The following is a 115,343-nucleotide window of genomic DNA, read 5'->3' on the forward strand; positions in this document are numbered from 1 at the left end:
CTTTATGATTACGAATCGTTTCAAACCATGTATATAGTTGCTGATATGTGCTATAAACCAATTCTTTTTCTAATTGTAAGTGGTTCATTTTCTCACGATATGTGTTCGATTCAATTAAATCACGCTTTTGTTTTTTGTCTGCCATAAAAATGACGCCATCTTTTATTGTAACAAATTCTAACTCAAAAAACACCTGTGTCATGAAATTTACTGTATCTTTTGACCAACCTTTATGGCGACATAGTTGTTCTCCATATTGTCTTAAAGAAAATGGTGTTTTTTGGCTTAAGAAAGAATAGTACCATTTAAAGTGTTCTCTCGTAGGAACTGTACTAAATAGATGGTTATTTTCTTGATAAAATAGCGTATAAATTCGCGCTGGGAATCCTACTTTAAATAGCTCACTTAATTCATCTGTTCCTTTTGGCAAATCAAGTAACACGATATATTGATCATCTAAATGCGTTACTTCTGAAGCATGCATGAGCTTCTCTTTATAGCTCTCTAAAGAAAATTTATTCAATACCTCTTCAGAAAAATACACCATTGTTATTTTTTCTTTCGGAAGTTCTGCTAAATTTGCTTCTGCATTACGCATACTACGCCAATCAAATAATTGCCACGCCTCTACAGCAATATCTTGTACCATTAATTGTGGCTTCTTAAAATTATTCCATTCATTGATGGATGCTTCTCCTATTACAGATACTTTTGCAACTGGAGAGATTTCTTTCGCATATGCACCAAAACCAAATCCAATTGTATCCAGTGTTGCTTGTCCATCACGAAGAGCCATTTTTAAATGAGAGCCATCTGATCCGATTGCGCGAATACTTTCTAACTCTGCATCTTTCACTGCAATACGTGGTTTCGGATTTCCAACACCAAATGGTGCTAACTTCTGCATATCTTCAATTGCCGCTAGTGTTACATCCTCTACTTTGCAAAAAACATCAACTGCTGTAATTGGAATAAAATCTTCTTCTGTTAAAATTGCATCTGCTTGTTCATTTAAGCGGCGACGTAATTCATCTACATCATTCATATGTAGCGTCATTCCCGCTGCCATCGGATGCCCTCCGAAGTGTGGCAATAACTCTCTACAATCTGATAAATTTGCAAACAAATCAAATCCTGCAATACTACGCGCTGAGCCTTTTGCTGTTTCTTTTATAGGATCAATGCATAATACAATAGTCGGACGATAAAAACGTTCAACTAATTTAGAAGCGACAATCCCAATTACACCCGGATTCCAACCTTCTTTTGCAAGTACTAACACTTTGTTTTCTTCTGGCGGGAAGTTATTTTCAACTTCAGCGATAGCCTCTTCTGTAATTTGCTTTACAATATCTTTTCGCAGTTTGTTCAGCTCATCAATTTCTTCGGCTAACTCTTTTGCTTCCTCAGGATCATCTGATAATAAAAGGTGTACAGCCGGCGTTGCATCTTCTAAACGCCCGACCGCATTAATACGCGGTGCAATTGAGAAGCCAATACTCTCTTCTGTAATTTCACTTTGCGAAACGTTAGCAACTTTAAACAATGCCTTTAAACCAATATTTTTCGTCATACGCATATGTTTTAAACCGCGTTTCACTAGCAACCTATTTTCACCATGAAGTGACACTAAATCGGCTACTGTACCGATTACTGCAATCTCTAATAAATGTTCTGGTACACGGCCTAATAGTGCATGTGCAACTTTAAACGCAACACCTACACCAGCTAAATAGTGAAACGGATATACACCGCCATCTAATTTCGGATGTATAATCGCAAGTGCTTCTGGCAATTCTGGCGGTGGCTCATGGTGATCTGTAATAATTAGATCTATTCCAAGCTCTTTCGCTACATTCGCTTCATGTACTGCTGCGATGCCAGTGTCGACAGTAATAATCAGTGAGAACCCTGCGCTATGCGCCCAACGAAACGCTTCTTCGTTCGGCCCATACCCTTCTGTAAAACGATTTGGAATATAAAATTCTACTTCTGCACCTAATTCTTGAAGAGCAAGATATAACACAGTTGTACTACTTACTCCGTCTGCATCGTAATCACCAAATATTAATATTTGTTCTCCATTTTGAATCGCCTTATTTACACGTTCTACCGTTCTATCCATTCCTTCTAATAAAAATGGATCATGAAATTCTTGATTTTCTGTATTTAAAAAATCTAAAATCTTATCTTCTGTATCTAGTCCTCTACCGAGGAATAATGAAACGACAAGTGGCGATAACTGTAATTTACTTGCTAATTCACTCACTCGTTCGTCATTATATTCTTTTTCTTTCCAACGCGTCTTCGGTTGTAACACGAAATCACCCCTTAACCTGTTCATTATACAAGACAGATTAAGGGGTGACAATATAATGCAAACTACGATGCAATATCTATATACTAAAATGTTAATGATGTTTAATTTGGAGAATACGGATTTATATGTACGAATACATTTTGTACATTATCTTGTTTCATAAGTATTTCTTTCACATGTTTTCCAATACGGTGTCCTTCTTCTACAGTAATGTATGGATCTACAGACACTTTAATATCGACAATAACATAATGACCATGCTCCCGTGCATATAAAGAACCAATTTTTTTCACACCATCTACTTGAAGAACTGCTTCTCTAAGCGGAATAACATCCTCCTCATGAAGAACATGGTCAAGCGTTGCATGAATTGCTTCCGCTCCAATGCTCCATGCCATTTTTACAACAAGAAGCGAAACAACTAATCCTGCAATCGGATCAGCATATACAAGCCAGTCTATACCAAGCTTACCACCGAGTATAGCTGCACAAATACCGATTAAAGCTGCAATTGAAGAAAATACATCTGAACGGTGCTCATATGCATTTGCAATAATTGCATCACTATTTACCCTTTTCCCTAATCGGAATTTATATTGAAACATTCCTTCTTTCACGACGATTGAAAGAACAACAGCAAAAATCGTAATTCCTTTCGGCGGTTCTAGTTCTTGCGAAAAAGCTTTTATAGATGAAATCGCGATTTCAAGTCCCACAATAAATAATAATACCGCAACAATAATCGCTGAAATCGATTCCGCTTTACCATGACCATACGGATGATCTTCATCAGGTGGCTGCTTTGCCGCTCGCAATCCAAAAAGTACAGCTAGCGAACCAATTACATCTGATGCAGAATGCACCGCATCTGCTAGCAGTGCTTTACTGTTCCCAATATAACCAATTACCGCCTTTACAATTGCTAATATAATATTACCAACGATCCCGACAATAGCACCAAACTCGGCCTGTTTAAAACGTTCATCTTTTTCCATAATTAAAATCCCTTCTTTTCTTAACCTATCTTTTTATTTTAACAAAAACAGCGATAACACCACCACTTTCTTCCATCTTCTTCCCATCAAAAAGTTGCTATCTTATTGTATCCACAAACGAAAAAAGAGATGCCTCATAATAAGGCATCATCTTTTCTATACTTGCGGTTCAGATTCTACTTTCTCAACCTTCTTCTTGTTTTTCCCCTTTTTCAAACGACGGTTTTCAAGCATTAACCAAATTTGAGAGGCAACGAAAACAGAAGAGTACGTACCTACTATTAATCCAACAAGTAACGCAAACGAGAAGTTACGTAGTGACTCACTACCAAAGATAAGTAGTGCAATTACTGGGAGTAACACTGTTAATACGGTGTTAATCGAACGACCAAGCGTTTGGCGAATACTTGCATTTACAATTTCCTCTAGGTCTTTTATATCGCGCACTCGTTTTTTCTGTTTGTATAATTCACGGTTTCTATCAAATGTAACAATCGAGTCATTAATAGAATAACCGATGATTGTTAGTACTGCAGCGATAAACGTTAAGTCTACCTCTAATTGGAAAATACTAAACATAACAACCATAACGAATGCGTCATGTAATAATGCAAGTACTGCAGATAACGCATACGTAAATCGGAATCGAATACTTACGTATAAAATGATAACTGCAGAAGCAATCAGTACAGCGATAAATGCATTTCGTGCAATTTCTTTACCGATTGTCGGTGAAACTGTACTTATGTTTGGATCCGTACCATATTTATCATGGAAGAATGTTTTTGTTTTCGCAATTTCATCTTTTGATAAAACACCTAATGTACGAACTGCGAAACCTTTATTGTCATCCCCAGTCGGTACAATATTTTCTTCCTTCACATCAATGTTCAACTCTTTAAAATCTTTATGAACATCAGCTACAGTAAGTGCTTGTTTTGATTGCAAGTCCATACGTGTACCACTTGCAAAGTCAATACCAAGATTCAATTTGAAAATTGGCAGGATAATTGCACCTGCAATTACAACTACAATTGAGAAAATAAGGAATTTATGACCGATATTCACGAAGTTAATACGATCAAATTTCGTTGGTGGATGTACTACACCTTTTGTTAACGGAATAATATCCTTTTGTTTCACACCAAAATATGATGGTTTTTTATCGAAGTAACGGCTCTTTACAAGTAAACCTAGTAAGAAACGAGTACCGAATACGTTCGTAATGAAACCGACTAAAATACTTACGATTAAACTTGTTGCAAACCCTTGTACTGAGCTTGTACCATATACAAATAACACACCTGCAGCTGCAAGAGTCGTAACGTTCGCATCTAAAATTGTTGCTAATGAACGATGGTTACCAGCTCGGAATGCTGACATCATGGACTTACCAATTTTCAGCTCTTCTTTCAGTCTCTCGTACGTAATAATATTCGCATCAACTGCGATACCTACCCCGAGCACTAATGCGGCAATACCTGGTAATGTCAGAACCGCATGCATCCAGTTAAAGACAAGTAATGTAACAAAAATGTATAGACCTAACATAATAACCGCTACAAGTCCTGGTAAACGGTAATACACAAGCATAAATAAGAAAATAAGAGCGATACCAATCGCACTAGCGAAAATTGTTTGGTCTAATGCTTGTTGACCAAATTTCGCTCCAACAGATGTTGAATACATTTCTTTTAAATCAACAGGCAGTGCACCTGCATTTAATAAAGATGAAAGTTGTTTCGCACTTTCAACTGTGAAGTTTCCACCTACGATAGATACTTCAGCTTGGTTAAATACTTGGTTTACTGTTGCTGCTGATAAGAACTTTGGATTCGGTTTTGCAGATTCTGCTTTATACGAATCTTTTCCTTCTTCAAAATCAAGCCAAATTACCATTAAATTCGTTGGTGGTGGCATTTTAGAAATTTTTTCAGTTACTTCACGGAATTTTTCAGCGCTTTTTAGTGTAAGACCTACGCTCGCACGGCCTTGTTCATCAAATGTTTGCTTCGCTCCGCCGCCTTTTAAATCCGTTCCATCCATAAGAAGGTTATCATCCACATCACGGAATGTTAATTTCGCTTGTGTTGATAACATTTCACGTGCTTTTTGCTGATCTTGTACACCAGCAAGCTGTACACGAATTCGATCTTGCCCTTCGATTTGAATGTTCGGCTCACTTACACCGAGAACATTGACACGATTTTCAAGAGCACCTACTGTACTTACAAGTACGTCTCGATCGATTTTATCACCTTTTTTGGCTGGTTTTACTTCATACAGAATTTCAAAACCACCGCGAAGGTCTAGTCCTAGACTAATTCCTTTTGCTATGTCTTTTCCTGCCGCACCAATTACTCCACCGATTAATAAGACGATGAGGAAAAAGGCGGCAATTCTCGTACCACGCTTTGCCATATGTACCCTCTTTCTGCTACTAACACTTTCAATAAATCTTTTACGATTCACTGCTATACGTGTGCATACGCCTAGTTAGTAGACTTCCTTTCTATAATTTTTGCTAGCTCATCACTAGCTGTATAGGTAAGCTTTTACACTCCCTACACTTTCATCATTTATTTTCCTCTTCACTACCTCCTTTATATATAATCTTAGACACAATTATTTCCTCTTTATCAATACATATCATTATACTGCAAAAGGAAGAACAAACCAATTGCAGTCGGTTATTTATTTTCGTACTCATCAAATGACCAAAGCGGTGCTTGGTAAGCTTCAACAGTTAAATATGTCATATATTCATTAGTACTTACTGTTAATACGTCATTAACTAATTCATACAATCTAACATCGCTGTCTATCTTCTTCCACTTTTTCACTTTGAGAAACTTCCAAATGTCATCATCTGTTACTCGGTCGTAACCGAACATTTGAAACTCTTCTACTTTACTTTCTAAAACGACTTGTAACTGTCCGCGGTATGATTCTACCAAAGCCTCTCTATCTAACATTTATAACATCTCCTTCTTATTTCAGCACGAAAAAGTCGCTTTAATCCCGCTCTAATGGACAGCAATAACTACTTTCAAGAGCACTATCATACTTCACTCTCTTAAATGCTTGTCATTCTTGTCTCGTACGTGCATATAAATTATTGTAAATCATTCCATTGATTTTGAGAAGGTAGGAGAAGAACATGACGAGACAAAGCTTTTTAAAAGGCGCATTTATTTTAATGATAGCCGGCTTTATTACAAAAATACTTGGCTTTATCAACCGCATAGTAATGGCACGTATTTTAGGAGAAGAAGGCGTTGGTCTTTATATGATGGCCGTTCCTACATTCATTTTAGCAATTACATTGACACAAATTGGTCTTCCTGTCGCAATCGCAAAGTTTGTAGCAGAAGCGGAAGCTGTAAACGATAAACAAAGAGTTAAAAAAATATTAACCGTATCACTAGCTGTTACATCCGTTATTAGTATCATTTTAACAATCGGAATTATGTTCCTCACGCCTATTTTAGCAAAAACATTATTAACCGACGAAAGAACGTACTATCCATTAATGGCCATTTTGCCCGTTGTCCCGGTTATTGCTGTTTCTTCTGTTTTGCGTGGTTACTTTCAAGGGACACAAAACATGAAACCTAGCGCTTATGCGCAAGTTCTAGAACAAGTCGTCCGCATTACCATTATCGCTATATGCATTCAATTATTTTTACCTTACGGCATAGAATACGCTGCAGCAGGCGCTATGTTATCAGCTGTTCTCGGTGAAGTTGCATCCTTATTATTTTTACTCACGTTATTTCAGCGAGAAAAACATTTATCAATACGCTCTGGATTTTTCACTACTGTAAAGGAAAGCAAAGGGACATTTTATTCTCTGATGGATATTGCCCTTCCAACTACAGGAAGTCGTTTAATCGGCTCCGTTTCATATTTTTTTGAACCTATTGTCGTTATGCAAAGCTTAGCAATCGCTGGTGTCGCTGCTTCTGTTGCAACCCAGCAATACGGTATATTAAACGGTTATGCATTCCCGCTTCTATCACTACCCGCCTTTATTACATACGCTCTTTCTACAGCGCTCGTCCCTTCTATTAGTGAAGCAATGGCAAAAAGACAACATAAATTAGTGGAGCACCGTTTACAACAAGCACTTCGAATTTCATTAATTACCGGCGGATGGTCTGTCGTTATATTATACGTATTCGCTTCTCCTGTTTTAACTCTTATGTATGGATCAGACAGCGCAACAGCATTCATTCAACTTCTTGCGCCTTGCTTTTTATTTCATTATTTCCAAAGTCCACTTACCTCTGTTTTGCAAGCTTTAAACTTAGCAAGGGCTGCAATGATGAATACATTTATTGGTGCCATCGTGAAATTAATCGTTATTTTTGTACTAGCATCAAGGCCAGAATTTCAAATGATGGGGGTTGCACTTGCTATCGCTGCAAATATTGTAACAGTAACATTTCTTCACTACGCTACTGTTTTAAAAAAGATTACATTTACCATTTACGCAAAAGACTATATTTTCGGCGGACTTGCCATCGGTATCGCAGGCGCCTTCGGTTTTTATCTCCATAAATATATTATTTTCTCTCATTCCCTTGGCATACAAACATTATGGGAAATCACTTTAACAACAATTGTTTATATCGTACTTCTCTTCACTTTCAAACTCATTCGAAAAGAAGAGTTAAGTCGTCTCCCTATCATTCGTAAACTTTCATTTTTGAAATAAGATGAAACTTTAATCAGTGGGGTAATCTCCACTGATTATTAGTTAAACCAATCATTCTTACTCTTTCAAAGGATAAATCTCTAATTTTCTTTTACATCAACAAAAAATTGTCCGTTTTGAAAACTACAGTATAAAATTTGTGTTACATCGTTATAACCTAAGTTTTTTAATTTCTCAATAAGCCATTCATCTGTATGCTCAATCATTTGTAAATGACTAGATTGAATTTCTCCATCAATAATAAGAGGAAGCGTAAACTGTAATGTATCTTGTTTATTTTTTTGTTTTTGAAAGACAGATAACTTCCCAGACGGTTCCAAAATAGCATATTCTACATCCCGAATATCTCCAACTCCTTGTTCCCTTAATTGCATCATTAAATCATCTATATTATACCGTTGCTTTCTCATCTTCTTTTCATCAATCTTCCCCGCGTTTACAAGAATAGCTGGCTCACCTTCTATTAAATGCCGAAAGCGTTGATACTTTAGGGAAATGACTGACAAAATAATTTGGATGCACATAAGAAAAGTCATCGGAACTAATTGATGCCAAAGTGATTTATCGGTATTTTCAATTGCCACTACGGCCATTTCTCCAAGCATAATAAATACGACTAAATCTAATACACTTAGCTCTCCTATCTCACGTTTACCCATAAGACGAAAAATAATTAAGATGATGATATACAAAAGCATTGTCCGTCCAATTATTGATATCCATTCCATTTCTACATCTCCTTTTTTACGTATAGACTCCCCTATAAAAAAGAAACTAGTCTAACTTGGGCAAAAGGAAAATATGCTTGTATTAAAAAGGGGGAATGCATAAATGGATGGAACGAAAAAATTATCAACTGCAATTGGCTTCGGTATTGTTACACTACTAATTCTTGCATCTATTACTAGTATGATTATGGCTCTTTTATTAAAGTTTACAAATATAAATGAAGGGACATTAACCGTTACTATTTTTATACTCGCTCTTTTATCTATGCTTATGTCTGGATTTACTGCCGGCAAAAAGGCTCAAGGAAAAGGTTGGCTAGTAGGTTTCACAACAGGGCTCACATTCACTATACTCGTCTTTCTAGTTAACTATTTAGGCTTTTCTCAAACCTTATCGAACTCACAATTACTTTATCAATTAGCATTAATGGGGGCGAGTACACTCGGTGGTATTTTCGGTGTAAATATGTCAAAGCAAAGTAACTAAAAAAGGCCCTGCACATTTCATGCAGGGCCTTCCACATTAGTTTTTCACAACTTCACGAATCGCATTGCGATCGAAAGTTAAGTGTGAACCACCAGATTTAATAACGATTTTCGTCTCATCTACTGATTCGATTGTACCGTGTAAACCACCGATTGTTACGATAGCATCACCTTTTGCTAACTCACTTTGCATTTGAGCAACTGCTTTTTGACGTTTTTGTTGCGGGCGAATTAATAAGAAATAGAAAATCGCAAACATCGCAACAATCATAACGATATTCATCATACCTGCATTCATCTTTTGTTCCTCCTTTTAAATTATGTATTAGAAGTTTTTAGCATTCGGTTTATTAAAGCCATACTGTTCAAAGAACTCTTCGCGGAAATCGCCAAGACGGTCTTCACGAATAGCTTGTCTCACCTGCTCCATTAAGTTTAACAGAAAATGAAGGTTGTGATAAGACGTTAAACGAATTCCGAACGTTTCATCACATTTCATTAAGTGACGAATATACGCACGTGAGTAGTTTTTACATGTGTAGCAATCACAGTTTGGATCAAGCGGACCGAAGTCTCTTGCGAATTTCGCATTTTTTACAACGAGTCGACCTTCACTTGTCATACATGTACCATTTCGAGCGATACGAGTTGGAAGTACACAGTCAAACATATCAATACCACGAATTGCACCATCGATTAATGAGTCAGGAGAACCTACACCCATTAAGTAACGAGGCTTATTATCTGGAAGAAGTGGTGTTGTAAACTCAAGTACACGGTTCATAATATCTTTCGGTTCACCAACAGATAAACCACCTACAGCGTAACCAGGGAAGTCCATTGAAACAAGGTCTTTCGCACTTTGACGACGAAGCTCTTCGTACTCCCCGCCCTGTACAATACCGAATAAACCTTGATCTTGCGGACGTTCATGCGCTTTTAAGCAACGTTCTGCCCAGCGGCTCGTACGCTCTACAGATTTCTTCATATATTCAAAAGTAGCCGGGAATGGCGGACACTCATCAAATGCCATCATAATATCCGAACCTAATGCATTTTGGATTTCCATCGCTTTTTCTGGTGATAAGAATAATTTATCTCCATTTAAGTGATTACGGAAGTGAACGCCTTCCTCTTCAATACGACGGAAGTCACTTAAACTGAATACTTGGAAACCACCAGAGTCTGTTAAGATTGCACGATCCCAGTTCATAAATTTATGCAAGCCGCCTGCTTCACGAATAATTTCATGACCTGGACGTAGCCATAAATGATACGTATTACTTAAAATAATGCCAGAATCCATTGCTTTTAATTCTTCCGGTGACATTGTCTTAACTGTCGCAAGTGTACCAACTGGCATAAATGTTGGTGTATCAAATGAACCGTGCGGTGTATGCACACGACCTAAACGGGCACCCGTTTGTTTACATGTCTTAATAAATTCATAACGAATTGCTGTCATAACTTACTCCTTTTATTTGTTTCTCATTTTAGCGTGAGATGCAACGAACATTGCATCACCGAAGCTAAAGAAACGATATTTTTCTTTTACTGCTTCATTATAAGCATGAAGTACATTATCTCTATTTGCAAATGCACTTACAAGCATGATTAATGTTGATTTCGGCAAGTGGAAGTTTGTAATTAAACCATCAATTGCTTTAAATTCATATCCCGGATACATGAAAATATCTGTCCATCCAGAAGCGGCGCAAAGCTTACCGTCATGATCTGTTGCAATTGTTTCTAACGTACGAGTTGATGTCGTACCTACAGTAATAATACGTCCACCATTCTCTTTCACACGATTTAATAATGCCGCTGTCTCTTCAGACATATGGTAATATTCTGCGTGCATATGGTGTTCTTCAATCGTGTCTGCAGAAACTGGTCTAAATGTTCCAAGCCCTACGTGAAGTGTAATGAATGCCAACTGAACACCTTTTTGCTTTAACTTCTCAAGTAACTCTTCTGTAAAGTGAAGTCCCGCAGTCGGCGCTGCTGCTGAACCGATTTCTTTCGCATATACTGTTTGATAGCGATCGCGATCTTCTAGCGTCTCTTTAATATATGGAGGAAGTGGCATTTCCCCAAGTTCATCTAAAATTTCATAGAAGATGCCGTCATATGAAAATTCAAGCTGACGTCCACCTTGATCTGCAGTTCCTGTGCAAGTTGCTTTTAATTTCCCTTCGCCAAAAGAGATAACAGTTCCTTCTTTTACACGTTTCGCTGGCTTTACAAGCGTTTCCCACTTATCGCCTTCTTCTTGTTTTAAAAGAAGTACTTCAATGTGCGCGCCTGTATCTTCTTTCACACCGTGCAAACGAGCAGGCATAACTTTCGTTTCATTTAAAACTAAGCAATCCCCCTCATGTAAGTAAGAAAGAATGTCCGTAAAATGTTTATGCTCAATATCACCTGTTTCACGGTCTAACACCATTAATCTTGATGTTTCACGATCTTCTAACGGGACTTGTGCAATAAGTTCTTCTGGTAAATGAAAATCAAACAGATTTATATCCATAGCTATATCCACCTATTTCTTATTTAAATCGATTTATTATATACATAATAAAAGATAGTACAATACTTAACACAATACATGTAATGATAGGAAAATAAAAGGTAACGTTTCCTTTTTTCACAAAAATATCGCCTGGAAGCCTGCCAATGAACTTCCAAGCTAATCCAACAACGATGAGTAAGATTCCCGCTGTAATAAGCATTTTGGGCATCTCCATCATACTTTTGGCATCTCCATTCCGAAATGTTCATACGCAAGCGGCGTTACAATTCGGCCCCTTGGCGTTCGTTGTAAAAAGCCAATTTGTAATAAATACGGCTCATACACATCTTCAATCGTATGAGATTCTTCTCCAATTGTTGCTGAAACCGTTTCTAATCCAACTGGACCACCACGGAATTTCTCAATAATACCAAGCAGTAATTTATGATCAATATGATCTAGACCTAATTTATCTACTTGCAGTAGCTCTAATGCCATTTGCGTAATTTCCATCGTAACCGTTCCGTTACCACGAACTTGCGCGAAATCACGTACACGTCTTAAAAGACGATTCGCAATACGAGGTGTACCACGAGCACGTCTTGCAATTTCTAATGCAGCTAACGAATCGATTTCAACTTCAAACACTTCTGCTGTACGTTCAACAATCGCAGAAAGCTGATCTACTGTGTAGTACTCTAACCTTGAAAGTACACCGAAGCGGTCACGAAGCGGTGCCGATAATGCTCCGGCGCGTGTCGTTGCTCCAACTAATGTAAATGGCGGTAAATCTAGGCGTACAGAACGTGCTGAAGGCCCTTTTCCAATTACGATATCAAGGCAAAAGTCTTCCATCGCAGGATACAATACTTCTTCAATTGATCTATGCAAACGATGAATTTCATCAATAAATAATACATCCCCTGGCTGAAGCGCTGTTAATACAGCAGCTAAATCTCCTGGTCTTTCAATCGCGGGACCTGAAGTTGTTCTAACATTAACGCCCATTTCATTTGCAATAATATTCGCAAGCGTCGTTTTACCAAGACCTGGCGGTCCATATAAAAGCACGTGATCTAACGTTTCTTCACGCATTTTCGCTGCTTCAATAAATACTTCTAAATTATGTTTCGCTTTATCTTGGCCAATATACTGACGGAGCGTCTGTGGCCGTAATGAATATTCTAAATCCGCATCTTCATATGCAGATTCCCCTGAAAGGAGACGTTCGTCCATTATACTCACCTCTTACCATTTAGTAAAAGACTAAGTGCCTTTTTAATATACTGATCCGTCGTTAATGATTCTTTTAATAACTCTGGTACAACGCGAGAAACTTCGCGTTCTGCGTATCCAAGTGCGCGCAGAGCTTCCAGTGCCTCATCAAGCTCAGCTGATGAACCTTTCTTCTCATCAAAACGTTCTGTGTCTGAGAATAAATCCACAAATGCATCTGGTACGACATCTGCTAGTTTTCCTTTTAAATCTAAAATCATTTGGCGTGCTGTTTTCTTTCCGACGCCTGGGAATTTCACTAAAAACTTCTCATCTTCATGCTCAATCGCTTGAACGACCTGTCCTGTTTGACCAGAAGCTAAAATTGCAAGAGCGCCTTTTGGCCCAATGCCAGACACGCCTAACAACTTTGTAAATAATAAACGCTCTTCACGTGTTTTAAACCCGTAAAGTGCCATAATATCTTCTCTCACATAATGATATGTATAGACACGGATTTCTTGCTTACTTCTTTGAAATACATAAGGATTCGGTGTGAAAATTTGATAACCAATTCCATTATGGTCAATTACGACATATTCCGGCCCTACATACTCCACGTAACCTGTAACATATTCAAACAAAATACGATCTCTCCCTCTTAAATCATGTATTCCATTTTAACATATTTAATGATAGAAAAGCGAGACTGCCCCAACAAATGTTCTCCACTTGAAACTTCTGTTATTTTCCATTGACAGAAAGGTTAAAGCACCTTAATATACAGAGGTCGATAATGATTATCAATACTAATTAAAGGGGTTACATCAGGATGAAACGTAAGCTATTTATTTTATTTACTATTATGCTTGTTGTTCTTTCTATCGTTGGCTGTTCTTCTCAAAAAGAAGAATCAAAAGCAAAAGAACAACCGAAAACAAAAGTTGTAAAACATGCTAAAGGTGAAGCTACAATTCCAGTAAATCCAAAGAGAATTGTTGACTTATCTGGATCAACAGAAGAACTATTACTTCTTGGACACAAACCTGTTGGTACAGCAAATACATATAAAGATAAAATCCAAAATCACTTAACAGACAAATTAGATGGAGTAAAAGCAGTTGGTTGGTACTGGGCACCTAAAGTTGATTTAGAAGCTGTTACTGCTTTAAAACCAGACTTAATAATTTTAAACAACCGTCAATTAAAAATTTATGATCAACTAGAAAAGGTTGCACCTACAGTTGTTCTAGAAACAAACTTAGAAGACTGGCGTGGTAAGTTTAAAGAAGTAGGTAAGCTATTTGACGAAGAGAAGAAAGCAGACAAATGGATTGCAGACTACGATAAGAAAGCAGACTCTTTATCTAAAAAAATTAAAGAGAAAACAAAAGATGAGAACTTTATGTTCGTTGCAGTTACACCTCAAAACTTCCGTGTATACGGCAGCTTCGGATACGGTGACATCATCTTTAACGACTTAAAACTTCCTGCAACAAAAGGTACAGATTTAAAACAAACGATGGCGCAAGTATCACTAGAAGGTCTAGTTGCATTCCAGCCTGATCAAATGTTTATTGTAAACTTCGGCGGCGAAGCTGATAAAGTGTACGAAGACTACAAAAACAGTGCCGTTTGGAAAGACAATAAAGCAGTTAAAAATAATCACGTATATGAAGTATCAAATGAAGTCTTCAATACGAAAGCATTCAATCCAATTGGAAAAGATATGCTAATTGATGAAATCGCAAAAGAGATTTTAGCTAAAAATAAGTAAGAAAAAGCAGCTCACCATGAGCTGCTTTTTTTCTTATTTTGCACTGCGTATTGTTTCATTTTTTCAATCGTCTTTACAAAACCTTCTTTTGATTTAATCCGAATACCACGCTTCAATTTCGCACGCTCATAACTCTCAAGCTTTTTCATATCAATTTGAAAGAAAGAATGGATCGCATTATCACTTTTTGGCACACCTTTGAAAATTTGTAATATCCCTTCCTCTGAAACACCAAAATATCCGCTCGTTTTCAATAACGGAGAAATATCATCAACTTTCTTTTGTAATACGATTTGTACATCATCACGATCAACAAGTTGCCATTCTTTATATTGCTGTAAAAACTTTTCTAAATCCGCTACTTTTTCTGTAAGTATTTCCTCACTTACTTCTCCATCAACATACATACGCTCTAATAAAATTGTAACCTCAGGTTCTTTTTCCGTTACTTCTGGTACTGGCCCTTCCGCCTTCACATTCGTTTCATAAACGAAACAAAACATCATAACGAAAGCTTGCATCGCAATCAGTATCCATTTCATTTCCGTTCACCTCTTTTAGGCAAGATCATACTTTCATTAGTAGTTTTTCCGGAAATGGTGGTTTTATCCATATTACATTTCTTTCGAAAAATAAAAAATGCAGATAAGGGTTTACCTCATCTGCATGTATCATTTACTTTTATATAAAATGAAAGACGCCTGCAAAGCAGGCGTCTTGATGCGTTTACGGCGAGAGACCAGGCGACCACATTCGCGTGTTTAGCACTTAAGCATATCTCTCGTCTTACGTAAATTAGCTCATCGCTTTATTAATATAACATTAATAAATTATAAGTGCAACATGTTTATAAAAATATTTTATTCCCTCTTTTATCCAACTGAATAATATGTAAATTATAAATTGATAAAAGTAATATATATGTTACAATTAATATAACAGCGAAATCATAATAAACAGGAGATGGATATTGTGAAAAAAATAAAGGATGAACGTCTCATTCTGAAAACATTAAAAAACATACGTATTGCCTTTCTTTTTCAATCGCTTGGTATAATTGGCATTTTAGGCTATATCGGATTCACTGAAGGAATGGATCAAATTACGAAATCTCCATTATGGCTATTATTTATTCTTACAAGTATCGTCCTTAGTTATTTACAGTTAAGTGTTTCAATCGATGTAGAAGAAAGTGAAAAGGAAATAAAGTCAACTCCTTATTATAAACTTGTCTTCCGCTCCCTTATTGTAGGAATCGTTATGGCTATTATTTATATTATTTTCAGTCCAGAAAGACCACTGTTTGAAGCTATTTTAACAGGTAGTATTCTTTTCATATGCTTTTTAGTTTCTTACTCCGTTAGTTATTTTATTAAAAAACGTCGTTTACAAGACAACGATGAATAAAGAGGAAGGGCTCACCCTTCCTCTTTTGTTTTGTTATCGCACTGTACCAGTTAAACCGTAACGAATGTCTCGGAACATATTCACTATGTCACGATTAAAATCGTTTGTAACTGTACCGTTACGTAGACGCGTACTCATTGCATCGACACGAGTAAACATATCATTTCTTACAGAAACATATACGTTTCTGTTTCCAACTTCATTTGAAACCGCTTGACGAATTTCGTTCGCCATCGCCGTTTCATTTGTCACTGTGTTACGTGGTTTTACCGCAATCGCTACATCGTTTCCATATACAACTGTAGACACACGGTCTACGTTATTCATACGTTTCACACGATTTGTTATTCTTTCAGCTGTTTTACCATCATTGTTAATGTATGAATTGTTCATTGTAATATTACGAGTTGGATGCGGATTAGCAATTTGTCCATTGTAATTTACATCTCGATAATAATTGTATCCTGTATCGTTACGACCATTTCTATATGTTACATAATCTGTATAACGATCATTACGTGTCACATTATCACGATACTGGTGTGTATCATTATAAGATGTACGTTCGTAATTGTAGTTACGTCCATCCATTGCATTGTTATCTTTCGGTGTACCACATGCAGCTAATGCACTGGTAACTAACAAAGAAGCAGCAATCACTTTTACTTTCGTATTCAATACAAAAACCCCCTCTGTTAGAATGAGCTTCTCTACTGAAAAGCTCCCTCTTATGATGAGTAACAGAGAAGGTTTTTACACTGTTAATATTTCACTGGGAATTTTCTAGCACTTCATAAAAAAACTGCATTTTCTTAATTAACACGAATGCAAAAAAGGCGGGAATACTCCCGCCTTTTTAAACTTCTTCGTCCTCTTCTTCTGAAACGGGCTCTCCAAATACATTTGGTGGATCTGGTTGATAATACATCGTTCCTGGCTGTGGTGCATATGCAGACTGAGTTGGTTGATAATATAAAGGATTCGCATATTGCGGACCACCTGGTTGTGGACTATATAGTCTACTTTCTCCTCCGCATCCACAATCTTCCTCACCCTGCACAAGCGGCGGCATATTATTATCCATTGGCATCATATTCGGATTTGGCATAGACGTATATTGTGGTCCAAACGGCGCTCCTTGCTGATATGGCATTTGATATGGATTTGGTTGTTGATAATACGGATTCGGCGGCATCATGGGCTGTTGATACGGCATTTGATATGGCATCATATTCGGTGGTTGATTGTTATCCATTATCGGCATCATATTCGGCATTTGATTGTTATCCATAATTGGCATCATATTCGGCATTTGATTGTTATCCATAATTGGCATCATATTCGGCATTTGATTGTTATCCATAATTGGCATCATATTCGGTGGTTGGTTGTTATCCATTATCGGCATCATATTCGGCATTTGATTGTTATCCATTATCGGCATCATATTCGGCATTTGATTGTTATCCATTATCGGCATCATATTCGGCATTTGATTGTTATCCATAATTGGCATCATATTCGGCATTTGATTGTTATCCATAATTGGCATTATATTCGGTGGTTGGTTGTTATCCATAATTGGCATTATATTCGGTGGTTGGTTGTTATCCATAATCGGCATCATATTCGGTGGTTGGTTGTTATCCATTATCGGCATCATATTCGGTGGTTGGTTGTTATCCATGATTGGCATTATATTCGGTGGTTGGTTGTTATCCATAATCGGCATCATATTTGGCATTTGAATATTTGGCGGTATGACTTGTGGAATAACTACATTTTCTTTCGATACATTTGGTGACACTATATTCCCTACGTTTTCTTTCTTTACTTGTGGTGACACTATATTCCCTACGTTTTCTTTCTTCACTTGTGGCGACACTATATTCCCTACGTTTTCTTTCTTCACTTGTGGCGATATTATATTCCCTATATTCTCTTTCTTCACTTGTGGTGACACTATATTCCCTACATTTTCTTTCTTCACTTGTGGTGACACTATATTCCCTACATTTTCTTTCTTCACTTGTGGTGACATTATATTTCCTACATTTTCTTTCTTGACTTGCGGTGACACTATATTCCCTACATTTTCTTTCTTCACTTGCGGCGTTATTATATTACCTACATTCTCTTTCTTCACTTGCGGCGATACTATATTATTTTTTTTCGTTTGCGGAGAAATGATATTGTTAGGTTTCATTTTACTAATTTGAGGAGCAATTAACTCGCTTCCTTTTTTTATTACATCTGAAATTTTATATTCTTTTTTCGGTTTTATTGGTGGTTGTGGCGGCTGTGGCAATACATTTACCGAAAACTTCGTGTTTTCTTTTTCCGCCGGTTTTTGTTTTTCTATCACAGGTGGTTTTTGAATAACAGACGGTTTTTCAACTGGTTTCTCTTTTTGAATTGGCTGTTCTTTTTGCACCTCTTTTTGCGGTTTCACCTGTACTTCTTTTTGCGGCTTTACCTGCATTTCCTTCTGCGGTTTTACTTGCACTTCTTTTTGTGTTTGTTGCATAGCTGGCTGCTGTGTAATTGGTGCTGATTGATACGTAACTTCTTCTTCATCTTCTATTCCAAGCGGAGTTGGTGTTGCTGCAAATTCTTTTTGCTGCACTTCTTTTACGTATTGCTTTGGAGGCGCTGAACCTGCTCCAGCCTGTTGTTTCATGTGAATACTCTTTGATGGCACTTTAATTTTCATACCTGGCATGATTAAATCTGGATTACTAAGTTGTGCATTTGTTTTTTTCAACGTGTCAAAATCCACTCCGTACTTTTTCGCAATTTTCCAAAGGGTATCCCCTTTTTGCACGATATGAATTTTCAAATTTTCCCCCTCCTGTATAACTTATCTATAAGTAACAAATCTCATGAAGTAACTCTTTCTAAATAACATTAACTTCTTTTCACTTTTATCACTTCTTCGATTTTCAATATCATTCGAAGTGGAATAAGCATAAAGAACCACAATGATTTCTTCAACACAATGTATGCCCATTTTGTTCTTGTTATGATTATATGTATGAAAAAAAGCAACGGGAATACCGTTGCTTTACACACGCTCTAACATACGATTTAATGCAAGAACCGCTTCTGCCGTTACTTGTTTATCTACGCTAATAACGTTAATTTCTTCTCCTCTTTCTATCGTTTCAAGTACCCATAATAAGTGAGGCAAATCAATTCGGTTCATCGTTAAGCATGGACACATAAATGGATTAAGTGAAACAATTTCTTTATCTGGATGTTGCTGAATAATTCGGTTCACTAAATTCATTTCTGTACCAATCGCCCATTTGCTACCAGATGGCGCCGATTCAATCATATCAATAATATACTTCGTTGAGCCTGCATAATCTGAAGCAGCTACCACTTCATAGCAACATTCTGGATGTACAATAATATTCATATCAGGATGATTTTTTCGTACGCTCTCAATGTTCTTCACTGTAAAATTTTGATGAACAGAACAATGCCCTTTCCATAAAATCACTTGAATTTCTTCTATATCCCCATCGTACTCTAATGAATCTGTGTGTGGGTCCCATACTGCCATTTTATCTAACGGGATACCTAAATCGTACGCTGTATTTCTCCCTAAATGTTGATCTGGTAAAAAGACGAGACGCTCTTTTTGAGTAAACGCCCAAGATACCATTTGCTTTGCATTAGAAGAAGTTACTGTTGCTCCTCCGTTACGACCACAAAACGCTTTAATTGCAGCTGTAGAGTTCACATATGTTAACGGAATCATCGTATCTCCAAATAATTTCTTTAACTCTTTCCACGCTCTTTCTGTTTGTTCAATATCTGCCATATCCGCCATCGAACAACCTGCACGCATATCTGGTAAGATAACAACTTGATCATCTGTCGTTAACATATCTGCTGTTTCCGCCATAAAGTGTACCCCGCAAAACACAATATATTTTGCGTCTTTATTGCTCGCTGCAACTTGCGCAAGCTGAAGTGAATCCCCTGCTGCATCTGAAAATTGTACCACTTCATCTTTTTGATAATGATGCCCTGGAATGAATAACATTTTCCCCATCTTCTCTTTAATTTCACGAACACGCTTTTCCATATCTTCCGTTGACATCGTGTAATAACGCTCTGGTAACATCGTTTCAATTGGCTGTACTTGTTCTAAAATACTCATATACGTTTCTCCCCCTCTAAGCCACTTTCCTTACCCTTCAATATTGAAACTAATATCAAGTGCTTTCACTGAATGTGTTAACGCTCCAAGTGAAATATAATCTACCCCTGTTTTTCCGTATTTCGATAAATCTTCAATTGTGATGCCCCCTGAAGCTTCTGTAACGATAGCGCTTGGTACAATTTTTGAAAACTCCCGGATTTCATCTGGCGTACGATTATCGAACATAATAATATCCGCACCAGCAGCAACAGCCTCTCTCACCTGTTCCTCAGTTTCTGTTTCTACTTCTACTTTCACCATATGTCCTAACTTTTCTTTCACTGATGTAACAGCTTTTGTAATAGAACCAGCAAACACAATATGATTGTCTTTAATCATGACACCATCATATAAACCGAAGCGATGATTAAATCCACCACCACACACGACTGCATACTTATCAAACATACGTAGTCCTGGCATCGTTTTTCGCGTATCACAAATGCGAGTATGGCTACTATCTAAAGCAAGAACCGCTTTACGCGTCATCGTCGCTATTCCGCTCATACGCTGAATAACGTTTAATATAACGCGCTCTGCTGTTAATAACGATGCAATTGGCCCTTGCACAGTTGCAATGATTTCGCCTTTTTCTACAAGATCTCCATCTTTTTTATGAAGCTCTACTTCAATTCTCTCATCAATTAATTTAAATCCTGATTCAATTACTAAACGTCCTGCAAAGACCCCTGTATCCTTCGCAAGAAACGTTCCTTTCGAAAGTAAGTTATCTGGAAAAATAAGCTGAGATGTTACATCTCTTTCTCCTATATCTTCTAAAAAAAATCGATTTAATGCTTCTTTAACTTTTATCGTGTTCATAAAGCCCCTCTTCCCCTCATCACACAAGTTGTAGTTTTCTCTTTACTCGAACAATCTCTTTCTTTCCTATATTTCTATCTGGATAATCACTTCGGTAATGCCCGCCAATACTTTCTTCTCTTTGCAGGGCTGAAACAACTATAAGCTCACAAACTGTTAACATATTAATAAGCGTTATCTCTTCATTCGTAAGAACATCATGTTGTAATATCATATTTCGAACACCGTACTTACTAAGCCATCTCTTCGCATAAAATAAGCTTTGCTCTGTTCGCACAATCCCAACATATTTCATCATACATTTTTGTATTTCTTCTTTCGTCGGTAAATGATTCAGAACGATAAACTTTGCTTCTTTGTCGGCTAGCATGTTCACCTTTTCTTTTGTCTCTCTAGATAAAATGTGCCTTCCGATTCTTCCTCCAAACACAAGACCTTCTAATAATGAATTACTCGCTAATCTATTTGCACCATGAACCCCATTACAAGCTACTTCTCCGACTGCGTATAGGTTCGGAATAGACGTCTCTCCATCACAGTTCGTTTTCACGCCACCCATGTGAAAATGAGTACCGGGCACGACTGGAATAAGGTTTTTATTTATATCGACTCCATTCGTTTTACATATCGATGACACGGTCGGAAAGCGTTGTTCAAAGTTTTGAATCATTTCGATGTTTAAGTACACTTTTTCACCCGCAAGTAGCTGTTCATGAATAGCCCTTGCGACTACATCACGAGGCGCTAAATCCTGTTCGGAATGTATATCCATCATAAAACGCTGCCCTTTGCCATTTATAAGGACAGCTCCTTCTCCACGAACAGCTTCGGACACGAGGCCGGAACAACGCCCACCCACGTATAACATCGTCGGATGAAATTGTATAAACTCTAAATCTACAAGCTCTCCGCCTGCACGGTACACCATTGCAAGTCCATCACCTGTAATTGTCTCATCATTAGAAGTAAAGGCGTATAAACCGCCAATACCGCCTGAAGCTAACACCGTATAATCTGCATTGTAACGTTTCAGTTCTCCTTTATTGTTGCGAGTTAAAGCCCCAACACATTTATCTTTTTCTATAATAAAATCGAGCACCATTTCCTGTTCCACTACCGTAACGTATGGAGCTACTTCTTGAATAAGATGCTCTAATAAATTCTTTCCTGTTGCATCGCCACCTGCATGTAAAATACGACGTTTTCGATGCGCTCCTTCTTTTCCAAGATGAGGACCTGTTTCATCTCCATCAAATTTCATTCCTCTTTCAATAAGGTTATTAATTTCTTTCGGTCCTTCCTCGACTAAATAACGGACCACTTCTTCATTGTTATAATGACACCCTGCTACTAACGTATCTTCAAAATGATCATTAGGATTGTCATATGTAGCTACCGCTGCGGCAATTCCACCTTGAGCTAAATGTGTATTATTACTACGTTTTGTCTCCTTTGTGATAATAATCACATTCTTTTCGTGACAAATCTCTTTTGCAACACGAAGTGCCGCAACGCCACTTCCAATAATTAAGACATCTGCACTTGGCATAATTGTTGCCTCCTACTTTACACTTTTCAACTGTCTTGACACCTATATTTACATAGTTTTAAAATAATGACAAGAGTTTTTTTATAATTCTTATTTTCACTACCATTTAAAAAGTAAAAGAAATGTAACTCTTACTATAGAGAGGAACTTACATGATGATATATCTTGACTATGCAGCTACTACACCTATGAGCGAGGAAGCGTTACAAACATATATGAAAGCAGCTTCGCAATACTTCGGAAATGAACAAAGTTTACATGATATTGGAGGAACGGCTTCTTCTTTATTACAAGTTTGCCGAAAAACATTTGCGGAAATGATTGGAGGCAAAGAACAAGGCGTATTTTTCACAAGCGGTGGATCGGAATCGAACTATCTTGCGATTCAATCACTTCTAAATGTCCGAAATAAGAAGCATATTATTACGACACCTATAGAACATGCATCCATTCGAAGTTATTTTCAATCTCTAAAATCAAAAGGCTATACGATCACTGAAATTCCTGTTGATAAAAGCGGACTCATTTGTTTAGTAGATTTAGAGGCAGCTATTACAGAAGATACTGTGCTAGCAAGTATACAGCATGGAAACTCTGAAATCGGAACCGTTCAAAACATTACAAAAATCGGGCCACTTTTAAAAAAATATAATGTTTTATTTCATACGGATTGTGTGCAAACGTTTGGTAAACTGCCTATCCATGTTTTTGAGATGGGGATTGATAGTCTTTCTGTTTCAGCACATAAAATATACGGACCAAAAGGTGTCGGCGCTTGCTACATAAATCCGCAATCTCGCTGGGAACAAGTATTTCCAGGAACTTCTCACGAAAAAGGATTTCGCCCAGGTACAGTAAATGTTCCCGGCATCGCATCTTTTTTAACAGCTGCTGAAAATATATTAAAAACTCAATGGGAAGAAAGTTTACGTTTTAAAGAGTTACGATCCTACTTTTTAGAGCAAATACAAACACTTCCGCTAGAAATTGAAGTAGAAGGCCATTCTACTTCTTGTTTACCACATATTGTTGGGGTTACAATAAAAGGAATAGAAGGTCAATATACTATGCTAGAATGTAATCGTCATGGTATTGCCATTTCCACCGGAAGTGCTTGCCAAGTCGGTAAACAAGAGCCTTCGAAAACTATGCTTGCAATTGGAAAAACGTATGAAGAGGCCAAACAATATGTCCGCTTCTCTTTCGGACAACAAACAACGAAAGATCAAATTGATACTACTATTCATGCACTACACACAATTGGAAATCAATTTTATAGAGGTGTTAAATCATAATGAAACAAAATGAACAAAAAAAGATTTTAGGTGAAGAAAGACGACAGCTTATCCTCCAGTGGCTTCTTGCTGCAAATGAACCGTTATCTGGGAATGAACTATCGAAAAAGACGAACGTAAGTAGACAAGTTATCGTGCAAGATATTTCCTTGCTTAAAGCACGAAACGAACCAATTATTGCGACTGCTCAAGGTTATTTATATTTAAAGCCACAAGAGAAGCAACAAACTTTCGAACGCGTAATTGTATGCCAACATAAACCAGCAGAAGTACGTCAGGAACTTACAATGCTTGTTGACCATGGCGTTACGATTAAAGACGTAAAAGTTGAGCATCCTGTATACGGTGACTTAACAGCATCCATTATGGTAAGCAATCGCTTTGATGTAGAGCAATATTTACAAAAAATCGAAAACACAAATGCTTCCTATCTTTCACAACTAACAGATGGTATTCACTTACATACAATCGAGGCAGATTCTAAAGAAAAATTAGATGCTGCTTGTGAGGCACTGGATAAAGCAGGATTTCTCGTTTATTAATGTAAAGCACAGAGTTTTTATCATTCTCTGTGCTTTTTTAATGCTATAATATTGTAATCAATCGTAAAGGAGATCACATATGGGAATTGAACTCGTTCACTTTAGCATTGGCAAACCGAAACAAATGAAATATGGCGAAGATAAAGAAATGATAACAGGTATATGTAAAGATCCTACAGAAGAGGCCTTTCTCTCAAAAGACGGATTTCGTGGTGATGACGTAGCGGATTTAAAACATCACGGGGGACCTGATCGTGCCGTTTGTGTGTACCCACACGAGCATTACGCACTATGGGAAGAGGAATTTCAAACTACGCTTCCCGCTTCCACATTTGGTGAAAACATTACCGTAACAAATATGTTAGAGCATGACGTATGCATCGGAGATACATATCAACTAGGCGAAGCAATCATTCAAGTAACGCAAGCTCGCGTACCTTGTAGCACAATTTCAAAACGTCTTGGCATCCCTGGCATTTTGCCGCGCATTGTAGCAACTGGATTTACTGGCTACCTATGCCGTGTTCTTCAAGAAGGTACTGTACGTAAAGATTCTAAAATTACATTACTAGAACGTCAACCCGGCAATGTTTCTGTTTTGTTCTCTAACGAAATTTATTTTCATAATAGAAAAGATAAAGATGGCATTGAAAAAATTCTTGCTGTTCCAGAACTAGCTGATATTTGGCGTGGTCAGTTAGAAGATCGTCTTGCGAAGTTAAAATAAAGTGAAACTTTAATCAGCCCTCACCAATCGGGCTGCCCGGCAAATAGCGGGATAAAGAATCCCACCTTTTGCAGGTGGGATTTTATTAATCTATCAAAAAATATACTAGGCAATGAAATGATATGGACGATTAGGCAAATACAAATATTCCATCTACATCTTACAACCAATAAGAAGAATAACTCCCCAGTACAGTAACAGAAAAACCGAGTGCTTCAAGTTCCATCGTTACGCCTGGCAATAATACGTCATCGTATGCTTTATCGACATCGATTAAGAAAAAGTAATTTCCAAGACCTGTTTTCATCGGACGCGATTCGATTTTTGATAAGTTTAATTTTCTCCATGCGAAAGCTGATAGCACTTGATATAGGGCACCTGCATAATCTGCAGGTAACGTTATCATAAGCGTCGTTTTCTCTCCGCGGTTTTCTCCGTTATTCGGGAGTATTGCTTTCTTTTTCTTATGGAGCACTAGGAAGCGTGTATGATTATTTTTATGCGTATGAATACTACGTCTTACAATTGTTAATCCGTATTTTTCTGCAGCTGCTTCATTTGCAATAGCGGCAATTTTTTCTTCAGGATGTTCTTTCACATATTGCGCAGCGGCACTTGTGGATGTCATATCTCGAACAGTTACTCCTTTTAATTCTTCATTTACAAACTTATGGCACTGTGCAATGGCATGCGGATGAGAATGCACCGCATATACTTCATCCCACACTTCTGCATACTGCGGATGTACAAGTAAATGCTGCTGAATTGGTACTGTAATTTCTCCTACAATAGAAAGCGGCTGCTCATGTACAAGATAATCAACCGTTATATTCACTGAACCTTCTATTGCATTTTCTAACGGTACGACTGCGAAGTCTACATTTTCATTTGCAGCTGCATCTATACAATCTGGAATCGTTCGATACGGTACATGATCTGCTTCCGGAAAAAAACGACTCACCGCCATATTTGTAAATGTTGCTTCTGGTCCTAAATATCCTACTCGAATCATCGTCTTTTCCCCTCTTTTTCGTTTTCTTACTGTTATACCATACTTTTTTATATTCTTCTATGTAAATTTCGAATATTAAAAAAAGACTAGCATTTGCTAGTCTAAATGTTTCTTATATTCTCTTTGAGCGAAAAAGAAATAAATGATACATGCTACGATATAAAACAGAATGAACAAACCTACTTTTTTTAATGATCCATCCATAAAAAAAGTATTATGAAACGTATATAACGCAACTGCACTATGCATACTCCCTACTATAATTGGCGCAAAAAATAGCATACATAATTGCCAACGAGAAATTTTCCATACTTCTTCCTTCGTCATTCCAAGTTTAGAGAGTGCACCATACTGCTTTCGGTCCGATGCAATATTATGGAACCATTTAAAATACACGATACTACATGAAGTAAGAAAGAATAATATACTAATAAACGAGCCCACAAATAGAGTAATATCGCCGCCTTCTTTCATACTTACATATAACTCCATATTACTTCGAAATGCATTATTATTATCTTGTTTCATATGTTTCCGTAAATCTTCATTCAATTTCTTCGTCTTTTCGATATTTGATAATGTGTAGCCTCTATATATCATCTTTTCAGAATCAGGAACCTTGTTTGCTATATTGTCAAAGTCTTCATCATTCATAACGAAGAACAGACCATTAATGTACGAAGGGTGATAGTTAAATTGAACCCCTTCTTTCTGACCGTTAAATACGAATTGATATGGTTGATTCATTACTTGCAATTGAATCTCTTTTTGATTATATACATTCGAATTATTGTATTTATTATAATAAACGAGTGTCACTGTATCTTTTTTAGGATGATATGTTTTCTGTTTTTGTTTCCTCGCTTCTTGGTTATAATCACTTTCTTTTATAAGCGGTGCTATTGTTGTTTCTCCTTTATTAGACTGAAAGGATGCATACACTCCAACAAAACTCATATATTGAAAATCATCATACCCATATTGATTCAGTAATTTTTCAACCGCACCTTCTTCAAAGACTTCATAAGTAGAAATACCTTTTTCTATGTACGAAAACGAGTGTACCCCTCCCGTTCGCCACATATCTTGCATGCTAGAAAAATACAAGAACACCGTACCTGTTGCCGTAACTACAAACGTCGTTGCCATAGACATCAGAAAGAAAAAGCGACCATTTTCCTTCATTCGATGTGACAATTGATTCACTATAAATAAATATGGATATGTATACATAATCTTTTTATTTCGCTTTATCATTTCTAACACTTGGGTAGCACCATGCGCGAAAGAAAAATACGTTCCCAAAAAGACAAGTATAGACACAGGGAAAAAGTATATTGCTATCGTAGCCACCGTCACTTGTAGCGCTAACGCATATCCTATCCCTAAACAAATAAAGCCGAATATACAAAGCCACTTTGATGTTTTCTTCTCTTTTTTATCTGTTCGAAATTCTTTCAATAACCGAATGATTTTTATATTCCATATACGTAAAGCACTTATAAAAGATAACAGAATAAAAACGACCATATATGTAATAAATGTTACACCAATCGCACTTACGTCAAATATAACAGGGAGTTCTTTCGGAAGCCCCAGTAACATACTAAACACCATGAAGAAGAGCTTTAAAAAGATCAAGCTCAGCCCTATACCGAAAATATTAGCAAAAATTCCAATTAATATTTGCTCGGTCATAATTACTCCTATTACGTTAGACTTCGTTGCTCCCATTAACATATATAACCCTAATTCTTTCTTACGTGCTTCTATGAAAATAGAAGTAGAGTACAAAATAAATATGACGAAAAAAGAAATAATTATAACATTACATATGATAAGTCCCCAGCGTACGTTTTGATACCACATCGTCTCTTGCATATACGGATGTACAATGACAGACATATATGCAAAAGATGCAAATATCGCAAAACAACTACTTAAGAAAAACACTTTATAATTACGCCAATTTCCTTTTATATTTTGCAGCGCTAGTTGCCGAATGTTCATCTATCGTCCTCCTGTAACTTACTACATAGGCAAAAAGCTAGAGGTTCCCCTAGCTTTTTACGTGTTTTAAATATCCTCTTTGCGCGATCATAAAGTAAATGGCAGAAGCTAAAATGTATGCTCCAATTACAAGCGCACCTGATTTCCACAAATTAATATAAAGCATTTTCCCTAACGTATGAAGAGCAAATCCACTATGAATGGAACCGATTAAAATTGGTATAAAGAAGATAACTCCCATTTGTCGAATCGCAATTTTGCGAATTTCTTTATCTGTCATACCGATTCTCTTTAACGATTTAAATTGAATGCGATCTTGTTCTTTATCGTTAAACCATTTAAAGTATGTCATACTACAAGCGAAGAAGAAGAATAGTACCGCCACGAAGAAACCGATGAACATTGTAATCGCTCCACCTTCTCTTATATCCTTATACGCAAACACTGAATTTCTCAATTCTCCTTGCTTTTCTGGTGCAATTTCATTTTTCAAATCTAATACAAGATCTTCTGTACTTTTCCAATCCTCAATATAATAACCGTAATATTTCGTCTTTTCTTCATCTGGTACGAGTTTTGCATACTTCTCAAAATCTTGATCACTTACAACGAGATATTCACTATCATTAAAAACAGAATACTGCGTTGGATTATTTAATTGAACAGACTGCTTTTGTCCGTTAATTGTAAATTCATACGGTTTCGTGCGGTCTAGCTTCATCAGTTCATTTGACATATCAACCATAACCATTGTTGCACTACCTGGTGCATTATGAACTTCTGTAACTTGCTCTCTCTTTTGTTCACGCACTTCTGCATTATATTCTTTTTCTGAAATAATCGTCATCGGTACTTCATGTTCACTATTAAACAACGTTATTTTCTGTGTTGCCGGTAGTTTAACGTAGGTTACTTTTCGCGCATCTTCAAACCCATGTCTCTTCACAAGCTCCTGTACCTTTTCTTCATTAATAAGGCTATGCGTATTTAACCCCTTTTCCTCATATGAAATAGCGTGTGGTGTAAGTTCTACCGTTTTCGCACTCAAATTTTCAAAATATACGTAAAGCGTGCCAACTGCCGAGGATACAACCGCCGTAATAATAGAAATTACAAATAGAAAACGAGCATTATCTTTCATTTTATAAATAAGGTTACTAAGGACGAACATATTTGGGTACGTATAAAAAGATTGTTTTCGTTTTTGCAATGCTTTTAATACGACTGTACTACCTTGTGTAAATAGTAAATACGTTCCGCCAATTGTCAGTCCTACAACCGGTAAAAAGAGGATGAGGAAATTCAGAAACGTTACTTGGAAGCTAAGTACATACGCAGCAATAATACATCCTATACCAACTACACATAACCATGTAAATGCAAACGGCTCTACTTTTTGCTTTCTTGCTTCTCTTAATAAATCAATAATTTGCAAGCGCCCGACTGTCCAAACACTAAACAATGATAGAATTAAAAATAGAATAAAGTATACACCAGCTGTAATAAGAATTGCTTTACTATTCCAAACGAGTGGAAGTGTCTTATCTATTTTCAATAATACGCTTAACGCTTGGAAAAATAATTTTGAACAAAGCATTCCAGCCCCAATACCAACTACAATTGCAATACTACCTAACATCAGTTGCTCTAATATAATCATTCGGCCGAGCTGCGATTTCGTTCCGCCAATTAATGTTAGTAGACCAAACTCTTTTTTTCTTGCTCGTAAAAACGTTGAATTTGCATATAAAATAAAGAGTGCCGAGAAGATGACCACAATATAATTCATCGATTCTAATCCTTTTGTGATCATCTTCCTCATACTAATATTACCGCTTACGACATCTGGATGATAAATAAAAGAAGCATACATGAAAAATACGACAATCGATAAACAACTACTTATAAGAAACGCTTTATAGTTACGCCAATTTCCTTTTACGTTATTAAGCGCGAGCTGGCGAAAGTTCATGATACTCTCCTCCTAGCATCGCAAGTACGTCCAGAATCTCTTGGAAAAAGGCTTGTTTCGTTCTTCCTTTATGTATTTCCGAGAAAATTTCTCCATCGCGTATGAAAAGGATACGTTCACAATAACTAGCCGCTACTGGATCGTGCGTAACCATTGCAATCGTTACTTTCTTTTGCTCGTGTAAATCTTGTAGAGCGCCCATTAGCGATTTCGCTGACTTTGAATCTAAGTTTCCAGTTGGCTCATCTGCTAAAATTAACGTCGGTTCATGAATGATTGCTCTCGCTGCTGCTGCACGTTGTTGTTGTCCGCCTGATACTTCGTATACTTTTTTATTTAAAATTTCTTCGATGCTTAAAAACTTCGCAATTTCCAGTACTTTCGCATCGATTTCATTTACAGGTTTTTTCGCCATTACAAGCGGTAAAATTATGTTTTCTTTAATGGATAACGTATCAAGTAAGTTAAAATCTTGGAAAATGAACCCTAAATGTGTACGGCGAAACTCCGCTAATTTTGCAGCACGCATTTGATTAATTTCTTCACCATTTACAAGCACATGACCTGAAGTTTGCTTATCAATTGTTGCTAATAAATTTAAAAGCGTCGTTTTTCCGCTTCCTGAAGGACCCATAATCCCTACAAATTCGCCTTCTTCTATTTTAAAATTTATATCGTTTAAAGCAGTCGTCGCTACTGAACCTTTTGATTGGTACACCTTCGTTAATCCTTTTACTTCAAGAACACTCATTTCTAATCCCCCTATGTGTTTTCTTCTTACATTTACTATAAGAAAAATAAGAAAAAGAAACGAGTGATTTCCCTTACAAAACGTTTTGTTATCTTACAGTTTTGTCATTTTTCTCATTAATGTATGATACTCTTCATCTTTTGCAAATTGGAACGTGAATGTTGTTCCTTCTCCTTCAGCCGATTGAACATATATTCCATGATGTAAATTATCGCAAATTTCCTTCGTAATATATAAGCCCATCCCAGTCGCTTCTCTCGTTTTACGTCCATTTATTCCCGTAAAGAATGGATCAAATATGCGCTTTACGTCTTGCTCTGGAATACCAATTCCATTGTCCTTAATATGTAATAACACCTTTTGATTTTTCTCTTCAATTTGAAATTGAATTTCTTTTTTCTCTGCCGCTGAAATTTTTGTATACTTGATTGCGTTTACAACAATTTGACCTATAGCAATACTCAGCCATTTTCTATCAGATGCAACCATACAAGTATCTTCTTCAAACATCACTTTCGGAAATACAGACGATTGAATGAAGGATTTTCGATTTTCATTAATAATACCTCGCACGACATCTATAACATTTACTACTTCTACTTTATAATCCTTCGCAAACTGCTCTAGCCTTGCCATATGTAACGCTAAATCTAAACCATTTAGTATACGGTTATTTTCTTCACGAATACTTTCAACTGTTGCTCTTGCCTCACGATGCTCCTTGCCAAACTTCTGCAACAATAATTCAATAACAGATACTGGTGTTTTCATTTGGTGAATCCATTGGTTCATAAATATCATTTGCTGTTGCTCTTTCGCATGCTGTTTATGAACTTCATTCATATATTGCTGTCTTAATAACGTAAAAGATTCAACGACCATTTCTTGCTCTAATGTATAAGATTCATCAATAAGTAAAGAGTCATGTAATGTATTTCCGCCAGTAACATACTTTTTGATACTCTTTAAAAACACACTCCGTTTTCGGTAATCGTAAATGAGGTATACAGTAAACACAACTGTTCCTAATAAAAGTCCATATAACCACGTACTCCAATCAATGGATTTCTTTTCTAAAAGACTTTGCAACTGCAAAACAAGCCCAAATAAACAAAGGCTAACAATATAAGAAAGTATTAAAGAAAAGCGGTCCATGAGGTAATTTTTAACCTTCATGCCCTTCGCCCCACTCTGTAAGAAGCGCATAACCATATCCACGTTTCGTTACAATTGCATTTTTAATGCCTAGCTCTTCTAGTTTCTTCCTTACACGTTTTACATTTACGGTTAATGTATTATCATCCACAAATGCTACTTCATCCCATAGAGCTTCTAACAGTTCTTCACGCGTTACATATTGATTCACCTGTTTCATTAAACACTCTAATAAGTAAAACTCATTTTTTGTCAGTTCAGTTTGTTGTCCCTGCCACTCAACGATATGCTGGGACGGGAATAACAACAGTCCATTTACACCTAAACAATCACTCTCAGCAGCAGAGGCATACTCTCCATAGCCACGGCGAAGCGCACTCTTCACCTTTGCCATTACGATATCTAAATGGAATGGCTTCGTAATATAATCATCGCCGCCATTTTCAATCGCCATTACTTGATCCATTTCCCCTGTTCTTGCAGAAACAAAAATAATCGGCGCATTCGATACAGTACGAATTTGACGACACCAATAAAAACCGTCAAAGTACGGTAAATTAATATCAAGTAACACAAGATGAGGATTTATTTTTACAAACTCATCTTTTATATGACGTAAATCACTTGCTCTAAATGATTGATAGCCATACCTTTCTAAATGCTCCTCTAATATTCCCGCAATTTTCTCATCGTCTTCTACAATTAATATTTTATACATGTTCTTTTTCTCCCCATAAAAGAATTCTTCTACATTTACTCCTTTTTCCATTATAAATTGAAAATTTAATTAGTGGGGATTTTTTCCTATATAAATCCGATTTTTACGATATAAAAAAAAGACTGCCGTATTTCGGCAGTCTTAATCGATAAATTCAAATTCATATTCAAGAATTTTCACAATATCTCCGTCTTTTGCACCACGTGCACGAAGCGCTTCATCAATACCCATTCCGCGCATTTGACGAGCGAAACGACGTATAGATTCATCACGTGAGAAGTCTGTCATCTTGAATGTTTTCTCGATATCGTAACCAGAGATAACAAACGTGCCATCACTTTCACGTGTAATTTCAAATTTAACACCTTCAGTATCAAATTTGTACATTACACTTGTATCAGACTCATCCGCAACTTCATGTATTGGGAATTCTGGTGTTGTTTCTATTAAGTTTGCTACTTCAAACAGTAAGTCACGAACACCTTGTCTTGTTACAGCTGAGATTGGGAAGATTTTTACTTCGTCTCCCACTTTCTCTTTAAATGCTTGTAAGTTTTCTTCTGCATCTGGCATATCCATTTTGTTTGCAACAACAACTTGTGGACGCTCAGTTAAGCGAAGATTGTATTCTTTCAATTCATTATTAATCGTTACGTAATCTTCATATGGCTCACGGCCTTCTAAACCAGACATATCAATAACATGCACGATTACACGTGTACGCTCAATATGACGTAAGAATTGGTGTCCAAGTCCGACGCCAGCATGTGCGCCTTCAATTAGTCCTGGAAGGTCAGCCATAACGAAGCTGCGGTTATCACCAGTTTCAACAACACCAAGATTCGGAACGATTGTTGTGAAGTGATACTCTGCAATTTTCGGACGCGCTGATGATACAACAGATAATAATGTAGATTTACCTACACTTGGGAATCCAACAAGTCCAACGTCCGCTAGTACTTTAAGTTCTAGAATGACATCACGCTCTTGACCTGGTTCCCCGTTCTCAGCGATTTCTGGCGCTGGGTTCGTAGCTGTTGCAAAACGTGAGTTACCACGGCCACCACGGCCACCTTTTGCAATTACAGCAGTTTGTCCATGCGTTACTAAATCGGCAAGAATTTGACCAGTTTTTTCATCTTTTACTACTGTTCCTGGTGGAACCTTTACAAGTAAATCTTCAGATTTACGCCCGTGCTGACCTTTACTCATTCCGTGCTGACCGCGATCAGCTTTGAAATGACGTTGGTAGCGGAAGTCCATTAATGTACGTAAGCCTTCCTCAACTACGAAAACAACATCTGCACCTTTACCGCCGTCACCGCCTGCTGGGCCACCTTTAGGAACATACTTCTCACGACGATACGCAACCATACCGTTACCACCGTCGCCGCCTTTTACATATATCTTGACCTGATCTACAAACATTATTTCACCACACTTTTTTCAATTGGTTGTAATATAACTGAGACTTCTTCGTCTCGCACTGTATAAGAAATGGAATACCATTTATTGTTTTGGGTCGCAAGCCAATTTTGTAGTTCTTCTACACTCGTTAGCTTACCACGAAAATCAAAAAAGAAACGAGCATTCTCCGCGTCACATTCAATTGTGATACAAACATAATTTTCAACATATACGTCTAAACTATGCTGAAGCATTGAGAAAAATTGATTCGTCCATGTACATACAGTCTCATCTAAGTGAGATAAGTTATGTAATTTCCCTAATACTTCGTACTCCAATAAGCACGGCTGCTGTTTCCAATTATATGTTAAAATCCACTCTGAAAATAAAGGCATTGATAGCCCCATCAGATTGGATTCTTGTCTCGCTTCTTGGACAAAACGATCGATGAGACTATGAATTTCTTCCACTTTTCCAAGTGAAAGGTTTCCTTTCACCATCTGCATACGATTGAGCCAATCATGTCTTGAATGGCGCAATGCATCTATAATTGTCCATTTTTCATTCATTTAGATACCCCTTAATATAGAAAAACTCTAACCTGCACTCAGGTTAGAGTTTTCCGTGAGTTCTTATGCTTCTTGAGCAACAGGATATACGCTCACTTGTTTGCGGTCACGGCCAAGACGCTCAAAGCGTACTACGCCGTCAACTTTCGCGTATAAAGTGTCATCGCCACCACGACCAACGTTAACACCTGGATAAATTTTTGTACCGCGTTGACGGTAAAGAATTGAACCACCTGAAACCGTTTGACCATCTGCGCGTTTAGCACCAAGACGTTTTGACTGAGAGTCACGACCGTTCTTTGTACTACCTACACCTTTCTTAGATGCGAAAAACTGAAGATCTAATCTTAACATACGTTACACCTCCTGCACTTTTTCTATTAAACGGATATACTTTCCGTAATCAAGTTCGATCGTCTTAAGCGAAACAACCAATCCTTCTAAAAGTATCTGTGCTTTTTCTGCTGCATGAACGTCTAAATCATTAGGCAATTCATACGTTAAGAATCCGCCATCACTTCCGAGTTCAATAGTTGCCTGCACATTACAAAGTTCTTCCACTGCATTTATAGAACCAAACACAACCGCTGTAGTTCCAGCACAGACAAGGTCTTGTCCATGTGGCGCATAATCGGCATGTCCAGTCATTTTAAATGATTGGATACTTCCTAATTTCGTGCGACTTATCGTAATTTTAATCATGTTAACCAGAATTAAGCGTTGATAGCTTCAACAACTAGCTTAGTGTAAGGTTGACGATGACCTTGTTTCTTACGATTGTTCTTTTTCGCTTTGTATTTGAAAACGATGATTTTCTTAGCGCGACCTTGTTTTTCAACTTTCGCAGTAACTGTTGCACCTTCTACAACTGGGCTACCAACTTTAACGTTTTCGCCACCAACGAAAAGAACTTTGTCAAAAGTAACAGTTTCACCAGCTTCAACATCTAATTTTTCAATGTAGATTGCTTGACCAGCTTCAACTTTAATTTGTTTTCCACCTGTTTCGATAATTGCGTACATACTTGCACCTCCTCTTAATTACTAAGACTCGCCAAAAACGAGGTAGACATAAATGCCTTTAGGGAACCTGTCTTGTGCGGTTGTAGCATATAGCCGTTTAGGTGCTATAAACTATAACATAAAGATGTTACCATAATTCATTGAGTATTGTCAATGAATCTTCTACTAACTATTTTTTCCGTTCTACAATTTCTTTTTTACTTCCAAAACGGATAATAGCGTACTTTTCGATAATATCATCTTTGAAATAAATTTCAAATGGAATATTTTTTTGTAATTCTTTTTGCAAAAATTGTTTTTGCAGTTCTTTAGGCGCAGCGATTAATACTGCCTCATCCTCTATGTTGCCATATGTGATTAATTCTCTCTCTAGCTCATACGCAATTGTTTCATACGACATTACATAACCCGTCGCTTTGCAAGATACACACTCTTCTAGTAATACGTCACGTAAAGAATGTTTTTTACGTTTTCGTGTCATCTCCAAAATTCCTAACTCAGTAAATCCAAGTACTCTTGTATAAGTACGATCATCTTTCATAGCAGCTATGAGACATTCTCTTACCTTTTCTTTATCTTCTCTTTTTTTCATATTAATAAAATCAATTAATATCATACCACCAATATCACGAAGTCTTAATTGGCGTGCAATTTCTTCAGCTGCCATCTCATTTGTGCGAAGTACTGTATCTTGTAAATTTTGTTTTCCAGTAAACTTGCCCGTATTCACATCAATTACAGTCATCGTCTCCATTTGCTCTACAATTAAATAAGCACCATTTGGAAGCCACACAATTTTTTGGAGTGCTTTCTCAATTTCACGCTCTATTCCAAAATGGTTAAACATCGAAGACTTTTCATTATAAAAAGATACTTTTTCTTTTCCAACTTTGTCTTCTAACTCTTTTACTATACTTCTTGTATCTACAACTACTTTTTCAATTGTTTCAATTGGATTCTCTTGAAATACACGATCTAAAAAGGTCGCCGGTCGATGAAGTAATAACGGCGCCTTTCCTTGATCCTCTTTTCTTTTTAACTCTTCATACAACTGTTGTAACCCTTGCATTTCAGCTTGTATTTCTTCAATTTCCCCTTTTTCAGAAGCAGAGCGGAAAATGTAACCTCCCGTTCCTTCTACTTCAATTTCAAGTAACTGTTGTCTTCTTTTATTATTTTTTATTTTCCGAGAAACAGCTCGCATCTCATCAAACGGCATATAAACGACATATTTCCCGGTAAATTCTATATTCGCTGTCAATTTAGGCCCTTTCGTATCAATTGCCTCTTTCACAACCTGTACGAGTATCGCTTGCCCTTCATGTATACGATAAGAAGGTGGTACATCATCGTATGAAAGATACGCATGTTTTTCTAAACCTATATTTACAAAAGCTGCGTTCATTCCAGCAATTGTTCTTACGATACGTCCAACATAAATATGCCCAACAATCTCTTGCTCTTCATTACGTTTCCATAAAAACTCAACAATCTTTTTCTTCTCTTCAATTGCAACGCGCTTTTCCGAACCAGCGTAATTCACATATAACGTTTTCAAAATTATTTCCTCACTTTATAATCTTCTTTGCTTTTACAATAATAAAAGGTTAGTGCTATCGTCAACACTAACCGATTAATTCTTCAACTGATGAGGTTGTTCGTTTTTCAGTAAAATATGCATAGAGCAATTCATTTTCATCCAATGTGTAATGCTCTTTATATTTTCCACGGACGATAATAGAATGCTTATATCCTCTACGAAATTTTGTGAATATCTTATATAAATGATCTTCTGATTGCACTTCAATAGGTGCAATCTTTTCAATCCCTCTTTTATTTCCATAATAACGTTCTAATAAAAAACGCATAAATGCATACCGTCTTTGTTTCCACTCTTGATATAACGACACTGCCAAAAATATGAGTAGTACCCACATCATAATATTGTTACTATTCCAGAGCAACTGCCATCCTAATATTACACCAAAAAAAACACATGACAATTTCATCATCTTTTCATGTGCTTGTAAATAAGGAAAACGATATGATAGTATATTAAACAATACTTTCCCGCCATCTAACGGCCAAATAGGGAGTAAATTAAACGCTAAAATAATTATATTATTCCACATAAAGAAATAATATAAATCTGCATTCAACCAACCGGCTTCAAACAACATATAACCTACCAGCATCATCCAAACATGTTGAATCGGCCCTGCAATTACGACAACAAGTTCCTCTTTCAATGACTTATTACCATGTTCCTCAAGCTCGGCCACGCCACCAAACGGCAAAAGCTGAATTCTTTTTATACGCCAATTATAGTGTGCTGCTGCAATAGCATGCCCAAGTTCATGAATAAGAACGATACAAAATAACAGTAGTAACTCTTTAAAACGTGCAGTAAAAATACCAATGACAATAATAACCCAAAATAATGGATGCACGGAAATTTTCGTCAAAACGTCTCTATATTTAATCAAATGATATCACCTGGATCGGATCAATAAATTTTTCATTCTTTTTTATCGCGAAATAAAACTTTCCATTTTTATCATTTGTATCATTACTCACCGTTCCAATTTTTTGTTTCTTTGAAACGTAATCATATAATTTCACTGACATATCGTTTAAGTTTGCATACCATGACTCCGTACCATCTGCATGTTGAATTTGAACTGTATTTCCAAGTTCCTCTTTCTTACCCGCAAAAACAACTAATCCTTCATTCACTGACTCAACCGTTGCATTTGTAGCTGTTTGGACAAATACACCTTGGCCATTTTTTTGAAACCCTTGCATTACCTTTCCAGAAGCGGGAATTGCATAATCTTTTTGCTGAATACTTCCTTCTTTTTTCTCGTTTGGCGAATAGAATACGAGCGGTTTTCCAAATTGCTTTTCGTACCATTTCGCTACAGTAGCAAACTGAAATTCCTCTTTCATCACTTTTTCTGTAACAGCTTTAGCTCCATTGAATGAAGAAGGAGCATTCTTATATAAAATAGCAACCGAAAGAACTAATATGGCCGATAATAAAACTTTGAAGAAAAAGACTTCCTTTCGAAATAAAGGATGCATTTCCTTTTCTCCATCTTCAATAACTACTGTTTCGCTATCAAAATTCCCTCCGGTAAAATACTGTTCTTCCTCCATCCTTTCTTGCTCGGCCTTCCTTTTTGCAATCCGCTTTTTAATTTCTTCTACGCGTCTATTCTTCATACTGTCTCCTTTCTTTCGTTAAGCTAATTTCAATAGAAACAGTTGTATACAGTTTGTACATATGTATGAGCTAAGAAAGAAAGATATTCGTGTGAAGAAAAAAGAAAGCACCTCGCATATGTGCGAAGTGCTCTTAACGGATTCCAAAGAAGTTTTTCACCTTTGCAAATACCGATACCTTTTCTTGTTCAAATGCTTGTAATGGTACATTCTCACCTAACAAGCGTCTTGCAATATTACGATAAGCCAACGCTGCTTTTCCGCTTGGTTGCAACGCCACAGGTTCACCTGTATTTGTAGCTCGAATAACTTCATCGTCATCTTCGACAACACCAAGAAGCTCAATTGACAATGTACGTACAATTTCATCAACATCTAACATATCCTGTTCATGAAGCATATGACTACGTACACGGTTAATAACAAGTTTCGGTGGTTCAATATCCTCTTTTTCTAAAAGCCCAATAATACGATCCGCATCGCGCATTGAGGATACTTCTGGAGTCGTAACAACGATTGCTTTATCCGCACCAGCTACCGCATTTTTAAATCCCTGCTCAATCCCCGCAGGACAATCGATTAATATGTAATCATAATCTTGACGTAATACTTGTATTAATTCATCCATTTGTTCAGGTGTTACCGCTGATTTATCACTCGTTTGTGCTGCAGGTAATAAATAAAGATCATCAAAACGTTTGTCTTTAATAAGAGCCTGAGGTAAACGGCAACGCCCTTCAACGACATCAACAAGATCAAATACAATACGATTTTCCAGCCCCATTACTACGTCTAAATTTCGAAGACCGATATCTGTGTCAATTAAGCACACTTTCTTTCCAGATAACGCTAGGGCCGTACCAATGTTCGCAGATGTAGTAGTTTTACCTACTCCGCCTTTTCCAGATGTAATTACTATTGCCTCTCCCACAGCTATACAATTCCCCTTTCTAACTTTGTTAAATTAGGTCTAAGATGAGTGAGAAGTTGCAGGCGATCGACAACAATGTGATTGTTCTCATTAATATACGCACATTCTGCCGCCTCCGCTCCGTCTTCTTTCTCTTCCGGAGCCCGCATTGCCACATCACTAATTCGAAGTTGCATCGGGTTCATAACAGATGCAGCGATTACAGCATCTGAATCCCCATAATACCCAGCATGTGCAATTCCTCTTAATGATCCTACGACAAAAATATTCCCCCCAGCGATAACCGTTCCGCCTGGATTAACATCTCCAATTAACAACAAATTTCCTTTTACATGTAAAACTTGTCCAGAGCGAACAATTTTGGAAATAGGGACAATTTCTGTTTCTTCTTTCCAAGCTATTGCTTCTGCTTTAGTGATAACATCACTTTCAATTGAATCCACAACAAGATTCTTTTTATTACGAATTAACGTACGAATCTCTTCTTGTTGGACTTCTGTTAAATAACGATTTCCTACTTTCACATGCACTTCAATTAAAGAGCGCCCATCACCATCGTAGTAATGTGTAGAAAGTTTTTCGTCTAATTCCATCAATAATTCTGAGAATGAACAACAATCATCTAAATGAAGCGTTATCCCATCTTTTGTCCCTTTTATCGTTACATTTTGTTGCTTTTTTTCTTCCACTAAAGTTCACCCCACCGATTCAATTCGACATAAAATTAGAAAATCCTTTTTTCTTTTTCTTCCATCGCTTTTGAAAGACGCACTATATATCGTCTCAGTGGGAAACAAACTATCAATAAGAAAATAGCATTTAACAATAAAGTAGAAAGGAGACGATCTGTGAAAAAGACATGCGCTGGCATATGAGTACGTCCTAACAAAGTTAAGAAGCCATACACATAATACTCTAGTGCTACAATGCTAGCTAATATGATAGAAACAACAATAAATAAATTCAATTGTAATACTTTCATCACACTATAAACTAAATAAGCTAAAATCGGATAAGCAAAAATATATATCCCGACAAGTTCTGTGTATACGGTATCAAATAAGAAGCCAAATAATAGTCCGTAATAAATCCCTTGGACCGGACTATAATACACTGTAATAAAACATAAGACGATTATAAAGAAATGCGGTGCTGCTATACTGTCTTTCCAAAACACATCCGTTGGAACAACAGTAGCAAACATATTTTCAAATAGAAACACAAAAAGGAGCAAAAGAGGAAGAGCTGCTCTTTTTAATATCTTCATCATCTCTTCTTCTCCTCCTATTCTAATGGCGCTGAAGGTGTTGCACGTTTAGCAACCGTAATATGCTCTACGTCATTTAAATCAGCGGCAGGTTTTACATAAGCTGTTTTTGTTAAGCCATATGCATCCGGCTGAACATCAACGATTTTTCCAATTACAAGACCTTTCGGGAAAATATCACCAAGTCCAGATGTTACAACTAGTTGATCTTTTTCTACCGGTGCATCAGAGCCAATCTTTGTGAAAAGAAGTAATTGTTTTTCTTTGTCATAACCTTCAATCAAACCAAAGATTTTCTCTTGCCCTTGTACAATAGCAGAAACGCGATTTGTTCGGCTCATAGAACTTAGTAATTCTACTGATGATGTAAACTGAGATACACTTTTCACTCTTCCAACTAACCCTTGTGAAGTTACTACAGCCATATCTTTTTTAATTCCTTGCTGTGCCCCTTTATCAATTCCAATTAAATCGTACCATTTATCTGGATTACGAGAAACAACAGTAGCTGGAATTTCAGTATACCCGCTATTTAACTCTTTTTTACCAGTTAGCTCTTGTAGCTTCTTGTTATCATCTTCTAGTTGTTTTACTTTCCCTGATAGACCTGCATAATTATCTAATTTTGCTTTTAATTCTTTATTCTCTTCATACGTGCGCTTTACATCTTCTACATTTTCGAAGAATCCAGCTACGTATTTCGCTGGCTTTTGGAATACACGTTCTACAACACCCACAGTGTCTTTAACAAACTGCTCTGGCCATGTTAAACTGTTCCGTTCTTTCAATGAGATTCCAATCAATGCCACGAGAAGAATAATACTAACCAACAAAACAATTAATCTTTTGTTTAAGAAAAACTGTGGCACGTTCACACCCTCTTAATTTCACTGATTTTTATTTTGCAATATTATCGAGCAGCAGTTTTGAAAAGATCGATATTGTCTAATGCTTTACCTGTTCCAATTGCTACGCAATCTAATGGATCTTCTGCAACAAGAACTGGCATTTTCGTTTCTTCACTAATTACTTTATCTAAATTACGTAGTAATGCCCCGCCGCCTGTTAATACGATACCGCGGTCCATAATATCAGCCGCTAATTCAGGTGGCGTTTTTTCTAACGTATTTTTAACTGATTCTACAATCGCATCTACTGTATCTTTTAATGCATCTGCAATTTCTTCTGGCTGAATTAGTACTGTTTTTGGTAAACCACTTACTAAATCACGACCGCGAATTTCCATAGGCTCGATACCTTCTGGCTCGCCTGCAGAACCAATTTCTAATTTTAATGCTTCAGCTGTTCTTTCACCAATCATTAAGTTATAGCTTTTCTTAATGTACTGAATGATTGAATCATCCATATCATCACCAGCAACACGAACTGACTGGCTTGTTACAATACCACCTAAAGAAATAATTGCAACTTCTGTTGTACCACCACCGATATCAACAACCATACTACCAGTTGGTTCCCAAACAGGTAAGTTTGCACCAATTGCTGCTGCAAATGGCTCTTCGATAGGATAAGCATCACGAGCACCCGCTTGACGAGTCGCATCGATTACTGCACGTCTTTCTACAGCTGTAATACCAGATGGTACACATACCATTACATACGGCTTACGTGAGAAGAAACCGTTTGATTTTTGAGCTTGTTGAATGTAATATTTCATCATTGTTGCAGTTGTTTCATAATCAGCAATTACACCGTCTTTCATCGGGCGAAGTGCCACAACGTTCCCTGGTGTACGACCAATCATTTGTTTTGCATCGCTACCTACAGCAACGATTTGTTTCGTATCAGTTTGTAACGCAACTACTGAAGGTTCACGTAAAACTACACCTTTTCCTTTTACATATACAAGCGTGTTCGCAGTTCCTAAGTCTATTCCAAGATCGCGAGTAAATCCACCAAATCCAAACATATTATTTATCTTCCTTTCTTGTTTTCACGGACTCATTTTTTCTTACTTTATATTATAAAAACAGTACGTTTTTTATATCTTTATCCTTTTTGTAGATAAATTTCTACAAAAAACTCATAAATCACATTATAAAACAAAATAAGTAAAAAGCATAGTCTTAAATATGACCTTTTTCCTTTAAACTCACGAATTTATGGTCACCTATTATAATATGATCAAGCACTTCAATTCCGATAATCTGACCGCATTCTACTAAGCGTTTGGTTACTTCAATATCTTCACGGCTCGGCGTGGGATCTCCTGAGGGATGGTTATGAAGACATATGATAGAGGCTGCTGCACGACGGAAGGCTTCTTTAAAAACTTCCCTCGGGTGTACAATTGACGTGTTTAAACTTCCAATAAAGATCGTTTGCCTATGTATAACTTGATTTTTTGTATTTAAATATAAACAAACAAAATGCTCTTGTTGTAAAAAACGCATTTCTTCCATCATGTATTTCGCACAATCTTCTGGACTTCGAATACTATATCTATTTTGATATTCTAAACGTACCATTCTTCTGCCTAGTTCAAAGGCTGCCATAAGTTGCGATGCCTTTGAAATCCCAATACCATGTATACTAATTAGCTCTTCTAATGTTGCATCTTTCAACATACGTAAGCCATCAAATTGGTGTAAAATTTTATCTGACAACTTTAAAACTGTTTCTTCTTTAGAACCTGTTCTGAGTAACACTGCGAGAAGCTCTCGATTTGATAAACTTCCAGCACCTTCTAACAATAAACGCTCCCGTGGCTGTTCTTCTCTTACAACATCACGAATACCGTTCATTTCTCCACCCCTTTATTTGTTCTCTCAAAGAAAACCCCATGCAATTTTACGCATGGGTTACATCAATATCAAATTGTTTTAATTCCCGAACGAGACGTGCAATTGGTAAGCCAACTACACTATAGTAGTCCCCTTGAATATGTTGAACGAAAATAGATCCTTTACCTTGAATCCCATAACTACCTGCTTTATCAAGAGGTTCTTTCGACGCGACGTATGTATCAATTTCCTCTTCTGTTAACTCCCAAAATGTAACTTCTGTACGCTCATAAAAAGTAACCGTTTTTTCTTTTAATATAATCGCAACACCTGTATACACTTCATGTGTTTTCCCAGATAGTAATTGTAACATCTCTTTCGCCTCATCCTCATTAGAAGGCTTACCAAGGATACGCGACTCATATGTAACAATTGTATCTGCACCTAACACAATGTGATCACTATTATTTTCTGCAACCGCTGATGCTTTTTGCAAGGCAAGCGACATTACAATATCAGAAGGCGATGAATATGCACCAATTGTTTCCTCTACTTCACTTACAACGATTTCAAATGGTACGCTAGCTAACTCAAGCAATTCCTTCCTCCGAGGTGACCCTGAAGCTAAAATTATTTTTTTCATATTTTCTCCTTCCTTTCTCACATGAAGCAGAACAATTTATATCAATCGTATCAAAGGAATAGTTTGCCCACAAATGAAAGAAATATTAATTTCTCTAACTAAAAATAACACTTCTTTATTGCATACGATTATATTCCTGTCATAGAGAAAGCACTTTGCTCTAAATTCAAAAGAAAAGAAAGAAGTACATGTACTTCTTTCTTACTCATTTTATTATCCTATCATTTCACTTTCTACGAAACAATTTTTTCATACGAGAGTAAGCCATCAATAATAACTTGATTTAATTTCGCCAAAGATTCCTTATCCATTTTCCCATCTTTTACTGTTTGTACAGCTACCGACGTATACATATACAGTTTCTTTGCTTCTTCTCGCTTCATACTTTTCCCTTCTTTTTCAATCGCTTTCCATTCTTTTTCAATCACTTCTATATCTTTTGCGCTGCTTTTTCCACCAACTTGTACGCTAGAAGCATATTTTGCTAAATGAGTATATAATGGCTGCACTTTTGTTAAAAATGTTCCTACTTCTTTATCATCTTTCAGCAATGCTTTATCTGTTATATCCCAGTTCTTTTTTAAAACGGAGACACCATCATTTTTATACTTAGTCATTAATTGATTTATAGCCTGTTCATCGCTAGCAATACCAACAACTATTGCATACTTATCCCCGCTCGGTCTCAAAGCACCAATGCCCCCATTGCCTTTCCATTCTTCAAGAGCTGCCTGTCCCTTTTCTTCAGAAGAATAAAGCCCCCCTTGAACAAAGAATAATTTCATCGGATCCAATGACGTTCCTGTCTGCGCCTTTTGTTTTTCTTCTTTCGGTGCTGGTGTTTGTTCTGCCGTTCCACCCACCTTTGATTCTCCATTTCCAGTCGGCCTTGAAGCAGTTACTTCACTTCCTCCTGTTGTTCCTTGTCCAGTAAGTAAATGAAGCATCCCCATTCCAAACGCCGTACCGATAATAATTGCGGTTGCAACGATTGCAATTAATGTATTACTCCACTTCTTTCGGTATTTTTCCACAGACACTGATTTCGCTTTTTGAAACGGAACAACATTTTTAGGTCGTTCACTTTCTACTACCATCCATTCAAATTCATCTTTCTTCTTTTCCTCATACTTCGCTTCTGTTCCATTCACTTTCACTGAGATCGTTCGTGATTGCTTGTCCATACACTCACACCTCACCTCTTATCGTTGTCCGCATCATATCATATTCATTTCACAAAAAAACGAGATATTTGTCAGAGGAATTCGCCAAATAACCCTATATATTTATCTTATATGTATGCATTTGACTTCATTTGTAGAACAAAAAAACTAGATAGTAAAGACTATCTAGTTTTTCTCTCGAATATATTTTCGAACTTCAGAAATGAAATAAAGAGAACCTGTTATGATAAAAACATCATTTTCCCCTATCATTTCAACTTTTGTATCAATTGCCTCTTTCCAATTTTCAAAAACTAATTTTGATTCTTTTTGTGAATATGATGCAAGCTTGTCTGCAGAAATAGCACGATCAAAGGCGAATGTTGTAAAAATCATTTCATCTGCAATGGTTTCTAATCGGCCTACCATGTTATGCAATTGTTTATCACCAAGGGCAGTAAATAAAACTATTACATTTTTATCTTTGTAATGCGCTTCTACTGTCTTCACAAGGCTTTCGATACCTTCTGGATTATGAGCACCATCTATAATAATATCCGGGTTACTTTGTAGCTTTTCAAAGCGCCCAATCCAATACGCTTCCCGTAATCCCGTTCTTATTCCCTCTTCCTCAATTAAAAATGATAAATATGTTTTTACATACATTACTGCCATAAGTGCTAGCGCTGCATTTCCTACTTGATGAATACCTTTCATTGAGATTTGCAAATCTTCAAATGCGGTAAAAGGACAAGTAAAATCAAACTGTTCCCCATCTTCGTTAGACTGTTTATGTAACGCTGTAAAATGCTTGCCAAGTTCGTATAAGTTTGCATGGTTTTCCTTTGCAACATTTTGAATGACTTGCAAAGCTTCTTCATCTTTTACACCAGTAATTACCGGCACACCAGACTTAATAATCCCCGCCTTTTCATATGCAATTTCTCCTAGTGTATTCCCTAAAATATGCATATGATCGTGACCGATATTCGTAATAATCGTGAGAACAGGGTGTATAACATTGGTAGAATCAAAACGTCCACCGAGCCCTGTTTCAAATAAAACAACATCACAGAAATTGACTTTACCGAAATAGCAAATTGCCATAACAGTAATAATTTCAAACTCAGTCGCTTCCCCTAAATCCGTTTCATCTAGTTTTTCCACGACTGGTTTTACCATCTTTACGAGTTCAGTAATCTCTTCATCTGCAATTGGTGTTCCATTCACACTAATGCGTTCATTAAATGTTTCGATGTAAGGAGAGGTAAACGTTCCTACCTTATATTTCGCGCCTTCTAACATGTAACGCATATATGTTAACGTTGAACCTTTTCCATTTGTACCAGCAAGATGAATACATTTTATATGACGCTCTGGATTTCCGAGCTCTTCTAGCATCCAATTCATTCTTTCTAATCCTGGTTTAATACCAAATTTCAATCGGCTATGAATCCACCCTATCGCTTCTTCGTATGTATGTATCACGTATGCTTTTCCCCTTTCAAAAGACAACTTTCATAGTTCTATTATACGCAAAGAAAAGAGACTCACCAATATAGTGAGTCTCTAAAAATATTTTTACTTTTCAAGATCTGCTAGACGTTGACGAACTGCTTCGCGTTTTTCTAGGTAATCTTGCTCTTTCGCACGCTCTCCTTCAATAACCGCTGCAGGAGCTTTCGCTACAAAACCTTGGTTAGAAAGTTTCTTCTGTACACGTTCTACTTCTTTATCGAACTTCTCAAGTTCTTTCTCAAGACGAGCTCTCTCTTCATCAAGATTGATAAGATCAGCTAACGGTAAGAATAACTCTGCACCTGATACGATTGCAGTCATTGCTTTTTCTGGCGCTTGTAAGTCCGTTTGAATTGTTAATTCGCTTGGGTTACAGAAACGCTCAATGTAAGAGCTATTTTTCGTAAGTTGAGCAAGTACAGCCTCATCTTTTGCTTTAATTTGCATTTGAACTTTTTTGCTCATTGGCGTATTTACTTCTGCACGAATGTTACGAACAGAGCGAATGATATCAACTAGAAGGTGCATTTCTGCCGCAGCTTCCGTATCTTGTAAATCTTCGCGAACTGTTGGCCACGCAACTACTGTAATAGATTCGCCTTCATGCGGTAAATGTTGCCAAATTTTCTCTGTTACGAATGGCATGAATGGGTGTAATAGACGCATTGTTTGATCTAATACGTAAGCTAAAATAGAACGAGTCGTTTTCTTAGCTGCTTCACCTTCACCGTATAGTGGAAGTTTCGCCATTTCAATGTACCAGTCACAGAAATCATCCCAAATGAAGTTGTATAATGAACGACCAGCTTCACCGAACTCATATTTATCCATGTTACGTGTTACACTCTCGATTGTTTCGTTTAAGCGAGTTAAGATCCACTTATCTGCAACTGATTTTTCACCAGTTAAATCGATTTCTTCATACTTCATATCATCCATGTTCATTAATACGAAACGTGATGCGTTCCAAATTTTATTAATGAAGTTCCAAGTAGATTCTACTTTTTCCATGCTGAAACGTAAATCTTGACCTGGTGCACTTCCTGTTGATAAGAAATAGCGCATTGCATCTGCACCGTACTTCTCGATAACATCCATTGGGTCAATACCGTTACCAAGAGATTTACTCATCTTACGACCTTGCTCATCACGAACTAAACCGTGAATTAATACATCTTTAAATGGACGCTCGCCTGTAAACTCTAAACCTTGGAAAATCATACGAGATACCCAGAAGAAGATGATGTCATAACCCGTTACTAGTGCATCTGTTGAATAGTAACGTTTGAAGTCTGCTGAATCTTCATTTGGCCAACCAAGTGTTGAGAATGGCCATAGCGCTGAACTGAACCATGTATCAAGTACGTCGTTATCTTGATTCCAGTTTTCAATATCTGCTGGTGCTTCTGTACCTACGTATACTTCACCAGTTTCTTTATGGTACCAAGCTGGAATACGGTGTCCCCACCATAATTGACGAGAAATACACCAGTCATGAATATTTTCCATCCATCGTAAATATGTGTTTTCAAAACGCTCTGGTACGAACGTTACTTTTTCTTCTTCTTTTTGTTGAAGCGCTACTGCTTTTTCAGCAAGTGGAGCCATTTTTACGAACCATTGTGTTGATAAGTAAGGCTCAACAACTGCACCGCTACGCTCACTATGACCTACTGAATGCATATGTGGCTCGATTTCTACTAATACGCCAGCTTCTTGTAAGTCTTTCACTAATTCTTTACGGCATTCGAAACGATCCATACCGTTATATTTACCAGCTTTTTCGTTCATCGATCCATCTTCGTTCATTACTAAGATGCGTGGTAAGTCATGACGGTTACCTACTTCAAAGTCGTTCGGGTCATGAGCTGGTGTAATTTTTACAACGCCTGTTCCGAAGTCTTTTTCTACGTACTCATCAGCAATAATCGGAATCTCACGGCCTACGATTGGAAGTGTAACTGTTTTTCCGATTAAATGTTTGTAACGATCATCTTCTGGATGAACTGCTACCGCTGTATCACCAAGCATCGTTTCTGGACGAGTAGTAGCAAGGCGAATGTGACCTGAACCGTCTGTTAACGGATAGTTCATATGGTAGAATGCACCTTGAACTTCTTTATGAATTACTTCAATATCAGAAAGAGCTGTGCGTGTTGCTGGATCCCAGTTGATAATATATTCACCGCGGTAAATTAAGCCTTTTTCGTATAATTGAACGAATACTTTATTAACCGCATCAGATAAACCTTCGTCTAATGTGAAACGTTCGCGAGAATAGTCTAGTCCTAAACCAACTTTCCCCCATTGTTGACGAATGTGAGAAGCGTACTCTTCTTTCCACTCCCAAGCTTTTTCAAGGAATTTCTCACGGCCAAGATCGTAACGTGAAATACCTTCTTCACGAAGTTTTCCTTCTACTTTCGCTTGTGTTGCGATACCAGCATGGTCCATTCCTGGAAGCCATAGCACATCGTAACCTTGCATACGCTTCGTACGAGTTAAAATATCTTGAAGAGTTGTATCCCAAGCATGACCTAAGTGTAACTTACCAGTTACGTTCGGAGGTGGAATTACAATTGTATACGGTTGTTTCTTCTCGTCTCCTGTTGCTTCAAAATATTTGCCTTCAAGCCACCATTGATAAAGGCCTTCTTCAACGGACATATGATCATATTTAGTTGGTAAATTCTTTTCCGTGTTTGACATTATTTTCCCTCCTTAAAATAAAAAATGTCCCTCATCCAAAAAGGACGAGGGACATCGCGGTACCACCTTTATTTACAAACAAATTCATAATTTGCTTATACTCTTAATTTGATAACGGACAAATCCGTCTTTTCCTAATGAGAACTATTCTGTTCAGAAAAGATGCTCCAGGGCTACCTTCTAACATAACTATCTAGAGAATCTCCCAGCTACTGATTCTCCTCTCTGAAGACGTTTCATGTTATACTCTTCCCCTTCAAGGCATTTATATGATTGTTAATTATTATATACAATAGTGTAAAAAACGAAACCTTATTCGTCAAGATAAATTTAAAACTATGACTTTTCGGGTGAATATAAAGAAGATAAGTAGCATTCTCTACTTATCTTCTTTATCCCGCTATTTGCGGGCAATAAGACCCCACCTCAAAATTCAGCTGAAGCAAAGAAGTTAGGTTGGCGCCACCCGCTGATTAAAGTTTTACTTTACCCGTTCCCTTGCTGGGCAGCTTGTAATTGTGACAGGAAATATTCTATATTGCTAACGAGCCAATGCGATTGTTGCAAACTCTTTACTCCGCGCAGTTCATTTTCCTCGTTGCGATTATCTCTTCTTTTCTTATAAGACTGGATTTGCCGAATAAATTGCGATGGATACGTCATATACGCAAACATAAGTAGTTGCTCTTCTTTCGTAAAAGGGAAATTTTTTTGATACATTTGAAACCATTCAAACCGATCACTTCTTGCGATTGGATATGTGTTTAAAGACCGTGAATAAAAACCTACTATATCTTGCACAGGCGTTGCAAACTTCGATTTTTCCAAACTAATAAAATAGCCATTTCGCTCATAGTCAAATAAAAAATGATTAAGTGACACGTTACCATGCACAAAAGTAATACGTGTTTTCTCTTTTTCTTTCATCGCATCGTTCCACTCATTTAATTGCTTCGTTGCAAATTCACGCGCTCTCATTACATGATGATAGTACGTACAATATTGTAATTCAAACGGGGACATATACCATTTTGATTCAGATTCTACGAGAAACTCTTCTAACATCTCACCATCATTTTCCCAGCGATCGGATATAGTTGTATAATGTTTTTCTAAATCTTCTTCCGTATATGTTTCTTCCTTCACAGTTTTTTGATGCAACGTTCCAAGTGTCTGAAACATTTTATGGTATTGATCATTATCCTCGCCGTTTCCTTCTGCACGTTCTAACCAAGGCATTAAATAATAATTATACGTCCCGTCACTTAAAATATAATTTCCATCCGTGGCGTGGTATATAGGTACATAATTTGAAAAACCTTTCTCCTTCAAATATTGAATATGATGCAGAAAATTATTCCGCTCTAACTTTCTGCCTTCTATTTTCTTGAGTGCATATGGACCTTGATTCGTATAAATTTTCATTACGCTTCCGTGCTCTTCCATATGCTGCGTATCCAATCTATATTGCCTCACGATAGGTTCATAGTGATTTCGTAATTCAATATCCATACGAATAACCCTTTCTATTCAAAACATAGCCTCTAAGAAAAGAAGCGAGTGAAAACACTCACTTCCTTATTTCGCCTTTACCCTTGAAACCGGAATATAAATAATTTGCCCCGTATTTAAAAATATATCTTCTGTTTGATTGACACGGCACACATTTTGCACAGACGTTTCATAACGTTCTGCAATAGATTCAATTGTATCCCCTTCTTGCACGAAATACATTCTTAACTTTGTAAATTCTTCTTCCGGTTCTTTCGTAAATAGTTTTGTTAAATAAAGCGCATTTTCATCTCGCTGTGAGTACTCTTCTTCTTGTTCTTCCTGCTTTTTCGCTTTTTCTTTCTTGAAATCTTTTCGCCCAAACAATTCAAATTGCGGCGTTGTTTCTTGCTCCTCTTCACGCTCCACAAATTCATGTTCCTCTATCTTCTCTTCTTCTAATTCCTGCTCTTTTCTTTCCTCTAATTGGAACGGTTCAAATGCGTAATCTTCCCACTCATCTGATTCCTTATATGCTGGTTCTTCTACATGCGGCGCCGGTCTATTTTCATCCTCTTGCGCTGAATCTTCTTCTAACTCGGCATACACCGTTTCTTCCTCTTCAGCTTCATCCTCGTTTCTCTCTTCATCACACAAACCGCTAATAGATATATCCGCTAATAATTGTAAGCAACCATTTTCCTTTAATTCATAATCAAATTCCTCAATTGATACATATAGCTCTTCAATTACTTTCACTCGATTTCTCGGAATTGATATTTCAAGCGGAAAGGAATGAACAAGTTCATTAACCCCATCTTCCCTTGTTTCTACATAATCAATTGACTTTGCTGGCGATAGTTCTCTTAATGAATACGCCGAATCATCTTTTCGTGCAACATACTCTCCCGTTAAATCTAATTGCCCTCTCACGATTACTTCATGATCAAGCTCTTCTATCTCAACGTCTGGATCTAACGAAATTGACAAAAGTTCATCGACTTCCTGTCCCTTTTGGAACCAAACAGATTCTTTTAATGAAAATCGTAACGAATGATCTGCAGCCACTTCTTTTCCCCCTCCCAAACTATATGTCATTACAGATTTATGTAGAGAAAGCTTACTTTATGAATAAAAAAAATCGCCCCCCTTATGGAGAGCGATTTTTCTCTAATACATTATTTTAATTTTGACATTGCAATTTCAGCTGCTGCAATCGTCGCCTCAATATCTGCGTCACTATGTGCTGTCGATAAGAATAAACCTTCGAATTGAGATGGCGGTAAGAATACACCTTGTTCTACCATTTCACGATAGTAAGCCGCAAAGAATTCTAAGTTTGAAGATTTTGCTGCATCGTAATTAATAACGGGCTCATCTGTAAAGAAAATACCAATCATAGAACCTGCACGGTTAATATGATGTGGAATGCCATGTTTTTCAGCTGCTTTACGTAATCCAGCTTCCAACATTTCAGCTTTACGCTCAAATTCTACATATGATTCTGGCGTTAACTGTACTAACGTTTCATAACCTGCTGCCATTGCAAGTGGATTACCTGATAAAGTACCAGCTTGGTAAATCGGTCCGCTTGGTGCAACTTGGCGCATAATTTCTGCTTTACCACCGTATGCTCCTACTGGTAAACCACCACCGATTACTTTACCTAAGCATGTTAAATCAGGTGTTACGCCATAATAACCTTGGCCACAATTATAAGCTACTCGGAACCCTGTCATTACTTCATCAAAAATAAGCAATGCACCGTTTTGTTCTGTTACTTCACGAAGACCTTCTAAAAATCCAGGCTGCGGAGGAACAACCCCCATATTTCCTGCTACTGGTTCTACAATTACACAAGCAATATCATCACCGAATTGTTCAAACGCGTATTTTACGCTTTCTAAATCGTTATAAGCTACTGTAATCGTATTTTTCGCTACACCTTCTGGTACACCAGGACTATCTGGTAAACCTAAAGTCGCCACACCAGAACCAGCTTTAATTAATAGCGAATCACCATGACCGTGGTAACAACCAATAAATTTCAAGATTTTATTACGACCTGTATAACCACGAGCTAAACGTAGTGCACTCATTGTTGCTTCCGTTCCAGAGTTAACCATACGCACAATCTCAATTGATGGCACGCGCTCAATAACAAGTTTTGCTAATTTATTTTCAATTTCTGTTGGTGCACCGAAGCTTGTACCTCTTTCAGCAACAGATTTTAACGCTTCTACAACACGATCATTTGCATGACCATGAATTAAAGGCCCCCATGATAATACGTAGTCGATGTATTCATTCCCATCAATATCATATACTTTAGAGCCTTTTCCACGCTCCATAAACAACGGATTCATCCCAACAGATTTAAAAGCACGAACCGGGCTATTTACGCCACCAGGCATTAAGTCTTGTGCCTCTTCAAACGCCGCAATCGATTTATCAAACTTTTTCATTATTTAGCGCCTCCTTCTTGTAACCATTTTGCTGCATCTTTCGCATGATACGTAATAATTAAGTCTGCTCCTGCACGTTTCATACTAATTAATTTTTCAAGAACAACTTCTTTTTCATTAATCCAGCCATTTTGCGCTGCCGCTTTAATCATCGAATATTCACCACTTACATTATAAGCGACAACTGGTAAATTAAAGTTATTTTTCACATCACGAACGATATCTAAGTAAGAAAGAGCTGGTTTTACGATTAAGAAATCTGCACCTTCCATTACATCTGATTCTGCTTCACGGAATGCTTCCATACGGTTTGCCGGATCCATTTGATATGTTTTACGGTCACCAAATTGCGGTGCACCGTGCGCAGCATCACGGAATGGTCCATAAAATGCTGATGAATATTTCACAGCGTACGACATAACTGGCACGTGTCCAAAACCATTTTCGTCTAATGCATGGCGAATTGCTGTTACGAAGCCGTCCATCATGTTTGATGGCGCAATAATGTCCGCTCCTGCTTTCGCTTGACTTACAGCCGTTTTCGCAAGAACTGCAAGAGACTCGTCATTTAAAATAATACCATCTTCAATTACACCGCAATGACCATGGCTTGTAAATTGACATAAACATGTGTCTGCGACTACTACTAGCTCAGGGAAATCACCTTTAATTTGCTGAATAGCACGTTGTACAATTCCATGATCACAATATGCTGATGATCCAACTTCATCCTTTTCAGCAGGTAAACCAAATACAATAACAGAACGAATACCTAAATCAACAACTTCTTGCATTTCAGCTTGCAATAAATCTAAAGAAATTTGATATACGCCTGGCATAGAAGGAACTTCATTACGAACATTTTCACCTTCTAATACAAAAATAGGGTAAATAAAATCTTCCGTATGTAAAAACGTTTCACGCACAAGCGCACGCATGCCCCCGCTTTGTCTTAAACGACGATGACGATTAAATTGTAAAGAGTTCATAGATTTCTATCCCCATTCTTTCATTTTATAGATTCACAAACACATTGTAGTAATGCTTCTACAGTGTACTCTTTCGGCACAATAACAGACGGAAAATAACGACTTGCCTCTTTTTCCGTAATAGGTCCTATACAAGCAATTGTACATTTTTTTGTCCATTCTCTCCAGTTTGCACCCTCAAGTAAACGAACAAAACTAGTAACAGTTGAAGGACTCGTAAATGTAATAATGTCTACTTCTCCTAACTTCAACGCTGCTATAAGCTCTTGCTTTTTTTCTACATTCACTTTCGTACCGTATACGATCAACTCATCTAGAGAAACACCAATTTCACGCAGTTTAACTGGTATTACATCTCTTGCTAAATTGCCTTTTGGAAATAAAATACGTTCGTTTCCATTTAATTCTTTTAGAAGCTCTTCGGCAAATGCTTCTGCAACAAATGAAGTCGGAACAAAATGAACTTGATAGCCCCTTTTTTCTAACTCTAATTTTGTTTTCACACCTACCGCAGCGATTTTAATGGTTAGTGGTAGTTTCTTTTTTAAACTATCTAGAAAAAAAGCTACACCATTTCTGCTCGTAAAAATAACCCAGTCGTATGAATGTAGCTGCTCTTCAATATGTTGAATTTGCCTATGAGACATACCTTCCATACGCAAAAGCGGAATTTCCAATGGAATTCCGCTCTTTTCTTTCACTGCTACACTCATTTGTTTCGCTTGATGCTGGGCACGTGTAATCAATACCGTTTTTCCAGCGAGAGCGTTCATATTTATTGTTGCTCCTTATTTGCAGCAAGAATGAGTTCTTTGGCGCCTTGTTTAATTAAACGGTCCGCGGCCTCTAATCCTACTTCTTCAGGATTAGTACCCACTACTGTCTCTTTTAATAAAACAGAGCCATCCATAGAGCCAACAAGAGCTGTTAATTCGATTGCATCGTTTTCTGTAAGGGTTGCATATCCAGCGATTGGAACTTGGCATCCACCTTCAAGTTTATGAAGAAATACTCGCTCCGCTGCCACTGTTCTTTCTGTTATCGCATCATTAATATGCGCTAACAATTGCAATAAATCCTTATCATCCTCACGACATTCAATCGCTAATGCACCTTGTCCTACAGCAGGTACACATAACGTTTCATCTAAATGTTCTGTAATAACTTCATCATCCCAGCCCATTCTTTGTAATCCAGCTGTCGCTAAAATAATCGCATCGTAATCTTCTTCTTTTAATTTACGTAAACGTGTATCGATATTCCCGCGAATCCACTTCACTTGTAAATCTGGTCTCGCAGCGAGTAGCTGTGCACTACGTCTCAAACTACTCGTACCTAAAATAGCACCTTCCGCTAACTCTTTAAACGATGCTCCATTTTTTGAGATAAAAGCATCCCGAGGGTCAACACGCTTTGGTGTACAGCCAATCATTAAACCTTCTGGAAGTACGGCCGGCATATCTTTCATACTATGTACAGCCATATCGATTTCTTTCGTAAGTAACGCATGCTCAATTTCTTTAACGAACAAGCCTTTTCCGCCTACTTTTGAAAGAGTAACATCTAAAATAACATCACCTTTTGTGACAATTTCTTTCACTTCAAATTCATATGGTAGACCTAGCGCTTTTAACTGATCAATAAACCAGTTTGTTTGCGTTAATGCTAGTTTACTCTTTCGTGACCCTACAATAATTTTGCGCATAATTCTCTCTCCTCATTATAAATACCAAAAGTGGAAATTGGATAAACTGCTTAATAGAAAAATGTTTACTAGCATTACGAGAAACGATCCGATATTCCACTGTACAATTTTCTTACCTTGCAACACATCTGCCGCTCGTAAATATAAACCTGTGCAATACACAAATAGAACGACAAAAGATCCGATTACTTTCGTATCATACCAATGGAAATTGTCCAATTTTGTATATCCCCATATACACCCCAATAAAATTGCTAGTAAGAAAAATGGAACAGAAAATAAATTTAATCCGTAAGACGTAGATTCAAGCTTCGGTAAATTCCCTAACCTTCTTAATCTCGCATTCCACTTTTTCTTTTTTAATAGGCGATATTGCAGTAAATACATAATAGAAAAAATAAACGATACCGTAAACGTTGCATAAGAAATAATCGCCATTCCAACATGCACGTATACAAGTTCTGAAACTAATTGCTCTGCAAGTACTGGCGACATCTTTCCGAGCGGTGTAAAAATAGAAAAAGCGCTTACGCCAAATGCAACAACATTTGTAAAGAAGACTAAAAAGTCAACGCGCATAAATCGATTTATGACTAACGACATCGTAATCAATAACCAAACATAAAAATAAATCCCTGATAATAAAGTTAAAATGGGATTCGTTTCTGAATCTGTCGCCCTAAGCAACATAAAAATAGACTGCAATACCCATACAATCGAAAGTAACCAAAAAGCAAATCGGTTCGCCTTTCGGTTACTTTGGAAATAATCTATAAAATATAAACTAATGCTACAAGCATATAAAATAATTGCAATATGATAAATAATACTGTTATTTAAAAAACTCATCCGATCATCCTTCCAAATTATAAAGATGGAACGGATGGTGTCCACACTCTTTTATGTTCTACTTCTTCCGCACGACTCTCTACTTCTTCCGTTTCTAAATCAAAAATCTTTGCAAATAACGCTAGTTTTTCGCTCGCTCCCTCTTCAGCAGCTATTTCTTTTGCTACTAAAATTGGGTCTTTTAATAATTGATTAATAATACTTTTCGTATGCTTACTAATAACTTTTTTCTCACGATCACTAAGGTTTGGTATTTTTCGCTCTAGGCTTACCATCGTTTCACTTTGGATTGCAAGTGCCTTATCACGAAGAGCTGATATTAATGGAACAACACCAAGTGTACTTAACCACGTTTTAAATAGAACAATTTCCTCTTCAATCATAAATTGAATTTTCTCTGCTTCTTTCAAACGCTCAGCACGGTTTGCCTCCACCACTCCTTGCAGATCATCAATGTCATACAAGAAAGAACCTTCTAGCTCATCAATCGCTGGATCAATATCACGTGGCACTGCAATGTCAACCATAAACAAAGGACGACCAGAGCGCATTTTCTCCACCTTTGTCATCATCTCTTTCGTAATGACATACTCAGATGCACCAGTTGAACTAATTAAAATATCTGCTTCTAATAATGCACATTGTAATTCGCTTAATGATTTTGCATGTCCCATATATTTCTCAGCCATTACTTCTGCTTTCGAAAGCGTCCTATTCATAACTGTTACTTTACGAGCACCACTTCCATATAAGTTTTGCAATGCAAGTTCGCCCATTTTACCAGCACCAAGAATAAGCACGTGACAATCCGTTAACTCGCCAAATATTTTCTTTCCAAGCTCAACAGCAGCATAACTAACAGACATCGCACTTTCACCAATTGTTGTTTCTGAGTGGGCACGTTTTGCTAATGTAATGACTTGCTTAAACAATTCATTAAAAATTGTGCCTGTTGCTTTAACTTGTTGTGCTTCTAAAAAGCTATCTTTTATTTGGCCTAAAATCTGTGTTTCTCCCACTACCATAGAATCTAAACCGCACGTTACGCGGAATAAATGGTCTATTGCACCATCTTGTTCAAAAATAGTTAAATATGGTGCGACTTCTTCTATTTCAAGCTGAAACCAATCAGCTAAAAATTTCTTAATATAATACCGTCCCGTGTGTAATTGATCGACAACAGCATAAATCTCAGTGCGATTACAAGTTGATACAATGACATTCTCTAACACGCTCTTTTGATTTTGTAATGTAGTCATCGCTCGCTCTAGCTCTGCTGCCTGAAATGTGAGTTTCTCACGAAATTCTACAGGGGCTGTTCGATAATTTACACTAACAACAAGAATATGCACGCAGCATGTCCCCCTTCACCCGTTTTATCACTTTATCTACTATCATAATACAACTTTCCTCTTATGAATCTGACAATCGTGTGAACAACCGATTATTTTTTAATTATTCTCCGTATGTAATAAAGGAGATTCAGCAAACTAATAAAAAAACTTCTACTTTATAATGATTATAAATTAATAACTCTATTTGTACGTTACCAAAAAAAGTCCTCATAATCAAGTGATGGAAACTATTCCATATAAATTATAACATCATCTTTCCTATCTTCTTTCATCATGAAGGAAAATATGTATGATTGTTCCAAAATGTAGCAAACACTTTCTCAATACAATGTATTTGACATTTTATTTCTTTTTCGTTATATTGATTTTACAAAATTAAATTGTGCACAACTTAATAAGGAGGGAGTTATGTATGACAGAGGACTCTTTGCATCTAGATAACCAACTTTGTTTTTCTATTTATGCCTGTTCTAGAGAGGTTACTCGTTTTTATCGACCTTATTTAGAAGAGATGGGTATTACGTATCCCCAGTACATTACTTTACTCGTACTATGGGAGCAAGATGGACTAACAGTAAAAGAAATTGGAGAACGTCTATTTTTAGATTCCGGTACGTTAACACCTATGTTAAAACGAATGGAATCATTAACACTTGTAAAACGTGTTCGTTCCAAAGAAGACGAGCGAAAAGTTTGTATTGAATTAACAGAACAAGGTAAAAATTTAAAGGAAAAGGCTTGTTCATTACCGACAACAATGGCTACAAACTTAGGAATTACAGAGCAAGAATATCGCTCTTTATTAATTCAACTAAATAAACTAATTGAAACAATGAAAACAATTAATGATGGAAAAGGGGAATAAATATGGATAAATTATATACTGCTTCAGTAACAGCAACAGGTGGAAGAAATGGGAAAGTAGTTTCAGATGATGGCATATTAAATCTTGATGTGAAAATGCCGAAAGCACTAGGTGGTGCAGGTGGAGAAGCAACAAATCCAGAACAACTATTTGCAGCTGGTTATGCAGCTTGTTTCGATAGTGCATTACAACTTGTCATTCGTACAAAACGTATGAAAGTAGAAAGTACAGAAGTAACCGCTCACGTTTCTATCGGAAAAGATACAGATGGTGGTTTTGGCCTATCTGCCGTGCTTGATGTACATGTCGCTGGCGTTTCACATAGCGAAGCACAAGAACTTGTAGAAGCGGCTCACGGTGTATGTCCTTACTCTAAAGCAACACGAGGTAATATTGAAGTTACATTAAACGTACGTTAACAGCTTATATAAAGAAAAAAACGCGCGACATTCGTCACGCGTTTTTTGTTTTTGTCATTTTATGAATTGCCTTCCACGCTTCTTCTTTTCCAAGTCCTGTTTCAGAAGAGAATAGAACGATTTCATCGCCAATTTCAACAGCAAGCGTTTCTTTTACAACTTTTAAATGCTTTTGCCATTTCCCTTTCGGGATTTTATCAGCTTTCGTCGCAATAATAATTGTTGGGATTTCATAATGCTTTAAGAAATCATACATCATCACGTCATCACTTGTCGGTTGGTGACGTAAATCAACTACTAATACAGCTGCGTCTAATTGCTTGCGCGTTGTAAAGTACGTTTCAATCATTTTCCCCCATGCCGCGCGCTCCGATTTAGACACTTTCGCATATCCATAACCTGGAACGTCAACAAAATGCATCATCTCATTGATCAAGAAAAAGTTCAGCGTTTGCGTTTTTCCTGGTTTAGAAGAAATACGCACTAACTTTTTACGATTTAAAATTTTATTAATAAAGGAAGACTTCCCGACATTTGAACGACCTGCTAATGCAATTTCTGGTAAATCACTGTCTGGATATTGTTCTGGTTTAACAGCACTAATTACAATATCTGCTTTTGTTACTTTCATTGTTTCACTCCTACTAATGCGTGCTCCAATACTTCATCTAAATGAGATGCAAGCACAAACGTAAGGTTTTCTTTTACGCTCTCTGGAATATCATCTAAATCTTTCTCGTTTTCTGCTGGCAAAATAATTTTTGTTAAGCCTGCGCGGTGAGCACTTAATGTTTTTTCTTTTAAGCCACCAATTGGTAATACACGACCACGAAGTGTAATTTCACCTGTCATACCTACTTCTTTACTTACAGGAATACCTGTTAGTGCAGAAATAAGTGCCGTTGCCATCGTAATACCTGCTGACGGTCCATCTTTCGGAACTGCTCCTTCTGGAACATGAATATGAATATCATTTTTCTCATGGAAATTCGGATCAATCTGAAGCTCTTCTGCACGAGAACGTATATAACTAAACGCAGCTTGTGCGGATTCTTTCATAACATCCCCAAGTTTCCCTGTTAAAATTAGTTTCCCTTTTCCTGGCGCTACAGAAACTTCAATTGCAAGTGTATCGCCGCCTGCTGCTGTGTAAGCTAGACCTGTTGCCATACCAACTTGGTCTGTTTTTTCAGCTTGCCCATAACGGAATATGTGTTTACCAAGTAAATCAACAATCTTTTTCTCTGTCACAACGATACGTTTACGTTCTGCTGTAACGATAATTTTCGCTACTTTACGGCAAACTTTTGCAATTTGGCGTTCTAGCGTACGAACACCAGCCTCACGTGTATAATAACGAATAATTTCAAGAAGCGCTTCATCACGTACTTGTAAATTACCTTTTCGTAAGCCATGCTCTTTTAATTGTTTCGGCAATAAATGCTCACGAGCAATGTGTACTTTTTCAAGTTCTGTATAGCCAGCAATCGAAATGATTTCCATACGGTCAAGTAATGGACCTGGAATACTTGAAAGTGTATTAGCAGTTGCTACAAACATAACTTTCGATAGATCATATGGTTCTTCAATGTAATGATCACTGAAGTTATGGTTTTGTTCTGGATCTAATACTTCAAGTAATGCTGCTGATGGATCTCCACGGAAATCGTTAGACATTTTATCAATCTCATCTAATAAGAAGACTGGATTAACTGTTTTCGCCTTTTTCATACCTTGAATAATGCGTCCTGGCATTGCTCCAACATATGTACGGCGGTGACCACGAATTTCAGATTCATCACGCACACCACCAAGAGATACACGGACAAAGTTACGATTCAATGATGTTGCAATTGAACGCGCTAACGAAGTTTTTCCGACCCCAGGAGGGCCTACTAAACAAAGGATAGGTCCTTTTAATGAATTCGTTAACTTCTGTACAGCTAAATATTCAAGTACACGCTCTTTCACTTTTTCAAGACCGTAATGATCGTTATTTAAAATCTCTTCCGAATGAGCAAGATCAATTATATCTTCTGTTGCCTCTGTCCACGGAAGCGCTAATAACCAATCAATATAATTGCGAATAACACCACTCTCCGCAGAACTTGCTGGTAACTTTTCATAACGATCTAATTCTTTCAGCGCAGCCTTCATTGTTTCTTCAGGCATTCCTGACTGTTCAATTTTTTCACGAAGTTCTTCTACTTCTCCGCCCTTACCTTCTTTGTCGCCAAGTTCAGTTTGAATCGCCTTCATTTGCTCACGTAAGAAATATTCTTTTTGCGTGCGCTCCATTGAACGTTTCACTTGTTGCCCAATTTTCTTTTCTAGGCTAAGTAACTCTTGTTCATCTTGAATAATTGAAATAAGTGTATGTAATCGTTCTTTTACAGATACAATCTCTAGAATCTCTTGTTTCTGCTTCGTTTTAATCGGCAAGTGAGAAGCAATTAAATCAGCTAATCTCCCTGGTTCCTCTACATCAGCTACTGTTGCAAATGTTTCATTTGAAACTTTTTTCGAAACTTTAATATATTGTTCGAAATGCTCCAGTAACGTACGCATAAGAGCTTTCTCTTCTAAATCATCTTCTACTTCTTCAGTTACCGTTTTAATAGACACTTGTACTACATTTTCTTCTTCGATAAACTCTATTACTTCTGCTCTATGTAAACCTTCCACAAGGACACGAAGCGTACCGTTCGGCAATTTTAGCATTTGCTTTACTTTCGCCACTGTACCTACACTATATATGTCATCTTCTTTCGGATCATCGATATTCATTTCTTTTTGCATTGCTAAAAAGATGATATTTTCATCCATTGCCGCCTGCTCTAGTGCTTGTATCGATTTATCACGTCCTACATCAAGATGCAAAACCATCGTTGGATATACGAGAACGCCTCTTAATGGTAGGAGGGGCACGATTCTTTCGTTCGTATTCATACTAGACATAGCACCTCCATAATAAATTAAACTCCTGTTCAACTATTTTATATTACAATACACCTAGATGCAATTGCTGAGATTCCTCGCAATTGTAAATAGCTTGTTTTTCTACCTCACGAAAAGAAAAAAGACTCCGATTAAGCATACAAACTTAAACGAAGTCTGGCAAATTTTATTATTGTTTATTTTTACATAGATTGTGCATCTGTTTCGTCTACGTTAGTATGTACATCTAGCTCTCTATGCATATTTTCTTGCATAAACGTTAACTCAAATACTTCTTTTAATTTACGGACAGGAATAATTTCGATTCCCTTTATCGTATACAAAAATGGTTGCATATTTTCAGCAGGAATAATGACTTTCTTAGCTCCCGCTTTTTTCGCAGCTTTTATTTTTGCGTACACGCCACCAATAGGCTTTACTTCTCCGTGTATACTTATTTCACCTGTCATCGCTACTTCATTATTTACATATGTGCGATGCACCGCAGAATATACACCTGTTGCCATAGCGATTCCTGCAGAAGGTCCATCAATTGGGATACCACCTGGAAAATTAATATGTATATCGTATCCTTCTGGCAACACATCTAAAGAACGAAGTACTGTTAATACATTATCAACAGAGCCTTTTGCCATACTTTTACGGCGAATCGATTTCGTTTGACTACCAATACTTTCTTCTTCTACAATTCCGGTAACATTTACCGATCCTTTATCTTTCGCCGGAATTGCTGTTACTTCAATTTCTAATAACGCTCCTGTATTTGGTCCGTATACAGCAAGACCATTTACAAGACCAATCCTTGGAATCGGATAAATGTGCTTTTCGTATTTCGGCGTAAGCTGACTTGAGTGAACAACCCACTCTATATCTTCATCTTTAATGAAAGAACGTTCTTCATTTATCGCCATACCAGCAGAAATTTGTACGAGATTAATCGCCTCTCGTCCATTTCTTGCATACATCCCAATCATTTCAATACCATTTTCACCTATTTGCATTTCCACTTTTTCCGCGGCGTTTTTCGCTACTTTTTGAATCTCTTCCGTATCTAATTCACGGAAAAATACTTCTAAGCAACGTGACCGAATAGCAGGAGGAATTTCCTCTGGCGAACGTGTCGTTGCTCCAACTAAGCGAAAATCTGCCGGTAAGCCTTTTTGGAAAATATCATGTATATATGTTGGGATCATCGTATTTTCTTCACTATAGTACGCACTTTCTAAAAATACTTTTCGATCTTCTAACACCTTTAACATTTTGTTCATTTGAATCGGATGGAGTTCGCCAATCTCATCAATAAACAAAATACCACCATGCGCATCTGTTACAGCACCTTTTTTCGGTTGCGGAATACCTGCTTGCCCCATCGCCCCAGCACCTTGATAAATCGGATCATGCACCGAACCAATTAAAGGGTCTGCGATACCACGTTCATCAAACCGAGCTGTCGTCGCATCAAGTTCAATAAATGTTGCATTCGTACGAAATGGAGATTTAGGATTTCGTTTCGCTTCTTCTAATACAAGACGTGCTGCCGCTGTTTTCCCAACACCTGGCGGACCATATATGATTACATGTTGCGGATTCGGACCACAAAGAGCCGCTTTTAAGGACTTAATCCCGTCCTCTTGCCCTACAATATCTAAAAAGGTTGTAGGACGCACCTTTTCTGCTAGCGGCTCTGTTAAAGAAATCTCACGCATTTTACGAAGCTGTTCTAATTCTTTTTTCGATTCTCGATCAATTGAAACTTTTTGTGTTCGTTGATTTCGAAGTAAATGCCAGAAATATAATCCGACAATTACACCAAAAACAAGTTGAACAACTAAAAATATATTTGTCCAGCTCATTATTTATTTCCTCCCGCAATATTTTATCTCTTAGTATTTCCGCGGAGGAACGTAGCTAAACATAAAGAAAAACAGCAATTATAAAAATTGCTGTTTCCCTTTCGCATTATGCAGATGTTTTTGTATCAAGTACAGTACCGTCTTGTAACACCAATTTTGGCGGTTCATTATCAGCTACTGTTTCTTTTGTAAGAATACACTTCTCGATATCTTTACGAGATGGAAGTTCGAACATTACATCAAGCATTAAGCCTTCAATAATAGAACGAAGTCCACGAGCACCCGTTTTACGTTCAATTGCTTTTTTCGCAATTTCGATTAGTGCACCTTCTTCAAACTCTAACTCAACATCGTCAAGCTCCAATAGTTTTTGGAATTGCTTAACAAGTGCATTTTTCGGTTTCGTTAAAATATCAACAAGAGCATCTTCATCAAGTGGCTCTAGGTTCGCAATAACTGGAAGACGACCGATAAACTCTGGAATTAAACCAAATCTTAAAAGATCCTCTGGTAATACGTGAGATAAAACATGCTTCTCATTTACATCAGCATTTTTCTTCTCAGAACCAAATCCAATTACTTTCTCACCAAGGCGACGTTTAATAATCGGCTCAATGCCATCAAACGCTCCACCACAAATGAATAAGATGTTCGTTGTATCAATTTGAATAAACTCTTGGTGCGGATGCTTACGACCACCTTGAGGTGGAACGCTTGCTACAGTACCTTCTAAAATTTTCAGAAGTGCCTGCTGCACACCTTCACCAGATACATCACGTGTAATTGATGGATTTTCGGACTTACGTGCCACTTTATCAATCTCATCAATATAAATGATTCCTTTTTCCGCTTTCTCTACATCATAATCAGCTGCTTGAATTAATTTTAGTAAGATATTTTCTACATCTTCCCCAACATATCCAGCTTCTGTTAAAGATGTTGCGTCCGCGATTGCAAATGGAACATTTAGAATACGCGCTAACGTTTGTGCAAGTAATGTTTTACCACTACCTGTTGGCCCGATAAGTGCGATATTACTCTTCGCTAATTCTACATCATCAATTTTGCTGTTAGAATTAATGCGTTTGTAATGGTTATATACCGCTACCGCTAGTGCTTTTTTCGCGCTATCTTGCCCGATGACATACTCATCTAAGATTTCACGAATTTCTACCGGTTTCGGTACATCTTTGAATTCTACTTCTTCGTCCTTCGCAAGCTCCTCTTGTACAATTTCAGTACAAAGTTCGATACACTCGTCACAAATGTAAACACCTGGACCTGCTACTAACTTTCGAACTTGCGTTTGTGTTTTACCACAGAAAGAACATTTTAATTGCCCTTTTTCATCATTAAATTTAAACATATTTTCACACCCCTTACAAAGTGCTAACCTCTTGCCTTCGTATGTACACGATAAATGTATCGTATGTAAATACATATTATGTCACTACGTGGCGAGAAATACAAATAATATGACTAGTTATGTACAAATAAAAAAATTTTAAAACTTTTGAAATATGTATATTCGACTTGTAAAGGAACTTTTCCTTCTCCATCGAAAAGTTTTATAAATATATTTCTATATTTATAAAACAAGGCACGATTAAAATCGTGCCTTGTTATTTTATTATGCAGCGTTTTCTACTAAGAAGTCTACAGCTTTACGCACTTTAAGATCTTCAGCTAAAGCGTCTACGCTTCCAAGAGCTTGCTTGATAGCGTCTACTGGCATACCGTACATTTCAGCCATTTTTTCAACTTCTGCAGTTACTTCTTCTTCAGTAACTTCGATGTTTTCAGCTTCAATGATAGCTTCAAGAACAAGATTGATTCTTACACGTTTTTGTGCATCTTCTTTCATTTGCTCTTTTAATTTGTCAGCGTCAGTACCTGTGAATTGGTAGTAAAGCTCAAGGTTCATACCTTGTTGGCTTAAACGTTGCTCGAATTCACGAACCATACGATCTAACTCAGTGTTGATCATAGCTTCTGGAATTTCGATTTCAGCGTTAGCAGCAGCTAATTCTACTACTTCGTCACGTACTTTGTGCTCAGCTTCGTGCTTTTTGCCTTCTTCTAAGTTTGTGCGAAGTTTTGCTTTTAATTCATCAAGAGTTGCAACCGCTTCGTCTGCTTCTTTAGCGAACTCGTCGTTTAACTCAGGAAGTTCTTTTGTTTTGATTTCGTGAATTGTTACTTTGAATGTTGCTGGTTTGCCAGCTAATTCAGCAGCATGGTACTCTTCTGGGAATGATACTTCAACGTCTTTAGACTCACCAGATTTAAGACCGATTACTTGCTCTTCGAAACCTGGGATGAATGTACCAGAACCGATTGCTAGAGAGTAGTTTTCGCCTTTTCCGCCTTCAAATGCTTCACCATCAACGAAACCTTCGAAGTCGATTACAGCTGTATCACCGTTTTCAACAGTTCCTTCTTCTTTAACAACTAGTTCAGCTTGACGCTCTTGTAAAGATTTTAATTCGTTCTCTACATCTTCGTCAGTTACAGTTGTTTCAACTTTTTCTACTGCTAAACCTTTGTACTCACCTAATTTAACTTCAGGTTTCACTGTAACTTTTGCAGTGAAGATAAGGTTAGCATTTTTTTCGAACTTCTCGATGTCGATTTCAGGATGATCAACTGGGAAGATACCAGCTTCTTCGATCGCTTCACCGTATGCTTTTGGTAAAATGATATCTAAAGCATCTTGGTATAAAGATTCAATACCAAAGCGTTGTTCGAATAATGGACGAGGCATTTTTCCTTTACGGAAACCTGGTACGTTAATTGTTTTTACTACTTTTTTGAACGCAGCGTCGATAGAGTTGTTTACTTCTTTAGCATCAACTTCGATTGTTAAAACGCCAACGTTACCTTCTAATTTTTCCCATTTTGTAGACATTTATTCTTTCCCTCCAACTATAATAATGTATGCACATACCTCTATAGATTAAGATCTTCATTATCTCTTTTTTGAAATAACAAATACACAAATAATCCTCTAGCAAAAGCTTTCAGATATAATGTTCCAATCTACTAATTGCCCAGAAGACAACTACGGTATATTTTGTTCGAGAATAATATGAAACATATTAAGTAAGAGAATTACACTTCTCTTCTCTTACAAACAGGCAGATTTCTGCCTTTTGCAACCCTTACATTATAACATAGAATATGCTCGTTTCAAGAACTGAACGATTCTTTTTCATAATTATACGGGCAAATATCCTTCTCTTTCAACACGTAATAACCATTGATAGGCAATATGAAACTCTTCCAATTCGATATTATATGCTGCCATAAGCTCTTCTTCATCTATAGCCAATCCGAAACGCTTTCTTCCAATTCTCTCTAAAACAGCTGACCAAATCTCTTCTTTATCCATTAATAGAGCGAATGGGAAAACGCTAATTTGCAACTCTTTCCAATATGTAACCATTGCTTCAAATATATCGGGATAATTTTGCTCTAATCGGCTTGATAATTTATGTATAATGTTATTGGATTGCTCCTCATTATGACCTGTAAATGCTGGAATCACCTTAATCGTATTTCCAAACTTTTCTACCTCTATTTCTTCTTCTACCTGACTTTCTATCATTTTATACAAAATAGAAGTTTTCAAATAGGGGTGCTGCTCTTCGTCTATTAAAAATTTCTTTAAAACAGGTAATGCAAGATCTAAGTCTTTTAACGAAAGTCGCTGAATCGCTCTTAGCTTCTGTCCAAAGTTTTCTCCAAAAATTTCATTAGTAAACTCATCCAATTCAAAATTTGAATCCACTAGCGATGCGTCTCCCTCATTTAGCATACCTTCTGCAAATAAAGCAAGCTGCGCTAATTTTTCCTTTTGATCAGGCATTATATCTTTCGTTTGTAAAACCTTTTCAACAGTTTCAATAACACCTTCATAATCATTTGTTTGAACTAAAATAGTTACGTACGTTTCAAGAATATCACCAAATAAGACAACTCCTGTTTTAAGCAACTGTTCACATTTGTCTTTCGCTTCTTCCATACGTTTTAATTCGAGTAAACAAATAACTGAAGCTAATTCCGTTTGTTCCGTTTCCGCATTATACTGACGTAATATTTCAAAGCAACGCAATGCATCTTCGAATTCCCGCTCTTTCAGCGCTAAAAAACCTTCATCAATATAGCGCTCTGATAGTTGTGGAAACAATACGACCGTATTTTCTTTTTTATCCATACGTCCGCCTCTTTTTCTTGATTTTAATTATGTTCAAAGTAAATATATCAAATGCGTAATGAGAACACAACATCCCTAAACTATTTGTTTGAAATATAAAAATATTTAATTTTTACATTCCAATACGAATAAATTTCTACTAAAAATTAAAATTGTACAAATAAAAATCCCCAGCAACAAGCGCAGAGGATTCATCATTAATGGAAAGCTTTTATAATTGTGGGGTATATTACAAGGGTAATAATTTGGAGAACAATAATTGCCATAACAATCATGCTAAAATAGAAGATTGGTTTACTTCGCTTCATTAAAAACATAATAATAAGCATCGTACAAGCAAACAAACTTAAGAAGAACAAACTTGTTGTCGAACTAAGTATACCACTTGGGACAAAGAACAATAACACTACACTACAAGTACCTATAATTCCAAATAACCATTCCATTCATTCACTCATTCCCTTTCCCTCTCATGGCTGTTTTCTCTAAGCGATCAAATGTTTCACAACATCAACTACATACGTTAATTTCTCATACGCTACAAATCCAAAAGCAACCGTTAAGCCCGTTACAACTAATCCTTTCATCATTTCTTCCTCCTTGTTTTATCGTTGTTATCTTCATTATAAAAGATTAGCAATTTCTTACCATCGAACTACCTTACAGTTACCTTACAGAATTGTAAGATTTCAAAAAGAGATTGAAAAACACCTCATATCGCTTGAGGTGCTTTCACGGAATTTCTCTATAATTACTTGTAAAATCAACTTTTTTCTTTTAGTTATTTTTGAACGAATCGACTCTTAAACTAATAGATTTACTAAATAATTTAGAATCAAAATAATTATTCGTTACTTTTCTTAACTTACTTTCAGATATTTTCGTATTAGAAGAAAACAACTGGTGAAAATCGTGTTAATATATTTTTGTACAATTAAGAATTTAATTTACAAGGGGGATTATATATGTTTAAAAAAATGGCGGCAGATGTATTAGGACTAAGCGATGTAGGTTCTGTCATTACACCTAAAGACTATGATAAGGTCGATGCTGATGATTATGTGATGCATGAAGATGGGGAGAAAATTTACTTTCTAATTAAATCCAAATCAGATGAATATTGCTTCACAAACAAAGGGTTAATTCACTTAGACGGTACAAGCGCAACAAGTAAAAAACGTACACTACGCCGCTTTAGTTATAGCAAATATCAAATTAAAAACGTAGCACTTGAAACTGCAGGAACGATTGATTTAGATGTAGAAATTAAGTTTCAAATGGGCGATGAACATTACTCAATTGATGTTCATAAAAAACATATTGAAGAATTAAAAGATTTATATAAGGCTTTACTTAAAATCGAAGAAATTTCATACGACAACGATATTACATTACAATATGCACATAAAAGTTTAGATATGGCATCTAATGCCTTTAGCCGTATTTCAAACGCACAAGTAAACTTAGCAGAGCAATTTAAAGAAATGAACGAGATTGCCTTTAACTGGCTTGTTGATACGAAGAAACAATATAATGTGAAAGATTATGGTTTTGTCTTTGACAAGTTTATTAACAACTAATTTTAAATACACAAAAAACCTTGTTATCAAAAGATAACAAGGTTTTCTTAGCGTCCCAGGAGAGATTCGAACTCCCGCTCCGCCCATTTCCGTACTATTTTATATATTTGGATCGCAGTCTTAATATATCTTCTCCTTCGCGAATGCCTGCCGATCCCTTCCTCACATTTTTTACGACAGTCCAATTCGGGTTAGTTTCATCACCGATATTCTGTACTGTAAAATTGCCATCACCATATTTCCGGTGACCTTCTGCCAATTTCTCCGTTAAATCATTCTCATTTGATCTCGCCATCTTTGCGCCATCTCCCTTTTTTATACGACCTTCTTAAACCCTCTAACCAATCACAGGTCCAGTCAATTGGAGATTCTCGTTTTCCGCTTCTATTAATTGTAACACACTGCCGGGGATAAGTTCCGACAATCGATGCTCAATCTTACTAGAATGGTAAAGAGTTTGATAATATTGTAAGTAAACAATTAAGAGAATCTGGATATGGTTTTCAATACGTGCATAAACCATTTGATGAGCCTGAACAAACAAATAATATAACTGACTAGCAAAGAGCGTTTTTTAAGCGCTCTTTTTAATGCACTTTAATCTGTTGCATATACTCATTATCATATATCCCGTTATAATATTTTTAAACCTCTTGCACATACATCAATTTGTAGACAAACAAAAAACCTTGTTATCAAAAGATAACAAGGTTTTTTTAGCGTCCCAGGAGAGATTCGAACTCCCGACCGTACGCTTAGAAGGCGTATGCTCTATCCGGCTGAGCTACTGGGACATGGAGCGGGTGAAGAGAATCGAACTCTCGACCAGAGCTTGGAAGGCTCTTGTTTTACCACTAAACTACACCCGCATATGTTATTTTCTTTTCTTCGTTAGCGCCGTTGCCCTATCGACAATATTTATTATATGTATAACCACACATAAAGTCAACACCTTTTTTAAAAGAGGATAAATTTTCTTATCCTCTTTTAAAAACTGCTTGTTCAACTAGTTGTCCGTCTAACGTTTCGAAACGAACTTCCATTTGATTTTCATCCATTTCTAATAAAGCAAATGTCTTTTCTACACGCTGACGTGGTAATAAAATACTGCCTGGATTAATAAATAAAACGCCCTCGATTAATTCCGCACCTAATACGTGAGAATGTCCGAAGCATGCAACTTGCGCTCCCACTTCTTCAGCATGGTACGCTAGCGTTTGTAATGTCATTTTCACATTATGGCGATGTCCATGCACTACTAAGAAGCGAATTCCATCTACATCAGTTACAATTTCATCTTGAAAGTTAGCATAATCACAGTTTCCTTTTACAACATGGAAACCTTGCAGTTCTTCATGAGCAGGCGTTAGCTCTGAATCACCGCAATGAATCATGATATCTACTTTCCCTTCATATTTCTCTTTCAACTGCTGTAATTCCTTCACAGAGCTATGACTATCGCTTACGATTAAAGCTTTCATCATTCTCTCTCCCTTATTCTCCTAAAAACCATTCCGGGATTTTTTCTTCTAACTTACGAAGAGCACGGCCACGATGGCTAATAGCATTTTTTTCATCTGAACTTAATTCCGCCATTGCTTTTTTGTATTCTTCCACATAAAAAATCGGATCGTATCCAAAGCCATTTTCTCCGCGGCGTTGTTCTAAGATAAATCCTTCACATGTCCCATTTACAATGACAGGCTTTTTATCACCTTCAGGGAAAGCAACTGCTAATGCACAATAGAAACGAGCTTTACGCTTTTCAAAGTCAACGCCATTTAATTCTTGTAACACTTTATCGATATTTGCTTGGTCATTTTTCGGTTCACCAGCAAAACGCGCTGAATACACTCCTGGTTTTCCATTTAAAGCATCTACAATAAGACCCGAATCATCCGCAATTACGATAGAATTCAACTGTCTACTCAAACTATCCGCTTTTAAGATCGCATTTTCTTCAAATGTTTCACCAGTTTCTTCGACTTCTTCAATATGAGGAAAATCGTGTAATGATTTCACTTCTAAATCAAATCGCTCAAATAACTCAGCAAACTCACGTACTTTTCCCATATTTTTTGTCGCTACAACAACTTGTTTCATACTTTCCACCTCTACTCTATATGAGATACGATGTCACCTAAAGCTTCTTTTTGTATATCAATCAGTTGGAAAATGCCTTTTTCCGCAGCATCAAGTAGTTCATTTAACTGCGCTCTACTAAACGTCGCTTCTTCTCCAGTTCCTTGCACTTCAACAAATTGGCCTTTTCCAGTCATAATTACGTTCATATCAACGTCTGCTTTAGAATCTTCTGCATAGTTTAAATCTAAAACAACACCTTGCTCTTCAACAATTCCTACTGACGTTGCTGCTAAATAATCTTTTACTGGAATCTTAGATACTTTTTCTGCTTGTAATAATTTCTCGAAAGCTAATACCATCGCTACATATGCACCTGTAATAGACGCTGTTCTCGTTCCACCATCTGCTTGGATAACATCACAGTCAATCCAAACTGTTCTCTCGCCAAGCGCTTCTAAATCAACTACCGCACGTAATGCTCGTCCAATTAGACGTTGAATTTCCATTGTACGTCCTGCTACTTTCCCTTTACTTGACTCCCTAATTGTACGTTGTTCTGTCGCACGTGGAATCATCGCATATTCAGCTGTTACCCAGCCCTTTCCTTCTCCACGCATAAATGGCGGGACACGCTCTTCAATTGTCGCTGAGCAAATCACCTTTGTATCCCCAACTTCAATTAATACAGATCCCTCTGGATGTTTTAAATAATTCGTATGAATATGTATATGGCGTAATTCTGTTTTCTCTCTACCATCTACTCGCATAAAAATAACCTCCTCTTAATTACTACTCGTTAGTATAGCCAAATTTAAATGTATGATATGTATACAATAAAAGAAGGAGAACCCAAAAAGCAATTCTCCTTTCTTACTTAAGTATATCAAATTATTCAAGATTAAAAACTACCTGTATTCACGTTTTCTGGACGATCTACAGGTTTTATTAACTTTCCGCCCTTTTCATCTATAAGATTTGCTTTTCCATTCACTTCAATAGAAATATTTTTCACACCTTTCTTTTCTGTTAAAGATAAAACTAACGACTTCAATACGTAATTTGAGATCATATTTTTATCTGGGTTTACAAATATATTTTCATTAAAGTTTAATGTAAGATTTCCGTCTTGTAATTTCGGATTCGTAATAAGCTTAACGCCTGGATTAAAATCATTCAGGAGCGATTGATGGATCGGACCTTTTACAAGTTCATCTATAATTGCTGCATAGTCATTTTCTTTACCTTCCGCAACGCGGCGTGTGACTGGTACGTAGTATTGCTGTTTATTATTATTTTGCGCCATAAAATACAGTGTGACTGGTTTTGTATTTGTTACATCTGCTACTTGTTCATCATCGAAGTTAATACCATTTGCACGGCTCACTCCTTCACCAAGCGGTGTACCAGCAACCGGCATCTTCGCCAATTTCTCACCATTTATTTGGAACTGCACTTGTTTTATCTCTGTAAATTGCGTCAACGTCCACGCTATAGATTCAATGATTTGACGCTCTTCTTCTTTCGCATAGTTTTTCATTTCTTTAGAGAAATCAATAACTGCCGTCCCGTCCTTTTTCAAATCTAAAGTCATCGTTGTATTCGCCGGAATGACTGCACGAAACCCATTCGGTAATAAATTCGTTACCGGTCCATCTTTCACAAGGTATTCTAACGTTTGCTTCACAGTCTCATTTGCTTTCGGAGTAGGTATAGCTAACGTTTGTGGTACAACATAACCATTTTTATCAACAAGGTATAGTTCTCTATTTACCATTTGCCCTTGCTTATCTTTTTTAGCTACTTCTTTCTTCCCACCCTCTGTATACGTAACTTGTTTTGGCGGATCAATTTGTTCAGTTGCTTTCTCCTGATTTATAAAGCCACACCCTGTTAGTAAAACAGCGCTCACAGTAGCACCAACAACCCATTTAAAAGTGGATTTAGGCATGCCATTCCCCCCTAAAATCTAAGTTTGTACTATTATGTATACGAGCCGTTTCACATTTTAGAACAAGCTGTGCCTCTTATAAAGTGAAACTTTAATCAGTGGAGGGTCTAACTGCCCAGCAAATAGCAAGATAAAACAAAAAACTCCTGATTTCTCAGGAGCTCACTTATATGAATTCTACTATTATTCTTTTTCTAAATGAATATGCTTCACATTTTCAATCGGTTGACCGAACCATTTTGATGCAATTTCTTTAAACAAGCCTATTTTTCCTGTTGTTAAGAAGAGATGATCGCTTTGTTCTTCTCCTTCATTCAACATTTTACTATGATATAAGATTGTACTTACTTCACGTGCTGTTTCATCACCAGAACTAATTAGTTGTACTTTATTTCCCATTACTTTTTTAATAACAGGTCCTAAAATCGGATAGTGTGTACACCCTAATATAAGTGTATCAATATCGGTACTTTTCAGTGGTTGCAGCGTTTCTCTTACAACTTCATACGCCATTTCACTTTCGAAATTCCCACTCTCTACAAGTTCAACGAAAGGTGGACAAGCTAAACTTTCTACCATAACACGGTTATTAATAGACTTTAACGCCTCTTCGTATGCACCACTTTTCACCGTTCCAATCGTTCCAATAATCCCAACGTGATACGTGTTTGTCACTTTTAAAGCTGTACGTGATCCTGGGTGAATAACTCCTACTACTGGAATTGGTAATTGTTTTTGCATCTCTTCTAATACAACTGCAGTTGCTGTATTACACGCAATAACTAACATTTTAATATTTAAATCTAGTAAATGCTCCGTCATTTCCCACGTAAATTGACGTACTTCTTCTCGAGAACGTGGACCATAAGGACAACGTGCTGTATCTCCTAAATATATGATACGCTCTTTCGGCAACTGACGAATTAATTCCTTCGCTACTGTTAAACCGCCAACTCCTGAATCGATAACACCGATTGCTCTATTCAACTTCATCACCCGTTTTCTCATTCATCATCTTTTATGTTTATCATTATATTTTACACACTTTAAGTTCGCTCACTTCAAATGCTTCTGTATGAAATTTTTCATTTGCCCATGTATAGACTAGGACCTTTTTTATTTTGCTCCTTTTTTTCATAATTTGCAAGATAGAAAAATAACCGACCTTCTATAAGAAAGTCGGTTTCTTCTATATAAAGTGCATATTCATTGATCCATCTTTTTTTGAAAAGAAGACATTCCCATTAATAAGACGAAATGAACAGAAATTAAAATGACGATCAAAATAAAATTCAATCGATAACTATTTGTTGATTCCATAATTTTGCTTGCTACAGCTGGTCCGAATGCCATACCGAAAAAGTTAATTAAATTATATAAACCAAGGCCGACTCCAACTTTAGCTGGATTTAATGTTTTCGGAATAAATGTGTTTAATGATACTTGAATTGCCGAATAACTCATAAATGTTAAAATAACCGCAAATAAAATAAAGAGTAAGTTCCCGTCTGGAATAATCCCTAAAATTAAAAAGCCAATGATCATAACTACAGACGCTACATACATCATCCTCACATTCCCAAACGCAGGAATAATCTTTCCGGTAATAAAACTAGATACAATACCAAAGAGAGATGCAACAAACAATACAATTCCAATAACGAACGGAGACAATCCGTGCCCTCTTCCTAACAGTAATGGTAATAATAATAAACTAGCACATAACGCCACATTAATGATAAATCCGACCGCTATTAAACGCAGGAATGGTTTATTTGTAAACAACTCAATATCAATAAACGGCGACTCTGCTCTCTTCATATGAGCCTTGAATAAAAATAGGAAAGCAACAGATAACACAAAAAGCCAACTATTAATATTCACTCCTAATAAAACGGTCGTAATCAATACAAATAATAAAAATGCTCCAATGAAATCAAAGTGGAACACTTCATCGGTATGTTGCACCTCTTCTGGCATAAATTTTACGAGCAAGAAAATACCAACCATTGAAATAACCATAAATAAAAATAAATACGGCCACCCTAACGTATTTGTAATTGCCCCACCAACTAAAGGTCCAATACCAACCGCTAATGCAATAGAAGAACTAATCATTGCTAACGCACCCGGTTTTTTAGCTGGAGCAACTAATTTCGCCACCGCAATCATACTAAGCGCAATAAACGCTGCTCCTCCGCTCGCCTGCACTAGCCTTGCGAAAATGATAATCTCATAAGATTGATTCACAAACCCAACAATAGAACCAGCTACAAATATGATAATAGAAATAATTAATAGCCTTTTTACACTGTAACGATCAGCCAGTTTTCCATATATCATCGAACCGATACCGACGACTAAAGAATACCCTACTACAACCCAACTTACTTTCGATTGACTAATTGATAAATCATTAGCAATATCCTCTAGCGCTACATTAAATAACACAGCGTTCATCGGTCCTAACAAAACAATAAAACATAATGTAAAAACAAACCATTTCGAATGGTTACTTATATCTTTCCCCATGTGTAACACTCTCCTGATTGCAATTTTAAAACTGTCAAACTATAGATAAAAAAATGAAGTTATTTAAATGTTGTATCACCACTAAACAACTTCATTAAATGTATAAATGGTGCTAATTTATCGCGCGATAAATTGAATTCGAAACGAAACACGTATATTGTTCGATATTCATGGAACTATCATAGTTTCAGCATTACAGTTTGTCAACGAAAAACATACAAAGTAAACTAATTTAGTCTTTTTAGTTTACTTTGTTCAAAAGTTATTATACACTAATTTCGAAGCTGATATAAGGAGGACTGGCATGATTATTCAAATTTGCATTTTTTAACTTAATAAAATGAAACGAATACAGAACTTTTATATAGAAGAGACATTATAGGAGGATTATGATGAAGAAAAAAATGTTAGTTGTATTAACAAGCGTAGAAAAATACCCAAATTTAAGTAGGGCTACCGGACTTTGGCTCGGTGAAGCTGTACATTTCGTAAAAAAAGTAGAAGAAGCGGGTTACGAAGTTGATTACGTCAGTCCACAAGGCGGTTATACACCAATTGATCCACATAGTTTAGCAATGGCGGAGAGCATCGATTGGGAATGGTACCAAAAGAAAGAGTTTATGAATCGCCTCGGTTCTACAATGAAACCAAGTGAAGTGAATCCAGAAGACTACGCTGTTATTTATTACGCAGGTGGTCACGGGGTTATTTGGGACTTCCCAGAAAATAAAGAACTTCAAAATATTAGCCGCAATATTTATGAAAACGGCGGTATTGTTTCTTCCGTTTGTCATGGAGCAGCTGGTTTATTTCATATTACATTAAGTAATGGGGATCGTTTAATTAGCGGTAAGAAGGTAACAGGCTTTTCAAATGAAGAAGAAAAATTAGCTGAATTAGATCAATTCGTTCCATTTTTAACAGAAGATGAACTCATTAAAAATGGAGGACTTTACGAAAAAGCTGCACAGCCTTGGGAAGCTTTTGCTCTAGAAGATAATCGTGTTATCACTGGTCAAAACCCAGCTTCAGGTGGTTCAGTAGCCGAATTAGTATTAAAACAGTTGCAAAAATAATATGTACTAAAAAAGCAGATTTCCCTCTACTAAGGGAGATCTGCTTTTTTACGAAATCATTTGCAAAATAGCAATAACTTCTTTTTCAATTTCAGAATCATCAATTGCTTCTATATACTCTGGTTTAAAAAGTTGATACTTCTTTAATTGATAAAAATCAAATATCGCTTTCTTTAAAGTAATATCGTACTGAATACAAAAAGAATGATCTATAATACGTCGTAACATCACATCATCTTGTACCATAAATAATTGTGCATTCATTTTATTAAAATAACCTTGTTCCATACCCGCTTCAAAAAACATTTGCAAATTATGATTACGATTTTGTTGTGCAGCGACTAATTGATCTGACAAATGCGGATATGCTTCTTTCAAATCTTGCAAAAAAACATCCGAAATATATGTCACACATTTTAAAGAGTGGATAAACGTCTTTTGGAAACGTTCTGCAAAAGACATGCTTTCATCTTGATTGTCCGCATCACCTTCGAGTAGATAATTTATAAAATCCTCTACTACCGCCTCAATAATTTCATCTTTCGAAGAAAAACGTTTATATAAAGTAGCTTTACTAATATCCATATATTTCGCAATTTCATCTATTTTCAATTGGCTAAAACTCGTCTTTCTAATAACGGGCTTTATTTTATTAATATAAGTATTTGCACATGCGACTTTTCTCATTTAAAAGAGCCTCCCCTTTTGTCCATACAAAATAGTATAGCAAATTCACGAATGATTATAAATGAAGTTATTATACTCATTATGCTTTTTTAGTTTATTACATTTTCATATACTATACATAAAGAACTAGAATCCATTATCACCAACTGGACAGTTACAAACCAATTTTGAGGGGGGAATTTTAGGATAAAAATACCCACTACCTTTGTTAGTAGCGGGTACTTTTTCTATAATTTATTTACAGCCCTTTTTATAACCTTACCTATTTCCACGCTAGACTGTGGATTTTGCCCTGTAATTAAATGCCCATCTACTACCACATGCGGCGTAAAATTAGGCGCTACATAAAACAAAGCTCCTTCTTCTTTCAACTTACTTTCTAACAAAAACGGAACGCGCTTTTCTAAATGTACAGCTTTTTCTTCATCGTTTGTATAACCTGTTATACGCTTACCGGCAACAAAAAACGAGCTATCCTTATTTTTCACACCGACTAAGGAGCTTACTCCGTGACAAACAGCCGCTACAATCCGGTTATTGTTATACATATTCTCAATCAAATTTGCTACATATGGATTGCCTGGAAAATCTACAATCGCCCCGTGCCCACCACCAAATAAAACCGCATCATAATCCGAGAAATGAACATTTGAAATCGGCCTCGTATTTTGTAATAAAGAAGCTACATGCTTGAATTCGCGAGGTATACCATTCGGAATAGACACTCTATCTATAGGCACTCTCCCGCCTTTTATTGACACAATATCAACATCAAACTTAGCCTTTTTAAATAAATGATAAGGAGCTGCGAGCTCTTCAAGCCACAAACCCGTCGGGTGTCCATTCATATCATGAGCACTTGTTGAAACTAACAGTATCCTTTTCAACATATCCCCTCCTTATTACCTATTTATGTATGGAGTGTTCTTATCATTCATATAGCAAGTGAAGCAAACAAAAAAATAGCCGACTCTTTGTATAAAAGTCGGCTGCTTTCTTATAGTTCGAGCTCTCCCATACGAAGAAGCTCCACAACTGCTTGTGAACGTCCTTTAACCCCTAGCTTTTGCATTGCGTTTGAGATGTGGTTGCGAACTGTCTTTTCACTTATAAAAAGTTCACCTGCAATTTCCTTCGTTGTTTTATCTTGAACCAGTAATTCAAATACTTCTCTTTCTCTCTTTGTGAGTAAAGGTTTAGATTGATACGCTTTTTCCTTCAACTGGTATAACCCTCCTTGCTTAAGCCAGAGCTGTGTATGTGTAAGTTGGGTGTTTATTTAGTCAAGATATTGTATGAACGAAATGTGCAGGTGGTGAATGAAAATGGGCTTTATTTCCTATGTTATTTTAGACTTTTATACAGTGCGTACACTCTTTTTATCCACTTACTTTCCAACGCGCCATATTTGTTCTAGCAATATACTTACAACCGTACCTACAAATAAACCATTACCGAATATATATTGCATAACAGACGGCAAGGATTGGAGTGCTCCAGACGGTAAAAACATAACGCCGCTGCCAAATAATACTGCAACGCCTAAAATCGTTACATTCCTTTCACTCATCGGCACTTGTTTTATATTATTAAATCCAATTCCAATTAACTGTACGAACGAAGCCATTAAAACAGCCGATGCGACAGCAGATGGTAAAGATGCTAAGTAACGAATAATACTTGGAAAAAGAGACATTACGACTAGTAACGCACATGCCATTAAGAACGATTGTATATACTTTTGTTTTGTTAAACGTATAAATCCTGCCGTTGCTGGTAACGGAACGACACCTACAGTTGAAAATACAGAAGAGATGATATGTGAAATCCCCCCAACCCATGTTCCAGCTTTCAACTGTTTTTGTTCAATAGTCGCTTTATGAATAGTTGCTTGATTAATTGCTATAATAGCTGCCACCGTATTCGAAACTAAAATACATACCATAACGAAACTTGACACAGCCATACCTGTATTCCATTTCGGAAGTCCCCAAGCAAATATATGTGGAAGTTGCACAAAATGAGTTACTTGAGATGGGATTGTCACTTTTCCTGCAATGAGAAAAATAATCCACCCACTAATTAATCCTATTAAAACTGCATAACTTTTGACAAAGCCTTTTCCGAAATTAGATAGTATAATAACGAACAAAAATATACTAAACGCGATCATTGCTGTAAATCCGTCAATTTGAGAAATAGTAGCTGTAATCCCTAACATTCCTTTTAAAAATACACCACTTAATTGTAAACATAATAAAAGTAAAAACGTCCCTGTCACAAGCGGCGTAAATAAAAATAAAATACGTCCTATAAAACCAGTTACTCCTAATCCTATTAAAATAACACCGGAGATTATCATTCCTAATTCTAAAATTTGCAGTGTACTATGTAATTGATCCTGTCCGGCCGTTGCATAAGCAAGCACGGTAAATACACCAACCCAAGATCCAGCCGGCCCATCCGCAATTGGCAGTCTATGCCCAAGCCAGCCTTGTAAAAAAGAAGATATACCAACTACAAAAAACGTACGCTGCATTAAATAAAATATTTCTTCCGTCGTAAGATGAAATAATCCGCCAACGACAATTGGTAGTGCGATTGAATTTGCTAATAAAAATATAAACCATTGCAAAGTTCCCATAATATGATTTTGGTTATGTTGATTGTCCAAAATTTTCATCCCTTCTAGCTTTCCTATAAAAAATATACTGTAAGAATAAAAAAGAAGAGTTCTAGACTTACCATTAGAACCCCCCTCAAAATATTTAAACGATTCTTCTACACAAGATTATTTAATTCCACCTCATTTAAACTTCCAACAACAATATTTCCTTTATACACGACTAAACGTTTTTCTGTTTGACGCGCTACTGCTTCAGCAGCGCATGTCGCATTTGTCAAAACAAAACTCGCTTCATCCCCTACATTCGGCCATACTCGCTTCCCTTCATTATTTAACGTTTCTTTTCCTCCTGTAATAAAGCGAAGTGCTTTTCCTAAAGACCTTTCGTCACTCCACCCAAAACGCTCTGCTAATCGATTCGCCTTTTGAAGCATATCACCTGTTCCAAACGGTGACCAATGATCTGTAATACTATCATTTCCTAATGAAACCTTAACACCTTTTTTATCTAATAACGGAATTGGGATTACTTGTTTACCAATTGGTACCGTTGAAGTAATATCAATATTTACATTTGCGAGTCTTTCTGCCACTTCTTCAGCCTCTTTATCAGTAACACCACCAAGTCCAAGTGCATGACTAATTGTTACACGACCTTGCCATCCTGCTTCTTCTGTTAAACTTGCCAATCTCTTCATCGTAAATGTTCCAAGATTATTCGCATCATGCAAATGAATATCAACATCCGCATTAAATTCTACTGCGATATCCATAATTGTATGTAATGATTTTTCAATGTCATTATCCACTGTAGCTGGATCTACGCCTCCGACTAGATGAGCACCCATACGCATCGCATCTTTCACGAGTTGCACAGAATTACTGCGCAATAATCCATGTTGCGGAAACGCAACAATTCTACTAGACACTCGATTTTTATATGTTTCTAATGCCGCTAACGTCGCCTCCAAATTACCAAGCCCAATAATTGGATCAACATTACAATGCGTTCTAATATTCGTTGCACCATTTTGCAGTAGTAACTCTAGCATATTTTCCGCTCTATTTTGGGCAGTCGCTAATTGCTTTGGTAAAATTTTTTCTTCTTCATTAAAACGTGTAAAAATACTTTCTGCTGGCATACAAGCTTTCCAAGGACCACTATAATATGTCTTATCAATGTGAATATGCATCTCTTCGAAAGCGGGCAAAATTAATAAACGATTAGCATCAAGAATGAGTACCCCTTCCTCTTGAACAGTCCCTGCTATAATTTTTTTAATTCGTCCCTCTTCAATAAGTAAACTACATAACTCTGTTTCTGTTTTTGAAATTCTCCCCTCTTCATATGTATACCCCGATTCAAGCGTTACATTAGTCAACCAATATACCGTCATCTCTATTTCCCCACCCTTTATTAAAAGTTACCTCTTACTATAACTTTAATATAAACTGAAAATTAAGACAATTAATATGACTGTTCCCTAAAAAAATGTCATACAACCTCATAGTCTCCTCATAGATTTCCATATAGAATAGAAGTATAGAGTTTGCTATAAAAAGGAGTGTATTGGAAGATGTCAAAAAGATTATGTAAATCCGAAACTGATAAAATGCTATTTGGTATATGCGGTGGTTTAGGAGAATATTTTGATATTAGCTCTACTCTCATTCGCATACTTTGGGTCATTGCAGTTTTATGTTTTGGGACGGGGTTTTTAGTTTATTTTATTTTTTTATTACTTATGCCACGCTCTTACTAATAACATTCTTTCATATATTTGAGCATAGTGTATACAAAATCCCCTATAGATTTTTCTATAGGGGATTTTTTCATGAAGAATATTTCATCGTTAAATGTAATACCGCCACTTCTTCTTCTTCATTTTTATAAATATGCTTCTTATTCGCTTCAAATTGAATGGAATCAAACTCATTTAATTCATATACATCATTCTCCACTTGAATAGACACTTTCCCTTTCATTACCGTTACAAGCTCAATCGCACCTTCATGATGAGCTTCTGGTTCATATATACTATTTGATCGTAAACAAGCACGGTGCATTTCCATCCCTGTTTCTTTCGTATAACGGAACATCGTTTCTAAATGCCATGCTTGTCCTACATCTACTGCAAATCCTTCTCCACAGCGCGCAACGGCTACTGGTTCTCCAAAAACCATTAATCTAGATAAAGGAATTGATAACCCTTTCGTTATTTTCCAAATGACAGCTAGCGTCGGATTTGTTTCCCCTCTTTCGATCTTTCCTAATGTTAATTTACTAACTCCTGTTTTATGAGCTAATTCTTCTAAACTTAATTTCTGTTCATTTCGAATTTGTCTCAATAACTGTCCAACTTGTTGAATGACTTCTTTCGTTTGCATATCTTCATTTTCTTTCATATATAAAACCACCTCGAAGTATAAAATAGTTTACTTTTATTCAATTAAAGTATATCATACTATACATAATTATTTATTTTGAAAGGAGTGCTATACTTCATGCGCGCAATTTTATTAGGTCTTTTATCATCGGCCTTTTTTTCTGCAACCTTTATTATTAATAGAGCAATGAATGTATCTGGAACGAGCTGGGCTTGGACAGCTTCCTTCCGTTTTTTATTTGCTCTCCCTATTTTATTCCTTATCGTTTTATTTCGCAAAAACTTTAGGGGATTATGGGAAGAGTTAAAAAAACATCCATTGGCGTGGATCGGATGGGGTTCTGTTGCCGGTATTGGTTTTTATTCTTTATTAAGTTTCGCAGCTGTCTTTTCTCCAGCTTGGCTCGTTGCTGGAACTTGGCAAGTTACGATTTTAGCTGGTTTACTACTATCACCACTATTTTTTGTGAAAATAGAAACAAAATCAGGTACGAAACTTGTACGTGGAAAAATTCCACTTCGTAGCTTATATGTTGCTTTATTTATTTTACTTGGTGTAATTTGTATGCAAGCAACTGCCGCAGGCCATATTACAATGACTCAGTTCATTTCAGGTTTTTTACCTGTCGTATTAGCCGCTTTCTTATATCCGTTCGGTAACCGAAAAATGATGGAGCTTGTTGGCGGACGCCTTGATACGTTCCAACGTGTATTAGGAATGGCAATTGGAAGTCTTCCTATAACAATTTTGCTTGGTGTATACGGATTTTCTACTACGGGTATTCCAACATCTAGCCAAATGCTTCAAGGATTTTTGTTAGCATTATGTTCCGGCGTTATTGCAACGATGACATTTTTCTTTGCTACTGACTTAGCAAAAGATAACCTGGCTTTACTTGGAGCTGTTGAAGCAACACAAGCTGGAACGATGGTCTTTACCGTACTTGGAGAAATTGTTTTCTTGAATGGTTCGTTTCCTGGCGGGCTTTCCCTACTTGGAATGATTATTATTATGTTAGGAATGGTTGCAAATAGTATTTTAAACCGATCTATTCCAGCCGTTAAACAGAAAAAACCAGCATAAAAAAAGAGTATGGTTCTATAGAGATGAACCATACTCTTTTTTATTGTCCCCCTATTTTGCCTTATCAGAATAGTATTTCATTGGCTGTTTATACTAAAACGTATGTTATAATACGTTTCATGCGCATTAATAGGAGGTAAATTATGTTAAAAAAAGCAATCGCTGAATTTATTGGTACCTTTGTACTTGTATTATTCGGAACTGGAGTAGCTGTCACTGGCGGCGGAATCGAAGGAATTGGAACATTAGGAATCGCTATGGCTTTCGGCTTATCTATTGTAGCTATGGCATATAGCATCGGAACAATTTCTGGATGTCACATTAACCCAGCAGTATCAGTAGCTATGTTCATCAACAAACGCATGAACGCTATGGAACTTTGTTATTATGTATTAGCTCAAATTTTAGGTGGTTTATTAGGAACTGCAACGTTAGTAACAATTTTAAAATCTGCTAAAACACCTTTAGATAATTTAGGACAAAATGGTTTCGGAACTCTTGGTTTATCTGGAGCATTTTTAGTTGAGTTCATTTTAACTTTCGTATTTATTTTAGTTATCGTCGCTGTAACAGGTAAAAAAGGAAGTTCTTCTTTAGCTGGACTAGTAATTGGTTTCACATTAGTTTTAATCCACTTATTAGGAATTCCGTTAACTGGAACATCTGTTAACCCAGCTCGTAGTATCGCACCAGCTTTATTTGTTGGTGGAGAAGCACTTTCTCAACTATGGGTATTCATCGTAGCACCAATTCTTGGTGGTATCTTCGCAGCTATCGTAGGTAAATTCATTTTAAATACTGAAAAATAGAATTTTCAATATTTCTGAATAAAAAAAGCGAGCCCTCATTATGAGGAAGCTCGCTTTTTTATTCTTTCATTTTAGACTTTAAATTTGTAACTAATTGATCTACCGTTACATTTGCAAGCACGTTTTCCATCGCTTCTTGCGCTTGCATTAAAATAATTTCTAATACTGATTGAATATTAGCTCCTACTGGACATTCAATGTTGGGATTTTCATGGAAGGAAAATAGCTGTCCTTCTTCTACAACTTCCACTGCTTTATATACATCAAGTAATGTAATTTCTTCTAAATCTCGAGCAAGTGTCGTACCACCTTTACCAGCTTGTACATCAACAAGTCCTGCTCTCTTCAACATTCCTGTAATGCGACGAATCACAACTGGATTTGTATTCACACTACCGGCAATCCATTCAGAGGTACAGCGAGAGTTTCGATCTATCGCAAGTAATGTCAGCATATGAACACCTACTGTAAAACGACTACTAATCCCCATCTGCACACCCTCCTTTTTATTCATTCTATTAAAAGACGACTCTTATTATTATATACTATTTTTAATTTATACATAAAGAAAAAGCATGATTTCAATAGGAAATCATGCTTTTCTCTCATTATTGACGCTTTATAAATTTCGCTAAATCTTTAAATTTCACTTTATCTGAGTAATTCATTACGCCATTTACGTAAATGCGGCTTGTAACAGCATTTAATATCGCAATTGTCGCCAATAAGACTGCTAATGTTATCGTAATTTCTAGCATACCTGCTTCACCAGCTACAATACGTGAGAAGGTAACCATCGGTGTAAAAAATGGAACGTAAGAACTTACAACAACGATAGTACTATTCGGATCACTTAATGATTTAATACTAATGAAGAATGCAGCCATAATTAAAATCATTATCGGGAAAGATACAGCTTGTAAATCCTCCGTCTTAGACACGACAGCTCCAGCAGCAGCATACATCATTGCATAAAGTAAATATCCCGTAATGAAATAAACAAGAAACATGCTTACAACCTTTGCATCTAATTTCGTAAAGTCAATTGGAATACCCAATAGTGAGGCACTTTCTAAATCGACCCAACCTAACAAATATGGAATAAGATAACCACACGCCAATATGACAAGTTGCAATAAAGCCGTTGAAACAACCGCTAAAATTTTCGCATACATCATCGTAAGAGGTTTCACTTTCGGAAGCATTACTTCCATTACACGTGACGCCTTCTCAGATGCAATATTCATTGCGATTGTATTTCCGAACGCTACAATAAACATATATAAAGCAAATGTAAAGAAATAGGCAATTCCGAAAGAAGATGTACGATCTTTTATCGCTTCTTGCTTTACTTGAATTTCTGTTTGTAATTGCTGTGCAATTTCTGGTGAAACATTATTTTTGGCAATTGTCACCATCGTATATTGTTGCTTTAAATATCCTGCCATAATTGCAGAAGTTGCTTGGCTTGGAAATCCATTATACATATATGTAATCGATGGAGCCCCACCCTTTTCCGTCACATGGAATAGACCATCTAAATCGCCTTCTTCTACTTGCTTATGCAGTTTATCAAAATCATCCTTTGAACCAAGTGTTATTTTTGCTGATGGCAATAGCTTATTTAGCTCATCTTTTTGTACTTTATATGTGGAACTCTCTACTACAACTGCAATTTTATCTTTATCCTTATTTTTATCATCGCCTGAAGTAAAATGATTAAATGCAAAAATCCCAAACACAACTAAAAATAAAATGGCACTCGTAATTAATGATTTTTTAGATAAAAATGCTTCCCTAAAATAAAATGAAAATACGTGAGAAAATTTACGCATCGTTATTTCGCCCTCTCTACAAAGATTTCATTTAACGTCGGCTCTAACATTTTGAATTGTCGTAAGCTAACACCTTGCTCTTGCAACTGTTGCAAAATCTTGAGAGCTTCCGCATCGTCTTGTACTTTCACATAAAGAAGGCCTTGTTGTTTTTCATACGATACATGTATAGCCTCTAATCCCTTTTCATTCTCTACTGTATCTTCAATCGTTAAATTACGGAAACCGTATTCTTTCTTAATATCACTTAGCTGTCCTTTTACGACTGCTTCACCTTTTTTCAAAATACATACATGTTGGCAAAAAGCCTCTACTTGTTCCATACGATGACTTGATAAAATAATCGTCTTTCCGCTCTGTACTTGTTCTTCAATAATACTAGCTAACATCCCGGCGTTAACTGGATCAAGGCCGCTGAATGGTTCATCTAAAATGAGAAGTTCCGGATTATGAAGAAGAGCAGCAATTAATTGGATTTTTTGCTGATTCCCTTTTGAAAGCTCTCCAGCCGTTTTAAATTTATATTCTGGTATCGCTAAACGCTCTAACCAATGATCAATAGCTTGATCTACTTCTTTCTTCGACATTCCTTCTAATCTACCAAAATATCGCAACTGATCTATTACTCTACTTTTTGTATATAAACCTCTTTCTTCTGGTAAATACCCAATTGTTACGCCACTATCCCCAAATGCTTTTCCATCCCACGTAATCGTACCTTCATTAGGCGTTAATAATCCGAGAAGCATTTTGATTGTTGTTGTTTTCCCTGCACCATTTCGTCCAAGTAATCCTAGTACTTCACCTTTTGGTAACGAAATTTGCAAACCGTTAACTGCTTTTGATTCCCCAAATTGTTTCGTTAAGTTTTGAATTTGTAAACTCAAAGTATAAAGCCTCCCCTTTAGTATCATTCGTACTCTCTTTCAAAGACTATGTTTATTCAAGAAAAAATATAGCACTACACTTCATCCTCTTATATGTAAACACCGTCATTAATCCATCATTTGTTCTATTTAGTTAAAATTGTAAATAACAAAACCCTTTTTGTCAATTATAATTGTCATTACGACAATAAAACTTGTCAAAATAACTATTATTATTTTGCTCATCTTTCTAATATAGGACATACTACTATATATACAAAAGACAATATGCAAATGTTCATATAAAAATATTATATTTTAATATATAATATAAAATGATTTTCTAACATCAAGGAGGATACATATGAAGATGAAGAGGGGCATTACCACTCTATTATCTGTAGCGGTTCTATCTACATCACTTGTAGCATGTTCAGGAACACCAGAGAAAACAGTGGCGAAAGAAGAGAAAGTAAAATTAACAGAACAGCAATTAATGGCTGATTTATGGTATCAAACAGCTGGCGAAACGAAAGCACTTTACTACCAAGGGTACAATATCGGTCAATTAAAGCTTGATGCAGTTCTTGCAAAAGGGACAGAGAAAAAACCTGCTATCGTACTTGATTTAGACGAAACTGTTTTAGATAACAGTCCTCATCAAGCAATGAGCGTAAAAACAGGCAAAGGCTATCCTTACAAATGGGATGATTGGATTAATAAAGCTGAGGCTGAAGCCCTTCCAGGCGCAATTGATTTCTTAAAATATACAGAGTCTAAAGGTGTAGATATTTACTACATCTCAAATCGTAAAACGAACCAACTAGATGCAACAATTAAAAATCTTGAGCGTGTAGGTGCTCCTCAAGCAACGAAAGAACATATATTACTACAAGATCCGAAAGAAAAAGGAAAAGAAAAACGCCGTGAACTCGTTTCTCAAACCCATGATATTGTCTTATTCTTCGGTGATAACTTATCTGATTTCACAGGTTTTGATGGAAAATCTGTAAAAGATCGTAACCAAACAGTAGAAGATTCAAAAGCACAATTTGGTGAGAAATTCATTATTTTCCCGAATCCAATGTATGGCGATTGGGAAGGCGCTTTATATGATTATGATTTCAAAAAATCAGATGCAGAAAAAGATAAAATCCGTCGCGACAACTTAAAATCATTTGAAGTAAAATAAAAGAGGATGGCATTCGCCATCCTCTTTATTTTACTTTCTCTGTTAAAGGCAAGATAAACACTTCCACACGTCTATTCTTTGCCTTTCCTTCTTGTGTATCGTTTGGAGCAATTGAACGGTATTCTCCGTATCCAATCGCACTAAATTTTTCTGGTTGTAATTCTTTATTTTGCAGTAATACTTGCATAAAATTAACTGCCCGCTGCGTACTTAATTCCCAATTCGACGCAAACTGCGCATTGGCAATAGGGACATTATCCGTATGACCCGATACTGTAATTTCACGAGGTGACGCTGAAACAAGTAAGCTAGACATCTCTTTCGCAATCCCTAAAGATTCTAATTTCACATCTGCTTTCCCCGAATCAAACAGTATATTTTCTAATATTGTCACCATTAATCCCTTTTCAGTTAATTTAGTTTGAAAAGAAGAGGATAATTGTTTTTCATTAATATATTGATCAATCTTTTTTTGTAATGCTTTCAATTCATCCATCTCTTTTTTTTCTTTAGCTCTAGCTTCTTCTTGTTTTTTTGCTTGTTCTGCCTCAAGGCTACTTGCTGATAATTCTTTTTCCTCATTTGGCTTTTGATCACTTAAAAATTCTTTGTTACCTGTTCCCCCAGCTAATTCACTTCGAAAAGCAACTGCCATCTGTTTAAACTTCGCAGCATCTATACTACTCATTGCGAATAAAACGATAAACAATGCAAATAACAACGTTAACATATCAGAATATGGAATTAACCACGTTTCATCGATATGCTCATCATGTTTTTTCTTTTTGCCTCTTCTATTTTTCTTACTCCGCATTTTTTTCTGCTCCTTTTTCTAGCTTTTTACGCTCAGTTGCAGAAAGTGCACCTAAAATGCGGTTCTTCATAATAAACGGATATGTACCTTCTTGTAGCATTAATAAACAATCAATGATTAAACGTTTTTTCTCAATTTCAGCTGAAGATTTTTGCTTTAACTTATTTGCAAATGGATGCCATAATACATAACCTGAAAAAATACCAAAAATCGTTGCAATAAACGCACCCGAAATAGCATGACCTAACTTTTCAATATCAGTTAAGTTACCAAGCGCAGCTACAAGACCGATAACAGCACCTAAAACTCCTAATGTCGGTGCATACGTACCAGCTTGTGAAAAAATAGCAGCTCCCTTTGCATGTCTTTCTTCAATTGCCTCTAATTCAGATTCCAAAATCTGCTCTAAATCTTCTGCGGATACGCCATCAATCACAAATTTCATACCGCGCAAAAGAAATTCATCTTGAATTTTGTCTAATTGTTGCTCTAAAGACAAAATACCGTATTTTCTACTTTCAGATGTCCAATGAACAAATAATTCTAGCAACTGTTCATAACTTAAATCCTTTTTATTTGAACCAAAAAGAACTTTAAATAGTTTTGGAACCCTTTTTAGTTGATTCATCGGAAATGCAATACATACTGCAGCAAATGTACCGATAAAAATAATTAATGCTGCGGCAGGATTTAATAAGGCTGTTACGTCAGCGCCCTTGACGACCATCCCTACTACCACTGCTAAAAATCCTAAAACAAGTCCAATAATTGTTGCAAAATCCATTCCCATTCACTCCTAGTCTATACAAGAAGTTCTTTATTCTCGATAATCGCTACATCTTCTTATGTATATATATTACATAAAAAATGCAATTCATGAAAGATAAGAAATGAATTATATAAAAAAATACTACAAATTCACACATTTTCTGACATTTTCTTTGCATTTCTATTACGTTATGACTCTTATATTCCTTTTCCAACAAACTAGACTTATAATAAAAAAACGATACACATTTTATTAAGAAGGGACTGTGATTACAAGGCATTATGAAAAAGATAATAATTATTTCTGCCACTACTATTGTAATCGGTATCACATCTTTCACTTACTTTGGTTCTAAATCACCACTACATAATGAAGCGAAAGCTGTCGAAAGTCAAAAACATACTAACCACCCAAAAGAAGAGATTCCTGCTTTTCCAAAAGCTGATCATAATGCAAAGAAAATAGACAATAACTTTTCAGTTGTAACAAATCCAAAATCTAATCTTGTCTTAATTAATAAACATCGAAAACTACCAGATGGATACATTCCTGAAGACTTAACGAGACCAAACGTACCATTTGCTAGTCCAAAAGATAAAGAAAAAACATTGCTACGCAAAGATGCTGCAGAGGCACTTGAAAACATGTTCAAAGCTGCGAAAAAAGAAGGGCTTGATCTTACAGCTGTATCTGGTTATCGTTCATACAAACGCCAAAAATCGTTGCATGATACATACGTTAGGCGTCAAGGAAAAGCTGAGGCTAATTCAGTAAGCGCAATTCCTGGTACGAGTGAACACCAAACGGGTTTAGCAATGGATATTAGTTCAAAAACAGCTAAATTTCAATTAGAGCCTATTTTCGGGAAGACAGCAGAAGGAAAATGGGTCGCGGAACACGCTCATGAATTCGGCTTTGTCATTCGTTACTTAGAAGATAAAACAGATACAACAGAATATGCATATGAACCATGGCACTTACGCTACGTTGGTAATCCATACGCTACATACCTATATAAACATCACTTAACATTAGAAGAAGCGATGGAAGACAAAAAATAAGAGAGCAAATTGCTCTCTTATTTTTCTTTCACTCTATCATTGTAGTAATTTCTTCTTCCATTCTTCAGGCCATGGTTCGCCTCTTCCTGTTTTTTTCGACGCTTGAACCATCATTCCACGACCTACTAAACAAACCTCTCCTTCTGCATTCTTCACCATATAATGTAGATCTAAAGAAGAGTTCCCAACCGATCCTGCCTTTACATACACCTTCAACTGTTCATCAAAATATATTTGCTTAATAAAATTACATTGTAAATCCGCAACAACGATCATCGTTTCTGATGATGCATGTGTCCACTCTTGCATAAATCCAAGTTCTTTAAACAACGCGATACGAGCTTCTTCAAAATAAGTAAAAGCAACGACATTATTTACATGTCCAAACATATCTACTTCACCAAAACGAACCTTTACAGGATTGTAAAATGAAAAACCACTTTCCCATTTCTCGAAGTCTTCAATATAAGAAATTCTCTTCAACGCTATCTCCCCTTCCTGCCAAAAAAAACAGAATAAACTGAAAAATGAAGTTATAAATATTGCCCCTTCAAGATGAAGAGGCAATATTTATTAATAGTTATTATCGCTACCAAAGAAATCTTTGAACGATTGAATTGTTGTATCACGGTTTAATGCCGCAATTGAAGTTGTTAAAGGAATACCCTTCGGACATGATTGCACACAGTTTTGAGAGTTACCACAGTTTGCTAGTCCTCCATCTCCCATAATTGCACGTAAGCGATCTGCTTTATGCATTTCACCCGTTGGATGTGAGTTGAATAAACGAGCTTGTGATAACGGCGCTGGTCCAATAAAGTCAGACTTACTGTTTACGTTTGGACATGATTCTAAGCAAACACCACATGTCATACATTTTGAAAGCTCATAAGCCCATTGACGCTTTTTCTCAGGCATTCTTGGTCCTGGACCTAAGTCATACGTACCATCAATTGGAATCCAAGCTTTAACGCGTTTTAGAGCATTAAACATGCGACTGCGATCAACTTGTAAATCACGTACAACTGGGAATGTCTTCATCGGCTTTAAGCGAATTGGCTGTTCTAATTGGTCAATAAGAGCCGTACATGATTGACGTGGCTTTCCGTTAATAACCATCGAACATGCACCGCATACTTCCTCTAAGCAGTTCATATCCCATGCGATCGGAGTTGTTTGGTTTCCTTTTGAATCAACAGGATTACGACGAATTTCCATAAGCGCCGAAATAATATTCATATTAGGACGATATGGAATTTCAAACTCTTGGTCAAACTCTTGTGCATCTGGTCCATCTTGTCTCGTAATGATGAGGCGGATTGTTTTCTCAGACATGTTGTTTATCCCCCTTCTCTTCACCCTTAGCAGCTACATCATGTTTTGAAGAATAATCACGTTTACGTGGTTTAATTAATGAAACATCAACGTCTTCGTAATGGAATGCTGGTGCATTTCCTTCTCCTTCAAATTTTGCCATAGTAGTTTTTAAGAAGTTTGCATCATCACGATTTGGGAATTCAGGTTTGTAATGCGCCCCGCGGCTCTCATTACGGTTATATGCGCCAATTGTAATAACACGTGCTAACTCAAACATATTTGCAAGTTGACGTGTAAATGAAGCACCTTGGTTACTCCATCTCGCTGTATCGTTAATGTTAATACGTTTGTAACGATCCATTAACTCTTCAATTTTCGCATCTGTTTCTAATAACTTTTTATTTTCACGAACTACTGTAACGTTATCTGTCATCCATTCTCCAAGCTCTTTATGAAGAACATATGCATTTTCATTACCATCCATCGTTAAAATATTGTTAAATTTCTCTGTTTCGATTAATTCATTTTGCTCATATACAGTAGATGAAACAGCATCTGATGATTTAGAAAGACCTTTCATATATTCAATTGCGTTTGGTCCTGCTACCATACCACCGTAAATTGCTGATAATAGTGAGTTTGCACCAAGGCGGTTACCACCGTGCATAGAATAATCACACTCACCTGCTGCAAATAAACCTGGAATACTAGTCATTTGCTTATAGTCAACCCATAGTCCACCCATTGAATAGTGAACAGCTGGGAAGATTTTCATTGGTAGTTTACGAGGATCATCCCCTGTAAATTTCTCATAGATTTCAATAATTCCACCAAGTTTAATATCTAGTTCTTTCGGATCTTTATGAGAAAGATCTAAGTACACCATGTTTTCACCGTTAATACCTAGTTTTTGCTCTACGCAAACATCAAAGATTTCACGCGTTGCGATATCACGAGGTACAAGGTTTCCGTAAGCCGGATATTTTTCTTCTAAGAAGTACCATGGTTTACCATCTTTATATGTCCAAACACGTCCACCTTCACCACGTGCAGATTCACTCATAAGACGTAATTTATCGTCTCCAGGAATTGCCGTTGGGTGAATTTGAATGAACTCACCATTTGCATAATATGCACCTTGTTGATATACAGCAGAAGCTGCTGTACCTGTATTAATAATGGAGTTTGTTGATTTTCCGAAAATGATACCAGGGCCCCCTGTTGCCATAATCACGGCATCAGCTCCGAAACTTTTAATCTCCATAGTTTGTAAGTCTTGTGCAACGATTCCTCGGCACACACCTTCATCATCAACAACAGCTCGTAAGAAATCCCAGCCTTCATATTTCGTTACAAGTCCTGCTACTTCGTGACGACGTACTTGCTCATCTAATGCGTAAAGTAATTGCTGTCCAGTTGTTGCACCAGCAAATGCTGTACGGTGATGTTGCGTTCCACCAAATCGACGGAAATCAAGAAGTCCTTCTTCCGTACGGTTGAACATAACACCCATACGGTCCATTAAATGAATGATACCAGGTGCTGCTTCACACATTGCTTTAACTGGTGGTTGGTTCGCTAAGAAGTCCCCACCATAAATTGTATCGTCAAAGTGGATCCATGGAGAATCCCCTTCACCTTTCGTATTTACGGCACCGTTAATTCCGCCCTGAGCACATACAGAATGTGAACGTTTTACTGGTACTAAAGAAAACAGTTCAACATTTACTCCTGCTTCTGCCGCTTTAATCGTTGCCATTAAGCCAGCCAAGCCACCGCCGACTACTATAAGTTTCCCTTTCATGCTCTCCCACTCCTTACTGATTTGCTAGCTGTGGATCGATGAACGCTAATAATGCACTCACACCTACATAAGATAGACCTAAGAAAATAGCTAATGTTACATAAGTAGAGATTCTTTGTGAACGTGGAGATACTGTAATTCCCCAGCTGATGCAGAATGTCCATAGTCCATTTGCAAAGTGGAAAATTGTTGAAACAACACCAACTAAGTAGAATGCAAACATAGCTGGATTGTTTAAAATATCTGCCATCATATCATAGTTTACCTCTTTACCTAACATTGCTTGAATACGAGTTTCCCAGACGTGCCAAGAAATGAAAATCAGCGTAACGATACCTGAAATTCTTTGGAAAACGAACATCCAGTTACGGAAATAACCGTAAGAAACCGCATTGTTCTTAGCTGTAAATGCAATATATAAGCCATATATAGCATGGTACAGTATCGGTAAAAAGATGATGAAAATTTCTAGCGCATACCGGAATGGAAGGAGCTCCATAAAGCCTGCAGCCTTGTTAAAAGCCTCTGCTCCTCTTGTTGCAAAGTTGTTTACAATTAGATGTTGCGTCAAAAAGACACCAACCGGGATGACCCCCATTAATGAGTGCCACTTACGAAACGTATACTCGCGGCCTTTCATGTCCCCATTACCCCCTTGAATGTTTGACTGCTGTTTTCAGATTAATTTATAACAATAATGTTTTTTCACTATTGGCATAAGAAAAACTGAAAAAATTATTCGAAATATTTCAGCATAATTTGATAACAAGTTCATTTTACCCCTATTTTTGTCGAAGCGTCAAGAAAACGTATACATAATTTGCATATAATTTGGCAATTCTTTTTTTCTTCTTAGATATTCAGATTTCCCTAAAGAAAAATCTGTTTTTATAAATGAAAAATGTTATATAATAATCCCTATAGAAAGAGGGGAATATTGTGAGTAAAAATACAATCGATATAACATCTTTAGAAGATGTTTCATTGAACGCCTTCGCTTATGAATTGCTACGTGAAGAATTACTACCTGATTTAATCGGCAACGATTTAGATGGTATTTTATACTGGTCTGGTAGAAACCTTGCAAGAAAATATCCGCTAGAAACAATTGAAGAAGTCATTCAGTTCTTTGAAAAAGCTGGCTGGGGCACTTTAAGCATTATTGAACATAAGCGTCGTGAAATGCAGTTCCAACTTAAAGGCACACTCATTGCAGAACGTCAAAAACAAAAACGACATTCTTCTTATCAACTAGAAGCTGGATTCATCGCTGAACAAATTCAAAAGCAACGGAACGTCGTTGCAGAGTCATACGAAGAAAAGAAAAAACGTTCTGACTCTATTACATTTCTTGTAAAATGGGATATAAAAGATCTCATTGAAGTGTAAGCATTACCTACAGTCAACTAGACATATCAGTTTAGTTGACTTTTTTGTATTTTCATTCAGATGCATTTATTTTAAATCTTCAGAAATTATACCAAAAAACAGAAGACGTTGTAAACTACAACGTCTTCTTATCTGTTAAATACGTATAAATCGTCTCCGCGACATTTTTCGGCATACCCGCTTCGACAAATTCCTCTATAGAAGCTTCTTTCATCTTCTTTAATGAACCAAAATGTTTTAACAATACCTTTTTCCGTTTATCACCTATTCCTGGAATGTCATCCAATGCTGATTGAATGACAGATTTCCCATGTAATTGACGATGGAATGTAATCGCAAATCGATGCACCTCATCTTGAATACGCTGCAATAAATAAAATTCTTGGCTATTTCTCTCAAGCATCACAGGTTCCGGTGGGTCCCCAATAATTAAATGGGAGGTTTTATGTTTATCATCTTTCACAAGACCTGCCATCGGAATATATAATCCGAGCTCATTCTCTAGAATATCACTTGCAGCCGCTAGATGGCCTTTTCCTCCATCAATAATAATCAAATCAGGTAAAGGTGAATTTTCTTTAAGGGCCCTTGTATAACGGCGCCTCACAACTTCTCTCATAGACTCATAATCGTCTGGTCCTTGAACCGTTTTAATTTTATATTTTCGATACTCTTTCTTCGCCGGTTTCCCATCGATAAAAGCAATCATTGCAGAAACAGGATTTGTTCCTTGAATATTTGAGTTATCAAACGCTTCAATACGATACGGCGTTTCAATCCCAAGCTGCTTCCCTAAATGATCTACTGCTTTAATCGTTCGTTCTTCATCACGTTCAATTAAGTAAAACTTCTCTTCAAGAGCAATTTTCGCGTTTTTATTTGCTAATTCTACAAGGTCTTTTTTCTTACCACGTTTCGGCTGTGTCGCTTCTACTTCTAAAAAGCGCTCTACTAATTCCGAGTCTATACTTCCTGGAACGACAATTTCCTTCGGCTTAAAATGACTACTGTTTTCATAAAATTGGCCGATAAACGTTAAAAAGCCCTCTTCTGGTTCATCGTAAATTGGAAACATAGAAACATCACGTTCAATTAGCTTTCCTTTTCGAACGAAGAAAACTTGAACACACATCCATCCTTTATCCACTGCATATCCAAACACATCACGATCCACTAAGTCACTCATAATCATCTTTTGTTTTTCCATAATCGCATCAATATGAGCAATTTGATCACGCAACTCTTTTGCACGTTCAAACTCTAGTTTCTCTGAGGCCTCATACATTTTTACTTCTAATTCTGAACGAACTTCTTTATGTCCACCATTTAAAAACTTAATAATTTCATCTACAATTTCTTTATTTTGTTCTTCCGTCACTTCTTTCACACACGGCGCTAAGCATTGACCCATATGATAATACAAACAAACTTTATCTGGCATATTCGTACATTTCCGAAGTGGATACATACGATCTAGCAGTTTTTTCGTTTCATGAGCAGATTGTGCATTTGGATAAGGACCAAAATACTTTCCTTTATCCTTTTTTACATTTCGAGTAATGAGTAAGCGCGGTTGCTTCTCCGCCGTAATTTTAATAAAAGGATATGTTTTATCATCTTTTAATTGAATATTATATTTCGGATCATATTTTTTAATTAGATTTAACTCTAAAATAAGTGCTTCTAAATTCGAAGAGGTTACGATATATTCAAAATCAACAATTTCTCCTACAAGCCGCAGTGTTTTCCCATCATGTGAACCAGTAAAGTACGAGCGCACACGATTTTTAAGCACTTTTGCCTTTCCAACATATATAACCGTTCCTTGCTTATCTTTCATCAAATAACAACCAGGTTGATCTGGTAAAATAGCCAACTTCTCTTTCAAATGTTCGTGCACTCGTCTCCCTCCATTTCTACATACTTAGCATTTTTATTTTCCCTTGAAAACATACTATGCTCAAACACCCAACATACGTTCTTTTATTGTAACGGAAAGACTGTAAAAAAGAAAATAAAAAAAGCTACCAACTGGTAGCTTTTTTATTTTAGAAATGTTTAGAAACTAATTCTACTAACGCTTCTTTCGGTTTGTAACCTAACGTTTGATCAACTACTTTACCGTCTTTTAATACGAAAAGAGCTGGAATGCTCATTACTTCGAATTGACGAGCAGTTTCTTGGTTCTCATCAACATCTACTTTTACTACTTTTACTTTTTCGCCTAGTTCTGCATCGATTTCCTCTAATACAGGAGCGATCATTTTACAAGGTCCACACCAAGGTGCCCAGAAATCTAATAATACAACACCTTCGCTAGTTTCAGCTGCGAAGCTTTGGTCATTTGCGTTTACAATTGCCATTTTATTTCCTCCTTCAAGTATATTCTACCAAGAGTATATCATTAACTTATATACGTGGCGAATAATATGTATCGTTATGTATTGTAACAAAAAAATGTTCCTTTATACTATATAAAAATATGGATTAAATACTAAAAAGATGAGAGACAGGGGATCTCTCACCTTTTTCTATATATAGGGGTACTTCACTTGGAACTCAAGGGTACTTAAATCATGAATGTACTTTTAACTTTTTAAACTCTTCTGTTAAAAGAGGTACAACTTCGAACAAGTCACCAACAATACCGTAGTCAGCTACTTTGAAGATACTTGCTTCTGGATCTTTATTAATCGCAACGATTATTTTTGAGTTAGACATACCTGCTAAATGCTGAATCGCACCAGAAATACCACATGCAATGTATAAGTCTGGCGTAACAACTTTACCAGTTTGACCAATTTGTAATGAGTACTCACAGTATTCAGCGTCACAAGCACCACGAGATGCCCCAACAGCGCCGCCTAGTACGTCAGCTAACTCTTTTAATGGTTTAAATCCTTCTTCACTCTTCACACCGCGTCCGCCAGCGATAATAACTTTCGCTTCAGAAAGATCCACACCTTCTGCTGTTTTACGGACAACATCTTGAATAATTGTACGTAAATCTTTCACATCAACTGTAATAGAAGATACGTCACCGCTGCGAGACTCATCTTTTTCCAGAGTTGCAATGTTATTTGGACGCACTGTCGCAAATAAGATGCCGTCTGTTACAATCTTCTTCTCGAATGCTTTACCAGAGTAAATTGGACGAGTGAAGATAACATTTCCACCTTCAACCTCTAAAGCAGTTACGTCAGAAACTAAACCAGCTTCAAGCTTCGCTGCTAATTTTGGTGATAAATCTTTACCAAGTGCCGTATGTCCAAAGACAATACCTTCTGGATTTTCTTCAGCATGTACAGCTAAAAACGCTTGTGCATAACCATCAGATGTATATGATTTTAATTTATCATTTTCAACTGTCACAACGCGATCTGCACCGTAATGAATCAATTCATTTGCAAAAGAGGCAACGCTGTCTCCAATTAGAAGACCTACTACTTCACCGCCTTCTGCAATTGTTTTTGCTGCTGCTACCGCTTCAAACGAAACGTTACGTAGCGATCCATCACGAACTTCACCCATTACTAATACTTTACGAGCCATAGATTTTCCCTCCTGCATATATAATTTCGTATTTTATTAGATTACTTTCGCTTCTGTATGGAGCAACGATACAAGTTCTTTTACTTGATCTTGCAGCTCGCCTTGTAACACTTTTCCTGCATCTTTCTTAGGAGGCAAATAGATTTCAATTGTTTTTGTCTTTGCTTCCACATCATCTTCTTCTAAATCTAAATCATCTAATTCTAATTCTTCTAGTGGCTTTTTCTTCGCTTTCATAATACCTGGAAGCGATGGGTAACGAGGTTCATTTAAACCTTGCTGTGCTGTTACTAAAACTGGTAATGAAGTTGCAATCACTTCTGTATCACCTTCAACATCACGCTCAATCTTCACATTTGTACCGTCAATTTCAAGTTTTGTAATTGTCGTTACATATGGAATATTTAACGCTTCAGCTACGCGTGGCCCTACTTGTCCAGATGCACCATCAATTGCAACGTTTCCGCCTAAAATTAAATCTGCATCTTTATCTTTTAAATATTCAGCAAGTACTTTTGCTGTCGTGAACTGGTCACCATTTTCTACATCATCTTCAATATTAATTAATACCGCTTTATCACAGCCCATTGCTAATGCAGTACGAAGTTCTTTCTCACTATCTTCGCCACCGACTGTTACAACTGTAACTTCTCCACCTTGTGCGTCTCTTACTTGAATTGCTTCTTCAATTGCATATTCATCGTAAGGGTTGATGATGAATTCCGCTTCGCCATCGTAAATTGCACCGTTTTTAATTACGATTTTTTCTTCTGTATCAAATGTTCGTTTCATGAGTACGTAGATGTTCATTCCATTTACCCCCTTGTTTTTCAGAAAGATTCTATCAATTTTAATTTTCTGTTAATTTATATTAAAAAAATAATTGAACTACCTGCCACTAAATGAAGGTTTACGCTTTTCTAAAAATGCGGCTACACCTTCTCTTCCATCTTCACTCGTAAATACTTCACCAAAAATTTGTGATTCACGTTGTACACCTTCATAGTAATGAGACGATTTTGTCGTTTGCAATAACTCTAGTACAGCACGAGTTGTTGCTGGACTTTTTCCAGCAATTTGTTTTGCAACTTTAAGCGTATCATCTAAAAATGATTCTTCAGAGAACAATCCGTTAACAAGTCCCCACTTTAATGCTTCTGCACCAGTAATTGGTGTACTTGTTAACATCATTTCACAAGCTTTCGCTTTCCCAACATAACGTGGTAAGCGCTGTGTACCTGCAAAGCCAGGAATTAATCCAAGTGTTAATTCAGGTAAACCAAGTTTTGCACTTTCAGTTGCAAAGCGCATGTGGCAAGACATAGCAAACTCAAGGCCGCCGCCCAGTGCCGCTCCATGAATTGCCGCAATAACTGGTTTTGAACATTTTTCAACACGCTCAAACGTAACTTGTCCAAGCTGTGCTAATTCTGTTGCTTGCTTCGCTTCAGTAACAGATGTAAATTCTTTAATATCTGCTCCTGCTGAGAAGAAACGTCCTTCACCGTGAATAACAACAACACGAATGTTATCATCCTTTTCCACTTGATCAATTAATTCAGTAACGTCATGCATAACTTGTGAAGACATCGCATTCGCTGGTGCGTGATTTAACGTCGCCACCGCGATATGATCTTCAACTCTTACAGATAGGAATTTCAACATGATCCCTCCCATTATTGACGATAACCACAAGCTGCAATAAGTAGCCCGTGTACCGTTTTTGAAAGTGCGACCAGATCATACTTATGATCGCTCATTACCCAATTGGTCACAACTTCATCTACTGTTCCAAAGATCATTTGTCTTGCCACGCGAACATTTAAATCTGCTTGAAATTCACCTTGTTTTATACCAGTCTCTAAAATCTCATCCATAACTTGTAAGTAGCCTTTTAATACTTCATTTATTTTAAGGCGCAAGTCTTGATTGGACTGCCTTAGCTCTAATTGCGTAACGATAGCAAGCGGATCATTTTGCGACAACAGCAAGAAGTGCGTTTCTACCAACATGAATAACTTCGATACAGCGCTTTCAATTCCTGCTGTTTTTTGACGAATTGTTTCGACAAATTCTCCCATCTTCTCTTGGAATAAGGATATTAATATATCTTCTTTATTTTTAAAATATAAATAAATCGTACCATCAGCTACCCCAGCTTGCTTTGCGATTTTAGAAACTTGCGCTTGGTGGTACCCATTCTCCGCAATCACAATGACTGCCGCATCAATAATTTGATTGTATTTCGGTCTATTTTTCTTCACTTTACTGTCCCCTTCAAGAAGATGACTGAATGAATAGTCATTCATATTCTTATAATACTGACTATTTAGAAAAGTGTCAATCCTATTTTTTCAAAAAGAAAGGGCCTTAGCCCGTTTGCTCATCCTCATTCTTTCTCTTCTCTTCATCTATTAGAACACGGCGCAAAATTTTCCCTACTGTCGTTTTCGGCAATTCATCTCTAAACTCATATACTTTCGGAACTTTATAAGCCGCTAAATATTTACGTGCAAACTGATTTAATTCTTCCTCAGAGCATTCCGTACCTTCTTTTAACACAACAAATGCTTTAACTGTCTCTCCTCGGTACGGATCTGGAACTCCAATTGTCACTACTTCTTGCACTTTTTCATGCTCATATAATACTTCTTCAACTTCACGAGGATACACATTAAATCCACTCGCGACAATCATATCTTTCTTGCGATCTTTTACATAGAAGAATCCATCTTCATCCATGTAGCCAACATCACCTGTATGGAGCCAGCCATCTTGCAATACAGCCGCTGTTTCCTCTGGCTTATTCCAATATCCTTTCATAATTTGAGGGCCTTTCACTACAATTTCACCTATTTCTCCTGGCGGTAATGCCTCACCAGTTTCAAGCGACATAATGATTGCTTCTGTATCTGGCCACGGAACTCCGATGCTACCTGGCACTCGCTTTTCCCATAAAAAATTACTATGTGTAACCGGAGAGGATTCTGTTAAACCATATCCCTCTACTAGTTTACCACCTGTAACTTTTTCGAACTTTTCCTGTACTTCTACTGGCAGTGGTGCTGATCCACTAATACAAGCACGAATAGAAGAAATATCGTATTCTTTTAAAAGCGGACTATTTAAAAGAGCGATATAAATAGTTGGTGCCCCTGGAAACAATGTCACTTTATGCTTCTTAATCGCTTCAAAAACCATTTTCATATCAAACTTTGGAATAAGGACCATTTTGTATCCTTGCATAATACTTAAATTCATAACAGCTGTCATACCATAAACATGGAAAAATGGAAGAACCCCAAGAACGACTTCTTCTCCTTCTTTGCAATTATATAACCATTGAACTCCCATTAACGTGTTAGAGACGAGGTTTTTATGCGTTAACATAACTCCTTTCGGAAATCCGGTTGTTCCTCCTGTGTACTGTAAAAGAGCTAGATCATTTTCAGGATCACAAGGCACCTCAACATTCGTATTCACTTCTTTTTCTACTGAATTCCAAAGATGAATTGTTTCACTCTCTGATACTTTCACAACTAAATTCGACTGTTTTTTCTGCACAAATGGATACAATAGATTTTTAGGGAATGGTAAAAAGTCTGCAATACGAGTTACGATAATATGCTCAATTTTTGTAGCAGATTGAACATTCGTTACTCTTGGAAACACTAAATCGAGACAAAGAATTACTTTTGCTCCCGAGTCATGAAGCTGATATTCTAATTCCCTTTCTGTATACAGTGGATTGGTTTGTACTACGATACCTCCCGCAAGTAATGTACCGTAATAACCAATTACAGCTTGCGGACAATTCGGCAACATAATAGCAACTCGATCACCCTTTTCCACACCGAGTTTTTGAAGATAATTTGCAAACCGCTTCACCTTATCATGGAAGTCCGAAAACGTAATATCCTTCCCTAAAAAGTGAAGCGCTTTCTTTTCTGGGTAGCGAGAAGCCATCTGTTCTACATATCTATGAAGCGGCTGAATATCATAAGAAATCGTACTCGGAATTTCCTCTGGATAACTTTTCAACCATGATTTTTCCACCTTCATTCCCCCTTCAAATACATAAAAAATAAATGAATGTTCATTCATGATGGTTATTTTCATTATATTATAGTCACCATAGCGTTACAATCATAATATTCTGACTTTTGTATAACTATGCTTTACTTCATTAACTTCTTATTATATGTAGAAACTCTCTTAATCTTAAAAGAGTAAGAGAGTTTGTCATTAACTTAATCTTATAATTGTTAATACCGCTCCTGGGGTAGTTGTTGATAATGTCGCAACAGCTAACAAACCAAATAATTGCAAACTAATTGCACTCCCCGCCGCAAGAGTCGTAATAATTGTCGCACTAAATGATGTCGTTGCTAATGCAGGAGAATTAATAGTCCCAGCAAGCGGTGCCCCATTAATTGTAATTCGTGAACTAACTAATAATGAAGCCGTTATATTAATTGAATATGAAATATAATAATTCCCTGCATTTGCAGCCGTAAATACTGTGTTCCCCCCAGACACTGTAATACCTGGACCAATATTCTGATTGTTTGGAAGCGGGACATTTGTTCCACCTAGTAGTACCGATATTGCTGTACCCGACGTATTATTTGCAAATGCGTATGTTGCCGTTATACTTGTGCCTGTTGCTCCTGTTGGACCTGTATCGCCTGTCGCTCCCGTTACTCCTGTCGCCCCCGTTGGACCCGTTGCTCCTGTTGGGCCTGTTGCTCCTGTTGGGCCTGTTGCTCCTGTTGGACCCGTTGCCCCTGTTATTCCTGTCGCTCCCGTTGGGCCTGTTGCTCCCGTTACTCCTGTCGCCCCCGTTGGACCCGTTGCCCCTGTTATTCCTGTCGCTCCCGTTGGGCCTGTTGCTCCTGTTATTCCTGTCGCTCCCGTTGGGCCTGTTGCTCCTGTTATTCCTGTCGCTCCTGTTGGACCCGTTGCCCCTGTATCGCCTGTTACTCCCGTCGCTCCCGTTGGACCTGTGTCGCCTGTTACTCCTGTCGCCCCCGTTGGACCCGTTGCTCCTGTCGCTCCCGTTGGACCCGTTGCCCCTGTATCGCCTGTTACTCCCGTCGCTCCCGTTGGGCCTATTGCTCCCGTTGCTCCCGTCGCTCCCGTTGGACCTGTGTCGCCTGTTACTCCTGTCGCCCCCGTTGGGCCTGTGCCACCTGTTGCCCCCGTCGGACCGGTTGGACCAAACTTAGGAACTGTCCCATCGCAACTAAAACAGCATGAATCAACATGTACACCATTTTGATTATTACACCCACAATATCCATTTACGTTATTGCTCCATGAAGACATGTTGATCACTTCCTTTACATGCAATCTTTTAAGTACAATCACCGAGTTAGAAAACATCTATCTAAATAACAAAGAAATACTTTACCTATTAGGGATAAACACAGATTTATTCCATACATTCTAGTAATTATTACATGCGATTCTCACTCTTTTTGCTTGTACTTTCGCCCCATCTCCACAGATTATTAACCATACACATTACACTTTCGTACACAGCCAAGTTCCCATTTAAACTTTCCACATTCGCCAATCTTTTTAGTAAAGAAGCTTATTCTTCATAAATAGCGACTATAACATATAAAAATCCGTATAATTTATTGTTTTTAGTCAAAATTTTAAAAAAATATTGACACTTAAATTATCCTCATAGTATGATTTGGTTGTTGTAATTGATAACCATTTTCACTTACGGTGCCAGTTACAAAAAACACTTAATTTGGGGGCAGAAGATGAAGAAAATTCTCAGTATTTTCATAGTAGTTCTTCTATTCGCTGTTGGATGCGGACAGCAAAAAGAGGAGAAAAAAGAAACAAAAGCGGACAATAAAAATCAAGCTATAACAATTAAACACGCTGAAGGGGAAACGAAGTTAGATAAACCAGCGAAAAAAGTAGTTGTACTTGAGTGGGTATATTCAGAAGACTTATTAGCACTTGGTGTTCAGCCAGTAGGGATGGCAGACATTAAGAATTATAATAAATGGGTAAATACAAAAACAAAACCAAGTAAAGATGTTGTAGATGTAGGGACACGTCAACAACCAAACTTAGAAGAAATTAGCCGTTTAAAACCAGACTTAATTATCACAGCTTCATTCCGTGGTAAAGCAATTAAAAATGAATTAGAGCAAATTGCACCAACAGTTATGTTTGATCCATCAACAAGCAATAACGATCACTTTGCTGAAATGACAGAAACATTTAAACAAATTGCAAAAGCAGTTGGAAAAGAAGAAGAAGGTAAAAAAGTATTAGCTGATATGGATAAAGCATTCGCTGATGCAAAAGCAAAAATTGAGAAAGCAGACTTAAAAGATAAAAACATCGCAATGGCACAAGCATTTACTGCTAAAAACGTACCAACGTTCCGTATCTTAACTGACAATTCTTTAGCTTTACAAGTTACAAAAAAATTAGGTTTAACAAATACTTTTGAAGCAGGAAAATCTGAGCCAGATGGTTTCAAACAAACAACTGTAGAATCATTACAAAGTGTACAAGATTCAAACTTCATTTACATTGTAGCGGATGAAGATAACATTTTTGACACGCAACTAAAAGGCAACCCTGCTTGGGAAGAATTAAAGTTCAAAAAAGAAAACAAAATGTATAAATTAAAAGGCGACACTTGGATTTTCGGTGGTCCTGAGTCTGCAACATCTTTAGCAACACAAGTAGCAGATGTAATGACAGCGAAGAAGTGATTACACGATGAATAGCTTACAACATACACTTCGAGCAAGTCTTGTATTCGGAGGAGGAGCAGCTCTCTTGCTCCTCCTTTTCTTTATTCATATCGGACAAGGTCAAGCAAACATTTCCTATAGTATGATTATTGATGCTCTTATCTCACCGAACCAATCGCTAGAACATCAAACTTTAATCATGCTTCGATTACCTAGAGCTGTAATTGCCATTTTAGCTGGAGGTGCTCTTGCTGCATCAGGGGTTATTTTACAAACGTTAACGAAAAATCCACTTGCTGAATCCAGTACAATGGGTATTCACTCTGGCGCATATTTCTTTCTAGTAGCGGCTACAATTTTCTTACCGAAAGGCTTGCAAATTAATTCGCTTCTGTTCACATTTATCGGCGGTGCTATTACTGCTTTATTTGTATACCGTATTTCTGGTGGAAAAAAGGGAACCCCACTTAGAATGGCATTAGCTGGTATGGTCGTTACATTAATGCTCTCTGCCTTTACCGGAACGATGCAGCTTTTCTATGAAAATGAAACAGCTGGTTTATTTTTATGGGGAGCTGGATCTCTTATTCAAAATAACTGGGATGGCGTTCAATTTGCTTTTCCATTTATCATTATTTCTTTCCTAGTTTTACTATTTATATCTCGTAAACTCAACATTCTCTTACTTGGTGATGATGTTGCTGTTTCTCTTGGTGAAAAAACAGCAATAACACGTCTTATCGCCTTCATTGCTGCAATCTTTTTAACAGCAGTAATTGTTACTGTTGTTGGACCAATTGGATTTGTCGGCTTAGTTGCACCTCATTTAATGCGCCTTATCGGATACCGTCAACACTTTACTCTTCTTCTCTCTTCTTTCTTATGGGGGGCAGTATTATTGCTTGGAGCAGATGTTGTCGGTAGATTAATAGATCCAACCGGTGCAGAACTTCCTGTTGGGGCAGTCACAGCAATGATTGGATCTCCTTGGCTTATTTACTTAGTTTATCGAATGATGAAGTCGAAACAATATATGAATGATAACGGTGCGAATGCAGCTGGAGCTAGTTCCCGCTATTACTCTTATAAAAAGGTCATCATTATATCTATCACACTTTGTATTGTGACGATTGCTCTTGGTGTTACAATCGGTAGTAACGCTTATATCGAAAGCATTACTAATGTTATATCAGGTCAATTAACACAATTTGATAAAAATATGATGATGAATCTTCGTTTACCAAGAATGCTCGTTGCCGCTATTGCTGGTGCATGCCTTGCAATAAGTGGGCTTGTTTTCCAAGGTATATTACGAAACCCACTTGCCGATCCTTCTATTATTGGTATTTCATCGGGAGCTGGTGTCGGTGCTTTAACTGTTATGTATGTCTTTCCTGCACTTCCTGGTTTCTTCCTACCAATTGGTGCATTTATTGGTGGACTACTTGCAGTAGGAATTGTCCTCTTCTTCTCATGGAAATCAGGGTTTAGCCCCACAGCTCTTGCTTTAATAGGGATTGGTATTTCTGCACTTGGCTCAGCAATTATTCAAATCTTTATCGTTAGAGCCAATTTGAATGTTGCCGCTGCTTTAACATGGTTATCTGGCAGTACGTATGCAAGAGGGTGGAATCACTTAGAAAATATCATTCTATATCCATCTCTAATTCTTGTATTAATTATCTTTTTCTTAATAAAACAACTTGACGTTCTCGTACTGGGAGACGATTTAGCAACTGGACTTGGGCAACCAGTAAATAAAACACGTCTTGCTCTAATTGTGCTAGCGACACTACTTGCATCAGTAACTATCGCTGCTGTCGGTACAATTGCCTTTTTAGGCCTTGTCGCACCTCACTTAGCAAGAATTGTTGTTGGTATGAACCATCAAAGACTATTCGTTTGTTCAGCACTATTTGGAGCAATCCTTCTTTCTGTCGCTGACTTACTTGGACGTACAATCGCATATCCGAAAGAAATTCCTTCTGGCCTTGTCGTTGCTGTACTTGGAGCACCTTATTTCTTATGGTTGATGAGGAAGAGTGGGAAGAAAGTTAATTAAAAAGGAGGCTTCGTTTTAGAAGCCTCCTTTTTATATACTAAATAAAGTGAAACTTTAATCAGTGGAGTTTTCTTCATCCCCACTGATTATTAACCCACACCAATCGGGCTTTTATGAGCAGTGGATCTCCCACCTAACTTCTTTGCTCCAGCCGAATCTTGAAGTGGGAATTTTACTGCAGGTGAATAGCGGGATAAATTACTCTGATCTCACTAATTTCACAGATTTAGTCCCTCCCATAAACTCATGATGTACAGTTAATGTGTTCTCCTCAAGTTTCAAATCAACCTTCTGTTTTCTTTCTCCCATTAAAAATACAAGCTCTATGGAAATAATCCCTTGGTCCACACTTAATATTCGAAAGTCTCCTATAGTAGTCCCTTTCCCAAAAATATTATGTTCCATAAATTCTCCGCCTGTTTTCTCACTATTAATAGATTCTATTTCCAACCCAACTGGCCTGTCCGTACTTTCTGATGACATCCAAGACCCCTTTAACTTTCCAATATCAGCCTCTTTTTTCTTTTCATTTTTTAACTCTTCCTCTTTTTTCTTGACTTCTGCTTGTTGAGTTAGTAAGCCATCGATTTGCTTATTCAGCTCTTGGGCCCGGTGATTTTCCGAAATAAATTGTTGATTTTGACCAGTATCGTTAAAAATTTTATTTACTATCCCTTTAGCCTCTTCATACTTTTTATCATTCTTTAACTTCTCTGCCTTTTCCAATTGACCTATATATTGACCTTTTAACTCTTTATGCTCTATGAGCGAATCTTTTTGTTCTTTCGCTTGACTTTGAAGGATTGCGGAACCATCTTTCATTTTTTCTACTTCTTGAAACAAACCTATTGCTTGTTCTATATTTCCACTCGATTTCTCTTTTATCGAACTTATCATCTTAGTAGTTTGGTCTTTTAATACCTTTGCTTCTTTATCATCCTTTTTCTCTTCTAATGCTAGCTCAAATGATGCTACTGCCGTGTCATACTCTTTACTCGCTAACGCCAATTTCCCTTGATCCATTGCTTTTTTATAGGTTTCATTGCTACATCCTACCATTAAAAATAAAATTATGATTCCTAAAATCAATCTTTTCATAATATCCCCCTAAATTAATATAATTCTATATACACTCAATAGTATCATAAAATTTATATATAAAAATTTAAATACCATCATTAAAACATAAAGGGAACTTGTCATTTCTTCTCGAACTTAATCTATGAACATAAGTAGAGGGGGATAACAATAATGTACCAAACAATTGAAGGCTTTTTACAATCATGGACATACGAAGCAGAGTCTACTCAGAAAATGCTTGATTCATTAACCGATGCATCTTTATCACAAGAAATTGCACCTGGGCACTGGACGTTAGGTAGAGTTGCTTGGCACATCGTGACGGCAATTCCTGTTATACTATCTGGCACAGGGCTAAAGTTTGAAGGAGAATTGAAAGATTATCCTGTTCCAACTTCTGCAAAAACAATTGCAGATGAATACCGTAAAGTAAACGCGGCTTTTGTTGAAACACTTCAAAGTAAATGGACTGATAAAGACTTAGCTACTATTAATGACTTCTTTGGTCGCCCTATGCCGAATTCTATATTTCTAATGACACTCATTAATCATCAAAATCACCACCGCGGACAAATGACGGTTTTAATGCGACAAGCTGGCTTAACAGTTCCTGGCGTATATGGCCCCGCAAAAGAAGAATGGGCTGCGGCTGGAATGGAAGCTCCTAAAATGTAACGACAAAAAAGACAAGATGTTTACATATCTTGTCTTTTTCTGTAACTTGTTTCATGTGAAACTATTTTTTAAAATGGTTGTTTTATGGAATATATAGGTTAAAATGAATACATATTACGAAGAGGAGTAACCAAATTGAATACAAAAAATAAAAAAATAGCTATGGGAACTATTTTACTAACTTCTCTTATTGGAGTTATTAGTGTATCTCTTTATTTCACCTATTATGGTACCCCTTGGGGAAAACAAGCAGCAATTACGGACTCAAAAGAGTATATTACAAAATATTTTAATCTAGATGCAGAAGTCAAAAATACTTCTTACGATGCTAAAATGAATAGCTATGCAATCTCCTTTGAAACAAGTACCGACGGCGAGTTTACTATCGAATATAAAAGTCCTAATAACTTTAACATTTCTCCAGACGTGCAAAAGTATTTAAGCACACACTCTAAATTTACAGAGTAGTAACGAAGCGTACATATACAAAAAAGAGTTGGTGTAACGCCAACTCTTTTTCACATATTCTTATCATACAGTTATATCTTCCTTCTCTATATTTTTAATGCCGTAATACGCAATCACAACTCCAATTGCCGCCAATGCTAGTTGAAGGGGAAGTAAAGTTGCTGTAGGAAACTCTGGGTTGGTATTCATTGCAATTGAGACAACGATAAGAGATGAAACAATTGTAGTTGGTACTGAACGTTTACGCATTCCGAAATATAATGGGATTAAACTCATCCCCGCAGTTGCAATGGCTAAAGGAACTAGTTTTATTCCTTCTTGCACCAATTGATCTACTGTGAATGAATTAGGAAGAATTGAAAAACAACTATCTATCCCAAAGAAGATTCCTACTACTAAAATGTTAGATACAATAACTGTTATAAATGTTACTATCGCTGTAATAGCCAACTTACTAGCCATCATTTTCTTTCGGTTAATGGGATAAGAAAACATGAGTAGTATTGTTTTATTTTTATATTCGCCAATTATTAACCTTGCTATTAATACACTACCAAAAATAATAAATGTTGCTCTTACTACTGTACTAGCCATTAACAAAATCATCTGCGGATCTCTTATTTCTGGATCTCCTTCTATTTGTGCAATGAAACTAACAAAGATTAATAATGCCAGTATAATAATATTTGCAATAACTGCTCCCCTCACATACCATCCAAACTTAAATTTCTTCAATTCTAACTTCATAAGACGTAGCATGATATTCCTCCTTCCTCCTTGGACTTAATCAATATAAATGACTCCTGTTTCACTTAAAATCTTCGCTTCATTTTTTGCATCACCAATCGTTCCTACTTTTATTTTGTCTGTATTTTTATCTTTCTTAAGTCCTTTTAAATCCACTATTACGTCAGCCGAATTACTTTTAGCCATAAGCTTCAATGATGTAGGGACACCTTTATACCGTACGCCAATATCCCCTGATTCTGTTTCTACAAATAATGATTTTCCTTCTGTCATATCTTTCAGTAATACTTCCTCAGATGTTGAATTGATGTTCATATTTTCATTTTTTACATTTTTTACATAATTATCTCCAGTAGTGGAAGTTATATTTACTTCTTGTAATGAACTATCTTTTAACATTAAATCTCCGCTTTCGGATGTAAATTCACCCTTCTCTGCCGATAACCCTGTAATCATTCCATCTCCAGATTTTCCTTTTGTCACGATGCTTTTTACTACTATATCTCTTATTTTCACATCACCCGATTTATTATTTACTACAATTTTATCTATTTCTTTCTTCGGAATAGCTATAGATATACTATTTTTCTTCCTAAACGTGAAACCATTAAAAAATCTGTTCATCTTTTGTTTTTGTTTAATCATAATTTTATTTTCATCATTTTCTATTTTGACAGGATCTATCTCTTTATCTACTTGTTCACCTTGAGCGGAAATTACTATTTTATTAGCGTCTTTACTTTTAAATTCAAGATTCCAATTTTCATTGTCTACTTCTATTTCTTTTATATTATTGATTTCAAAAGACTTTTCTTTCTTAAAATCTTTCCCCTGAAACACCTTAAAACCAAAAACCGCACTAGCAATTGTAATGAATAATATTGCAATTACTATTATTTTTTTCACCATTCATACCCCAGTTCGTTTTTTGTTTTAAGCTTGCTTCACGCCACATCGATCTTGTCGATTTTACGAAACGATAGATAACTAATGAAAATTCCTAATAAACAGAGCACGATTGGGATAGCTATAAAATCAAACATACTTACTTGACCGTTTCCAGGTCCAAAGTTACCACTAATCAGCATACCAATTATTACTGCCGAAGTAATCGTTGTCGGTGTCGATTTCTTTCTCATTCCAAAAAACAAAGGAATTAAACTTATACCAGATATCATAAATGCACTTATAATAGTACCTGGAACGATAGCTATTATTTCACCTATCGTAGCTGGTGTTTCAATCAGTCCCATCATTGGACTCACAAAATAAACAAGCAAACTAATAATGAAAGTCGCGATAATGGTACTCACAAAACAAAAACAAAAAACAATTGTTAATTTCGCACTCATTAGCATTTTCCTTTGAAGCGGATACATAAATGATAGTTGTATCGTTTTATTCTTATACTCATCAATTACTAAACGTGATAAAATGACCGAACTAAAAATAATGAATGTTATCCTAATAAAAATATTTACTAAAGCCATATTCTGTGTGAAGTCAGAGAAGAGCATGTCTTCCTCGGCTTTCATTCCCAATGCCATAAGGCTTACTGCAGCGAAAATTGCTATAATACAAATTGCTACCCCTTTAAAGTAACTAGATAATTTATGTTTCTTCCATTCGAGCTTCATTAATCTAAGCATACAAACCACTCCTCCATTCTTTATATAACTGTCTTTATGCAGCTAACATTCTAATTCCAGCAGTAACGAAGCTTAACATTCCTATCACTAGTAGAATTAACAACCATTTCCGCTCTGGTTTTCTATAATATAAAATTCCACTTATTAGCATTACGATAAATCCACTTACCAGGTTCAGCCACAGTCCATTAAGCATGAATACCTTCTCCATCCATTACATTTAAGAAATATTCTTCTAAGGAACTATGTTTCTTATTAATACTTTCAATTTCCACATCGTTCATAATAAGTGCTTTTGAAATGGCCTGCTGAGACGCTGACGTATCATACACACGAATCATGGTTCCACTCATTATTTTGTAGTTTTTTATACCAAGTTTATCTTCTAAAATATAAGCTGCACGTTTCACATCAGGAACAGTGATTTCAATGTACTCTGTTTGCTTTCCGTTAATACTCTTCATTGAAACTTCTTTTATTAGTTTTCCATTTTGAATCACACCAATTGTATCGGCCATTAGTTCCATCTCACCTAAAATATGACTAGAAACTAATAATGTAATACCGTATTCTTTGCAGAGCATTTTAAATAATTCTCGTAACTCTTTAATACCAATTGGATCTAAACCGTTAATTGGTTCATCTAAAATGAGCAATTCTGGCTTTGTCACGATTGCCCTTGCAATACCGAGTCGTTGTTTCATTCCTAATGAAAAATCTTTTACTTTTTTATTATCTATCCCTTGTAGTTTCACTAAATGTAAAGCATGGTCAATTGCATTTTTATCGTAGTAGCCCATATATTCACAATGCAGGTCTAAGTTTTCTTTCGCCGTTAATTTATCATAAAAGATTGGGTATTCAATAATTGTCCCCATTCTTTTTAATACTTCATAAGATGTATCTGTTAATTTCTCACCGAAGATTTCAATATCACCACTCGTCGGTTTTATTAAATTTGTAATCATTTTCATAATCGTTGTTTTACCAGCACCGTTTGGTCCTAAAAAACCGTAAATTTCTCCTTTTTTCACATGCATGTTAACACCGGAAATAACTTCTTTCCCTTTAAACACTTTCGTTAACTGGTTTGTTTTTAATATATATGTCATGTTACTTTCCCCTTTCGCAATACTCTATATTTCTATAATAGACAACGGAAATCTCTTTTTTCTTACCCGTTTCTTACAAATTCCTTACGCTGAAAAAAAGCTTGTAGAATCTAC

The 115,343-nt window shown here is 36.7% G+C and carries 112 protein-coding genes, 2 tRNA genes, 1 pseudogene and 2 other annotated features (1 of these 117 only partly in view); of the genes and pseudogenes, 21 read left to right on the forward strand and 94 right to left on the reverse strand.

What is annotated here, in order from left to right:
• From recJ to OXT04_RS13095, 4 genes are all read right to left on the reverse strand, one after another.
• A protein-coding gene (gene recJ / locus OXT04_RS13080) for a single-stranded-DNA-specific exonuclease RecJ (protein WP_000941225.1) crosses the window boundary here: on the reverse strand, positions 1 to 2,320 show its 5' portion. Its footprint begins 20 nt before the window's first position; 2,320 of the gene's 2,340 nt are visible here — the first part of the coding sequence; it begins with the start codon at positions 2,318 to 2,320; its stop codon lies beyond the left edge, outside the window.
• Positions 2,321 to 2,421: 101 nt separating this feature from the next.
• Positions 2,422 to 3,315 carry a cation diffusion facilitator family transporter gene (locus OXT04_RS13085; protein ID WP_000409746.1) on the reverse strand — a complete coding sequence of 298 codons (894 nt, stop codon included), beginning with the start codon at positions 3,313 to 3,315 and terminating at the stop codon, positions 2,422 to 2,424.
• A 156-nt stretch (positions 3,316 to 3,471) separates the two neighbouring features.
• On the reverse strand, positions 3,472 to 5,736 hold the full coding sequence (secDF, locus tag OXT04_RS13090; protein ID WP_097821491.1) for a protein translocase subunit SecDF: 2,265 nt from the start codon (positions 5,734 to 5,736) through the stop codon (positions 3,472 to 3,474).
• Between the two features lie 269 nt (positions 5,737 to 6,005).
• On the reverse strand, positions 6,006 to 6,290 hold the full coding sequence (locus OXT04_RS13095) for a post-transcriptional regulator (RefSeq protein WP_000886979.1): 285 nt from the start codon (positions 6,288 to 6,290) through the stop codon (positions 6,006 to 6,008).
• Between the two features lie 185 nt (positions 6,291 to 6,475).
• Here OXT04_RS13095 and spoVB point away from each other — a divergent pair, with 185 nt between their 5' ends.
• Positions 6,476 to 8,035 carry a stage V sporulation protein B gene (gene spoVB / locus OXT04_RS13100; RefSeq protein ID WP_098235743.1) on the forward strand — a complete coding sequence of 520 codons (1,560 nt, stop codon included), beginning with the start codon at positions 6,476 to 6,478 and terminating at the stop codon, positions 8,033 to 8,035.
• 80 nt (positions 8,036 to 8,115) lie between these two features.
• Here the strand turns inward: spoVB and OXT04_RS13105 are convergent, their stop codons facing one another.
• The gene (locus OXT04_RS13105) at positions 8,116 to 8,763 is read right to left on the reverse strand and encodes a DUF421 domain-containing protein (RefSeq protein ID WP_000454821.1); all 648 of its coding nucleotides are present in this window, start codon (positions 8,761 to 8,763) and stop codon (positions 8,116 to 8,118) included.
• 103 nt (positions 8,764 to 8,866) lie between these two features.
• Between OXT04_RS13105 and OXT04_RS13110 the strand changes: the two genes are divergently transcribed.
• Positions 8,867 to 9,250 (forward strand): TIGR04086 family membrane protein, encoded by a 384-nt coding sequence (locus OXT04_RS13110; RefSeq protein ID WP_000349148.1) that lies wholly within the window; start codon positions 8,867 to 8,869, stop codon positions 9,248 to 9,250.
• 36 nt (positions 9,251 to 9,286) lie between these two features.
• On the opposite strand, the gene yajC is transcribed toward OXT04_RS13110, so the two are convergent.
• Genes yajC through ruvA form a run of 6 tightly spaced genes read right to left on the reverse strand, consistent with a single transcriptional unit; the run spans position 9,287 to position 13,620 of the window.
• Positions 9,287 to 9,547 (reverse strand): preprotein translocase subunit YajC, encoded by a 261-nt coding sequence (gene yajC, locus OXT04_RS13115; protein WP_000991115.1) that lies wholly within the window; start codon positions 9,545 to 9,547, stop codon positions 9,287 to 9,289.
• Between the two features lie 27 nt (positions 9,548 to 9,574).
• Positions 9,575 to 10,714, reverse strand: a complete 1,140-nt coding sequence (gene tgt, locus OXT04_RS13120) for a tRNA guanosine(34) transglycosylase Tgt (RefSeq protein ID WP_000125365.1) — start codon at positions 10,712 to 10,714, stop codon at positions 9,575 to 9,577.
• 12 nt (positions 10,715 to 10,726) lie between these two features.
• Complete coding sequence (gene queA / locus OXT04_RS13125; protein WP_000354014.1) at positions 10,727 to 11,779, reverse strand: tRNA preQ1(34) S-adenosylmethionine ribosyltransferase-isomerase QueA; 1,053 nt, start codon at positions 11,777 to 11,779, stop codon at positions 10,727 to 10,729.
• Positions 11,780 to 11,798: 19 nt separating this feature from the next.
• On the reverse strand, positions 11,799 to 11,999 hold the full coding sequence (locus OXT04_RS13130) for a DUF2905 domain-containing protein (protein WP_000970410.1): 201 nt from the start codon (positions 11,997 to 11,999) through the stop codon (positions 11,799 to 11,801).
• Positions 11,996 to 12,997: a Holliday junction branch migration DNA helicase RuvB gene (gene ruvB / locus OXT04_RS13135; RefSeq protein ID WP_000344450.1), complete on the reverse strand. Its 1,002-nt coding sequence runs from the start codon at positions 12,995 to 12,997 to the stop codon at positions 11,996 to 11,998. Before ruvB ends, OXT04_RS13130 begins: the two co-directional genes overlap by 4 nt.
• Before the next feature lie 5 nt (positions 12,998 to 13,002).
• Complete coding sequence (gene ruvA, locus OXT04_RS13140) at positions 13,003 to 13,620, reverse strand: Holliday junction DNA helicase RuvA (RefSeq protein WP_000464511.1); 618 nt, start codon at positions 13,618 to 13,620, stop codon at positions 13,003 to 13,005.
• Between the two features lie 188 nt (positions 13,621 to 13,808).
• Between ruvA and OXT04_RS13145 the strand changes: the two genes are divergently transcribed.
• Positions 13,809 to 14,753, forward strand: a complete 945-nt coding sequence (locus tag OXT04_RS13145; RefSeq protein WP_000823606.1) for an iron-hydroxamate ABC transporter substrate-binding protein — start codon at positions 13,809 to 13,811, stop codon at positions 14,751 to 14,753.
• Positions 14,754 to 14,764: 11 nt separating this feature from the next.
• Here the strand turns inward: OXT04_RS13145 and OXT04_RS13150 are convergent, their stop codons facing one another.
• Positions 14,765 to 15,295, reverse strand: a complete 531-nt coding sequence (locus tag OXT04_RS13150) for a BofC C-terminal domain-containing protein (protein WP_000871172.1) — start codon at positions 15,293 to 15,295, stop codon at positions 14,765 to 14,767.
• A gap of 430 nt (positions 15,296 to 15,725) precedes the next feature.
• Between OXT04_RS13150 and OXT04_RS13155 the strand changes: the two genes are divergently transcribed.
• The gene (locus tag OXT04_RS13155) at positions 15,726 to 16,160 is read left to right on the forward strand and encodes a hypothetical protein (protein WP_000721216.1); all 435 of its coding nucleotides are present in this window, start codon (positions 15,726 to 15,728) and stop codon (positions 16,158 to 16,160) included.
• 33 nt (positions 16,161 to 16,193) lie between these two features.
• On the opposite strand, the gene OXT04_RS13160 is transcribed toward OXT04_RS13155, so the two are convergent.
• The 5 genes and pseudogenes from OXT04_RS13160 to nadB form a co-directional block, all read right to left on the reverse strand.
• Positions 16,194 to 16,838: a YhcN/YlaJ family sporulation lipoprotein gene (locus tag OXT04_RS13160; RefSeq protein WP_001093537.1), complete on the reverse strand. Its 645-nt coding sequence runs from the start codon at positions 16,836 to 16,838 to the stop codon at positions 16,194 to 16,196.
• 2,010 nt (positions 16,839 to 18,848) lie between these two features.
• A pseudogene (gene safA / locus OXT04_RS29925) lies at positions 18,849 to 18,999 on the reverse strand (SafA/ExsA family spore coat assembly protein); the annotation flags it as partial.
• A gap of 225 nt (positions 19,000 to 19,224) precedes the next feature.
• A complete protein-coding gene (gene nadA / locus OXT04_RS13170) occupies positions 19,225 to 20,331 on the reverse strand; it encodes a quinolinate synthase NadA (protein WP_000025335.1) in 1,107 nt (368 codons plus the stop codon).
• A 30-nt stretch (positions 20,332 to 20,361) separates the two neighbouring features.
• Positions 20,362 to 21,195, reverse strand: coding sequence for a carboxylating nicotinate-nucleotide diphosphorylase (gene nadC / locus OXT04_RS13175; protein WP_001092229.1), 834 nt, complete (start codon positions 21,193 to 21,195; stop codon positions 20,362 to 20,364).
• 19 nt (positions 21,196 to 21,214) lie between these two features.
• Complete coding sequence (nadB, locus tag OXT04_RS13180) at positions 21,215 to 22,744, reverse strand: L-aspartate oxidase (protein ID WP_001138545.1); 1,530 nt, start codon at positions 22,742 to 22,744, stop codon at positions 21,215 to 21,217.
• 152 nt (positions 22,745 to 22,896) lie between these two features.
• On the opposite strand from nadB, the gene OXT04_RS13185 reads away from it, so the two are divergent.
• The 3 genes from OXT04_RS13185 to OXT04_RS13195 all read left to right on the forward strand — a co-directional run bounded on the left by OXT04_RS13185 (position 22,897) and on the right by OXT04_RS13195 (position 25,308).
• Complete coding sequence (locus OXT04_RS13185; RefSeq protein ID WP_267415188.1) at positions 22,897 to 24,039, forward strand: IscS subfamily cysteine desulfurase; 1,143 nt, start codon at positions 22,897 to 22,899, stop codon at positions 24,037 to 24,039.
• Positions 24,039 to 24,581 carry a transcription repressor NadR gene (locus OXT04_RS13190; RefSeq protein ID WP_000812275.1) on the forward strand — a complete coding sequence of 181 codons (543 nt, stop codon included), beginning with the start codon at positions 24,039 to 24,041 and terminating at the stop codon, positions 24,579 to 24,581. The genes OXT04_RS13185 and OXT04_RS13190 overlap by 1 nt, the downstream gene beginning before the upstream one ends.
• Before the next feature lie 79 nt (positions 24,582 to 24,660).
• Entirely contained in the window at positions 24,661 to 25,308 is a 648-nt protein-coding gene (locus tag OXT04_RS13195; protein WP_023523107.1) for an MOSC domain-containing protein, read from the forward strand.
• Positions 25,309 to 25,468: 160 nt separating this feature from the next.
• Here the strand turns inward: OXT04_RS13195 and pheA are convergent, their stop codons facing one another.
• The 32 genes from pheA to hemA form a co-directional block, all read right to left on the reverse strand.
• Positions 25,469 to 26,320: a prephenate dehydratase gene (gene pheA / locus OXT04_RS13200; protein WP_065229389.1), complete on the reverse strand. Its 852-nt coding sequence runs from the start codon at positions 26,318 to 26,320 to the stop codon at positions 25,469 to 25,471.
• Between the two features lie 96 nt (positions 26,321 to 26,416).
• Complete coding sequence (locus OXT04_RS13205) at positions 26,417 to 28,330, reverse strand: ABC transporter permease (protein WP_267415191.1); 1,914 nt, start codon at positions 28,328 to 28,330, stop codon at positions 26,417 to 26,419.
• A 49-nt stretch (positions 28,331 to 28,379) separates the two neighbouring features.
• Positions 28,380 to 30,302, reverse strand: coding sequence for an ABC transporter permease (locus OXT04_RS13210; RefSeq protein WP_267415193.1), 1,923 nt, complete (start codon positions 30,300 to 30,302; stop codon positions 28,380 to 28,382).
• Positions 30,277 to 31,053 carry an ABC transporter ATP-binding protein gene (locus OXT04_RS13215; protein WP_000114526.1) on the reverse strand — a complete coding sequence of 259 codons (777 nt, stop codon included), beginning with the start codon at positions 31,051 to 31,053 and terminating at the stop codon, positions 30,277 to 30,279. The genes OXT04_RS13210 and OXT04_RS13215 overlap by 26 nt, the downstream gene beginning before the upstream one ends.
• A 93-nt stretch (positions 31,054 to 31,146) precedes the next feature.
• Entirely contained in the window at positions 31,147 to 32,229 is a 1,083-nt protein-coding gene (locus OXT04_RS13220; protein ID WP_000865403.1) for a HAMP domain-containing histidine kinase, read from the reverse strand.
• A complete protein-coding gene (locus OXT04_RS13225) occupies positions 32,219 to 32,926 on the reverse strand; it encodes a response regulator transcription factor (protein ID WP_002082113.1) in 708 nt (235 codons plus the stop codon). Before OXT04_RS13225 ends, OXT04_RS13220 begins: the two co-directional genes overlap by 11 nt.
• Positions 32,927 to 33,067: 141 nt before the next feature.
• On the reverse strand, positions 33,068 to 34,354 hold the full coding sequence (gene obgE / locus OXT04_RS13230) for a GTPase ObgE (protein ID WP_000497130.1): 1,287 nt from the start codon (positions 34,352 to 34,354) through the stop codon (positions 33,068 to 33,070).
• Entirely contained in the window at positions 34,354 to 34,902 is a 549-nt protein-coding gene (locus tag OXT04_RS13235; protein ID WP_001003587.1) for a sporulation initiation phosphotransferase B, read from the reverse strand. The genes obgE and OXT04_RS13235 overlap by 1 nt, the downstream gene beginning before the upstream one ends.
• Before the next feature lie 63 nt (positions 34,903 to 34,965).
• Positions 34,966 to 35,256 carry a 50S ribosomal protein L27 gene (gene rpmA / locus OXT04_RS13240; RefSeq protein WP_000944957.1) on the reverse strand — a complete coding sequence of 97 codons (291 nt, stop codon included), beginning with the start codon at positions 35,254 to 35,256 and terminating at the stop codon, positions 34,966 to 34,968.
• 3 nt (positions 35,257 to 35,259) lie between these two features.
• Positions 35,260 to 35,604, reverse strand: coding sequence for a ribosomal-processing cysteine protease Prp (locus OXT04_RS13245; protein WP_002094147.1), 345 nt, complete (start codon positions 35,602 to 35,604; stop codon positions 35,260 to 35,262).
• An 11-nt stretch (positions 35,605 to 35,615) separates the two neighbouring features.
• The gene (gene rplU / locus OXT04_RS13250; protein WP_000270907.1) at positions 35,616 to 35,924 is read right to left on the reverse strand and encodes a 50S ribosomal protein L21; all 309 of its coding nucleotides are present in this window, start codon (positions 35,922 to 35,924) and stop codon (positions 35,616 to 35,618) included.
• A 14-nt stretch (positions 35,925 to 35,938) separates the two neighbouring features.
• Positions 35,939 to 36,016: a sequence feature (ribosomal protein L21 leader region), on the reverse strand.
• A 77-nt stretch (positions 36,017 to 36,093) separates the two neighbouring features.
• Positions 36,094 to 37,482: an Rne/Rng family ribonuclease gene (locus tag OXT04_RS13255; RefSeq protein WP_016512286.1), complete on the reverse strand. Its 1,389-nt coding sequence runs from the start codon at positions 37,480 to 37,482 to the stop codon at positions 36,094 to 36,096.
• A gap of 67 nt (positions 37,483 to 37,549) precedes the next feature.
• Positions 37,550 to 38,410, reverse strand: coding sequence for a stage IV sporulation intramembrane metalloprotease SpoIVFB (gene spoIVFB / locus OXT04_RS13260; RefSeq protein ID WP_000599064.1), 861 nt, complete (start codon positions 38,408 to 38,410; stop codon positions 37,550 to 37,552).
• Positions 38,403 to 39,149, reverse strand: a complete 747-nt coding sequence (gene spoIVFA / locus OXT04_RS13265; protein ID WP_000797475.1) for a stage IV sporulation protein SpoIVFA — start codon at positions 39,147 to 39,149, stop codon at positions 38,403 to 38,405. The genes spoIVFB and spoIVFA overlap by 8 nt, the downstream gene beginning before the upstream one ends.
• Positions 39,150 to 39,282: 133 nt before the next feature.
• A complete protein-coding gene (gene minD, locus OXT04_RS13270) occupies positions 39,283 to 40,080 on the reverse strand; it encodes a septum site-determining protein MinD (RefSeq protein WP_000503309.1) in 798 nt (265 codons plus the stop codon).
• A 2-nt stretch (positions 40,081 to 40,082) separates the two neighbouring features.
• On the reverse strand, positions 40,083 to 40,769 hold the full coding sequence (gene minC / locus OXT04_RS13275; RefSeq protein WP_000391521.1) for a septum site-determining protein MinC: 687 nt from the start codon (positions 40,767 to 40,769) through the stop codon (positions 40,083 to 40,085).
• A 35-nt stretch (positions 40,770 to 40,804) separates the two neighbouring features.
• Positions 40,805 to 41,350 carry a rod shape-determining protein MreD gene (gene mreD, locus OXT04_RS13280; protein WP_000975765.1) on the reverse strand — a complete coding sequence of 182 codons (546 nt, stop codon included), beginning with the start codon at positions 41,348 to 41,350 and terminating at the stop codon, positions 40,805 to 40,807.
• 14 nt (positions 41,351 to 41,364) lie between these two features.
• Positions 41,365 to 42,216: a rod shape-determining protein MreC gene (mreC, locus tag OXT04_RS13285; protein WP_001135487.1), complete on the reverse strand. Its 852-nt coding sequence runs from the start codon at positions 42,214 to 42,216 to the stop codon at positions 41,365 to 41,367.
• A gap of 41 nt (positions 42,217 to 42,257) precedes the next feature.
• The gene (gene mreB, locus OXT04_RS13290) at positions 42,258 to 43,277 is read right to left on the reverse strand and encodes a cell shape-determining protein MreB (RefSeq protein ID WP_000466736.1); all 1,020 of its coding nucleotides are present in this window, start codon (positions 43,275 to 43,277) and stop codon (positions 42,258 to 42,260) included.
• A 157-nt stretch (positions 43,278 to 43,434) separates the two neighbouring features.
• Positions 43,435 to 44,112, reverse strand: a complete 678-nt coding sequence (gene radC, locus OXT04_RS13295; protein WP_001013391.1) for a DNA repair protein RadC — start codon at positions 44,110 to 44,112, stop codon at positions 43,435 to 43,437.
• A 46-nt stretch (positions 44,113 to 44,158) separates the two neighbouring features.
• A complete protein-coding gene (locus OXT04_RS13300; protein WP_267415203.1) occupies positions 44,159 to 44,734 on the reverse strand; it encodes a Maf family protein in 576 nt (191 codons plus the stop codon).
• 233 nt (positions 44,735 to 44,967) lie between these two features.
• A complete protein-coding gene (locus OXT04_RS13305) occupies positions 44,968 to 45,918 on the reverse strand; it encodes a hypothetical protein (protein ID WP_000361016.1) in 951 nt (316 codons plus the stop codon).
• A gap of 165 nt (positions 45,919 to 46,083) precedes the next feature.
• A complete protein-coding gene (locus tag OXT04_RS13310) occupies positions 46,084 to 47,385 on the reverse strand; it encodes a bifunctional folylpolyglutamate synthase/dihydrofolate synthase (protein ID WP_000582037.1) in 1,302 nt (433 codons plus the stop codon).
• Positions 47,386 to 47,478: 93 nt separating this feature from the next.
• On the reverse strand, positions 47,479 to 50,124 hold the full coding sequence (locus OXT04_RS13315) for a valine--tRNA ligase (RefSeq protein WP_267415210.1): 2,646 nt from the start codon (positions 50,122 to 50,124) through the stop codon (positions 47,479 to 47,481).
• 37 nt (positions 50,125 to 50,161) lie between these two features.
• Positions 50,162 to 50,393, reverse strand: a binding site (T-box leader).
• Positions 50,394 to 50,610: 217 nt separating this feature from the next.
• Positions 50,611 to 51,636, reverse strand: a complete 1,026-nt coding sequence (ysxE, locus tag OXT04_RS13320; RefSeq protein ID WP_000350660.1) for a spore coat protein YsxE — start codon at positions 51,634 to 51,636, stop codon at positions 50,611 to 50,613.
• 66 nt (positions 51,637 to 51,702) lie between these two features.
• Positions 51,703 to 52,713: a stage VI sporulation protein D gene (spoVID, locus tag OXT04_RS13325; protein WP_115609903.1), complete on the reverse strand. Its 1,011-nt coding sequence runs from the start codon at positions 52,711 to 52,713 to the stop codon at positions 51,703 to 51,705.
• A gap of 80 nt (positions 52,714 to 52,793) precedes the next feature.
• On the reverse strand, positions 52,794 to 54,080 hold the full coding sequence (gene hemL, locus OXT04_RS13330) for a glutamate-1-semialdehyde 2,1-aminomutase (protein ID WP_000712942.1): 1,287 nt from the start codon (positions 54,078 to 54,080) through the stop codon (positions 52,794 to 52,796).
• Entirely contained in the window at positions 54,080 to 55,069 is a 990-nt protein-coding gene (hemB, locus tag OXT04_RS13335; RefSeq protein ID WP_001087056.1) for a porphobilinogen synthase, read from the reverse strand. Before hemB ends, hemL begins: the two co-directional genes overlap by 1 nt.
• Positions 55,070 to 55,089: 20 nt before the next feature.
• Entirely contained in the window at positions 55,090 to 55,842 is a 753-nt protein-coding gene (hemD, locus tag OXT04_RS13340; protein WP_023523117.1) for a uroporphyrinogen-III synthase, read from the reverse strand.
• 2 nt (positions 55,843 to 55,844) lie between these two features.
• Positions 55,845 to 56,774: a hydroxymethylbilane synthase gene (hemC, locus tag OXT04_RS13345; protein WP_016080168.1), complete on the reverse strand. Its 930-nt coding sequence runs from the start codon at positions 56,772 to 56,774 to the stop codon at positions 55,845 to 55,847.
• A 15-nt stretch (positions 56,775 to 56,789) separates the two neighbouring features.
• Positions 56,790 to 57,623 (reverse strand): cytochrome c biogenesis protein, encoded by an 834-nt coding sequence (locus OXT04_RS13350; protein WP_000009005.1) that lies wholly within the window; start codon positions 57,621 to 57,623, stop codon positions 56,790 to 56,792.
• A gap of 17 nt (positions 57,624 to 57,640) precedes the next feature.
• A complete protein-coding gene (hemA, locus tag OXT04_RS13355) occupies positions 57,641 to 58,975 on the reverse strand; it encodes a glutamyl-tRNA reductase (RefSeq protein ID WP_000547868.1) in 1,335 nt (444 codons plus the stop codon).
• Positions 58,976 to 59,390: 415 nt separating this feature from the next.
• Here hemA and OXT04_RS13360 point away from each other — a divergent pair, with 415 nt between their 5' ends.
• Positions 59,391 to 59,843 carry a MarR family winged helix-turn-helix transcriptional regulator gene (locus tag OXT04_RS13360; protein ID WP_016080166.1) on the forward strand — a complete coding sequence of 151 codons (453 nt, stop codon included), beginning with the start codon at positions 59,391 to 59,393 and terminating at the stop codon, positions 59,841 to 59,843.
• Between the two features lie 2 nt (positions 59,844 to 59,845).
• A complete protein-coding gene (locus OXT04_RS13365; RefSeq protein WP_000359774.1) occupies positions 59,846 to 60,262 on the forward strand; it encodes an organic hydroperoxide resistance protein in 417 nt (138 codons plus the stop codon).
• Positions 60,263 to 60,296: 34 nt separating this feature from the next.
• Here the strand turns inward: OXT04_RS13365 and ysxC are convergent, their stop codons facing one another.
• From ysxC to OXT04_RS13400, 7 genes are all read right to left on the reverse strand, one after another.
• On the reverse strand, positions 60,297 to 60,893 hold the full coding sequence (gene ysxC, locus OXT04_RS13370) for a ribosome biogenesis GTP-binding protein YsxC (RefSeq protein WP_000869118.1): 597 nt from the start codon (positions 60,891 to 60,893) through the stop codon (positions 60,297 to 60,299).
• Entirely contained in the window at positions 60,890 to 63,220 is a 2,331-nt protein-coding gene (gene lon / locus OXT04_RS13375; protein ID WP_000097288.1) for an endopeptidase La, read from the reverse strand. Before lon ends, ysxC begins: the two co-directional genes overlap by 4 nt.
• Before the next feature lie 182 nt (positions 63,221 to 63,402).
• Positions 63,403 to 65,073: an ATP-dependent protease LonB gene (lonB, locus tag OXT04_RS13380; protein ID WP_000119173.1), complete on the reverse strand. Its 1,671-nt coding sequence runs from the start codon at positions 65,071 to 65,073 to the stop codon at positions 63,403 to 63,405.
• Positions 65,074 to 65,179: 106 nt separating this feature from the next.
• Positions 65,180 to 66,439 (reverse strand): ATP-dependent protease ATP-binding subunit ClpX, encoded by a 1,260-nt coding sequence (gene clpX / locus OXT04_RS13385; RefSeq protein ID WP_000472289.1) that lies wholly within the window; start codon positions 66,437 to 66,439, stop codon positions 65,180 to 65,182.
• 264 nt (positions 66,440 to 66,703) lie between these two features.
• Positions 66,704 to 67,981: a trigger factor gene (gene tig, locus OXT04_RS13390; protein ID WP_000105215.1), complete on the reverse strand. Its 1,278-nt coding sequence runs from the start codon at positions 67,979 to 67,981 to the stop codon at positions 66,704 to 66,706.
• Between the two features lie 309 nt (positions 67,982 to 68,290).
• The gene (locus tag OXT04_RS13395; RefSeq protein WP_000358255.1) at positions 68,291 to 69,289 is read right to left on the reverse strand and encodes a hypothetical protein; all 999 of its coding nucleotides are present in this window, start codon (positions 69,287 to 69,289) and stop codon (positions 68,291 to 68,293) included.
• Between the two features lie 197 nt (positions 69,290 to 69,486).
• Positions 69,487 to 69,735: a hypothetical protein gene (locus OXT04_RS13400; RefSeq protein ID WP_001983650.1), complete on the reverse strand. Its 249-nt coding sequence runs from the start codon at positions 69,733 to 69,735 to the stop codon at positions 69,487 to 69,489.
• Positions 69,736 to 70,254: 519 nt separating this feature from the next.
• Between OXT04_RS13400 and OXT04_RS13405 the strand changes: the two genes are divergently transcribed.
• The gene (locus OXT04_RS13405) at positions 70,255 to 70,869 is read left to right on the forward strand and encodes a PH domain-containing protein (protein ID WP_000473868.1); all 615 of its coding nucleotides are present in this window, start codon (positions 70,255 to 70,257) and stop codon (positions 70,867 to 70,869) included.
• Between the two features lie 94 nt (positions 70,870 to 70,963).
• Here the strand turns inward: OXT04_RS13405 and OXT04_RS13410 are convergent, their stop codons facing one another.
• From OXT04_RS13410 to OXT04_RS13450, 9 genes are all read right to left on the reverse strand, one after another.
• Entirely contained in the window at positions 70,964 to 71,164 is a 201-nt protein-coding gene (locus tag OXT04_RS13410) for a hypothetical protein (protein ID WP_000124460.1), read from the reverse strand.
• 425 nt (positions 71,165 to 71,589) lie between these two features.
• Positions 71,590 to 71,663: transfer RNA gene (locus tag OXT04_RS13415), tRNA-Arg, on the reverse strand.
• A gap of 1 nt (position 71,664) precedes the next feature.
• Positions 71,665 to 71,738: transfer RNA gene (locus OXT04_RS13420), tRNA-Gly, on the reverse strand.
• A gap of 108 nt (positions 71,739 to 71,846) precedes the next feature.
• A complete protein-coding gene (locus tag OXT04_RS13425; protein WP_000645488.1) occupies positions 71,847 to 72,350 on the reverse strand; it encodes a metallophosphoesterase in 504 nt (167 codons plus the stop codon).
• A 13-nt stretch (positions 72,351 to 72,363) separates the two neighbouring features.
• Positions 72,364 to 72,972, reverse strand: a complete 609-nt coding sequence (locus OXT04_RS13430; RefSeq protein ID WP_000815949.1) for an XTP/dITP diphosphatase — start codon at positions 72,970 to 72,972, stop codon at positions 72,364 to 72,366.
• Between the two features lie 11 nt (positions 72,973 to 72,983).
• A complete protein-coding gene (rph, locus tag OXT04_RS13435) occupies positions 72,984 to 73,721 on the reverse strand; it encodes a ribonuclease PH (RefSeq protein ID WP_267415220.1) in 738 nt (245 codons plus the stop codon).
• A 131-nt stretch (positions 73,722 to 73,852) separates the two neighbouring features.
• Positions 73,853 to 74,902 carry a spore germination protein GerM gene (gene gerM, locus OXT04_RS13440; protein WP_001126743.1) on the reverse strand — a complete coding sequence of 350 codons (1,050 nt, stop codon included), beginning with the start codon at positions 74,900 to 74,902 and terminating at the stop codon, positions 73,853 to 73,855.
• A gap of 183 nt (positions 74,903 to 75,085) precedes the next feature.
• Positions 75,086 to 75,895, reverse strand: a complete 810-nt coding sequence (racE, locus tag OXT04_RS13445; protein WP_016512279.1) for a glutamate racemase — start codon at positions 75,893 to 75,895, stop codon at positions 75,086 to 75,088.
• A 213-nt stretch (positions 75,896 to 76,108) separates the two neighbouring features.
• Positions 76,109 to 77,434, reverse strand: a complete 1,326-nt coding sequence (locus OXT04_RS13450; RefSeq protein WP_000513863.1) for an MFS transporter — start codon at positions 77,432 to 77,434, stop codon at positions 76,109 to 76,111.
• 392 nt (positions 77,435 to 77,826) lie between these two features.
• Here OXT04_RS13450 and OXT04_RS13455 point away from each other — a divergent pair, with 392 nt between their 5' ends.
• Positions 77,827 to 78,510: a type 1 glutamine amidotransferase domain-containing protein gene (locus OXT04_RS13455; protein ID WP_000728528.1), complete on the forward strand. Its 684-nt coding sequence runs from the start codon at positions 77,827 to 77,829 to the stop codon at positions 78,508 to 78,510.
• A gap of 48 nt (positions 78,511 to 78,558) precedes the next feature.
• Here OXT04_RS13455 and OXT04_RS13460 read toward each other — a convergent pair whose 3' ends face one another.
• The 5 genes from OXT04_RS13460 to OXT04_RS13480 all read right to left on the reverse strand — a co-directional run bounded on the left by OXT04_RS13460 (position 78,559) and on the right by OXT04_RS13480 (position 83,220).
• Positions 78,559 to 79,197, reverse strand: a complete 639-nt coding sequence (locus OXT04_RS13460) for a TetR/AcrR family transcriptional regulator (RefSeq protein ID WP_065229399.1) — start codon at positions 79,195 to 79,197, stop codon at positions 78,559 to 78,561.
• A gap of 227 nt (positions 79,198 to 79,424) precedes the next feature.
• Positions 79,425 to 80,087 carry a type 1 glutamine amidotransferase domain-containing protein gene (locus OXT04_RS13465; protein ID WP_086422834.1) on the reverse strand — a complete coding sequence of 221 codons (663 nt, stop codon included), beginning with the start codon at positions 80,085 to 80,087 and terminating at the stop codon, positions 79,425 to 79,427.
• 107 nt (positions 80,088 to 80,194) lie between these two features.
• Entirely contained in the window at positions 80,195 to 80,419 is a 225-nt protein-coding gene (gerE, locus tag OXT04_RS13470; protein ID WP_000659484.1) for a spore germination transcription factor GerE, read from the reverse strand.
• 165 nt (positions 80,420 to 80,584) lie between these two features.
• Entirely contained in the window at positions 80,585 to 81,880 is a 1,296-nt protein-coding gene (locus OXT04_RS13475; protein ID WP_267415231.1) for a purine/pyrimidine permease, read from the reverse strand.
• A gap of 98 nt (positions 81,881 to 81,978) precedes the next feature.
• Entirely contained in the window at positions 81,979 to 83,220 is a 1,242-nt protein-coding gene (locus OXT04_RS13480; protein WP_000219588.1) for an amidohydrolase family protein, read from the reverse strand.
• A 180-nt stretch (positions 83,221 to 83,400) separates the two neighbouring features.
• Here OXT04_RS13480 and OXT04_RS13485 point away from each other — a divergent pair, with 180 nt between their 5' ends.
• Positions 83,401 to 83,586 carry a PspC domain-containing protein gene (locus OXT04_RS13485; RefSeq protein WP_097925187.1) on the forward strand — a complete coding sequence of 62 codons (186 nt, stop codon included), beginning with the start codon at positions 83,401 to 83,403 and terminating at the stop codon, positions 83,584 to 83,586.
• A 70-nt stretch (positions 83,587 to 83,656) separates the two neighbouring features.
• On the opposite strand, the gene OXT04_RS13490 is transcribed toward OXT04_RS13485, so the two are convergent.
• Positions 83,657 to 84,229, reverse strand: a complete 573-nt coding sequence (locus tag OXT04_RS13490; RefSeq protein WP_000661921.1) for a helix-turn-helix domain-containing protein — start codon at positions 84,227 to 84,229, stop codon at positions 83,657 to 83,659.
• Between the two features lie 99 nt (positions 84,230 to 84,328).
• Between OXT04_RS13490 and OXT04_RS13495 the strand changes: the two genes are divergently transcribed.
• Positions 84,329 to 85,294 carry a DMT family transporter gene (locus OXT04_RS13495; protein ID WP_090976979.1) on the forward strand — a complete coding sequence of 322 codons (966 nt, stop codon included), beginning with the start codon at positions 84,329 to 84,331 and terminating at the stop codon, positions 85,292 to 85,294.
• A 143-nt stretch (positions 85,295 to 85,437) separates the two neighbouring features.
• A complete protein-coding gene (locus OXT04_RS13500; protein WP_000913213.1) occupies positions 85,438 to 86,103 on the forward strand; it encodes an aquaporin in 666 nt (221 codons plus the stop codon).
• Positions 86,104 to 86,161: 58 nt separating this feature from the next.
• Here the strand turns inward: OXT04_RS13500 and OXT04_RS13505 are convergent, their stop codons facing one another.
• From OXT04_RS13505 to OXT04_RS13515, 3 genes are all read right to left on the reverse strand, one after another.
• Positions 86,162 to 86,593, reverse strand: a complete 432-nt coding sequence (locus tag OXT04_RS13505; protein WP_000512998.1) for an Rrf2 family transcriptional regulator — start codon at positions 86,591 to 86,593, stop codon at positions 86,162 to 86,164.
• A 118-nt stretch (positions 86,594 to 86,711) separates the two neighbouring features.
• Positions 86,712 to 87,938, reverse strand: a complete 1,227-nt coding sequence (locus OXT04_RS13510; RefSeq protein ID WP_023523128.1) for an ABC transporter permease — start codon at positions 87,936 to 87,938, stop codon at positions 86,712 to 86,714.
• A gap of 2 nt (positions 87,939 to 87,940) precedes the next feature.
• Positions 87,941 to 88,825 carry an ABC transporter ATP-binding protein gene (locus tag OXT04_RS13515; RefSeq protein WP_000058130.1) on the reverse strand — a complete coding sequence of 295 codons (885 nt, stop codon included), beginning with the start codon at positions 88,823 to 88,825 and terminating at the stop codon, positions 87,941 to 87,943.
• A 343-nt stretch (positions 88,826 to 89,168) separates the two neighbouring features.
• Here OXT04_RS13515 and OXT04_RS13520 point away from each other — a divergent pair, with 343 nt between their 5' ends.
• The gene (locus OXT04_RS13520; protein WP_000782771.1) at positions 89,169 to 89,996 is read left to right on the forward strand and encodes a 5'-nucleotidase, lipoprotein e(P4) family; all 828 of its coding nucleotides are present in this window, start codon (positions 89,169 to 89,171) and stop codon (positions 89,994 to 89,996) included.
• Positions 89,997 to 90,021: 25 nt separating this feature from the next.
• On the opposite strand, the gene motB is transcribed toward OXT04_RS13520, so the two are convergent.
• Both motB and motA read right to left on the reverse strand, forming a co-directional pair.
• Entirely contained in the window at positions 90,022 to 90,810 is a 789-nt protein-coding gene (motB, locus tag OXT04_RS13525; protein ID WP_001256741.1) for a flagellar motor protein MotB, read from the reverse strand.
• Positions 90,800 to 91,594, reverse strand: a complete 795-nt coding sequence (gene motA, locus OXT04_RS13530) for a flagellar motor stator protein MotA (protein ID WP_000344862.1) — start codon at positions 91,592 to 91,594, stop codon at positions 90,800 to 90,802. Before motA ends, motB begins: the two co-directional genes overlap by 11 nt.
• Before the next feature lie 266 nt (positions 91,595 to 91,860).
• Here motA and OXT04_RS13535 point away from each other — a divergent pair, with 266 nt between their 5' ends.
• The gene (locus tag OXT04_RS13535; RefSeq protein WP_267415242.1) at positions 91,861 to 92,640 is read left to right on the forward strand and encodes a M15 family metallopeptidase; all 780 of its coding nucleotides are present in this window, start codon (positions 91,861 to 91,863) and stop codon (positions 92,638 to 92,640) included.
• Between the two features lie 36 nt (positions 92,641 to 92,676).
• Here OXT04_RS13535 and OXT04_RS13540 read toward each other — a convergent pair whose 3' ends face one another.
• From OXT04_RS13540 to sdhC, 4 genes are all read right to left on the reverse strand, one after another.
• The gene (locus OXT04_RS13540; RefSeq protein ID WP_000822727.1) at positions 92,677 to 93,123 is read right to left on the reverse strand and encodes an acyl-CoA thioesterase; all 447 of its coding nucleotides are present in this window, start codon (positions 93,121 to 93,123) and stop codon (positions 92,677 to 92,679) included.
• Between the two features lie 90 nt (positions 93,124 to 93,213).
• Complete coding sequence (gene sdhB, locus OXT04_RS13545; protein WP_001291830.1) at positions 93,214 to 93,975, reverse strand: succinate dehydrogenase iron-sulfur subunit; 762 nt, start codon at positions 93,973 to 93,975, stop codon at positions 93,214 to 93,216.
• A complete protein-coding gene (gene sdhA, locus OXT04_RS13550) occupies positions 93,968 to 95,761 on the reverse strand; it encodes a succinate dehydrogenase flavoprotein subunit (RefSeq protein ID WP_000676743.1) in 1,794 nt (597 codons plus the stop codon). Before sdhA ends, sdhB begins: the two co-directional genes overlap by 8 nt.
• 13 nt (positions 95,762 to 95,774) lie before the next feature.
• The gene (gene sdhC, locus OXT04_RS13555) at positions 95,775 to 96,401 is read right to left on the reverse strand and encodes a succinate dehydrogenase cytochrome B558 (RefSeq protein WP_000678354.1); all 627 of its coding nucleotides are present in this window, start codon (positions 96,399 to 96,401) and stop codon (positions 95,775 to 95,777) included.
• A 299-nt stretch (positions 96,402 to 96,700) separates the two neighbouring features.
• On the opposite strand from sdhC, the gene OXT04_RS13560 reads away from it, so the two are divergent.
• Positions 96,701 to 97,150, forward strand: coding sequence for a YslB family protein (locus OXT04_RS13560; RefSeq protein WP_000042214.1), 450 nt, complete (start codon positions 96,701 to 96,703; stop codon positions 97,148 to 97,150).
• 115 nt (positions 97,151 to 97,265) lie between these two features.
• Here the strand turns inward: OXT04_RS13560 and uvrC are convergent, their stop codons facing one another.
• The 8 genes from uvrC to OXT04_RS13600 form a co-directional block, all read right to left on the reverse strand.
• Positions 97,266 to 99,050 carry an excinuclease ABC subunit C gene (gene uvrC, locus OXT04_RS13565; RefSeq protein WP_000544300.1) on the reverse strand — a complete coding sequence of 595 codons (1,785 nt, stop codon included), beginning with the start codon at positions 99,048 to 99,050 and terminating at the stop codon, positions 97,266 to 97,268.
• A gap of 148 nt (positions 99,051 to 99,198) precedes the next feature.
• On the reverse strand, positions 99,199 to 99,513 hold the full coding sequence (gene trxA, locus OXT04_RS13570) for a thioredoxin (RefSeq protein ID WP_001018944.1): 315 nt from the start codon (positions 99,511 to 99,513) through the stop codon (positions 99,199 to 99,201).
• Positions 99,514 to 99,724: 211 nt separating this feature from the next.
• Positions 99,725 to 100,702: an electron transfer flavoprotein subunit alpha gene (etfA, locus tag OXT04_RS13575; protein ID WP_000101946.1), complete on the reverse strand. Its 978-nt coding sequence runs from the start codon at positions 100,700 to 100,702 to the stop codon at positions 99,725 to 99,727.
• Between the two features lie 36 nt (positions 100,703 to 100,738).
• Positions 100,739 to 101,512, reverse strand: coding sequence for an electron transfer flavoprotein subunit beta (gene etfB, locus OXT04_RS13580; protein ID WP_001029028.1), 774 nt, complete (start codon positions 101,510 to 101,512; stop codon positions 100,739 to 100,741).
• A 78-nt stretch (positions 101,513 to 101,590) separates the two neighbouring features.
• On the reverse strand, positions 101,591 to 102,367 hold the full coding sequence (locus OXT04_RS13585) for an enoyl-CoA hydratase (protein WP_000911291.1): 777 nt from the start codon (positions 102,365 to 102,367) through the stop codon (positions 101,591 to 101,593).
• A gap of 11 nt (positions 102,368 to 102,378) precedes the next feature.
• Positions 102,379 to 102,966, reverse strand: coding sequence for a fatty acid metabolism transcriptional regulator FadR (locus OXT04_RS13590; protein WP_000742223.1), 588 nt, complete (start codon positions 102,964 to 102,966; stop codon positions 102,379 to 102,381).
• Between the two features lie 106 nt (positions 102,967 to 103,072).
• Positions 103,073 to 104,758 (reverse strand): long-chain-fatty-acid--CoA ligase, encoded by a 1,686-nt coding sequence (locus OXT04_RS13595; RefSeq protein WP_063548716.1) that lies wholly within the window; start codon positions 104,756 to 104,758, stop codon positions 103,073 to 103,075.
• A 189-nt stretch (positions 104,759 to 104,947) separates the two neighbouring features.
• A complete protein-coding gene (locus OXT04_RS13600; RefSeq protein ID WP_267415255.1) occupies positions 104,948 to 106,030 on the reverse strand; it encodes a BclA C-terminal domain-containing protein in 1,083 nt (360 codons plus the stop codon).
• A 449-nt stretch (positions 106,031 to 106,479) separates the two neighbouring features.
• Here OXT04_RS13600 and OXT04_RS13605 point away from each other — a divergent pair, with 449 nt between their 5' ends.
• Complete coding sequence (locus OXT04_RS13605; RefSeq protein ID WP_000722821.1) at positions 106,480 to 107,454, forward strand: ABC transporter substrate-binding protein; 975 nt, start codon at positions 106,480 to 106,482, stop codon at positions 107,452 to 107,454.
• A gap of 7 nt (positions 107,455 to 107,461) precedes the next feature.
• Positions 107,462 to 109,498, forward strand: coding sequence for a Fe(3+)-hydroxamate ABC transporter permease FhuB (gene fhuB, locus OXT04_RS13610; RefSeq protein ID WP_267415259.1), 2,037 nt, complete (start codon positions 107,462 to 107,464; stop codon positions 109,496 to 109,498).
• A gap of 198 nt (positions 109,499 to 109,696) precedes the next feature.
• On the opposite strand, the gene OXT04_RS13615 is transcribed toward fhuB, so the two are convergent.
• Positions 109,697 to 110,596 (reverse strand): hypothetical protein, encoded by a 900-nt coding sequence (locus OXT04_RS13615; RefSeq protein WP_000825575.1) that lies wholly within the window; start codon positions 110,594 to 110,596, stop codon positions 109,697 to 109,699.
• Between the two features lie 153 nt (positions 110,597 to 110,749).
• On the opposite strand from OXT04_RS13615, the gene OXT04_RS13620 reads away from it, so the two are divergent.
• Both OXT04_RS13620 and OXT04_RS13625 read left to right on the forward strand, forming a co-directional pair.
• Complete coding sequence (locus tag OXT04_RS13620; protein ID WP_000284979.1) at positions 110,750 to 111,253, forward strand: DinB family protein; 504 nt, start codon at positions 110,750 to 110,752, stop codon at positions 111,251 to 111,253.
• A 135-nt stretch (positions 111,254 to 111,388) separates the two neighbouring features.
• Positions 111,389 to 111,721, forward strand: coding sequence for a YfjL-like protein (locus OXT04_RS13625; RefSeq protein ID WP_001093300.1), 333 nt, complete (start codon positions 111,389 to 111,391; stop codon positions 111,719 to 111,721).
• Between the two features lie 63 nt (positions 111,722 to 111,784).
• On the opposite strand, the gene OXT04_RS13630 is transcribed toward OXT04_RS13625, so the two are convergent.
• From OXT04_RS13630 to OXT04_RS13650, 5 genes are read right to left on the reverse strand one after another with little or no spacing between them, the layout of a single operon-like run.
• The gene (locus tag OXT04_RS13630) at positions 111,785 to 112,480 is read right to left on the reverse strand and encodes an ABC transporter permease (RefSeq protein ID WP_000945180.1); all 696 of its coding nucleotides are present in this window, start codon (positions 112,478 to 112,480) and stop codon (positions 111,785 to 111,787) included.
• A gap of 24 nt (positions 112,481 to 112,504) precedes the next feature.
• Positions 112,505 to 113,377: a DUF4097 family beta strand repeat-containing protein gene (locus OXT04_RS13635; protein WP_267415260.1), complete on the reverse strand. Its 873-nt coding sequence runs from the start codon at positions 113,375 to 113,377 to the stop codon at positions 112,505 to 112,507.
• A 35-nt stretch (positions 113,378 to 113,412) separates the two neighbouring features.
• On the reverse strand, positions 113,413 to 114,117 hold the full coding sequence (locus OXT04_RS13640) for an ABC transporter permease (protein ID WP_000945210.1): 705 nt from the start codon (positions 114,115 to 114,117) through the stop codon (positions 113,413 to 113,415).
• A 34-nt stretch (positions 114,118 to 114,151) separates the two neighbouring features.
• Positions 114,152 to 114,313, reverse strand: a complete 162-nt coding sequence (locus tag OXT04_RS13645; protein WP_000931814.1) for a hypothetical protein — start codon at positions 114,311 to 114,313, stop codon at positions 114,152 to 114,154.
• Positions 114,306 to 115,229: an ABC transporter ATP-binding protein gene (locus OXT04_RS13650; protein WP_000221065.1), complete on the reverse strand. Its 924-nt coding sequence runs from the start codon at positions 115,227 to 115,229 to the stop codon at positions 114,306 to 114,308. The genes OXT04_RS13645 and OXT04_RS13650 overlap by 8 nt, the downstream gene beginning before the upstream one ends.
• Positions 115,230 to 115,343: the final 114 nt, after the last annotated feature.

The organism is Bacillus sp. GC_Bacil_1, from assembly GCF_026540675.1.
In the GTDB taxonomy this organism is placed as follows: domain Bacteria; phylum Bacillota; class Bacilli; order Bacillales; family Bacillaceae_G; genus Bacillus_A; species Bacillus_A cereus.

What these genes read in the sequence shown, in the direction of transcription:
- ysxC (WP_000869118.1), bottom strand. Translation starts at nt 60,893, where the DNA reads ATGAAAGTAACAAAAGCAGATATTGTAATTAGTGCTGTTAAACCAGAA.
- mreD (WP_000975765.1), bottom strand. Translation starts at nt 41,350, where the DNA reads ATGATGAAGATATTAAAAAGAGCAGCTCTTCCTCTTTTGCTCCTTTTT.
- queA (WP_000354014.1), bottom strand. Translation starts at nt 11,779, where the DNA reads ATGGATATAAATCTGTTTGATTTTCATTTACCAGAAGAACTTATTGCA.
- OXT04_RS13480 (WP_000219588.1), bottom strand. Translation starts at nt 83,220, where the DNA reads ATGACGGTATATTGGTTGACTAATGTAACGCTTGAATCGGGGTATACA.
- OXT04_RS13455 (WP_000728528.1), top strand. Translation starts at nt 77,827, where the DNA reads ATGAAGAAAAAAATGTTAGTTGTATTAACAAGCGTAGAAAAATACCCA.
- OXT04_RS13510 (WP_023523128.1), bottom strand. Translation starts at nt 87,938, where the DNA reads ATGCGTAAATTTTCTCACGTATTTTCATTTTATTTTAGGGAAGCATTT.
- sdhA (WP_000676743.1), bottom strand. Translation starts at nt 95,761, where the DNA reads ATGAAAGGGAAACTTATAGTAGTCGGCGGTGGCTTGGCTGGCTTAATG.
- racE (WP_016512279.1), bottom strand. Translation starts at nt 75,895, where the DNA reads ATGAAGTTGAATAGAGCAATCGGTGTTATCGATTCAGGAGTTGGCGGT.
- OXT04_RS13395 (WP_000358255.1), bottom strand. Translation starts at nt 69,289, where the DNA reads ATGGATAAAAAAGAAAATACGGTCGTATTGTTTCCACAACTATCAGAG.
- nadB (WP_001138545.1), bottom strand. Translation starts at nt 22,744, where the DNA reads ATGCCAAGTGCAGATGTCTTAATTATTGGAAGTGGCGTTGCGGCACTT.
- yajC (WP_000991115.1), bottom strand. Translation starts at nt 9,547, where the DNA reads ATGAATGCAGGTATGATGAATATCGTTATGATTGTTGCGATGTTTGCG.
- OXT04_RS13130 (WP_000970410.1), bottom strand. Translation starts at nt 11,999, where the DNA reads ATGATGGAGATGCCCAAAATGCTTATTACAGCGGGAATCTTACTCATC.
- ysxE (WP_000350660.1), bottom strand. Translation starts at nt 51,636, where the DNA reads ATGGATATTGAATTACGAAATCACTATGAACCTATCGTGAGGCAATAT.
- hemL (WP_000712942.1), bottom strand. Translation starts at nt 54,080, where the DNA reads ATGAAAAAGTTTGATAAATCGATTGCGGCGTTTGAAGAGGCACAAGAC.
- obgE (WP_000497130.1), bottom strand. Translation starts at nt 34,354, where the DNA reads ATGTTTGTAGATCAGGTCAAGATATATGTAAAAGGCGGCGACGGTGGT.
- motB (WP_001256741.1), bottom strand. Translation starts at nt 90,810, where the DNA reads ATGCGGAGTAAGAAAAATAGAAGAGGCAAAAAGAAAAAACATGATGAG.
- OXT04_RS13105 (WP_000454821.1), bottom strand. Translation starts at nt 8,763, where the DNA reads ATGGAATGGATATCAATAATTGGACGGACAATGCTTTTGTATATCATC.
- OXT04_RS13245 (WP_002094147.1), bottom strand. Translation starts at nt 35,604, where the DNA reads ATGATTAAAATTACGATAAGTCGCACGAAATTAGGAAGTATCCAATCA.
- OXT04_RS13600 (WP_267415255.1), bottom strand. Translation starts at nt 106,030, where the DNA reads ATGTCTTCATGGAGCAATAACGTAAATGGATATTGTGGGTGTAATAAT.
- OXT04_RS13150 (WP_000871172.1), bottom strand. Translation starts at nt 15,295, where the DNA reads ATGAAATGGATACTGATTGCGATGCAAGCTTTCGTTATGATGTTTTGT.
- OXT04_RS13450 (WP_000513863.1), bottom strand. Translation starts at nt 77,434, where the DNA reads ATGGGGAAAGATATAAGTAACCATTCGAAATGGTTTGTTTTTACATTA.
- OXT04_RS13210 (WP_267415193.1), bottom strand. Translation starts at nt 30,302, where the DNA reads ATGAACTTTCGCCAGCTCGCGCTTAATAACGTAAAAGGAAATTGGCGT.
- secDF (WP_097821491.1), bottom strand. Translation starts at nt 5,736, where the DNA reads ATGGCAAAGCGTGGTACGAGAATTGCCGCCTTTTTCCTCATCGTCTTA.
- OXT04_RS13500 (WP_000913213.1), top strand. Translation starts at nt 85,438, where the DNA reads ATGTTAAAAAAAGCAATCGCTGAATTTATTGGTACCTTTGTACTTGTA.
- clpX (WP_000472289.1), bottom strand. Translation starts at nt 66,439, where the DNA reads ATGTTTAAATTTAATGATGAAAAAGGGCAATTAAAATGTTCTTTCTGT.
- OXT04_RS13485 (WP_097925187.1), top strand. Translation starts at nt 83,401, where the DNA reads ATGTCAAAAAGATTATGTAAATCCGAAACTGATAAAATGCTATTTGGT.
- etfA (WP_000101946.1), bottom strand. Translation starts at nt 100,702, where the DNA reads ATGGCTCGTAAAGTATTAGTAATGGGTGAAGTTCGTGATGGATCGCTA.
- ruvB (WP_000344450.1), bottom strand. Translation starts at nt 12,997, where the DNA reads ATGGACGAACGTCTCCTTTCAGGGGAATCTGCATATGAAGATGCGGAT.
- nadA (WP_000025335.1), bottom strand. Translation starts at nt 20,331, where the DNA reads ATGAGTATTTTAGAACAAGTACAGCCAATTGAAACGATGTTACCAGAG.
- motA (WP_000344862.1), bottom strand. Translation starts at nt 91,594, where the DNA reads ATGGATTTTGCAACAATTATTGGACTTGTTTTAGGATTTTTAGCAGTG.
- OXT04_RS13365 (WP_000359774.1), top strand. Translation starts at nt 59,846, where the DNA reads ATGGATAAATTATATACTGCTTCAGTAACAGCAACAGGTGGAAGAAAT.
- OXT04_RS13465 (WP_086422834.1), bottom strand. Translation starts at nt 80,087, where the DNA reads ATGTTGAAAAGGATACTGTTAGTTTCAACAAGTGCTCATGATATGAAT.
- OXT04_RS13195 (WP_023523107.1), top strand. Translation starts at nt 24,661, where the DNA reads ATGGGAATTGAACTCGTTCACTTTAGCATTGGCAAACCGAAACAAATG.
- OXT04_RS13235 (WP_001003587.1), bottom strand. Translation starts at nt 34,902, where the DNA reads ATGAATGAAAAATGGACAATTATAGATGCATTGCGCCATTCAAGACAT.
- OXT04_RS13640 (WP_000945210.1), bottom strand. Translation starts at nt 114,117, where the DNA reads ATGCTTAGATTAATGAAGCTCGAATGGAAGAAACATAAATTATCTAGT.
- OXT04_RS13300 (WP_267415203.1), bottom strand. Translation starts at nt 44,734, where the DNA reads ATGAAAAAAATAATTTTAGCTTCAGGGTCACCTCGGAGGAAGGAATTG.
- trxA (WP_001018944.1), bottom strand. Translation starts at nt 99,513, where the DNA reads ATGGCAATTGTAAACGCAAATGACCAAAGCTTCGCAGCTGAAACTAGC.
- OXT04_RS13215 (WP_000114526.1), bottom strand. Translation starts at nt 31,053, where the DNA reads ATGAGTGTTCTTGAAGTAAAAGGATTAACGAAGGTGTACCAATCAAAA.
- lonB (WP_000119173.1), bottom strand. Translation starts at nt 65,073, where the DNA reads ATGAGCTGGACAAATATATTTTTAGTTGTTCAACTTGTTTTTGGTGTA.
- OXT04_RS13205 (WP_267415191.1), bottom strand. Translation starts at nt 28,330, where the DNA reads ATGAACATTCGGCAACTAGCGCTGCAAAATATAAAAGGAAATTGGCGT.
- OXT04_RS13615 (WP_000825575.1), bottom strand. Translation starts at nt 110,596, where the DNA reads ATGAAAAGATTGATTTTAGGAATCATAATTTTATTTTTAATGGTAGGA.
- hemB (WP_001087056.1), bottom strand. Translation starts at nt 55,069, where the DNA reads ATGAACTCTTTACAATTTAATCGTCATCGTCGTTTAAGACAAAGCGGG.
- OXT04_RS13520 (WP_000782771.1), top strand. Translation starts at nt 89,169, where the DNA reads ATGAAGATGAAGAGGGGCATTACCACTCTATTATCTGTAGCGGTTCTA.
- OXT04_RS13315 (WP_267415210.1), bottom strand. Translation starts at nt 50,124, where the DNA reads ATGTCAAACACGGAAAAGAATTTACCAACTAAATATGATCATATGTCC.
- sdhC (WP_000678354.1), bottom strand. Translation starts at nt 96,401, where the DNA reads ATGAAAGGCCGCGAGTATACGTTTCGTAAGTGGCACTCATTAATGGGG.
- OXT04_RS13650 (WP_000221065.1), bottom strand. Translation starts at nt 115,229, where the DNA reads ATGACATATATATTAAAAACAAACCAGTTAACGAAAGTGTTTAAAGGG.
- rpmA (WP_000944957.1), bottom strand. Translation starts at nt 35,256, where the DNA reads ATGTTAAGATTAGATCTTCAGTTTTTCGCATCTAAGAAAGGTGTAGGT.
- OXT04_RS13185 (WP_267415188.1), top strand. Translation starts at nt 22,897, where the DNA reads ATGATGATATATCTTGACTATGCAGCTACTACACCTATGAGCGAGGAA.
- OXT04_RS13425 (WP_000645488.1), bottom strand. Translation starts at nt 72,350, where the DNA reads ATGAAAGCTTTAATCGTAAGCGATAGTCATAGCTCTGTGAAGGAATTA.
- nadC (WP_001092229.1), bottom strand. Translation starts at nt 21,195, where the DNA reads ATGAACACGATAAAAGTTAAAGAAGCATTAAATCGATTTTTTTTAGAA.
- OXT04_RS13225 (WP_002082113.1), bottom strand. Translation starts at nt 32,926, where the DNA reads ATGTATAAAATATTAATTGTAGAAGACGATGAGAAAATTGCGGGAATA.
- OXT04_RS13430 (WP_000815949.1), bottom strand. Translation starts at nt 72,972, where the DNA reads ATGAAACAAGTTGTTGTAGCGACAAAAAATATGGGAAAAGTACGTGAG.
- OXT04_RS13630 (WP_000945180.1), bottom strand. Translation starts at nt 112,480, where the DNA reads ATGCTACGTCTTATGAAGTTAGAATTGAAGAAATTTAAGTTTGGATGG.
- OXT04_RS13145 (WP_000823606.1), top strand. Translation starts at nt 13,809, where the DNA reads ATGAAACGTAAGCTATTTATTTTATTTACTATTATGCTTGTTGTTCTT.
- OXT04_RS13400 (WP_001983650.1), bottom strand. Translation starts at nt 69,735, where the DNA reads ATGGAATGGTTATTTGGAATTATAGGTACTTGTAGTGTAGTGTTATTG.
- OXT04_RS13505 (WP_000512998.1), bottom strand. Translation starts at nt 86,593, where the DNA reads ATGGGGATTAGTAGTCGTTTTACAGTAGGTGTTCATATGCTGACATTA.
- OXT04_RS13475 (WP_267415231.1), bottom strand. Translation starts at nt 81,880, where the DNA reads ATGAAAATTTTGGACAATCAACATAACCAAAATCATATTATGGGAACT.
- OXT04_RS13635 (WP_267415260.1), bottom strand. Translation starts at nt 113,377, where the DNA reads ATGGTGAAAAAAATAATAGTAATTGCAATATTATTCATTACAATTGCT.
- spoVB (WP_098235743.1), top strand. Translation starts at nt 6,476, where the DNA reads ATGACGAGACAAAGCTTTTTAAAAGGCGCATTTATTTTAATGATAGCC.
- lon (WP_000097288.1), bottom strand. Translation starts at nt 63,220, where the DNA reads ATGTCTAGTATGAATACGAACGAAAGAATCGTGCCCCTCCTACCATTA.
- pheA (WP_065229389.1), bottom strand. Translation starts at nt 26,320, where the DNA reads ATGATTCGAGTAGGATATTTAGGACCAGAAGCAACATTTACAAATATG.
- OXT04_RS13095 (WP_000886979.1), bottom strand. Translation starts at nt 6,290, where the DNA reads ATGTTAGATAGAGAGGCTTTGGTAGAATCATACCGCGGACAGTTACAA.
- fhuB (WP_267415259.1), top strand. Translation starts at nt 107,462, where the DNA reads ATGAATAGCTTACAACATACACTTCGAGCAAGTCTTGTATTCGGAGGA.
- OXT04_RS13190 (WP_000812275.1), top strand. Translation starts at nt 24,039, where the DNA reads ATGAAACAAAATGAACAAAAAAAGATTTTAGGTGAAGAAAGACGACAG.
- etfB (WP_001029028.1), bottom strand. Translation starts at nt 101,512, where the DNA reads ATGAACATCTACGTACTCATGAAACGAACATTTGATACAGAAGAAAAA.
- mreB (WP_000466736.1), bottom strand. Translation starts at nt 43,277, where the DNA reads ATGTTTGGATTTGGTGGATTTACTCGCGATCTTGGAATAGACTTAGGA.
- hemC (WP_016080168.1), bottom strand. Translation starts at nt 56,774, where the DNA reads ATGCGCAAAATTATTGTAGGGTCACGAAAGAGTAAACTAGCATTAACG.
- tgt (WP_000125365.1), bottom strand. Translation starts at nt 10,714, where the DNA reads ATGACAGCAATTCGTTATGAATTTATTAAGACATGTAAACAAACGGGT.
- spoVID (WP_115609903.1), bottom strand. Translation starts at nt 52,713, where the DNA reads ATGACATATAGTTTGGGAGGGGGAAAAGAAGTGGCTGCAGATCATTCG.
- tig (WP_000105215.1), bottom strand. Translation starts at nt 67,981, where the DNA reads ATGTCTACAAAATGGGAAAAATTAGAAGGTAACGTTGGCGTTTTAACA.
- rph (WP_267415220.1), bottom strand. Translation starts at nt 73,721, where the DNA reads ATGCGAGTAGATGGTAGAGAGAAAACAGAATTACGCCATATACATATT.
- hemD (WP_023523117.1), bottom strand. Translation starts at nt 55,842, where the DNA reads ATGAACGCTCTCGCTGGAAAAACGGTATTGATTACACGTGCCCAGCAT.
- radC (WP_001013391.1), bottom strand. Translation starts at nt 44,112, where the DNA reads ATGAACGGTATTCGTGATGTTGTAAGAGAAGAACAGCCACGGGAGCGT.
- gerM (WP_001126743.1), bottom strand. Translation starts at nt 74,902, where the DNA reads ATGCCTAAATCCACTTTTAAATGGGTTGTTGGTGCTACTGTGAGCGCT.
- OXT04_RS13645 (WP_000931814.1), bottom strand. Translation starts at nt 114,313, where the DNA reads ATGCTTAATGGACTGTGGCTGAACCTGGTAAGTGGATTTATCGTAATG.
- OXT04_RS13620 (WP_000284979.1), top strand. Translation starts at nt 110,750, where the DNA reads ATGTACCAAACAATTGAAGGCTTTTTACAATCATGGACATACGAAGCA.
- OXT04_RS13110 (WP_000349148.1), top strand. Translation starts at nt 8,867, where the DNA reads ATGGATGGAACGAAAAAATTATCAACTGCAATTGGCTTCGGTATTGTT.
- OXT04_RS13360 (WP_016080166.1), top strand. Translation starts at nt 59,391, where the DNA reads ATGACAGAGGACTCTTTGCATCTAGATAACCAACTTTGTTTTTCTATT.
- OXT04_RS13350 (WP_000009005.1), bottom strand. Translation starts at nt 57,623, where the DNA reads ATGAGTTTTTTAAATAACAGTATTATTTATCATATTGCAATTATTTTA.
- OXT04_RS13460 (WP_065229399.1), bottom strand. Translation starts at nt 79,197, where the DNA reads ATGAGAAAAGTCGCATGTGCAAATACTTATATTAATAAAATAAAGCCC.
- rplU (WP_000270907.1), bottom strand. Translation starts at nt 35,924, where the DNA reads ATGTACGCAATTATCGAAACAGGTGGAAAACAAATTAAAGTTGAAGCT.
- OXT04_RS13535 (WP_267415242.1), top strand. Translation starts at nt 91,861, where the DNA reads ATGAAAAAGATAATAATTATTTCTGCCACTACTATTGTAATCGGTATC.
- OXT04_RS13410 (WP_000124460.1), bottom strand. Translation starts at nt 71,164, where the DNA reads ATGGCGAGATCAAATGAGAATGATTTAACGGAGAAATTGGCAGAAGGT.
- OXT04_RS13220 (WP_000865403.1), bottom strand. Translation starts at nt 32,229, where the DNA reads ATGAAGGTTAAAAATTACCTCATGGACCGCTTTTCTTTAATACTTTCT.
- OXT04_RS13405 (WP_000473868.1), top strand. Translation starts at nt 70,255, where the DNA reads ATGTTTAAAAAAATGGCGGCAGATGTATTAGGACTAAGCGATGTAGGT.
- sdhB (WP_001291830.1), bottom strand. Translation starts at nt 93,975, where the DNA reads ATGTCTGAGAAAACAATCCGCCTCATCATTACGAGACAAGATGGACCA.
- OXT04_RS13605 (WP_000722821.1), top strand. Translation starts at nt 106,480, where the DNA reads ATGAAGAAAATTCTCAGTATTTTCATAGTAGTTCTTCTATTCGCTGTT.
- OXT04_RS13085 (WP_000409746.1), bottom strand. Translation starts at nt 3,315, where the DNA reads ATGGAAAAAGATGAACGTTTTAAACAGGCCGAGTTTGGTGCTATTGTC.
- OXT04_RS13585 (WP_000911291.1), bottom strand. Translation starts at nt 102,367, where the DNA reads ATGTTGAAATTCCTATCTGTAAGAGTTGAAGATCATATCGCGGTGGCG.
- OXT04_RS13490 (WP_000661921.1), bottom strand. Translation starts at nt 84,229, where the DNA reads ATGAAAGAAAATGAAGATATGCAAACGAAAGAAGTCATTCAACAAGTT.
- spoIVFA (WP_000797475.1), bottom strand. Translation starts at nt 39,149, where the DNA reads ATGAAGAATAGACGCGTAGAAGAAATTAAAAAGCGGATTGCAAAAAGG.
- OXT04_RS13495 (WP_090976979.1), top strand. Translation starts at nt 84,329, where the DNA reads ATGCGCGCAATTTTATTAGGTCTTTTATCATCGGCCTTTTTTTCTGCA.
- OXT04_RS13305 (WP_000361016.1), bottom strand. Translation starts at nt 45,918, where the DNA reads ATGGACAAGCAATCACGAACGATCTCAGTGAAAGTGAATGGAACAGAA.